Annotated in this window: 116 protein-coding genes, 5 tRNA genes and 2 pseudogenes (2 of these 123 cut by a window edge); 63 read left to right on the top strand and 60 right to left on the bottom strand. The window is 67.1% G+C overall.

The genetic code is table 11. The annotated features are described in order from the left end of the window. From MICNX66_RS03155 to MICNX66_RS03140, 4 genes are all read right to left on the bottom strand, one after another. A protein-coding gene (locus MICNX66_RS03155) for an AraC family transcriptional regulator (protein WP_187663245.1) crosses the window boundary here: on the bottom strand, nucleotides 1-84 show its 5' portion. 780 nt of this gene lie to the left of the window's left edge; only the first 84 of its 864 coding nucleotides appear in the window; the start codon lies at nucleotides 82-84; its stop codon lies beyond the left edge, outside the window. Nucleotides 85-167: 83 nt separating this feature from the next. After that, nucleotides 168-302, bottom strand: a complete 135-nt coding sequence (locus tag MICNX66_RS03150) for a methionine/alanine import family NSS transporter small subunit (RefSeq protein ID WP_187663244.1) — start codon at nucleotides 300-302, stop codon at nucleotides 168-170. Beyond that, a complete protein-coding gene (locus tag MICNX66_RS03145) occupies nucleotides 299-1918 on the bottom strand; it encodes a sodium-dependent transporter (RefSeq protein WP_232089177.1) in 1620 nt (539 codons plus the stop codon). Before MICNX66_RS03145 ends, MICNX66_RS03150 begins: the two co-directional genes overlap by 4 nt. Before the next feature lie 50 nt (nucleotides 1919-1968). Continuing rightward, nucleotides 1969-2760 (bottom strand): SDR family NAD(P)-dependent oxidoreductase, encoded by a 792-nt coding sequence (locus tag MICNX66_RS03140; protein WP_187663242.1) that lies wholly within the window; start codon nucleotides 2758-2760, stop codon nucleotides 1969-1971. A 115-nt stretch (nucleotides 2761-2875) separates the two neighbouring features. Here MICNX66_RS03140 and MICNX66_RS03135 point away from each other — a divergent pair, with 115 nt between their 5' ends. After that, nucleotides 2876-3367 carry a MarR family winged helix-turn-helix transcriptional regulator gene (locus MICNX66_RS03135; protein WP_187663241.1) on the top strand — a complete coding sequence of 164 codons (492 nt, stop codon included), beginning with the start codon at nucleotides 2876-2878 and terminating at the stop codon, nucleotides 3365-3367. A gap of 67 nt (nucleotides 3368-3434) precedes the next feature. Here the strand turns inward: MICNX66_RS03135 and MICNX66_RS03130 are convergent. Then, nucleotides 3435-3523: transfer RNA gene (locus MICNX66_RS03130), tRNA-Ser, on the bottom strand. A gap of 162 nt (nucleotides 3524-3685) precedes the next feature. Here MICNX66_RS03130 and MICNX66_RS03125 point away from each other — a divergent pair. Further along, nucleotides 3686-4393 carry a potassium channel family protein gene (locus MICNX66_RS03125; protein ID WP_187663240.1) on the top strand — a complete coding sequence of 236 codons (708 nt, stop codon included), beginning with the start codon at nucleotides 3686-3688 and terminating at the stop codon, nucleotides 4391-4393. Between the two features lie 6 nt (nucleotides 4394-4399). Here the strand turns inward: MICNX66_RS03125 and MICNX66_RS03120 are convergent, their stop codons facing one another. Beyond that, the gene (locus MICNX66_RS03120; protein ID WP_187663239.1) at nucleotides 4400-5404 is read right to left on the bottom strand and encodes a LacI family DNA-binding transcriptional regulator; all 1005 of its coding nucleotides are present in this window, start codon (nucleotides 5402-5404) and stop codon (nucleotides 4400-4402) included. Between the two features lie 148 nt (nucleotides 5405-5552). On the opposite strand from MICNX66_RS03120, the gene MICNX66_RS03115 reads away from it, so the two are divergent. Genes MICNX66_RS03115 through MICNX66_RS03075 form a run of 9 tightly spaced genes read left to right on the top strand, consistent with a single transcriptional unit; the run spans nucleotide 5553 to nucleotide 16191 of the window. Further along, a complete protein-coding gene (locus MICNX66_RS03115) occupies nucleotides 5553-7070 on the top strand; it encodes a sugar ABC transporter ATP-binding protein (RefSeq protein ID WP_187663238.1) in 1518 nt (505 codons plus the stop codon). Further along, on the top strand, nucleotides 7067-8086 hold the full coding sequence (locus MICNX66_RS03110) for an ABC transporter permease (RefSeq protein ID WP_232089176.1): 1020 nt from the start codon (nucleotides 7067-7069) through the stop codon (nucleotides 8084-8086). Before MICNX66_RS03115 ends, MICNX66_RS03110 begins: the two co-directional genes overlap by 4 nt. Next, on the top strand, nucleotides 8083-9186 hold the full coding sequence (locus MICNX66_RS03105) for an ABC transporter permease (RefSeq protein WP_187663237.1): 1104 nt from the start codon (nucleotides 8083-8085) through the stop codon (nucleotides 9184-9186). Before MICNX66_RS03110 ends, MICNX66_RS03105 begins: the two co-directional genes overlap by 4 nt. After that, nucleotides 9183-10214 (top strand): rhamnose ABC transporter substrate-binding protein, encoded by a 1032-nt coding sequence (gene rhaS / locus MICNX66_RS03100; RefSeq protein ID WP_187663236.1) that lies wholly within the window; start codon nucleotides 9183-9185, stop codon nucleotides 10212-10214. The genes MICNX66_RS03105 and rhaS overlap by 4 nt, the downstream gene beginning before the upstream one ends. A gap of 57 nt (nucleotides 10215-10271) precedes the next feature. Further along, the gene (locus tag MICNX66_RS03095) at nucleotides 10272-10652 is read left to right on the top strand and encodes an L-rhamnose mutarotase (RefSeq protein ID WP_187663235.1); all 381 of its coding nucleotides are present in this window, start codon (nucleotides 10272-10274) and stop codon (nucleotides 10650-10652) included. Then, the gene (gene rhaI, locus MICNX66_RS03090; protein WP_187663234.1) at nucleotides 10649-11815 is read left to right on the top strand and encodes an L-rhamnose isomerase; all 1167 of its coding nucleotides are present in this window, start codon (nucleotides 10649-10651) and stop codon (nucleotides 11813-11815) included. The genes MICNX66_RS03095 and rhaI overlap by 4 nt, the downstream gene beginning before the upstream one ends. 4 nt (nucleotides 11816-11819) lie before the next feature. Continuing rightward, a complete protein-coding gene (locus tag MICNX66_RS03085) occupies nucleotides 11820-12668 on the top strand; it encodes an alpha/beta hydrolase fold domain-containing protein (protein WP_187663233.1) in 849 nt (282 codons plus the stop codon). A 47-nt stretch (nucleotides 12669-12715) separates the two neighbouring features. After that, nucleotides 12716-14752 (top strand): bifunctional aldolase/short-chain dehydrogenase, encoded by a 2037-nt coding sequence (locus MICNX66_RS03080; RefSeq protein ID WP_187663232.1) that lies wholly within the window; start codon nucleotides 12716-12718, stop codon nucleotides 14750-14752. Continuing rightward, nucleotides 14749-16191 (top strand): rhamnulokinase, encoded by a 1443-nt coding sequence (locus tag MICNX66_RS03075; RefSeq protein WP_187663231.1) that lies wholly within the window; start codon nucleotides 14749-14751, stop codon nucleotides 16189-16191. The genes MICNX66_RS03080 and MICNX66_RS03075 overlap by 4 nt, the downstream gene beginning before the upstream one ends. Before the next feature lie 7 nt (nucleotides 16192-16198). On the opposite strand, the gene MICNX66_RS03070 is transcribed toward MICNX66_RS03075, so the two are convergent. The 4 genes from MICNX66_RS03070 to serS form a co-directional block, all read right to left on the bottom strand. Then, complete coding sequence (locus MICNX66_RS03070) at nucleotides 16199-17458, bottom strand: LCP family protein (RefSeq protein WP_187663230.1); 1260 nt, start codon at nucleotides 17456-17458, stop codon at nucleotides 16199-16201. A 48-nt stretch (nucleotides 17459-17506) separates the two neighbouring features. Beyond that, nucleotides 17507-17591, bottom strand: a tRNA-Ser gene (locus MICNX66_RS03065). Between the two features lie 42 nt (nucleotides 17592-17633). Next, nucleotides 17634-18455 (bottom strand): HAD family hydrolase, encoded by an 822-nt coding sequence (locus MICNX66_RS03060; protein ID WP_187663229.1) that lies wholly within the window; start codon nucleotides 18453-18455, stop codon nucleotides 17634-17636. Continuing rightward, nucleotides 18452-19756 (bottom strand): serine--tRNA ligase, encoded by a 1305-nt coding sequence (gene serS / locus MICNX66_RS03055; protein WP_187663228.1) that lies wholly within the window; start codon nucleotides 19754-19756, stop codon nucleotides 18452-18454. Before serS ends, MICNX66_RS03060 begins: the two co-directional genes overlap by 4 nt. A gap of 57 nt (nucleotides 19757-19813) precedes the next feature. Here serS and MICNX66_RS03050 point away from each other — a divergent pair, with 57 nt between their 5' ends. After that, nucleotides 19814-20812 (top strand): diacylglycerol/lipid kinase family protein, encoded by a 999-nt coding sequence (locus MICNX66_RS03050; protein WP_187663227.1) that lies wholly within the window; start codon nucleotides 19814-19816, stop codon nucleotides 20810-20812. Nucleotides 20813-20827: 15 nt separating this feature from the next. Here MICNX66_RS03050 and MICNX66_RS03045 read toward each other — a convergent pair whose 3' ends face one another. The 3 genes from MICNX66_RS03045 to MICNX66_RS03035 all read right to left on the bottom strand — a co-directional run bounded on the left by MICNX66_RS03045 (nucleotide 20828) and on the right by MICNX66_RS03035 (nucleotide 23352). Next, the gene (locus tag MICNX66_RS03045; protein ID WP_187663226.1) at nucleotides 20828-21574 is read right to left on the bottom strand and encodes a hypothetical protein; all 747 of its coding nucleotides are present in this window, start codon (nucleotides 21572-21574) and stop codon (nucleotides 20828-20830) included. A gap of 57 nt (nucleotides 21575-21631) precedes the next feature. Then, on the bottom strand, nucleotides 21632-23092 hold the full coding sequence (gene cls / locus MICNX66_RS03040) for a cardiolipin synthase (RefSeq protein WP_187663225.1): 1461 nt from the start codon (nucleotides 23090-23092) through the stop codon (nucleotides 21632-21634). An 86-nt stretch (nucleotides 23093-23178) separates the two neighbouring features. Beyond that, nucleotides 23179-23352, bottom strand: coding sequence for a hypothetical protein (locus tag MICNX66_RS03035; RefSeq protein ID WP_167627854.1), 174 nt, complete (start codon nucleotides 23350-23352; stop codon nucleotides 23179-23181). A 112-nt stretch (nucleotides 23353-23464) separates the two neighbouring features. Here MICNX66_RS03035 and MICNX66_RS03030 point away from each other — a divergent pair, with 112 nt between their 5' ends. Further along, on the top strand, nucleotides 23465-24580 hold the full coding sequence (locus MICNX66_RS03030; RefSeq protein ID WP_187663224.1) for a DUF4192 family protein: 1116 nt from the start codon (nucleotides 23465-23467) through the stop codon (nucleotides 24578-24580). Between the two features lie 11 nt (nucleotides 24581-24591). Here the strand turns inward: MICNX66_RS03030 and lysS are convergent, their stop codons facing one another. Next, nucleotides 24592-26124, bottom strand: coding sequence for a lysine--tRNA ligase (gene lysS / locus MICNX66_RS03025; RefSeq protein ID WP_187663223.1), 1533 nt, complete (start codon nucleotides 26122-26124; stop codon nucleotides 24592-24594). A 121-nt stretch (nucleotides 26125-26245) separates the two neighbouring features. On the opposite strand from lysS, the gene MICNX66_RS03020 reads away from it, so the two are divergent. Then, nucleotides 26246-28096 (top strand): DUF2207 domain-containing protein, encoded by a 1851-nt coding sequence (locus MICNX66_RS03020; RefSeq protein WP_187663222.1) that lies wholly within the window; start codon nucleotides 26246-26248, stop codon nucleotides 28094-28096. 26 nt (nucleotides 28097-28122) lie between these two features. Here MICNX66_RS03020 and MICNX66_RS03015 read toward each other — a convergent pair whose 3' ends face one another. The 10 genes and pseudogenes from MICNX66_RS03015 to hpt form a co-directional block, all read right to left on the bottom strand. After that, entirely contained in the window at nucleotides 28123-28815 is a 693-nt protein-coding gene (locus MICNX66_RS03015; RefSeq protein ID WP_187663221.1) for a DUF2520 domain-containing protein, read from the bottom strand. A 562-nt stretch (nucleotides 28816-29377) separates the two neighbouring features. Further along, a pseudogene (locus MICNX66_RS03010) lies at nucleotides 29378-30706 on the bottom strand (PH domain-containing protein); the annotation flags it as partial. A 158-nt stretch (nucleotides 30707-30864) separates the two neighbouring features. Next, a complete protein-coding gene (locus tag MICNX66_RS03005; protein ID WP_187663220.1) occupies nucleotides 30865-31446 on the bottom strand; it encodes a PH domain-containing protein in 582 nt (193 codons plus the stop codon). Further along, nucleotides 31397-31879, bottom strand: coding sequence for a DUF3180 domain-containing protein (locus tag MICNX66_RS03000; protein WP_187663219.1), 483 nt, complete (start codon nucleotides 31877-31879; stop codon nucleotides 31397-31399). The genes MICNX66_RS03005 and MICNX66_RS03000 overlap by 50 nt, the downstream gene beginning before the upstream one ends. Continuing rightward, entirely contained in the window at nucleotides 31876-32412 is a 537-nt protein-coding gene (folK, locus tag MICNX66_RS02995) for a 2-amino-4-hydroxy-6-hydroxymethyldihydropteridine diphosphokinase (protein WP_187663218.1), read from the bottom strand. The genes MICNX66_RS03000 and folK overlap by 4 nt, the downstream gene beginning before the upstream one ends. Next, nucleotides 32409-32804 carry a dihydroneopterin aldolase gene (gene folB / locus MICNX66_RS02990; protein ID WP_187663217.1) on the bottom strand — a complete coding sequence of 132 codons (396 nt, stop codon included), beginning with the start codon at nucleotides 32802-32804 and terminating at the stop codon, nucleotides 32409-32411. Before folB ends, folK begins: the two co-directional genes overlap by 4 nt. A gap of 34 nt (nucleotides 32805-32838) precedes the next feature. Beyond that, nucleotides 32839-33648 carry a dihydropteroate synthase gene (gene folP, locus MICNX66_RS02985; protein WP_187663216.1) on the bottom strand — a complete coding sequence of 270 codons (810 nt, stop codon included), beginning with the start codon at nucleotides 33646-33648 and terminating at the stop codon, nucleotides 32839-32841. Further along, complete coding sequence (gene folE / locus MICNX66_RS02980; protein ID WP_187663215.1) at nucleotides 33645-34256, bottom strand: GTP cyclohydrolase I; 612 nt, start codon at nucleotides 34254-34256, stop codon at nucleotides 33645-33647. The genes folP and folE overlap by 4 nt, the downstream gene beginning before the upstream one ends. Before the next feature lies 1 nt (nucleotide 34257). Beyond that, nucleotides 34258-36258, bottom strand: a complete 2001-nt coding sequence (ftsH, locus tag MICNX66_RS02975; protein ID WP_187663214.1) for an ATP-dependent zinc metalloprotease FtsH — start codon at nucleotides 36256-36258, stop codon at nucleotides 34258-34260. Between the two features lie 178 nt (nucleotides 36259-36436). Next, on the bottom strand, nucleotides 36437-36988 hold the full coding sequence (gene hpt / locus MICNX66_RS02970; protein WP_187663213.1) for a hypoxanthine phosphoribosyltransferase: 552 nt from the start codon (nucleotides 36986-36988) through the stop codon (nucleotides 36437-36439). Between the two features lie 121 nt (nucleotides 36989-37109). On the opposite strand from hpt, the gene MICNX66_RS02965 reads away from it, so the two are divergent. Then, nucleotides 37110-37700 (top strand): DUF937 domain-containing protein, encoded by a 591-nt coding sequence (locus MICNX66_RS02965; protein ID WP_187663212.1) that lies wholly within the window; start codon nucleotides 37110-37112, stop codon nucleotides 37698-37700. 26 nt (nucleotides 37701-37726) lie between these two features. Here MICNX66_RS02965 and tilS read toward each other — a convergent pair whose 3' ends face one another. Then, nucleotides 37727-38719 (bottom strand): tRNA lysidine(34) synthetase TilS, encoded by a 993-nt coding sequence (tilS, locus tag MICNX66_RS02960; RefSeq protein WP_187663211.1) that lies wholly within the window; start codon nucleotides 38717-38719, stop codon nucleotides 37727-37729. Between the two features lie 101 nt (nucleotides 38720-38820). Between tilS and ppa the strand changes: the two genes are divergently transcribed. Beyond that, on the top strand, nucleotides 38821-39312 hold the full coding sequence (gene ppa, locus MICNX66_RS02955; RefSeq protein WP_096713254.1) for an inorganic diphosphatase: 492 nt from the start codon (nucleotides 38821-38823) through the stop codon (nucleotides 39310-39312). Nucleotides 39313-39477: 165 nt separating this feature from the next. Here the strand turns inward: ppa and MICNX66_RS02950 are convergent, their stop codons facing one another. Beyond that, nucleotides 39478-40827, bottom strand: coding sequence for a M23 family metallopeptidase (locus MICNX66_RS02950; protein WP_232089175.1), 1350 nt, complete (start codon nucleotides 40825-40827; stop codon nucleotides 39478-39480). 211 nt (nucleotides 40828-41038) lie between these two features. Between MICNX66_RS02950 and MICNX66_RS02945 the strand changes: the two genes are divergently transcribed. The 3 genes from MICNX66_RS02945 to MICNX66_RS02935 all read left to right on the top strand — a co-directional run bounded on the left by MICNX66_RS02945 (nucleotide 41039) and on the right by MICNX66_RS02935 (nucleotide 41357). Then, nucleotides 41039-41111: transfer RNA gene (locus tag MICNX66_RS02945), tRNA-Glu, on the top strand. A gap of 31 nt (nucleotides 41112-41142) precedes the next feature. Continuing rightward, nucleotides 41143-41216, top strand: a tRNA-Asp gene (locus tag MICNX66_RS02940). Nucleotides 41217-41284: 68 nt separating this feature from the next. After that, nucleotides 41285-41357, top strand: a tRNA-Phe gene (locus MICNX66_RS02935). A 168-nt stretch (nucleotides 41358-41525) separates the two neighbouring features. On the opposite strand, the gene MICNX66_RS02930 is transcribed toward MICNX66_RS02935, so the two are convergent. The 3 genes from MICNX66_RS02930 to MICNX66_RS02920 form a co-directional block, all read right to left on the bottom strand. Further along, nucleotides 41526-42473: a hypothetical protein gene (locus MICNX66_RS02930; protein ID WP_029266130.1), complete on the bottom strand. Its 948-nt coding sequence runs from the start codon at nucleotides 42471-42473 to the stop codon at nucleotides 41526-41528. A 90-nt stretch (nucleotides 42474-42563) separates the two neighbouring features. Next, nucleotides 42564-43694 (bottom strand): site-specific integrase, encoded by a 1131-nt coding sequence (locus MICNX66_RS02925; RefSeq protein ID WP_062635495.1) that lies wholly within the window; start codon nucleotides 43692-43694, stop codon nucleotides 42564-42566. Nucleotides 43695-43708: 14 nt separating this feature from the next. Beyond that, the gene (locus MICNX66_RS02920) at nucleotides 43709-44455 is read right to left on the bottom strand and encodes a helix-turn-helix domain-containing protein (protein WP_082802894.1); all 747 of its coding nucleotides are present in this window, start codon (nucleotides 44453-44455) and stop codon (nucleotides 43709-43711) included. Between the two features lie 86 nt (nucleotides 44456-44541). Here MICNX66_RS02920 and MICNX66_RS02915 point away from each other — a divergent pair, with 86 nt between their 5' ends. From MICNX66_RS02915 to MICNX66_RS02875, 9 genes are all read left to right on the top strand, one after another. After that, a complete protein-coding gene (locus MICNX66_RS02915; protein ID WP_062635491.1) occupies nucleotides 44542-44736 on the top strand; it encodes a helix-turn-helix transcriptional regulator in 195 nt (64 codons plus the stop codon). A gap of 464 nt (nucleotides 44737-45200) precedes the next feature. Next, complete coding sequence (locus tag MICNX66_RS02910; RefSeq protein ID WP_051667911.1) at nucleotides 45201-47021, top strand: hypothetical protein; 1821 nt, start codon at nucleotides 45201-45203, stop codon at nucleotides 47019-47021. Between the two features lie 39 nt (nucleotides 47022-47060). Then, nucleotides 47061-47477 (top strand): hypothetical protein, encoded by a 417-nt coding sequence (locus tag MICNX66_RS02905; protein WP_029266140.1) that lies wholly within the window; start codon nucleotides 47061-47063, stop codon nucleotides 47475-47477. A gap of 303 nt (nucleotides 47478-47780) precedes the next feature. Next, nucleotides 47781-48299 carry a plasmid mobilization relaxosome protein MobC gene (gene mobC / locus MICNX66_RS02900; RefSeq protein WP_029266142.1) on the top strand — a complete coding sequence of 173 codons (519 nt, stop codon included), beginning with the start codon at nucleotides 47781-47783 and terminating at the stop codon, nucleotides 48297-48299. Between the two features lie 2 nt (nucleotides 48300-48301). Next, nucleotides 48302-49708, top strand: a complete 1407-nt coding sequence (locus tag MICNX66_RS02895) for a relaxase/mobilization nuclease domain-containing protein (protein WP_029266145.1) — start codon at nucleotides 48302-48304, stop codon at nucleotides 49706-49708. A 286-nt stretch (nucleotides 49709-49994) separates the two neighbouring features. Next, nucleotides 49995-50861: a metallophosphoesterase family protein gene (locus MICNX66_RS02890; RefSeq protein WP_051667912.1), complete on the top strand. Its 867-nt coding sequence runs from the start codon at nucleotides 49995-49997 to the stop codon at nucleotides 50859-50861. Nucleotides 50862-51537: 676 nt separating this feature from the next. Continuing rightward, the gene (locus tag MICNX66_RS02885) at nucleotides 51538-52143 is read left to right on the top strand and encodes a hypothetical protein (protein ID WP_143049225.1); all 606 of its coding nucleotides are present in this window, start codon (nucleotides 51538-51540) and stop codon (nucleotides 52141-52143) included. 362 nt (nucleotides 52144-52505) lie between these two features. Then, nucleotides 52506-52850, top strand: a complete 345-nt coding sequence (locus MICNX66_RS02880) for a hypothetical protein (protein WP_143049226.1) — start codon at nucleotides 52506-52508, stop codon at nucleotides 52848-52850. Nucleotides 52851-52870: 20 nt separating this feature from the next. Next, the gene (locus tag MICNX66_RS02875) at nucleotides 52871-53170 is read left to right on the top strand and encodes a hypothetical protein (protein WP_029266153.1); all 300 of its coding nucleotides are present in this window, start codon (nucleotides 52871-52873) and stop codon (nucleotides 53168-53170) included. A 5-nt stretch (nucleotides 53171-53175) separates the two neighbouring features. Here MICNX66_RS02875 and MICNX66_RS02870 read toward each other — a convergent pair whose 3' ends face one another. Further along, nucleotides 53176-53319, bottom strand: a complete 144-nt coding sequence (locus MICNX66_RS02870) for a hypothetical protein (RefSeq protein WP_156040315.1) — start codon at nucleotides 53317-53319, stop codon at nucleotides 53176-53178. 29 nt (nucleotides 53320-53348) lie between these two features. Between MICNX66_RS02870 and MICNX66_RS02865 the strand changes: the two genes are divergently transcribed. Beyond that, a complete protein-coding gene (locus MICNX66_RS02865) occupies nucleotides 53349-53630 on the top strand; it encodes a hypothetical protein (protein ID WP_029266155.1) in 282 nt (93 codons plus the stop codon). Nucleotides 53631-54043: 413 nt separating this feature from the next. On the opposite strand, the gene MICNX66_RS02860 is transcribed toward MICNX66_RS02865, so the two are convergent. Beyond that, the gene (locus MICNX66_RS02860; protein WP_029266159.1) at nucleotides 54044-54391 is read right to left on the bottom strand and encodes a histone-like nucleoid-structuring protein Lsr2; all 348 of its coding nucleotides are present in this window, start codon (nucleotides 54389-54391) and stop codon (nucleotides 54044-54046) included. A gap of 150 nt (nucleotides 54392-54541) precedes the next feature. Between MICNX66_RS02860 and MICNX66_RS02855 the strand changes: the two genes are divergently transcribed. The 5 genes from MICNX66_RS02855 to MICNX66_RS02835 all read left to right on the top strand — a co-directional run bounded on the left by MICNX66_RS02855 (nucleotide 54542) and on the right by MICNX66_RS02835 (nucleotide 57434). After that, the gene (locus MICNX66_RS02855) at nucleotides 54542-54787 is read left to right on the top strand and encodes a hypothetical protein (RefSeq protein ID WP_029266161.1); all 246 of its coding nucleotides are present in this window, start codon (nucleotides 54542-54544) and stop codon (nucleotides 54785-54787) included. Then, complete coding sequence (locus tag MICNX66_RS02850; protein ID WP_029266162.1) at nucleotides 54784-55434, top strand: hypothetical protein; 651 nt, start codon at nucleotides 54784-54786, stop codon at nucleotides 55432-55434. Before MICNX66_RS02855 ends, MICNX66_RS02850 begins: the two co-directional genes overlap by 4 nt. A 79-nt stretch (nucleotides 55435-55513) precedes the next feature. Beyond that, nucleotides 55514-55711, top strand: coding sequence for a hypothetical protein (locus tag MICNX66_RS02845; RefSeq protein WP_071327683.1), 198 nt, complete (start codon nucleotides 55514-55516; stop codon nucleotides 55709-55711). Further along, entirely contained in the window at nucleotides 55708-56313 is a 606-nt protein-coding gene (locus MICNX66_RS02840) for a GIY-YIG nuclease family protein (protein ID WP_029266166.1), read from the top strand. Before MICNX66_RS02845 ends, MICNX66_RS02840 begins: the two co-directional genes overlap by 4 nt. 8 nt (nucleotides 56314-56321) lie before the next feature. Further along, entirely contained in the window at nucleotides 56322-57434 is a 1113-nt protein-coding gene (locus MICNX66_RS02835) for a hypothetical protein (RefSeq protein WP_183151868.1), read from the top strand. Between the two features lie 59 nt (nucleotides 57435-57493). On the opposite strand, the gene MICNX66_RS02830 is transcribed toward MICNX66_RS02835, so the two are convergent. The 3 genes from MICNX66_RS02830 to MICNX66_RS02820 all read right to left on the bottom strand — a co-directional run bounded on the left by MICNX66_RS02830 (nucleotide 57494) and on the right by MICNX66_RS02820 (nucleotide 59362). Next, nucleotides 57494-57895, bottom strand: coding sequence for a DUF3224 domain-containing protein (locus MICNX66_RS02830; protein ID WP_197971866.1), 402 nt, complete (start codon nucleotides 57893-57895; stop codon nucleotides 57494-57496). A 188-nt stretch (nucleotides 57896-58083) separates the two neighbouring features. Continuing rightward, entirely contained in the window at nucleotides 58084-58572 is a 489-nt protein-coding gene (locus MICNX66_RS02825) for a hypothetical protein (RefSeq protein ID WP_029266170.1), read from the bottom strand. A gap of 148 nt (nucleotides 58573-58720) precedes the next feature. Then, nucleotides 58721-59362 (bottom strand): uracil-DNA glycosylase, encoded by a 642-nt coding sequence (locus MICNX66_RS02820; protein WP_029266173.1) that lies wholly within the window; start codon nucleotides 59360-59362, stop codon nucleotides 58721-58723. A gap of 266 nt (nucleotides 59363-59628) precedes the next feature. On the opposite strand from MICNX66_RS02820, the gene MICNX66_RS02815 reads away from it, so the two are divergent. From MICNX66_RS02815 to lspA, 3 genes are all read left to right on the top strand, one after another. Further along, nucleotides 59629-61497 (top strand): alkyl/aryl-sulfatase, encoded by a 1869-nt coding sequence (locus MICNX66_RS02815; protein WP_036331343.1) that lies wholly within the window; start codon nucleotides 59629-59631, stop codon nucleotides 61495-61497. A 12-nt stretch (nucleotides 61498-61509) separates the two neighbouring features. Then, nucleotides 61510-62133 (top strand): hypothetical protein, encoded by a 624-nt coding sequence (locus MICNX66_RS02810; RefSeq protein WP_051667916.1) that lies wholly within the window; start codon nucleotides 61510-61512, stop codon nucleotides 62131-62133. Nucleotides 62134-62242: 109 nt separating this feature from the next. Next, entirely contained in the window at nucleotides 62243-62761 is a 519-nt protein-coding gene (lspA, locus tag MICNX66_RS02805) for a signal peptidase II (protein WP_081859717.1), read from the top strand. Here the strand turns inward: lspA and MICNX66_RS02800 are convergent, their stop codons facing one another. The 5 genes from MICNX66_RS02800 to MICNX66_RS02780 form a co-directional block, all read right to left on the bottom strand. Continuing rightward, on the bottom strand, nucleotides 62762-63202 hold the full coding sequence (locus MICNX66_RS02800) for a VOC family protein (protein ID WP_036331298.1): 441 nt from the start codon (nucleotides 63200-63202) through the stop codon (nucleotides 62762-62764). Nucleotides 63203-64206: 1004 nt separating this feature from the next. Continuing rightward, nucleotides 64207-65007 (bottom strand): F510_1955 family glycosylhydrolase, encoded by an 801-nt coding sequence (locus MICNX66_RS02795; RefSeq protein WP_232089174.1) that lies wholly within the window; start codon nucleotides 65005-65007, stop codon nucleotides 64207-64209. 184 nt (nucleotides 65008-65191) lie between these two features. After that, a complete protein-coding gene (locus tag MICNX66_RS02790) occupies nucleotides 65192-65800 on the bottom strand; it encodes a DUF305 domain-containing protein (protein WP_029266186.1) in 609 nt (202 codons plus the stop codon). A gap of 94 nt (nucleotides 65801-65894) precedes the next feature. After that, nucleotides 65895-66341, bottom strand: coding sequence for a DUF6153 family protein (locus MICNX66_RS02785; protein ID WP_029266188.1), 447 nt, complete (start codon nucleotides 66339-66341; stop codon nucleotides 65895-65897). Between the two features lie 70 nt (nucleotides 66342-66411). After that, nucleotides 66412-67572 (bottom strand): FAD-dependent oxidoreductase, encoded by a 1161-nt coding sequence (locus MICNX66_RS02780; protein WP_051667917.1) that lies wholly within the window; start codon nucleotides 67570-67572, stop codon nucleotides 66412-66414. Nucleotides 67573-67676: 104 nt separating this feature from the next. On the opposite strand from MICNX66_RS02780, the gene MICNX66_RS02775 reads away from it, so the two are divergent. The 12 genes from MICNX66_RS02775 to MICNX66_RS02720 all read left to right on the top strand — a co-directional run bounded on the left by MICNX66_RS02775 (nucleotide 67677) and on the right by MICNX66_RS02720 (nucleotide 79004). After that, complete coding sequence (locus MICNX66_RS02775) at nucleotides 67677-67889, top strand: heavy-metal-associated domain-containing protein (RefSeq protein ID WP_029266192.1); 213 nt, start codon at nucleotides 67677-67679, stop codon at nucleotides 67887-67889. Next, nucleotides 67886-68836, top strand: coding sequence for a hypothetical protein (locus tag MICNX66_RS02770; protein WP_029266194.1), 951 nt, complete (start codon nucleotides 67886-67888; stop codon nucleotides 68834-68836). Before MICNX66_RS02775 ends, MICNX66_RS02770 begins: the two co-directional genes overlap by 4 nt. 45 nt (nucleotides 68837-68881) lie before the next feature. After that, on the top strand, nucleotides 68882-71203 hold the full coding sequence (locus MICNX66_RS02765; protein WP_029266196.1) for a heavy metal translocating P-type ATPase: 2322 nt from the start codon (nucleotides 68882-68884) through the stop codon (nucleotides 71201-71203). 21 nt (nucleotides 71204-71224) lie between these two features. Beyond that, nucleotides 71225-71479: a YHS domain-containing protein gene (locus MICNX66_RS02760; RefSeq protein WP_029266198.1), complete on the top strand. Its 255-nt coding sequence runs from the start codon at nucleotides 71225-71227 to the stop codon at nucleotides 71477-71479. A 73-nt stretch (nucleotides 71480-71552) separates the two neighbouring features. After that, complete coding sequence (locus tag MICNX66_RS02755; protein WP_371511043.1) at nucleotides 71553-73796, top strand: heavy metal translocating P-type ATPase; 2244 nt, start codon at nucleotides 71553-71555, stop codon at nucleotides 73794-73796. A 23-nt stretch (nucleotides 73797-73819) separates the two neighbouring features. Beyond that, entirely contained in the window at nucleotides 73820-74164 is a 345-nt protein-coding gene (locus tag MICNX66_RS02750; RefSeq protein WP_029266204.1) for a metal-sensitive transcriptional regulator, read from the top strand. A 531-nt stretch (nucleotides 74165-74695) separates the two neighbouring features. Beyond that, a complete protein-coding gene (locus MICNX66_RS17040) occupies nucleotides 74696-74884 on the top strand; it encodes a hypothetical protein (protein WP_371511042.1) in 189 nt (62 codons plus the stop codon). 304 nt (nucleotides 74885-75188) lie between these two features. Continuing rightward, nucleotides 75189-76166, top strand: a complete 978-nt coding sequence (trxB, locus tag MICNX66_RS02740; RefSeq protein ID WP_029266208.1) for a thioredoxin-disulfide reductase — start codon at nucleotides 75189-75191, stop codon at nucleotides 76164-76166. Then, nucleotides 76163-76489: a thioredoxin gene (gene trxA / locus MICNX66_RS02735; RefSeq protein WP_029266209.1), complete on the top strand. Its 327-nt coding sequence runs from the start codon at nucleotides 76163-76165 to the stop codon at nucleotides 76487-76489. The genes trxB and trxA overlap by 4 nt, the downstream gene beginning before the upstream one ends. Further along, complete coding sequence (arsB, locus tag MICNX66_RS02730; protein WP_029266210.1) at nucleotides 76486-77583, top strand: ACR3 family arsenite efflux transporter; 1098 nt, start codon at nucleotides 76486-76488, stop codon at nucleotides 77581-77583. Before trxA ends, arsB begins: the two co-directional genes overlap by 4 nt. Continuing rightward, a complete protein-coding gene (locus tag MICNX66_RS02725) occupies nucleotides 77580-78578 on the top strand; it encodes a metalloregulator ArsR/SmtB family transcription factor (RefSeq protein WP_029266212.1) in 999 nt (332 codons plus the stop codon). The genes arsB and MICNX66_RS02725 overlap by 4 nt, the downstream gene beginning before the upstream one ends. Before the next feature lie 21 nt (nucleotides 78579-78599). Continuing rightward, on the top strand, nucleotides 78600-79004 hold the full coding sequence (locus MICNX66_RS02720; protein WP_029266214.1) for an arsenate reductase ArsC: 405 nt from the start codon (nucleotides 78600-78602) through the stop codon (nucleotides 79002-79004). A gap of 46 nt (nucleotides 79005-79050) precedes the next feature. Here the strand turns inward: MICNX66_RS02720 and MICNX66_RS02715 are convergent, their stop codons facing one another. From MICNX66_RS02715 to MICNX66_RS02690, 6 genes and pseudogenes are all read right to left on the bottom strand, one after another. Next, a complete protein-coding gene (locus MICNX66_RS02715) occupies nucleotides 79051-79707 on the bottom strand; it encodes a DsbA family protein (RefSeq protein WP_029266216.1) in 657 nt (218 codons plus the stop codon). Nucleotides 79708-79751: 44 nt separating this feature from the next. After that, nucleotides 79752-81836: a heavy metal translocating P-type ATPase gene (locus tag MICNX66_RS02710; protein ID WP_231479865.1), complete on the bottom strand. Its 2085-nt coding sequence runs from the start codon at nucleotides 81834-81836 to the stop codon at nucleotides 79752-79754. Continuing rightward, on the bottom strand, nucleotides 81833-82168 hold the full coding sequence (gene cmtR / locus MICNX66_RS02705; RefSeq protein ID WP_029266220.1) for a Cd(II)/Pb(II)-sensing metalloregulatory transcriptional regulator CmtR: 336 nt from the start codon (nucleotides 82166-82168) through the stop codon (nucleotides 81833-81835). The genes MICNX66_RS02710 and cmtR (MICNX66_RS02705) overlap by 4 nt, the downstream gene beginning before the upstream one ends. A 120-nt stretch (nucleotides 82169-82288) precedes the next feature. Next, nucleotides 82289-82675, bottom strand: a complete 387-nt coding sequence (locus MICNX66_RS02700; protein WP_029266222.1) for a hypothetical protein — start codon at nucleotides 82673-82675, stop codon at nucleotides 82289-82291. After that, nucleotides 82675-83112 carry a hypothetical protein gene (locus MICNX66_RS02695; RefSeq protein ID WP_136025417.1) on the bottom strand — a complete coding sequence of 146 codons (438 nt, stop codon included), beginning with the start codon at nucleotides 83110-83112 and terminating at the stop codon, nucleotides 82675-82677. Before MICNX66_RS02695 ends, MICNX66_RS02700 begins: the two co-directional genes overlap by 1 nt. Nucleotides 83113-83363: 251 nt before the next feature. Continuing rightward, nucleotides 83364-83772 (bottom strand): annotated as a pseudogene (locus MICNX66_RS02690) (arsenate reductase/protein-tyrosine-phosphatase family protein). Nucleotides 83773-84037: 265 nt separating this feature from the next. Here MICNX66_RS02690 and MICNX66_RS02685 point away from each other — a divergent pair. The 12 genes from MICNX66_RS02685 to MICNX66_RS02630 all read left to right on the top strand — a co-directional run bounded on the left by MICNX66_RS02685 (nucleotide 84038) and on the right by MICNX66_RS02630 (nucleotide 94172). Next, on the top strand, nucleotides 84038-84337 hold the full coding sequence (locus MICNX66_RS02685; RefSeq protein ID WP_143049227.1) for a hypothetical protein: 300 nt from the start codon (nucleotides 84038-84040) through the stop codon (nucleotides 84335-84337). A 79-nt stretch (nucleotides 84338-84416) separates the two neighbouring features. Further along, the gene (locus tag MICNX66_RS02680; RefSeq protein WP_029266226.1) at nucleotides 84417-85082 is read left to right on the top strand and encodes a DsbA family protein; all 666 of its coding nucleotides are present in this window, start codon (nucleotides 84417-84419) and stop codon (nucleotides 85080-85082) included. Further along, on the top strand, nucleotides 85082-86071 hold the full coding sequence (locus tag MICNX66_RS02675) for a flavin-containing monooxygenase (RefSeq protein WP_029266228.1): 990 nt from the start codon (nucleotides 85082-85084) through the stop codon (nucleotides 86069-86071). The genes MICNX66_RS02680 and MICNX66_RS02675 overlap by 1 nt, the downstream gene beginning before the upstream one ends. Nucleotides 86072-86081: 10 nt before the next feature. Then, nucleotides 86082-86996 (top strand): cation diffusion facilitator family transporter, encoded by a 915-nt coding sequence (locus MICNX66_RS02670; RefSeq protein WP_029266230.1) that lies wholly within the window; start codon nucleotides 86082-86084, stop codon nucleotides 86994-86996. Continuing rightward, complete coding sequence (locus tag MICNX66_RS02665; protein WP_029266231.1) at nucleotides 86989-87681, top strand: copper resistance CopC family protein; 693 nt, start codon at nucleotides 86989-86991, stop codon at nucleotides 87679-87681. Before MICNX66_RS02670 ends, MICNX66_RS02665 begins: the two co-directional genes overlap by 8 nt. A gap of 19 nt (nucleotides 87682-87700) precedes the next feature. Next, nucleotides 87701-88210 carry a signal peptidase II gene (locus MICNX66_RS02660; RefSeq protein ID WP_231868231.1) on the top strand — a complete coding sequence of 170 codons (510 nt, stop codon included), beginning with the start codon at nucleotides 87701-87703 and terminating at the stop codon, nucleotides 88208-88210. After that, nucleotides 88207-88542, top strand: coding sequence for a DUF6804 family protein (locus MICNX66_RS02655; RefSeq protein ID WP_029266233.1), 336 nt, complete (start codon nucleotides 88207-88209; stop codon nucleotides 88540-88542). The genes MICNX66_RS02660 and MICNX66_RS02655 overlap by 4 nt, the downstream gene beginning before the upstream one ends. A gap of 25 nt (nucleotides 88543-88567) precedes the next feature. Then, entirely contained in the window at nucleotides 88568-89518 is a 951-nt protein-coding gene (locus tag MICNX66_RS02650; protein ID WP_029266234.1) for a cytochrome c oxidase assembly protein, read from the top strand. A 70-nt stretch (nucleotides 89519-89588) separates the two neighbouring features. After that, nucleotides 89589-91112, top strand: coding sequence for an apolipoprotein N-acyltransferase (lnt, locus tag MICNX66_RS02645; protein ID WP_051667918.1), 1524 nt, complete (start codon nucleotides 89589-89591; stop codon nucleotides 91110-91112). Beyond that, nucleotides 91109-91612 (top strand): DUF3515 family protein, encoded by a 504-nt coding sequence (locus tag MICNX66_RS02640; protein ID WP_036331304.1) that lies wholly within the window; start codon nucleotides 91109-91111, stop codon nucleotides 91610-91612. The genes lnt and MICNX66_RS02640 overlap by 4 nt, the downstream gene beginning before the upstream one ends. Further along, the gene (locus MICNX66_RS02635; protein WP_062635481.1) at nucleotides 91609-93513 is read left to right on the top strand and encodes a cytochrome c oxidase assembly protein; all 1905 of its coding nucleotides are present in this window, start codon (nucleotides 91609-91611) and stop codon (nucleotides 93511-93513) included. The genes MICNX66_RS02640 and MICNX66_RS02635 overlap by 4 nt, the downstream gene beginning before the upstream one ends. Then, nucleotides 93510-94172 carry a copper resistance CopC family protein gene (locus tag MICNX66_RS02630; protein WP_051667920.1) on the top strand — a complete coding sequence of 221 codons (663 nt, stop codon included), beginning with the start codon at nucleotides 93510-93512 and terminating at the stop codon, nucleotides 94170-94172. The genes MICNX66_RS02635 and MICNX66_RS02630 overlap by 4 nt, the downstream gene beginning before the upstream one ends. A 501-nt stretch (nucleotides 94173-94673) precedes the next feature. Here the strand turns inward: MICNX66_RS02630 and MICNX66_RS02625 are convergent. The 7 genes from MICNX66_RS02625 to MICNX66_RS02595 all read right to left on the bottom strand — a co-directional run bounded on the left by MICNX66_RS02625 (nucleotide 94674) and on the right by MICNX66_RS02595 (nucleotide 101339). Continuing rightward, a complete protein-coding gene (locus MICNX66_RS02625) occupies nucleotides 94674-95141 on the bottom strand; it encodes a signal peptidase II (RefSeq protein ID WP_231868230.1) in 468 nt (155 codons plus the stop codon). Next, on the bottom strand, nucleotides 95138-95746 hold the full coding sequence (locus tag MICNX66_RS02620; RefSeq protein WP_029266243.1) for a cadmium resistance transporter: 609 nt from the start codon (nucleotides 95744-95746) through the stop codon (nucleotides 95138-95140). Before MICNX66_RS02620 ends, MICNX66_RS02625 begins: the two co-directional genes overlap by 4 nt. Continuing rightward, a complete protein-coding gene (locus MICNX66_RS02615; RefSeq protein WP_062635479.1) occupies nucleotides 95746-97662 on the bottom strand; it encodes a heavy metal translocating P-type ATPase in 1917 nt (638 codons plus the stop codon). Before MICNX66_RS02615 ends, MICNX66_RS02620 begins: the two co-directional genes overlap by 1 nt. Further along, complete coding sequence (gene cmtR, locus MICNX66_RS02610) at nucleotides 97659-98018, bottom strand: Cd(II)/Pb(II)-sensing metalloregulatory transcriptional regulator CmtR (RefSeq protein ID WP_083391616.1); 360 nt, start codon at nucleotides 98016-98018, stop codon at nucleotides 97659-97661. The genes MICNX66_RS02615 and cmtR (MICNX66_RS02610) overlap by 4 nt, the downstream gene beginning before the upstream one ends. 267 nt (nucleotides 98019-98285) lie before the next feature. Next, nucleotides 98286-99065 carry a cytochrome c biogenesis CcdA family protein gene (locus MICNX66_RS02605; RefSeq protein WP_029266247.1) on the bottom strand — a complete coding sequence of 260 codons (780 nt, stop codon included), beginning with the start codon at nucleotides 99063-99065 and terminating at the stop codon, nucleotides 98286-98288. Between the two features lie 16 nt (nucleotides 99066-99081). Beyond that, nucleotides 99082-99732 (bottom strand): TlpA family protein disulfide reductase, encoded by a 651-nt coding sequence (locus MICNX66_RS02600; RefSeq protein ID WP_442922890.1) that lies wholly within the window; start codon nucleotides 99730-99732, stop codon nucleotides 99082-99084. Nucleotides 99733-100733: 1001 nt separating this feature from the next. Next, nucleotides 100734-101339 carry an HAD domain-containing protein gene (locus tag MICNX66_RS02595; RefSeq protein ID WP_029266251.1) on the bottom strand — a complete coding sequence of 202 codons (606 nt, stop codon included), beginning with the start codon at nucleotides 101337-101339 and terminating at the stop codon, nucleotides 100734-100736. A 459-nt stretch (nucleotides 101340-101798) separates the two neighbouring features. Between MICNX66_RS02595 and MICNX66_RS02590 the strand changes: the two genes are divergently transcribed. Continuing rightward, nucleotides 101799-102476, top strand: coding sequence for a hypothetical protein (locus tag MICNX66_RS02590; RefSeq protein ID WP_136025420.1), 678 nt, complete (start codon nucleotides 101799-101801; stop codon nucleotides 102474-102476). 173 nt (nucleotides 102477-102649) lie between these two features. Here MICNX66_RS02590 and MICNX66_RS02585 read toward each other — a convergent pair whose 3' ends face one another. The 5 genes from MICNX66_RS02585 to MICNX66_RS02565 are packed head-to-tail and all read right to left on the bottom strand — an operon-like array spanning nucleotide 102650 to nucleotide 107786. Then, on the bottom strand, nucleotides 102650-103969 hold the full coding sequence (locus MICNX66_RS02585; RefSeq protein ID WP_029266257.1) for a 5-methylcytosine restriction system specificity protein McrC: 1320 nt from the start codon (nucleotides 103967-103969) through the stop codon (nucleotides 102650-102652). Further along, nucleotides 103954-105135: an AAA family ATPase gene (locus MICNX66_RS02580; RefSeq protein ID WP_158698515.1), complete on the bottom strand. Its 1182-nt coding sequence runs from the start codon at nucleotides 105133-105135 to the stop codon at nucleotides 103954-103956. The genes MICNX66_RS02585 and MICNX66_RS02580 overlap by 16 nt, the downstream gene beginning before the upstream one ends. 8 nt (nucleotides 105136-105143) lie before the next feature. Then, nucleotides 105144-105701, bottom strand: coding sequence for a hypothetical protein (locus MICNX66_RS02575; protein ID WP_029266261.1), 558 nt, complete (start codon nucleotides 105699-105701; stop codon nucleotides 105144-105146). 2 nt (nucleotides 105702-105703) lie between these two features. Then, entirely contained in the window at nucleotides 105704-106726 is a 1023-nt protein-coding gene (locus tag MICNX66_RS02570) for a DNA adenine methylase (RefSeq protein WP_051667921.1), read from the bottom strand. Beyond that, nucleotides 106704-107786 (bottom strand): adenine-specific methyltransferase EcoRI family protein, encoded by a 1083-nt coding sequence (locus MICNX66_RS02565; protein WP_051667923.1) that lies wholly within the window; start codon nucleotides 107784-107786, stop codon nucleotides 106704-106706. Before MICNX66_RS02565 ends, MICNX66_RS02570 begins: the two co-directional genes overlap by 23 nt. Before the next feature lie 200 nt (nucleotides 107787-107986). On the opposite strand from MICNX66_RS02565, the gene MICNX66_RS02560 reads away from it, so the two are divergent. Then, on the top strand, nucleotides 107987-108211 hold the full coding sequence (locus MICNX66_RS02560; RefSeq protein WP_029266267.1) for a hypothetical protein: 225 nt from the start codon (nucleotides 107987-107989) through the stop codon (nucleotides 108209-108211). A gap of 33 nt (nucleotides 108212-108244) precedes the next feature. Here MICNX66_RS02560 and MICNX66_RS02555 read toward each other — a convergent pair whose 3' ends face one another. From MICNX66_RS02555 to MICNX66_RS02545, 3 genes are all read right to left on the bottom strand, one after another. After that, nucleotides 108245-109045, bottom strand: a complete 801-nt coding sequence (locus MICNX66_RS02555) for an abortive infection family protein (protein ID WP_029266269.1) — start codon at nucleotides 109043-109045, stop codon at nucleotides 108245-108247. 435 nt (nucleotides 109046-109480) lie between these two features. Further along, entirely contained in the window at nucleotides 109481-110515 is a 1035-nt protein-coding gene (locus tag MICNX66_RS02550) for an alpha/beta fold hydrolase (RefSeq protein ID WP_187663209.1), read from the bottom strand. A 35-nt stretch (nucleotides 110516-110550) separates the two neighbouring features. Then, nucleotides 110551-110639, bottom strand: partial view of a phosphotransferase gene (locus MICNX66_RS02545; RefSeq protein WP_187663208.1) — the end only. Its footprint extends 655 nt past the window's final position; only the last 89 of its 744 coding nucleotides appear in the window; its start codon lies beyond the right edge, outside the window; its stop codon occupies nucleotides 110551-110553.

Raw genomic sequence — 110639 nt, 5'->3', positions numbered from 1 at the left:
CGCGCGGGCGAACGCGGCGACGTCGATCTCCTGACCGCTGTCCGCGTCGACGAGGTCGACCAGGGCGTTGAGCGTGCCGATCACGGGGGTCCTCCTTTCCCCACCATCGTGTCGCCGCAGCCCTCCCGGCACCCGATCGTCCCGGTCCGATGCGATCGGGTCGGAGATCAGAGCTCGGTCGGCACCGCCGGCTCGGCGTCCTCCACCTCGGGGTGCCGAGCGAGGTTCACGACGGCGGCGATGAGGCCGCCCCACACCGTGACCATGGCGATGATCATCATGACGATCGCAGTGGTGGTCATGCCCCTGCTCCCTTCGTCTGCGCGGCCGGGACGGCGATGCTCGTCGTCTCCGGATCGGCGGCGTACTCCTCCTGGTCCAGGAAGTCGTCGTAGCCGACGTCGTCCTTGGCGCGGGAGCGCCTGCTCCACGGCACCAGCGACAGCAGTACTCCGCCGACCACCAACGCGATGACCATGCCCCAGCCGAACACGCCGAGGAACCAGCCGGGGTAGCCGCTGTACGGCTCCGCGATCTTCGTCAGGAGTTCGGTGATCAGCAGGTACCCGAGCACGAGCGGGGCCAGCACGCCCACGAGCAGGCGCCAGAGGAGGCCGACGCGGAAGCTCGAACGGCGGTTCAGGTGCTCCTGCAGCTGCGGCAGCTTGTGCAGCACCCAGGCCACGACGATCACCGCGACGAGGGCGACCGCCATGATGCCGAAGGCGTTGACGAAGGCATCAGTGGTGTCGAGTACCGACAGCGCGGTGGTGGTGGAGAACAGCGCGGCGGAGATGATGGCCAGCGGGATCGAGACGACGAGGGTGGTGCGCACCCGCGCCCAGCCGAGCTTGTCCTGCAGTGCCGCGACGATCACCTCCAGGATCGAGATCATCGAGGTGATCCCGGCGAAGACGAGGGCGCCGAAGAACAGCACGCCGATGATCGACCCGCCGGTCGCCTGGGACACGATCGTCGGGAACGCGACGAAGGCGAGGCCGATGCCCGAGGTCGCGACGCCGGAGACATCCGTGCCCTGCGCCTGCGCCATGAACCCGAGGGCCGCGAACACGCCGATGCCGGCGAGGATTTCGAAACCGGAGTTGGCGAACGCGACCACGAGGCCCGAGCCGGTGAGGTCGGTCTTGCGCTTCAGGTACGAGGCGTAGGTCACCATGATCCCGAAGGCGACAGACAGCGAGAAGAAGATGTGCCCGTAGGCGGAGGCCCACACGGCCGGGTCGGCGAGTGCCTCCCAGTTCGGCGTGAAGAAGGCGTTGAGACCGTCCAGGGCGCCGGGGAGGAAGAGGGCCTGCACCACGAGCACGGCGAACATGAGGGTGAGCAGCGGCATCAGGATCATGTTGGCGCGCCCGATACCGCGCTTGACGCCGAGCGCCATGATGATGATGACGATCAGCCACACCGCGATCAGCGGCAGGCCCACCTGCGGCACGAACTCGCCGGAGAGGCCGACCTCCGCGACGTCGGCGGACTGCAGGAAGTCGACGAAGAAGAAGTCGTTCTCGTTGCCCGCTCCCCAGGTGAGCTGCGCCGAGAACCAGGTGTACATGCCGGCCCACGCGACGATCACGGCGTAGTACACCGCGATGACGACGCAGATCAGCACCTGCCACCACCCCAGCGGTTCGGCGGCCCGGTGCAGGCGTCGGAACGCGAGCGGCGCGGAGCCCCGGAACCGGTGGCCGATCGCGTAGTCCAGGAACAGCAGCGGGATGCCGGCCGTCAACAACGCACACAGATACGGGATGAGGAACGCACCGCCGCCGCCCTCGTAGGCGACGTACGGGAAGCGCCAGATGTTCCCGAGACCCACGGCCGAGCCGATCGCCGAGAGGATGAACACGTTCCGCGAGCCGAAGGCCTCGCGCTGCGGCGTCTGGGTGGGTCTAGGCATGCCCGCGAGGATACCGGAAGCCATGGGCCCCGGCGAGTGACGCGCTCGGGTCAGAGCATCGCCGTCAGCACGCCCCCATCCGCCCGCAGCGCGGCGCCGTTCGTCGCGGAGGCCCGGACGCTGGAGAGGTAGACGACGAGGTCCGCGACCTCGGTCGGATCGAGGAAGCGCTCCAGGAGTGTGGTCGTGTTCTGTCCGATGATCGCCTCTTTCATCACGTCCACGGAGACGGACTGGGCTGCTGCGACGGCGGCGACAGTCGCCGCGACGCCCTCCGAGTAGGTCGGGCCACCCAGGACGGTGTTGACCGTCACGCCGGTGCCGCGGGTGAGCTTGGCCAACCCGTTGCCGAGGGCGATCATCGCCGCCTTCGTCACGCCGTAGTGCACCATGTCGGCCGGGACGTTCACGCCGGACTCGCTGCTGACCAAGACGATGCGTCCCCAGCCCCGTTCCCGCATCCCCGGCAGGAGAGCCCGGGAGAGGCGCACTCCGCTCATCACGTTCACCTCGAAGTAGCGCGCCCAGTCCTCATCGGTGATGTCCGCGAAGTCGGCGAGTCCGAAGAGACCGACGTTGTTGACGAGGATGTCCACCTGACCGAGCTTCTCCGTCAATGCGGCCACCTGGTCGGGATCGGTGAAGTCCGCGGCGATCCCGGAGACGGCCGCACCGGGATGCGCGAGGGCCACGGCGGCGACCGCCGCGTCGACGCGTCCCTCGTCACGACCGTTGATCACGACATCGACCCCCTCGGCAGCGAGAGCGGACGCGACCGCATAGCCGATCCCCTGGCTCGACCCGCTGATGAACGCCCTCTTGCCGCGCAGCCCCAGTTCCATCCGTCTCCCTCTCGCTTCAGCGGACCTCCGCATGACTTGCCTGCGCAAGTCATACTAGCCACTGTTCACTTTCCTAAGCAAGCGAAGAGCATGGCTCAACCGCTACGGTGGAGGAATGTCGCCGCTCTCCCCCGCCCCCTTGAACGCCGAAGAGATGGACGTCTGGTCGGCACTCGCGACGCTCCTCGAACGGCTCCCGGCGGCCCTCGACGCGCAGTTGCAGCGGGACAGCGGACTCACCCACTTCGAGCACGGGATCCTCTTCGCCCTCGATTCGGCGCCGGAGCGCACCCTCCGCCTCAGCGTCCTCGCCGGCTACGCGAACAGCACGCTGTCCCGGCTCTCCCGCGCCATCACTCGCCTGGAGGCGAAAGGCTGGGTCCGACGCGAAGTCGACGCGGAGGACGGGCGCTTCACCCTCGGCATCCTCACCGACGCCGGCCATCGGAAGGTCGAGGAGTCGACTCCCGCCCACCAGGCCCTCATCCGCCGCGTCGTCTTCGATGCACTCACACCGGCGCAGGCGCGGCAGCTCGGTGCGGCCAGCCGGAAGATCTCCGCCGCACTCTCCCCCGATCCGACCTGGATGCCCGGGACGCAGGCGTGAGGAGGACAGCCCCCGCAGCCGCGAACACGAAAGCCCCGGCGAGCGGACTCGTCGGGGCTTCTCCGTGCGGAGACGAGGGGATTTGAACCCCTGGTCCCCGTGAGGGGACTCCACCTTAGCAGGGTGGTGCACTAGGCCGGACTATGCGACGTCTCCAGGCATCCGGCTCGAGAGCACGGATGCACCTCACCATCATAACGGGTCCGACGCGTGGTCACGAACCGCCGGTCTCGGACGCTCCCCGGCGCGGGCCGGCCGCCCTGCGATACTGGCCGCACGTTGCGAGGGCCCGCCCCCGCGGACGCGAGAGGAGAGGCCATGTCCGAGCCATCGGGAGCGCACGTCCGCGCGGGGTTCGCCGCCCCGGCCGACCCGAGGCGCGGCGCCCTCGGCTATGCCACGGTGCTCGCCCTCCTCATCGTCTCGTACGGACTGTGCGCGGCCCAGCCCGGCACGGTTCCCAGCCCCTGGGCGTTCCTGGCGATGCTGGTCACGGTCGCGATCGTGTTCCGCGTGACCAGGGCCCGCGCCCTCGTGCAGCGGGTGTCGTGGGTCGTGCTCTCGGCCGCCGGGCTCGCTGCCCTCCTCGCGGCGTTCTTCGCCACGGACAGTCCGGCCCTCGCCGTCGCCCTCTCCGCCGCCTCCATGATCGCGCTGCTGGTCGCGCCGTGGGCCATCATCGCGCACCAGGTCACCCGCCGAGGCCTCGACGTCGAGGCCCTCCTGGCCGCCGTGACGGCCTACATCCTCGTGGGCATGTTCTTCGCCTTCGTCTACAACCTGCTGTCCCTGCTGCTGCCGACCCCGCTGTTCGGCGATGCGGCGAGCGATTCGCTCGGCAATCAGCTCTTCTTCTCGTTCACCGCCCTGACGACGACGGGCTACGGCAACCTCGTCCCCGTCGGATCGGGCGTGCAGGCGGTGGCCATCGCCGAGGGGATCACCGGGCAGCTCTTCCTCATCACCGCCGTGGCGCGCATCATGCGGGGCGCCAGCGCCCAGCGCTCCACGCCGACGCCGGCCTGACCGCGGTCACTCCCCGGTGGTCGAGCGGCGGGCGACGAGCTCCGGCCGGAACAGCACGTGCTCAGGCGCCGGCGCCACCTCGTCCTGTCCTCGCAGCAGCAAGTCGACGGCGGTCGAGCCGATGAGCGCGGCCGGCTGCCGCACCGAGCTGAGCGGGATCACGGCGGCCGCGGCGAAGTCGATGTCGTCGTAGCCGACGAGCGCGATGTCCTCGGGGACCCGGGCATCGCCGGTCATCACCAGGCTCTGCAGGAGGCCGAGGGCCAGGAGATCGTTCGCCGCGAAGACGGCGTCCGGCCGGTCCCCCGCGGCACGGTCGAGGATCTGCGCACCGGCGCGCCGCCCCTCCTCGACGGTGAGCGCGGAGGTCGCGATGAACTCCAGCCCGACCCCTGCCGCAGCCGCCGCGGCCTGCGCGCCGCTCAGGCGATCGGAGACCTGGCGCAGCGCGACCGGGCCGCCGACGAAGGCGATCCGGCGACGGCCGACCGCGAGCAGGTGCTCCGTCGCGATGCGCCCGCCCTCCACGTCGTCGACGGCGACGGAGGCGAACCGCTCATCCTGCGATTCCCGGTCGACGAGGACGGCGTGCGTACCGCGCTCATGCATCCGCACCAGCCGCGGCAGTGACTCCGCCACCGGGGTGACGAGCACACCCGTCACCCGCTGCTCCTCGAAGAGGTCCAGGTGCATCGCCTCGCGCTCCTGCTTCTCGTCGCTGTTCGCGACGAGGACGGAGAGTCCGTGCTGGTCGGCGCGCTCCTCGGCCCCGCGGATCACCTCGGCGAAGAACGGGTTCCGGATGTCGAGCACGACGAGCCCGATCGTGCGGCTGCGCCCGGCACGGAGCTGCCGCGCCGCGTCGTTGCGCACGAACCCGAGACGGTCGATGGACGCCTGTACGCGAGCGACGGTCTCCGCGGCCACCTTCTCCGGCCGATTGAGCACGTTCGACACGGTCCCGACGGAGACACCCGCGTCCTCGGCGACCTCCCGCACACTGACGGCCATCGCGCCCTCCCTCCGGTTCCCGCCGCTGAAACGACTCATCCGCGGGGATCGCCTCAGACTCTCACGCCGTATTGACACGCGTCAACACAGCCCCTAGTCTCAACTCCATCAGGGTTTGAAACGATTCATTCCCTCAATGGAGAGAGAAATGATGTCCTCACCCACGACGGCGCCCGTGCTCGAGCTCGCCGACGTCCAGAAGGCCTTCGGGTCGGTGATCGCCCTGCGCTCCGGCACCATCGCCGTCCACCCCGGTTCCATCCATGCGCTCGTCGGCGAGAACGGTGCCGGCAAGTCGACCCTCGTGAAGATCGTCGCCGGTCTCTACCAGCGCGACGGCGGAGTCTTCCGCCTCCGCGGCGAGGACGTCGACTTCACCTCGACCGCGCAGTCGAAGGCCGCCGGCGTCGCGGTGATCTACCAGGAGCCGACACTCTTCCCCGACCTCTCCGTCACCGAGAACATCTTCATGGGCCGCCAGCCGGTCGGGCGGTTCGGACGGATCGATCGCAAGGCCATGCGCCACGAGGTCGAGCGCCTCTTCACCCGCCTCGGCGTCACGATCGACCCCGACCGTCCCGCCGAGGGCCTGTCGATCGCGGACCAGCAGGTCATCGAGATCGCCAAGGCCGTCTCCCTCGACGCCACGCTGCTCATCATGGACGAGCCCACCGCGGCACTGTCCGGCGTCGAGGTGGAGCGTCTGTTCGCGATCGCCCGGAGCCTGCGCGACGAGGGCCGCGGCCTCATCTTCATCTCGCACCGGTTCGACGAGGTGTTCGCGCTCTGCGACACCGTGACGGTCATGCGGGACGGCGCGTACATCGCGACCTCCGCCATCGCCGAGACCACCGTGGACGAGCTCGTCCATCAGATGGTGGGTCGCGAGGTGTCCGAGCTGTTCCCGAAGCAGGAGGCGACGATCGGCGAACCGTTGCTCGAGGTCGAGGGGCTGACCAGCCCCGGCCTCTTCCACGACATCTCCTTCTCCGTCCGCGCCGGCGAGATCGTCGGACTGGCCGGCCTCGTCGGCGCCGGACGCAGCGAGGTCGCCCGCGCCGTCTTCGGCGTGGACGGGTACCGCGAGGGCAGCGTGCACATGAAGGGGCGCCGTATCCGCGCCCGGCGCCCGGTGGACGCCATGCGCGCCGGGCTCGCCCTCGTCCCCGAGGATCGCCGCAAGCAGGGCCTCGTCATCGAAGCCGGCGTCGGCGGCAACATCACCCTCGCGATCCGTCGGCGCCTCGCCCGCCTCGGCCTGCTCACCACGGCGATGGAGAACCGTGCCGCCCGGGAGTGGGCCTCGCGGCTGGAGGTGAAGACGCACGCGCTCGACACCGTCGCCGCCACGCTCTCCGGCGGCAACCAGCAGAAGGTCGTGCTCGCGAAGTGGCTCGCGACGCAGCCGCAGGTGCTCCTCATCGACGAGCCCACCCGCGGCATCGACGTCGGCACCAAGTCCGAGGTGCACCGTCTGCTGTCCCAGCTCGCCGGTCAGGGCATGGGGATCCTGATGATCTCGTCCGAGCTGCCCGAGGTCCTCGGCATGGCCGACCGCGTGCTCGTGATGCGCGAGGGTCGCATCACGGCCGAGATCCCCCGCTCGGAGGCCACCTCCGAGAACGTCATGTTCGCCGCGACGCACGCATCGGAGCTCAGCTCGTGACCACCGCCATCCCCGTCTCCGCGCTCACCAAGCGCATCTCCGGTCTCGGCAGAGCCCGCGAGTTCGGCATCCTCCTGGCCCTCGTGCTCGTGGTGACCGCCGCGACCCTCAACAACCCCAAGTTCTTGTTCAGCGCCGACGGCTGGCGCGACCTGCTGCTGACGCCCTCGATCCTCGTGCTCGTCGCGGTAGGACAGGCCATCGTCCTCATCACGCGCAACGTCGACCTGTCCGTAGGGTCCGTGATGGGTCTGACCGCCTACCTGACCGGACGACTCTTCATCGACATCCCGGGCATCCCGATCGTGCTGGTCGTGGTCGCCGCCGTGGTGCTCGGCGCCCTCCTCGGCCTCATCAACGGCGCCCTCGTCGCGTACGCCAAGGTGCCGGCGATGGTCATCACCCTCGGCACCCTCTACGCCTACCGCGGCATCAACGTGCTGTGGACCGGCAGCGACCGCGTGAACGCGTCCGACATGCCGCGCGACTTCCTGGCTCTGGGCACGGGCCAGCTCCTCGGCATCCCGATCCTCGCGATCGTCGCGGTCCTCGTGCTCGCCGTCGCCGCCTGGTACATGAAGAACACCCGCGGCGGCCGGGAGTTCTACGCGATCGGCTCCGACCCGGCGGCGGCCGAGCTGTACGGCCTGCGTGTCACCCGCCGCGTGCTCACCGCTTTCGTCCTGTCGGGGGCCCTCGCCGGACTCGCCGGCGTCTTCTACGCGGCCCGCTACGGCACCATCAACTCCCAGGCGGGAGCGGGATGGGAGCTGGACGCGGTGGGCGCGGCCGTCATCGGCGGCGTCGCGATCACCGGCGGCATCGGCTCGGTCTGGGGCGCGGCGATCGGCGCCGTCCTCCTGCTGACCATCAACCGGGCGCTGCCGATCCTCGGCATCCCCGACTTCTGGCAGCGTGCCGTCGTCGGCCTGCTCATCATCGGCGCCATCGTGCTCGACCGCGTGCTCGCGGTACGGCAGAGACGGCGGCTCATCGAGGCGAGGGACGAATCATGACCACCGCGACCGCCACCGCGACCACCCGCGTCATCCGCGACTACGACAAGCCCCTGTGGCGTCGCCTCCTGCTCACCCGCGAGGCCGCGATCGTGGGTCTGCTCCTGCTCGTCGCGATCGTCTCGGCGTCCAGCATCCGCGGGTTCGGACAGCCCATCACGCTGACCTACCTGCTGCTCGACATCGCCCCGATCCTGCTGATCGCCCTGCCGATGACCCTCATCATGATCACCGGTGAGATCGACCTCTCGGTGGGCAGCATGGTCGGACTGTCCAGCGTCGTCACCGGCGCGCTGGTGCAGGCGGGGATCCCTTTCGAGCTCGCGGCCCTCGCCGCCCTCGTCGTGGGCGTGGTCGGCGGAGCGTTCAACGGCTTCCTCGTGACAGTCGTCGGCCTGCCCTCGCTCGCCGTCACGATCGGCACACTCGCGCTCTTCCGCGGCCTCGCCGTCGGGCTGCTCGGCACGGCGGCCGTCACCGACTTCCCGGAGTTCTGGACGGCTCTCGCCAAGGCGAAGATCGCCGGGACCCCCATCCCCGTCATCACGATCCCGTTCCTCGTGCTCGTCGCGGTCTTCTCGGTCCTGCTGCACTTCACGCCGTTCGGCCGCGGGGTGTACGCGATCGGTCTGTCGAAGGACGCGGCCCACTTCTCCGGTGTGCACGTCGAGCGCACGAAGCTCATCCTGTTCGTGCTGTCCGGGGCGGTCGCCGCGTTCGCCGGCATCTTCTACACGCTCCGCTACGGCAGCGCCCGCGGCGACAACGCCACCGGCCTCGAGCTCCAGGTCATCGCGGCCGTCGTGCTCGGCGGCGTGTCGGTGTTCGGCGGTCGCGGCAAGATCTACGGCGTCATCGCCGCCGCCTTCCTCATCGGAGCGCTCGCGAGTGCACTCCGCCTGGTGAACGTCACCTCCGACGTCATCAACATCATCACCGGCACGCTCCTCGTGATCTCGGTGGTGGCCGCAAGCTTCCTGGCCTGGCTGCAGAAGGCACGCCGCCGACCGGGCAGACCCCCCGCCGGTGCCGCCACAGCGACGAAGGCACCGATGGACGCCGCATCCGCGGCATCTCCCGACGAAAGGAACGAACAATGACGTTTGCACGCAAGCGTGTCACCGCCTTCGCCGCCCTCGCGGTGGCGGCGGCGGTCGCACTGACCGGCTGCGCCGGCTCCACCGACGGCGGAGGAGACGGCGGCGGCGACGGGTCGGACGCCTCGATCACCTTCCTGCCCAAGAACCTCGGCAACCCGTACTTCGACACGTCCAGCGAAGGCGGCAAGAAGGCCGTCGAGGAGTTCGGCGGCACGTTCTCCGAGGTCGGCCCGGCCGAGGCCACGCCCGACGCCCAGGTCAGCTACATCAACACGGCCACGCAGCAGGGGGTCGGCGCCCTCGTCGTCTCGGCCAACGACCCGCAGGCCATCTGCGACGCGTTGAACGAGGCCAGGGACGCCGGCGTCAAGGTCGTCACCTTCGACTCCGACACCAACACCGACTGCCGCGACCTGTTCATCAACCAGGCCGACTCCGAGGGCATCGCGAAGGTGCAGATCGACCTCATCGCCGAGCAGATCGGCGGCGCCGGGGAGATCGCCATCCTCTCCGCCTCCGCCAACGCCACGAACCAGAACGCCTGGATCGAGCTGATGGAGGAGTACGTCGCCAGCGAGTACCCCGACATCACGATCGTGGAGACGGTCTACGGCGACGATGACGACCAGACGTCGTTCGACAAGACGGCCGCGCTGCTGCAGACCCACCCCGACCTCAAGGGCATCGTCTCGCCCACCACGGTCGGCATCGCCGCCGCGGCGCGCTACCTGTCGACGTCCGACTTCAAGGGCCAGGTCGCGCTGACCGGCCTCGGCACGCCCAACCAGATGCGCGAGTACGTGGAGGACGGCACCGTCACCGCCTTCGCGCTGTGGAACCCGGCCGACCTCGGCTACCTGGCCGCCTACGCCGCGCAGGCCCTGATCGCGGGGGACATCACCGGCGAGGAAGGCGACACCTTCGAGGCCGGCGACCTCGGCGAGTACACCGTCGGCGCCGACGGCGTCGTCCTGCTGGGCGACCCGTTCGTGTTCGACGCCGACAACATCGGCGACTTCGACTTCTGAGTCGCCCTCCGGCCGGCGCTCCCCGCGGGCGCCGGCCGGACCTCCGAGAGGAATCGCATGACCCGCGTCGCCTTCCAGCTCCAGGTGAAGCCCGAGCTGCTGTCCGAGTACCTCGCCCGCCACACGCCGGTGCGTCCCGAGATGCTCCGCGAGATCGCGGCCGCCGGCCGGCGCGACTACAGCCTCTTCCTCGGTGCCGGCGGCGTGCTCTTCGGCTACTACGAGACCGATGACGATGCGGCCGCGCAGGCCTACCTCGCCGCCTCCCCCGTCGCCGCACGCTGGGAAGCCGAGATGGCCCCCTTCTTCCTCGACCTCGACGGCCGTCCCGATCAGGCCGCCACCCCTCTCACCGAGGTGTTCCACCTCGAAGACCAGCTCGCCGCCGCCGGCGAGAGCGCCACACCCGCCACCGACAACGAAGGCCGTGCATCGTGAGCATCCTCACCCCCGACATCCTCGCCGCGCTCGAGAAGCAGAGCATCGAGCTGCCCAGCTGGGCGTTCGGCAACTCCGGGACCCGGTTCAAGGTGTTCAGCACTCCCGGCACGCCCCGCGACCCGTACGAGAAGATCGCGGACGCCGCGCAGGTCCACGCCCACACCGGGCTCGCCCCGACCGTGGCGCTGCACATCCCGTGGGACCTCGTCGACTCGTTCGACGACCTGCGACGTCACGCCGAGGACCACGGCGTCTCCCTCGGCACGGTGAACTCCAACACCTTCCAGGACGACGACTACAAGTTCGGCGCGCTCACCCACGAGGACGCGGCCGTCCGCCGCAAGGCCATCGATCACCACCTGGCCTGCATCGACGTCATGGACGCGACCGGCAGCCGCGACCTGAAGATCTGGCTCGCGGAGGGGTCGAACTATCCCGGGCAAGCGGATCTGCGCGGGCGGCAGGATCGGCTGCACGATTCTCTGCAGCAGATCTACGCGCGCCTCGGCGACCACCAGCGCCTCGTGCTCGAGTACAAGTTCTTCGAGCCGGCGTTCTACCACACCGACGTGCCGGACTGGGGGACGTCCTACGTGCAGGTGACCGCCCTCGGTGACAAGGCGATGGTCTGCCTCGACACCGGTCACCACGCACCGGGCACCAACATCGAGTTCATCGTCATGCAGCTGCTGCGCCTCGGGAAGCTCGGCTCGTTCGACTTCAACTCCCGCTTCTACGCGGACGACGACCTCATCGTCGGTGCCGCCGACCCGTTCCAGCTGTTCCGGATCCTGTTCGAGGTGATCCGGGGCGGAGGGCTGAACAACCCCGACGTCGCGTTCATGCTGGACCAGTGCCACAACATCGAGGACAAGATCCCCGGACAGATCCGCTCCGTGCTGAACGTGCAGGAGATGACAGCGCGTGCGCTGCTCGTCGACCGCGAAGCCCTGACGACCGCTCAGCGCAGCGGGGACGTGCTGACGGCGCACGCCGTCTTCATGGACGCCTTCTCCACCGACGTCCGTCCGGCGCTGGCCGAATGGCGAGAGGGACGGGGTCTCCCCGCCGACCCGATGGCGGCCTACGCGGCCTCCGGGTACGGGCAGCGGATCGCGGAGGAGCGCGTGGGCGGCGTGCAGGCCGGCTGGGGGGCCTGAGCCGATGACCGCGCACGACATCCGCGACCACGTCCTCGACGGCCCGCACGGTCCGCTGCGTGTGCGCGTCTACTCCTCGAAGTCGCCGAGCGGCCACGGCCTGGTCTGGGCGCACGGCGGCGGATTCGCGGGCGGCGACATTGACATGCCGGAAGCCGACGCCGTCGCACGGGCGTTCGTAGATCGGGGAATCGCGGTCGTGAGCGTGGACTACGCTCTCGCCCCGATCACCCCCGAGTGGACCGCGCGCCTCGGCGCGCCCGAACGCGGCGGCGTGCACTACCCCGTCCCGCACGACGAGATGGTCTTCGCGTTCCGCTGGGCCGCCACGTCGGACGTCGCCACGCGAGGATGGGCGATCGGCGGAGCCAGCGCAGGTGGCAACCTTGCGACCGGCGCGGCGCTCCGCCTCTCCCACGAGGGCGGCATCGTGCCCGCTCTCGCCGTCCTCGCCTACCCGACGTTGCAAGCGGTGCAGGCGGCGCCCGGCCCAAAGCTGCGCGCCCTGCTCGACGGAGATCCTTCCGCCGACGTGTTCACCCCCGACTTCGTGCGTGGCATGTATGAGAACTACCTCGGCGGCGACCCCGAGACGGCGGACGTCTATGCCATCCCCGGCACCGCAGCATCCGCGGCGCTCGTCTCCTTCCCGCCCACCATCATGGTCAACGACGAGACCGACGAGCTCCGCGTGTCCGGCGAGACATTCGCCCGAGCCCTCACCGCCGCCGGCGTCGAGGTCGCCGTCGCTGTCGAGCCGGGCACCACCCACGGCCATCTCAATCGCCCCGAGGAATCCGCGTTCGCCTCGACGATCGATCGGTTCGCGGCTCGGATCCTGCAACTCCCCTGACTCTCCGGCGCCGACCGGGTATTTTCACTTACGAACCGAGGACTCGCATGACGAACCCCACCGCCGCCGAACTACTCGCGCGGAGCAACCGCCTGGGCGCCGACCCCAAGAACACGAACTACGCCGGCGGCAACACGTCCGCCAAGGGCACCGAGATCGACCCCGTGACCGGGCAGCCGGTCGAGCTCCTCTGGGTCAAGGGGTCGGGCGGGGACCTCGGCACGCTGACCGAGAACGGCCTGGCCGTCCTCCGCCTCGATCGCATGCGCGCGCTCGTCGACGTCTATCCGGGCGTCGAGCGGGAGGACGAGATGGTCGCCGCCTTCGACTATTGCCTCCACGGCAAGGGCGGCGCCGCCCCCTCGATCGACACCGCGATGCACGGCCTGGTCGATGCCCCGCACGTGGACCACCTCCATCCCGACTCGGGCATCGCGATCGCCACCGCGGCCGACGGCGAGGAGCTCACGAGAGCGATCTTCGGCGACCGGGTCGTCTGGGTGCCGTGGCGCCGCCCGGGCTTCCAGCTGGGGCTGGACATCGCGGAGATCAAGGCGGCGAACCCGCAGGCCATCGGCACGATCCTCGGCGGACACGGCATCACCGCCTGGGGCGATTCCTCCGAGGAGGCGGAGGCGAACTCCCTCTGGATCATCGACACCGCCGCCGCCTACATCGCGGAGCACGGGTCCCCCGAACCGTTCGGCGGCACGCGCTCGGGCTTCGAAGCCCTGCCGGAGCCGGAGCGCCGCGCGCGGGCGGCCGCCCTCGCCGGAACCATCCGCGGGCTCGCGTCGACGGACAAGCCGATGGTCGGTCACTTCACCGACAGCAACGTGGTCCTCGACTTCCTCGCCTCCGAGAAGGCCCCGGCCCTCGCCGCCCTCGGCACGAGCTGCCCCGATCACTTCCTGCGCACCAAGGTCAAGCCGCTCCTCCTCGACCTCCCTGTCACGGCGACCGTGGAGGAGCAGACAGCACGGCTGCGGGAGCTCCACGCCGCCTACCGCGCCGACTACCAGGCCTACTACGACGCCCACGCCACGGCCGAGTCGCCGGCGATCCGCGGCGCGGATCCGCTGATCGTCCTCGTGCCCGGCGTCGGTATGTTCTCGTACGGAGCGAACAAGCAGACCGCGCGGGTCGCCGGCGAGTTCTACGTGAACGCCATCAACGTGATGCGCGGTGCCGAGGCGCTGTCCACGTACTCCCCCATCTCCGACGCCGAGAAGTTCCGCATCGAGTACTGGGCACTGGAGGAGGCGAAGCTGCGGCGCATGCCGAAGCCGAAGTCCCACCAGGGCCGCATCGCCCTCGTCACCGGTGCCGCGAGCGGGATCGGCAAGGCCATCGCGACCCGCCTCGCCGCGGAGGGCGCCTGCGTGGTCGTCGCCGACCTGGACCTGGACAAGGCCAGGGCCGCGGCCGCCGAGCTCGGGAACGACGACGTGGCGATCGGCGTGGCCGCGAACGTCGCCGACGCCGATGCGGTGCAGGCCGCGATCGACCAGGCGGTGCTCGCGTTCGGCGGCATCGACCTCGTGGTGAACAACGCCGGCCTGTCGCTGTCGAAGCCTCTGCTGGAGACGACCGAGAAGGACTGGGATCTCCAGCACGACGTGATGGCGAAGGGCTCGTTCCTCGTCTCGAAGACCGCCGCGCGCGTGCTCATCGACCAGGGACTCGGCGGCGACATCATCTACATCTCCTCCAAGAACTCCGTCTTCGCCGGCCCGAACAACATCGCGTACTCGGCGACGAAGGCCGACCAGGCGCACCAGGTGCGGCTGCTCGCCGTGGAGCTCGGCGCGCACGGCATCCGGGTCAACGGCATCAACCCCGACGGCGTGGTCCGCGGGTCCGGGATCTTCGCCTCCGGCTGGGGAGCGAACCGGGCGGCCACGTACGGCGTCAAGGAAGAGGACCTCGGCCAGTTCTACGCCGACCGCACGATCCTCAAGCGCGAAGTCGTGCCGGAGAACGTCGCGGACGCCGTCTATGTGCTGACCGGCCCGGAGCTGAGCCGCACCACCGGTCTGCACATCCCCGTCGACTCCGGCGTCGCCGCGGCGTTCCTGCGATGACCGACGACCGCTCGCCCGCGACCGTACGGCACGTCCGTGCGGTCGCGGCGGTGGATCTCGGCGCCACGAGCGGTCGGGTGATGATCGGCCGAGTGGGACCGGGTGTCCTGGAGCTCGAGCCCGTGTCGCGGTTCCCGAACGGACCGGTGACCCGCGCCGACGGTCTGCACTGGGACTTCGACGCCCTCGTCGCCCATGTCCTCGACGGCCTCGCGGAAGCGGTGCGCCGAGAACCGAACATCGAGTCCATCGGGATCGACTCGTGGGCGGTCGACTACGGCCTCCTGCGTGCCGGTGAGCTGCTCGCCGAGCCGTTCCACTACCGCGACGACCGCACCGCCGGCGGCGTGGACGAGGTCCACGCCCTGGTCCCGTTCGAGGAGCTCCACGCCCGCAACGGCCTGCAGTTCCTCCCGTTCAACACGCTCTACCAGCTCCGGGCGGACGAGCTCCGGCACGACGCCGACACCGCGCTCCTCATCCCGGACCTCCTCGCCTTCCTCCTCACCGGTGCCCGCGTCGCCGAACGGACCAACGCCTCGACGACAGGCCTGCTGGACGTGGAGTCCGGCACCTGGGATGTGGCCCTCGCGACCCGTCTCGGGATCGACGCCTCCCTCCTCGCGGACCTCGTCGATCCCGGCACGGTCATCGGCCGGCTGCGCCCGGAGGTGGCGGAGCGCATCGGCGCCGATCTGCCGGTGATCGCGGTCGGTTCGCACGACACCGCGTCGGCGGTGGCCGCCGTTCCGATGACATCGCCCCGCGCCGCGTACATCTCCTGCGGCACCTGGGGGCTGGTCGGTGTGGAGCACGCTCAGCCGATCCTCACGGACGCGGCCAGGGAAGCGAACTTCACCAACGAACGCGGTGTGGACGATCGGTTCCGCGTCCTCCACAACGTGACCGGTCTCTGGCTCCTCAGCGAGACCGTGCGCGCGTGGGAGAGCGAAGACGGCAAGGCCATCGACCTGTCCGGGCTTCTCGACCAGGCGGCCGCCACGGCGCCGCCCTCCGCCGTGTTCGACGCGAACGACCCCTCGCTGTCGGCCCCCGGGGACATGCCGACGCGTATCGCTGGCCTCCTGCACGCACACGGTGCCGTCGCGCCCACCGATCGTCCGGCGTTCGTCCGGCTCGTCGTGGAGAGCATCGCCGCCGCGTTCGCCGACGCGGTCCGCACGGCGGGCCGGCTCTCCGGGCAGTCTCTCGACGTCGTCCACCTCGTCGGCGGCGGGTCTCTCAACCGGCTGCTGTGTCAGGCGACGGCGGACCGCACCGGGCTTCCCGTCCTGGCAGGGCCTGTCGAGGCGACAGCCCTCGGCAACGTCCTCGTCCAGGCGCGGGCTCTGGGCGCGGCGCCGGCCGAGCTCTCGGAGCTTCGCGCCCTCGTCGCCGCGACGCATCCGCCGGCGGCCTATCGCCCGCGGAGCTCCTGAGTCCCGCTCAGCGCACGTTGCCGTTCGAGCACGTCTGCTGCGCGGCGGAGTTGCCCTTGATGGAATCGGGAAGCGCCACGACGTCCGGAGCCGTCGTGGGGGTCGGCGTCGCCCCCTGTGTCGGCGTGGTGGGCTCCGTGGGCTCGGTCGGAGTCGTCGGTTCCTCCACGACGACGCCATCGTTGCTGGTGTTCTCGTGCGTGATCTGCAACTGGGCGTTGGCCTCGATCGCGTCCCAGAGGGCGGCGGCGGCCTCCTCGTTCGGCACGACCTTGTTCGGGTCGTCCCAGTCCTCCAGGGTCGGATACTGCACGAACACGATGTCCTCGAACGGCACCGACTTCACGGCCAGCGCGATCTGCACGATCATCATCGGGTCGGCGAGCGACGTGCTCGTCTCCAGGTTCTGGATGCCGGTGTTGGCGAGCTTCAGCATGACCGGCACGTTGCCCAGCACCTCGCCGCTGATGAGCTTGCGGGCGAGACTGGACATGTACTGCTGCTGGTTGCCGATGCGGCCCAGGTCGCTGCCGTCGCCGACGCCGTGCCGGGTGCGGAGGAACTGCAGAGCCTCGAGGCCCTGGACGGTGTGCGTGCCGGCCGCCATGTCCAGACCCGTGTAGCGGTCCCGGATCGGGTTCGCGAGGCAGACGTCGACCCCGCCGATCGCGTTGGTGATCTCGATGACACCACCGAACGTCACGGAGGCGGCGAACTGCACCTCCTGGTCCGTGAGCGCCGAGATCGTACGGACGACGCAGTTCAGCCCGCCGTCGGTGTACGCGACGTTGAGCGGCTGCTTGCTCATCGCGGCCGTGGCGTTGCCGTCCTCGTCCTCGCACGACGGGATGGGGATCATGAGGTCACGCGGGAAGCTGACGACGGTGATCCGCCGCGGCTCCTCGGACACGTGCACGAGCAGGTTCACGTCGTTGAGCGTGCCCTCGGCGTCGCCGCCGGTGCACCGGTCGCCGAAGTACTGCTTGTAGTCGTCCTCGCAGGTGTCGACTCCGGCGAGGACGAGGTTGAACCCACCCTTGTAGGCCCCGATGTCCGGCGGCAGGTCTTCCTGCCCGTCGAGATCGACGGCGTTCGCGGAGACGGTGCTGGAGAAGTCGAGGTAGAAGTAGGCCGCGACGCCGATGCCGCTGACGAGCACCACCGCCATGCTGATCGCGAGAAGCCGGAGGAGCTGGCTGACGGGACCGGGCGAGCGCAGCTGACCATGTCGCGCGACGGTGCGGCGGCGTCGGGTGTTCTCGCTCACTCGGGCCCTTTCGGATTCAGCGACGGCGGGGGTACCGCGCTCAGGAAGCGGAGGGTGTGGGATTCGAACCCACGAGACATCTCTGCCCACTGGTTTTCAAGACCAGCTCCATCGGCCGCTCGGACAACCCTCCCGACAGAAACTTCTGTCGACCAGGCGCGAGTCTAGCCGAGTTCTATTCTCCGGCGTCGACCTGGGCGGGCGCTGGAAGCGTGTTCAGGGCGGCGGCGAGCCCTCCCCGCTCGACGTCGGCGGTGATCTCCCCCGCGGCGTCCTTCACCTCGACCGGCGCCTGTCCCATGGCCACCGCGCGTCCGCCGCCGCTGCGGGCCCAGCCGAACATGCCGATGTCGTTGCGTCCGTCCCCGGCGACGAGCACCCGCGCAGCATCGAGACCGAGTTCGTCCCGCACACGCTCCAGGGCCGTGCCCTTGTCGACGCCCTGCGGAGCGATGTCCAGCCAGGCCGTCCACCCGATCGCATAGGAGACCTCGTTGAGGCCGGCGTCGGCGACGAGCCGATGGAAGTCGTCCTCGTCGTGTCCGGGCGAGACGACGACGATTCGGGAGACGGGAAGGGCTCCGAGCTCCTCGAAGTCGACCTGGCGTCCGCCGTCGAGAGTCCAGTCGTCGAGCTGCTCGGTGAACAGGCGCTGGCCGGAGCCGAGCTCGACCATGTACCGGGCGTCCGGAAGCCGATCCCGCAACAGGGCCAGCACGGGTGTCGGGTCGAAGGTCTCGACGTGCCAGCGCTCCCAGTCATCCCCGTCTCGGCGCATCGTCACGGCACCGTTGGAACACACCACATAGTCGGCGGTGAGGCCGAGCTCCTCCACGTAGCGGCGGGTCGCCATCCAACTGCGGCCGGTGGCGATGGTGACCACGTGCCCCGCTTCGCGGACTCGGGTGATGGCCTCGGGCACCCCGGGGCTCATCGTCTCGTCCTGGAGGAGGATGGTCCCGTCGACGTCGAGGCCGACCAGCCAGGGCGCCGTCACCGGGTGCTCTGCTCGTCGGCGAGCGGGCGGATCACCTCGAGTCCGCCGAGGTAGGGGCGCAGGACCTCGGGGACCCGTACCGAGCCGTCCGCCTGCTGATGCGTCTCGAGCAGGGCGACGATCCAGCGCGTGGTCGCGAGCGTGCCGTTGAGGGTCGCGACATGCTGGGTCTTCGGCGCCGTGCCGCCCTCCTCCGCCGCCGGGCGGTATCGCACGTCGAGACGACGCGCCTGGAAGGTCGTGCAGTTCGAGGTGGACGTCAACTCGCGGAACGCTCCCTGGGTGGGCACCCACGCCTCGATGTCGTACTTGCGGGCTGCGCTCGACCCGAGGTCTCCCGCGGCGACGTCGATCACGCGGTAGGCCAGACCCAGCGAGGTCAGCATCTCCTCCTGAAGGGCGACGAGACGCAGATGCTCGGCCTCCGCGTCCTCGGCCGTGGTGTAGACGAACATCTCCAGCTTGTTGAACTGGTGCACGCGGATGATCCCGCGGGTGTCCTTGCCGTGCGAGCCGGCCTCACGGCGGTAGCAGGTCGACCATCCGGCGTAACGGAGCGCACCAGGTGCCAGATCGACGATCTCGTCCTTGTGGTAGCCGGCGAGGGCGACCTCGCTCGTGCCGACCAGGTAGAGGTCGTCGTCCTTGTCGAGGTGGTAGACCTCATCGGCGTGCTCGCCGAGGAAGCCGGTGCCCTGCATGATCTCAGGGCGCACGAGGGTGGGCGTGATGAGCGGGACGAAGCCGTTCTGCAGCGCCTTGTCGAGAGCGAGGTTCATGAGGGCGATCTCGAGCCGGGCGCCGATCCCGCGGAGGAAGTAGAAGCGCGCTCCGGAGACCTTGGCCCCGCGCTCCATGTCGATGGCGCCGAGCATCTCACCGAGCTCGAGGTGGTCGCGCGGCTCGAAGTCGAACGCGGGGACCTCGCCCACGCGGCGCAATTCGACGAAGTCCTCCTCACCGCCGGCGGGGACACCGTCGATGACGACGTTCTCGATCCGCGCCAGTGCCGTGGCCGCGGCCTCGGCCGCCTCGTTCGCCGCGTGCTGCGCCTGCTTGACCCGGTCGGCGAGGTCCTTGGCCTGCGCGACCAGGGCGGCCTTCTCCTCCTTGGGTGCCTTCGCGACCTGCTTGCCGAACGCGTTCTGCTCGGCGCGGAGCTCCTCGAATGCGGCGAGCGCGGCGCGGCGCGATCGGTCGGCCTCGAGTGCGACGTCGACGGTGCTCTGATCATTGCCACGGGCAGCCTGCGAACGGCGGACGATCTCCGGGTTGTCGCGGAGGAGTGCGAGGTCGATCATCCCGCAAGTCTACGAGGTGCGAAGGGAGGGCCCGGGCGGGCGGTCTAGAGTAGCGCCATGACCACGAGTCCCCCCGTCCTGAAGCAGGCGGCGCTCGTGTACAACCCGGTGAAAGTGGACGGGAAGCGCCTGCGCGCTCAGGTCCGCGACCTCTCCCGCGAAGCGGGGTGGGATCACCCCGCTTTCTATCCGACGACCATCGAGGACGCGGGGCAGGGGGCGACGGCGGAAGCGCTCGCACGCGGCGTGGACGTCGTGCTCGTGGCCGGCGGCGACGGCACGGTGCGGGCGGTCGCCGAAGCCATCGCCCGCACGGGTGTCCCGCTCGCGATCCTCCCGAGCGGCACCGGGAATCTCCTCGCGCGGAACCTCGGCCTCCCGCTGACCGACCCTGCGGAGATGATCCGCGCCGCGCTGGGCGACTTCCACCATCCGATCGACATCGGGTGGGCACGGATGACCAGGGAGGACGGCAGCGAGGAGGAGCACGCCTTCGTCGTGCTCGCCGGCATCGGTCTCGACGCCGACATGATCGCCAACACCCGAGCCGACCTGAAGAAGTCCGTCGGCTGGATCGCGTACGTCGACGGCGCGGCCCGGTCCCTTCCGCGCGCGAAGCCCTTCCGCGCCGTGTACCAGATCGGCACGGGACGCCTGCACTCCACGAAGGTGCACAGCATCCTGTTCGCGAACTGCGGCACCCTCCCCGCGGGCATCTCCCTCATCCCGGACGCCTCCATCACGGATGCCACCCTCGACGTCGCGGTCATCCAGCCCACCGGCGTGCTCGGCTGGCTGGGCGTCTGGCGGAAGATCTGGTGGGACAACTCCGTGCTGCGCCGCTTCCGCGCCGGACGCTTCGTGCTCGATCGCCGCGGCACGGACGCGTCCGTCCACTACTTCCGCGGCGCCCGCGCCGAGGCCGCCGCACCCGGCCCCACGCCGATCGAGCTCGACGGCGACGAGTTCGGGGAGGCCGTGCACGTCACCTGCCGGGCGGACCCCGGTGCGCTCCTACTGGCGCTGCCCACCGGGCACCCGGTGCACATCCTCTGACCAGGCGCTGCGGACTCAGCGCACCTCGACCGTGCCGTCGAGGCCGCCACCGACGAGCGTCAGCTGGAACGGACCGTCGTCGTCGACGTCATCCTCGGGGAATTCGACCACCGTGGCCCGCGGCGCCATGTCCATGGTGCAGACCTGGTTCTCGTCGGTGACGAAGGTCACGGTCCCCGTGGATCCGTCGGCCTCGGCGGATTCGACGACCGGAGCACAACTGGAGGACCCCCAGGTCAACAGGACGAGCCCGCCGTCGTCGAACCAGCCGGCCGACGGCTGGTACTCGGTCGCCGAGCCCGGCGTCGCCGTGGCCTCGGGGTCGGCATCGACATCGATCTCGTCGAGCAGGTCGCCGTAGGTCACCACGAGAGTGATGTCCTTCGTCGGGTCCACGCCCTCGGGCAGAGCACCGACGCTCGCCCGCGGCGCGAGGTCCGCCGTGCACGCCTGCTCCGTCGCGCCATCGCCTTCCGGTTCGACGAGGGTGACCGAGACCCGCTGCCCCTCGGCGGTGATCTCGTCGACCCGAGGCAGGCACGTCGAGGATCCCCAGCTCACGACGGCGAACATCCGCCCGTCGTCGAGGAGCGTCGCGTCCATGTCGTCCTGCTCGTCGCTGCTCCCGGCGTTCCCGGGGCCGCTGGAGGGATCCGACGTGGTGTGCGGTGCGGTGCCGCCCGGGCCCACCGTGCAGCCGGCGAGGACGAGGGCCGCGGCGAGCGCGGAGGACACGGCGATCACGAGCCTGCGGGGAGTCATGCCCTCAGGGTAGCGGCGGGTTCCTCCGCCCGAAACGGGGGTTGACGGAATGCCCGCTCACTGCAGTGCGGAGGTGAGCCGCGCGAGGTTGTCGAGCACGGTGGAGCGCAGGGGCTGCTGCATCCATTCCTCGAGGCTCAGCTCCCTGCTCAGCGACCGGTACTTGTCCTCCACCTCGCGCATCTCGGCGACGAACTCCTCGCCGCGCACGAGCATCGAGACCTCGAGGTTCAGGCCGAAGGAGCGCATGTCCATGTTGCTCGAGCCGATGACGGCGACCTCGTCGTCGATGGTGAGGCTCTTCGTGTGGAGGATGTACGGCTTCCGGTACATCCAGATCCGCACGCCGGCGCGCAGCAGCGCTTCGTAGTAGCTGCGCTGCGCGTGGTAGACCATCGCCTGGTCGCCCTCCTCCGAGACGAACAGCTGCACCTCGACCCCGCGGTCCACGGCCGCGGTGACCGCCAGCAGCAGGGCCTCGTCGGGCACGAAGTACGGGCTGACGATCATGATCTGCTTCTTCGCCGCGTAGAGGAGCGCGAGGAACAGCCGCAGGTTGTTCTCGACCTCGAAGCCGGGGCCTGAGGGCACCACCTGGCAGTCCAGGTCCCCGGAGCCGATGTTGGCGTGGGAGATGTCGATCTCTTCGAGCACGACATCGGTCTCGCTGTACCAGTCGCTGAGGAAGATCGCGTTGACGCTCAACACGACGGGTCCGTCGAGCCTGACCATCAGGTCGACCCAGTGCAGACCGCGCCGGATGTTCTTCGGCAGGTTGTAGGTGGAATCCGTGATGTTCTGAGACCCCAGGAAGGCGATGTTGCCGTCCACGACGAGGAGCTTGCGGTGGTTGCGCAGATCCGGCCGCTGCATCTTGCCCTTGAGCGGCTGCACGGGCAGCATCAGGTGCCACTCGGCGCCCATCTCGTTCAGACGCGCGATGGTCTGGCGATAGCGGGGCTTGCCGCGGTTCGCCCAGTGGTCCAGGAGCACGCGCACCGCCACGCCCCGCGCGGCGACCTCCTCGAGGGCGCGGAAGAAGTTGTCCGTCGAGTCGTCGGACTGCAGGATGTAGAACTCCACGTGCACGTAATCCTGCGCGGTGCGGATGGCCTCGGCCATCTCGTCGAGCGACTCCTGGTAGTCCGAGATGAGGTGCGCGCCGTTGTCCCCGGAGAGCGGCAGGGCACCGAGGCGCTGGTTCATCTGCACGATGGGACCGAACCATGCGGGGGCGTTGGGCCGCAGCGTCCCGAAGTGCAGGTGCTCGCTCGTCTCGGCGATGTACTCGTTGATCTGTTCCTGCTTCCGGCGCCGCGCGCGCGGCAGGCGGGGGTTCCCGATCAGCAGGAACAGGAAGACGCCGACCACCGGGATGAAGAACACGGCGAGGAGCCAGGCCATCGCCGCGGTGGGGCGGCGGTTGCGCGGAATGACGATGACGGCGGTGACGCGGATGATGATGTCGAGCACCAGGACCACGGCGGCGACCCACCAGCCCCAGGACTCCGCGGTCATCACGCCCCCTCACCCACACCGGGGATCGTCACCCCGGGGCGCACCGGACCCGGCGCGCTCGCTTCACAGTAGCGGATGGGTCGGACTCAGGCCCGCGGAGGCAGCCCGCGCGCGGCGCGTTCCTCGGCCTCGATCTGCGCATGGACCTTCCGTTCCGTGCGGTCGAACCGCAGGATGCCGCGGAGCACGACGAAGAAGACGATGCTGACGCCGACCGTCGGCAGGAGCGACCATGCCGCGGCGAGCCAGAAGTTGTCCATGCCTCCATCGTACGCGAGCGACTGATCGTGCACAGGCGGCGCTTCTCAGGATTCTCATCCACATGGGTCCATCACCGGTCCGACGGGCGCGAAGGCACGCGAACCTCTCCTCATGACAACCGTGCTCCGCGCCTCCGACTCCGCCCAGTTCCTCAGTATCGTGCCCGCACTCGCCGGCTTCACGCCGCGCGAGAGCATCGCCCTCCTCCCGTTCCACGGCACCCGCAGCGACGGGGCGATGCGCCTCGACCTCCCTGACGCCGCCGTCCCGGTCCTGCACTACGCCGCAGCGGCGGTCGAGCTCGTCGTCCGTGTCCCTGGCACCGACGCGGTGGCCGTCGTGGTGTACACCGACGAGCCCTCGCAGCGCACGCCTGACGGCCTGGTCCTGCCGCACGCCGTGATGGTCGACACACTGCTGGGCTGCGCCGAGGGAGCGGGCCTGCGCGCCGTCGAGGCCCTGTGCGTGACGCCCGAAGGATGGGCCCGCTACGACGACGCCGAGCCGGCGCTCCATCCGCTGTCGGACATCGTTCCCCCGCCGGACGCCTCCGCGCTCGGCGACGTCTCCGGCGACCAGTTCTCCGGCGCGGGACTCCCGCCGGTTCCCGCCGCAGAGGAGCAGCAGGTCGCGCGCGTGCTGCGCGGGCTCGACGGCGCGCTCCCGTCCGGGCCTGCCGGGGCCCCCGATCCGGCGGACGCGGAGGTGATCGCGGCGTACGCCCTCCTCGACGACATCCCCGCCTTCCTCGAAGCCGTCGCCCTCGCCCGTGAACCCCTGCAGCCTCTGGCCGCCGCAGCGCTCGTGTGGTGCCTCGGGCGCCCGCCGGTGCGCGACGCGGCCATCGCCCAGTGGGCCACCGATCACCGCCGCGGGATCCACACCATGGAGGCGCAGCTGGCTTTCGCAGCCTCCGGCGCTCCGGTACCCGACGACATCGGACGGGTGTTCCTCGGTCGCGGCCCGGCGCCGGACGGCGAGCGCCTTCGCACCGCGCTGCACGCCGTCCGACACGCCACCGCCCTGGCGCCACGAGGAGCGCGTCCCGGACCGCTCACGGTCGCCGCCTGGCTCTCGTGGGCGCTCGGCCGCGCCACGCACGCGGGACGCTACCTCGACATGGCCAGGGAGATCGATCCGGACTACAGCCTCGCCCTGCTCCTGGACACCATGATGTGCGGTGCCGTGCTGCCCGAGTGGGCCTTCCGCGGGCGGCGTGGAGAGTGAGCGGCTCGCGGCTACTTGACCAGCGGGAAGAGGATCGTCTCGCGGATGCCGAGGCCGGTGATCGCCATCAGCAGGCGATCGATGCCCATGCCCATGCCCCCGGACGGCGGCATGCCGTGCTCCAGCGCCCGCAGGAACTCCTGGTCGATCGGCATGGCCTCGACATCACCGCGCGCGGCGAGCTTCGCCTGCTCCTCGAACCGTTCCCGCTGGATGACCGGGTCGACGAGCTCGGAGTAGCCGGTCGCCAGCTCGAAGCCACGGATGTAGAGGTCCCACTTCTCCACGACGCCCTCGACGGACCGGTGCTCGCGCACGAGAGGCGACGTGTCGACGGGGAAGTCCATGACGAAGGTCGGCCGCACGAGGTCACCCTTCACGAAGTGCTCCCAGAGCTCCTCGACGAGCTTCCCGTGCGTGGCCTGGGGCGGCACGTCGACGCCGTTCGCCTCGGCGAAGGCGATCAGGTCCTCGACGGCGTCCGTCGGCGTGACGGTGCGGCCGGAGGCGGCCGACAGCGACTCGTACATCGAGATGCGGTCCCACTCACCGCCCAGGTCGTACTCGGTGCCGTCCGCCCAGGTCACCGTGGTCGACCCGGCGACCGCGACCGCCGCCTGCTGGACGAGCTCCTGGGTGAGCGCGGCCATCTGGTTGTAGTCGCCGTAGGCCTGGTAGGCCTCGAGCATCGCGAACTCCGGGCTGTGGGTCGAGTCGGCACCCTCGTTGCGGAAGTTCCGGTTGATCTCGAAGACCCGCTCGATGCCGCCGACGACCGCGCGCTTCAGGTACAGCTCCGGCGCGATGCGGAGGTAGAGCTCGGTGTCGAAGGCGTTGGAGTGGGTGATGAAGGGTCGGGCGGATGCGCCGCCATGCTGCACCTGCAACATGGGAGTCTCCACCTCGAGGTAGCCGTGCGCGGCGAACGTGGACCGCAGGCTGGCGTTCACCGCGGCGCGTGCGCGCACGGTCGTCCGCGCCTGTTCCCGCACGATGAGGTCGAGGTAGCGGCTCCGCACCCGGCCCTCTTCGCTGAGCTCGGCGTAGGCGTTGGGGAGCGGCAGGATCGCCTTCGAGGCGATGGCCCAGTCATCCGCCATGATCGACAGCTCACCGCGGCGGCTGGAGATGACCTCGCCGTGCACGAAGACGTGGTCCCCGAGGTCGACGAACTCCTTCCACTCGGCGAGCGACTCCTCGCCGACGTTGGCCAGCGAGACCATCGCCTGGATCCGGGTGCCGTCCCCGGCCTGGAGGGTGGCGAAGCAGAGCTTGCCGGTGTTGCGGCTGAAGACCACGCGGCCGGCGACGCCGACGATCACACCGGTCTCGGCTCCGGGCTCGAGGTCGCCGTACTCCGCCCGCAGGGCGGGGATGCTGTGCGTCACCGGCACGGCGACCGGGAACGCCCCGCCGCCCGCGTCCGCGCGCTTCTCGATCAGGCGCTCGCGCTTGGCGAGGCGGACGGCCTTCTGCTCGTGGATGTCCTCTTCGGCGGAAGAGGCGGCCGAGGCCGTTTCGGGCGCGGCGGGCGCGTCAGTCATGTGCGGGGCTCCTTGGAAGTCGTACCCAGTTTACCGAGATGGCGCGGCGGACTCCGGCCGGTCGGGCGGAGACCGACGGCGGGCGTTCTTCCCGCGGCGCGGGGCTCGGTAGCCTCGAACCATGGCCCCCACCCGGATCCTCCGCGCCAGCGCCGTCCTCGCCCTCGCCGTCATCCCGGTCCTCGCCCCCTCGGTCGCCATGGCCGTGGAACGCCCGGCGACGACGGTCGCTGCGGCCGCCGATGTCGACGACTTCTCGTACGCATCCTGGGATGCGGTCTACGACGTCGGACTCGACGACGATGGCCGGGCGCGCATGCAGGTGACGGAGACAGTGGTCGCCCGCTTCCCCGACGCCGACCAGAACCGCGGCATCGTGCGGGGCCTGGCGACGACGTACAAGGGCGCCGGCATCGACACCCGGGTCATCGCGGTCACCGACGAGGACGGGACCGCGGTCCCGTACGAGACCGAGGAGGACGACGGGACCCTCTTCGTCCTCACCGGGGACGACGACTTCGTCCATGGCCTCACCACCTATGTCATCGAATACGAGATGCGCGACGTCATCGTCGGGAGCGCACCCGACGCGTCCGGTTCCCGCGCCGCGGACGAGTTCTACTGGGACCTCCTCCCCCTCGACAGCACGCAGCCGATCGAGGCGTTCCGGGCCGACATCCGATTCGATGCCGCCCTGAGCACCCATCTCACCGGGGCGACGAAGTGCTACATCGGTCCTTCCGGTTCCACGGAGCCCTGCGACCTCGAGGGACCGGTCGCAGACGGAGAGGCCACGACTTTCCGCGTCGAGGCCGGACCGCTGCCAGCGGCGGACGGGGTGACGGTGGCCGTCGGCTTCGACCCCGGCACGGTGGTCCAGCCATCCGCGCGGACCCCCGACCCCGTCGCCGATGTCGGGCCGGTGGTCGCCGCCGTCGGCGCCGTGGGTCTCGCGGCGACCGGCTGGGTGGCGACCGTGGCCGCCGACCGACGTCGACGCCGCGCCACCGGGATCATCGTGGCGCAGTACGACGTCCCCGATGACCAGCCGCCCCTGCTCGCCGCGGCGCTCATCCCCGGCGCGAAGAACGTCGTCCCGGCGGAGATCGTCCACCTCGCCGTCCGCGGCACGCTGCGCATCGAGGAAGGGGCGTCGGACGAAGCGCCCCGGCTGCGACGACAGCCCCAGGGCAGCGCGCCGAGTCCCCTCGACCAGGCTGCGCTCGACGCGCTCTTCCCCCACGCGGATGCGGACGGCGTCGTGGACCTGCCGGCCGAGAGCGAGGCCTTCGCGACGCGGATGACCGCGCTGACGACGAAGGGCCAGGAGGAGGCCTCCCGCCGGGGCTTGACGACCAGGGCGCGGAGCCGCGCTGCCGTCATCCTGCAGTCCGTGGCCATCGCCGTCGCGGTGGTGGGTCTCGTCGTCGCCATCGTCGCCGTGGCATCCGGTCGCCTGTCTGCGGGACCCGCGCTTCTGGCCATCTCCGTCGGGACGCTGCTCGTCGCGGCTTCGAGCTTCTTCACCTTCTCTCGGCACACGGTCCTCACTCCGGAGGGAGCGCAGGCGTACGAGCACCTGCAGGGGGTGCGCGAGTTCATCCGCGTCGCGGAGGAGGATCGGTTACGGATGCTGCAGTCCTACACCGGCGCGGAACGGCGCACGGAGAAGGGCGCGGACGTCATCCATGTGTACGAGCGCCTCCTCCCCTACGCGATGCTGTTCGGCATGGAGGATGAGTGGGGCCGGGTGCTCGAGACGGCGTACAGCCGGGAGGCGCACGGCCCGACGTGGATCGGCGACCCCACGTCCTTCGCTCTCCGCACGTCGCTCGTGGCGTTCATGAGCTCCTCCACGGCGGCCGCGACCTACTCGGCCCCGTCCACCGGCACGTCGTCCGGCACCGGCGGCTCGTTCGGCGGAGGCTTCTCCGGGGGCGGCGGTGGCGGCGGCTTCTCCGGCGGACGCTGAGCCGGGGTCACGGCGCGGGCGCGTGATCAGACGAGAGGTGGCGGGTCCGAGGCGTCGCGCAACGCCCGCTCGACGGTCGACTGCACCAAGGCCGACAGGAAGCCGCCCGGATTCTCGACCCCGATCTCCCGGAGCCGCGAGGTCGACTGTCCGATGATCGAACGGGAGAACTCCGTGGCCGTGGCGATCGCGTCGGCATAGGCGGCACGGTCGGCCTCCGCGATGACGACCGGTTCGCACCCCATCTCGACGGCCAGCGCCTGGGCGATCGGAAGCACGGCGGCGGGAGCGGTGACCGCCGCGAATCCTGCCTGCAACTGCCGGAGATCGATCGAGGTCCCGGTGAACGTGATCGCCGGATGCACCGCCAACGGGATGGCGCCGCGCTCCGCCACCGGGCGCAGGACCTCGATGCCCTGTGCCGGATCGGTGTGGAGGACGAGCTGGCCGATCTGCCACCCGCCGAGCTCGGCGATGCCCGAGACCAGGGCCGACAGCTCAGCGGAAGGGACCGCGAGGATCACCAGTTCGGACCGCCGCACCACCTCCTGCGTCTCCAGCACCGGGACGCCGGGGAGCACCGCCGACGCACGCTCGTCGTCCGACCCGCTGGTGATCCCGACGATCGCGTGCCCGGCCCCGGCCAGCGCCGCGCCGATGACCGGTCCGACCCGCCCCGCGCCGATGATGCCGACGCCGAGACGGCCGTCGCGCACCACGCTCACTCCTCGCGCGGCGCGTCGGTTCGCGCCGGCGGCGCGGGCGGCGCGGTCGGCACCCGCGGGGGCCGAAGGCGCGGTCGTCTGCGGCGCCCGGCGGAGCAGGTGGGGGGTGCGACCGGGGGCGCCGTGACGGGAGGGGCCGGAGGCGGTGCGACCGGGGCGCGGTCACCGGAGGCGCCGGCGGCGGCGTCACCGCAGGAGTCCGCACCGGCGGAGCAGGTGGGGCCGCCGAGCCCGGGGATGCGGAGGGCGGCGCGACCGGGGGCGCGGGTGCCACGGACGGGACTGATGCCGGGCCGCCGAACACGGGAGGCGCGGGAGGCATCGGAGCGGCAGGACCGCCGAACTGCGGCGGAGCGGGCGGCGCGACGGGAGCCGCGGCGTGCTCGCTCCACCGGTGGGTGTGGTCGCGGGATGCCGCTTCGGCGGCGGCGATGCTGACCTCGTCGAGCAGTGCGAGGGCATCTGCCCGCTCGAGACCCGACAGGAGGCCGGTGATCGGTCCGGGCACGGTGTGCACCTGGGCTCCGGAGACCGCCTGAGCCCGGTCGATCGGCCCCTGACTGAGCGACACACCCTGGAGACGCGCCAGCGGGAAGACCGCGAGCTTGCGCCACACGATGCCGCGGCGCAGCAGCAGTCCGTCCGTCGTCAGCGTGTATCCGTGGCGCTTCCAGGAGACCGGCCGCCGCCACCACGCCCGGCGCGGCATCGTCCGGTAGGGGTCGTTCTCGGCCGGACCGACGACGCCCTGATCCCACAGCGCGGGGATGCTCTCCGCCGGGACGTCGGGCAGCACGAGCGACAGCACGCGCTCGACGTCCGCGCGCTTGCCGACGGGCAGCACGACGTTGAACTGCTGACCGCTGCTCGACGACTGCTGGGCGGCGCTCTTGCCGCTCATCCGGTTGATCTTGATGGTCCACCAGCCGAACGGCCGCCAGAGCAGGGACTGCGACACCTCGACCGCGAAGATACGGCCGGGCGGGAGGGTCTCGGTGACGGTGGTGAGCAGTCCGTAGGTGATGCGCACGCCGTCGGGGGTGGGCGCGATGGAGTACCGCAGCGACTTCGAGATCTGCGCCCAGGTGATACCGACGACCGCGATGAGCATCGGGACGCCCATGCCGAGACCGATGCCGAGGAGGACGATCCCGCCGTCGGGATCCCCGTCGATGAGGACGCCGATCAGGGTGCTGCCGATCGCGATGGCGAAGATCACGCCGAAGAACACCAGCCACAGCAGCCCGGAGATGAGCTGCGAGCCGATCAGTCGGCCGGCGGGGATCTTGACGACGCTCTCGGGCACGACGTCCTGCAGGTCCACTCCGGCGAGCAAGCCGTTGACGCCCTCGTTCATCGAGCCGACGAGCTGTGCGCGCGCGGAGGTCGGAGCGGACCCGTCGGGCGTCGCTGCGCCCTGGGGGCCGAGGGCGGCGTGCCGTGCGGCGCGCGCGCCCGAGGCGAGTCGGAGGATCTCGGCGCGCACCCCCTCGGCCCGCGGCGTCGCCAGGTACTCCAGCGCGACGTTCGCGTCCGTGCCCGCACCCACGACCTCGAGCTTCGCGAGGCCGATGATGCGTGCGGGGAACGGCCGCGTGAGGTTCACGCCCTGCACGCGGTCGAGGGGCGCGCGGCGATGGGAGCGGAAGATGATGCCCTTGCGCACCTCGACGTGGTCGCCGGTGATGCGGAACTGCTGGAAGCGCCAGACGAACCAGAAGACCGCCACGAGCACCACGACGAGCGCCAGGACACCCAGCAGCGCGATCAGCGCGAAGTTGTTCGCGAGCACCCAGTCCACCGGGTCGCCCCCGGTGTAGTCGTCGTAGTGCGCCTCCTCCGGCGCGAACTGCCCGACGAGCCAGGCGATGACCCGGTCGCGCATGTTCGCGATCACGATGCCGCCCACGATGATGAGCGCCAGGCCGCCCTTGAACAGCGGCGTCAGCGGATGCATCCGGTGCCATTCGCCGTCCGCGAGGTGCGTCGACGGCGTGCCCGCGGAGGTCTGCCCCGGCGCGGCGGTGGGAAGCTGCGACTCGCTCACAGGCCGGTCCGGCGGGTCTCGGCGACCTGGATCAGCGTGTCGCGCAGCGCCTCGGCCGCCGCCTGGGTGAGGCCGGGGATCTGCACACCGGTGGTGGCCGCAGCGGTGACCATCTTGAGCTGGGAGATGCCGAAAGCCCGGTCGAGCGGCCCCTGGGTGATGTCGACGAGCTGCATGCGCCCGTACGGCACCGCGATCATGCGCTGCCACAGGATGCCCTTGCGGAACACGATGTCGTCCGCCCGCAGCATGTAGCCGATCGCCCGCGCCTGTCGCGGGAGGATGATCAGCGTCACGAGCGTGATGAGGATGATGACCCCGGCCGGGATCCACACCCAGTCCTGCTCGAGCACGATGTTCAGCACGATCGCGGCGGCCACGACGATGGCCAGGAAGATGACGTTCTGCACGATCTGCGACACGACGTAGCGCGGCGAGATCTGGTGCCAGGTGCCGTCGAGCTCGAGGCGGGCCTCGTTGCGTGCCGTGCGCAGCCGCGTGTACGTGCCCTGGTCGAGGGCGTCGAGGTCAGTGCCCTCCGCCGGGTTCAGGGGCGCGGTCTCTGGGTTCTGAGTCATCAGGATCCTTCGGCAGGGTGCAGAACTGTTCGGCGACGAGAGCGGCGACGACGAGCACGACCGCACTCGCGATCAGCGCCACCATGGCCACAGTCGACCCTATCGGGGGATCGATGGGGCGCGTGAGGAGGAAGGCCAGCAGCCCGGCGCCGAAGCCGGCCAGGATCGCGCCCAGCAGGCTGGACGCCCTCGCGAGGGTCGCGGCCCGCAGGGCACGGAACGGGTCGATGCGCACCCCGGACCGGACGCTGCGCCGCACCGGCCAGGCCACCCCGAGCGATGCGCCGGCGATGAGGACGAGCAGCACCGGGAGGAACAGGGACGGCGTGAACGTGGCTCGACCGGTCGCCGTGAGCATCTGGTCGAGGATGAACCCCGCACCGGCGCCGACGAGCCCGAGGACGGCGAGCAGCCCGGCAGAGGTGCGCTTCATCCCTCGCCTCGCGCGCGGAGGTCCGCCGCCAGATCAGCGACGCGGCGCCCCGCGAGCTCGGCGTCGGGGGCGACGTCGAGCCAGGGCTCCAGGACGAACAGCCGCTCCGCCGCCCGCGGATGGGGCAACTGGATCCGGGGGTCGTCCGAGACGACGTCGCCGTAGGCGATGAGGTCGAGGTCCAGAGTGCGGTCACCCCATCGCTCGCCGCGGACGCGACCGTTCTCGTCCTCGATGGCGTGCAGCATGCCGAGGAGGATCTCCGGAGCGAGGCGCGTGGTCACCAGAGCCACTGCGTTCACATAGCCGGGGGCGTCGGGATCGGGGCCGTCCACGCGGAGCGCCACCGTCTCGAACAGGCGCGACAGGCGCACGTCGGAGACGAGCGGAAGACGCCCGATTCGTGCCGCCGCAGCGCGGATCGTGTCCTCGCGGTCGCCGAGGTTGGCGCCGAGCGCCACGACCGCCACCGTCTCCGGGCGTGGCGGCCGGGGGCCTGGCACCTCCGGCGGGCGCGTGAGGTTGCGGCTCATGTGGTGATGTCCTCCAGCGACTCCGGCGCCCGCGTCCGATGCACCGTCACGGCCACGTCACCGAAGGTCAGCGCGATCGGCGCCTGCGGCTTGTGCACCGTCACGGTCACCTGCTGCACGCGGCGGTCGCCGAGGGCGACGTCCGCGATCCGCTCGGCCAGGGTCTCGATGAGGTTCACCGGCTCACCCGACACGACCGCGGCCACGCGCTCCGCGAGCTCGCCGTAGTGGACCGTGTCGGCCACGTCGTCGGAGGCGGCGGCCTGTTCGAGGGAGAGCCGCAGCCGGAGGTCGACCGTGAACTCCTGCCCGTTCTCCCGCTCGTGCGGGTAGACGCCGTGGTGGCCGAATACGGTCAGCCCTGTCAGCACGATCTCGTCGAGGAAGTCCATGCCTCTAGGGTACGGTGACGCTCCGACTCCGCACTCAGCCTTCCCAGGCGCGGGTGATCGCAAGGGCGTCGCGGGTCGCCGCGACGTCGTGCACGCGCACCGCCCAGGCGCCGGCGCGCATCGCGAGCGCACTCGTCACCGCGGTGGCGAGGTCCCGGCGCTCCTCGGAGACGCCGTCACTGCCCGGCGCCGCCGACTGCAGCACGTCGGCGAGGAAGCGCTTGCGCGACGTCCCGACCAGCACGCGGAAGCCGAGGCCCACGATCTCGTCGAGGCCCCGCAGCACATCCCAGTTCTGGCCGCCCGCCTTGGCGAACCCGATACCCGGGTCGACGATCACGCGGGACGGCGCGATGCCGGCGGCCGCCGCCTCCCCGATCCGCTCGCGCAGCTCGCCGGCCACCTCCCGGGCGACACGGCGATAGTCGGCGTTCGCGTACATGTCGGCGGAGAAGCCCCGCCAGTGCCCGATCGCGAAGTCGGCTCCCGACTCCGCCACCGCGGCGCGCATGTCGGGGTCGGCGAGCCCACCGGAGACGTCGTTGACGATGCGCGCCCCCGCACGGACGGCCGCCGCCGCGGTCGACGCGTTGAGGGTGTCGATGCTGACGACGACGCCGGCCGCCGCGAGCTGCTCGACGACGGGAAGGACGCGGCGCTGCTCCTCCTCCACCCCGACGCGCTCCGCCCCCGGCCGGGTCGACTCTCCCCCGACGTCGAGGACGGACGCCCCTTCGGCTCGCAGGCGAAGGCCGTGGGCGACCGCCCGGTCCGCGTCGAGGTAGCGCCCGCCGTCGCTGAACGAGTCGGGCGTGACGTTGACGATGCCCCAGATCCCGGTCATGCGCGCGACGTCCCGCCCCCTGGCACGGTCATGCCGATCAGGGTCACCAGTTCCGCACGTGCCACCGGATCGGTGTAGACCCCGCGCGCCGCGATGGTCAGCGTCGAGGCCTCGGTCTGCCGTCCACCTCGCATCGTCACGCAGCCGTGGCTGGCATCGAGCACGACGAGCACGCCACGGGCATCGAGGTTCTCGGCGATCGTGTCGGCGATCTGCTCGCCCAGCCGCTCCTGCACCTGCGGCCGCGCGGCGAGGATCTCGACGACGCGCACGAGCGCACCGAGACCGACGACCTGCTCGCCCGGAAGGTAGGCGATGTGCGCATGCCCCGCGAAGGGCAGCAGGTGGTGTTCGCACACCGAGCGGAAGCGGATGTCGCGCAGGAGCACCGCGCCGGAGGGCAGGGTGTCCGGCGCCGGCCCGCGGGTCACGCTGATCGTGTGCGCGAGCGGCTCGGCGGGATCCTCCCCCACCCCGGCGAAGAACTCCGCGTACAGCTCGGCCATCCGGGAGGGAGTCTGCTTGATCCCCGGGCGATCGGGGTCCTCGCCGATCGCCTCCAGGAGTTCCCTGGTGAGCCGTTCGACGCGTCCCTTGTCGACGGTCACGTCACGCCGTCGCGGGACGAGGGCTGCCCGCTCCGGCGGAGCCCTGCTGCGGGCGCGGCGGGGTCGTCGGCGCCTCGACGGAGGCGGCGAGCGAGACGTCCTTCTTCGGGACCTCGATCGGCGGCCGCTCCGAGACCGGGCGGTCCTCACTCGACAGCCACAGCGGACGCTCCGGGAGCTTCTTCACCTCGGTGAAGATCTCGGCGATGCGGTTGTGGTCGAGGGTCTCCTCCTCGAGGAGGGCCAGAGCGAGACGGTCGAGGATGTCGCGGTTCTCGCTGAGCACCGCGTAAGCCTCGTTGTGCGCCTGCTCGATGAGCGCCCGCACCTCGGCGTCGACGCGCTCCGCGACCTTCTCCGAGTACTCGCGGCCGCGGCCCATGTCGCGGGCGACGAACATGTCGCCGCCCTCGGTGCCGAGCTTGACGGGGCCGACCTGCGTCGTCATGCCGTACTCGATGACCATCTTGCGGGCGATCGAGGTCGCCTTCTCGATGTCGTTCGAGGCACCGGTGGTGGGGTCGTGGAAGACGATCTCCTCGGCGACGCGGCCGCCCATGGCGTAGGTGAGCTGATCCTGCAGCTCGTTCCGGGTCACGGAGTACTTGTCGTCCAGCGGCAACACCATCGTGTAGCCGAGCGCCTTGCCGCGGGGCAGGATCGTGATCTTCGTCACGGGATCTGTGTAGTTCATCGCCGCCGCCGCAAGTGCGTGTCCGCCCTCGTGGTACGCCGTGATGAGCTTCTCCTTGTCCTTCATCACGCGCGTGCGACGCTGCGGACCCGCGATCACACGGTCGATGGCCTCGTCGAGGGCGCGGTTGTCGATGAGCTGCGCGTTCGAGCGGGCCGTGAGCAGCGCGGCCTCGTTGAGCACGTTCGCCAGGTCGGCGCCGGTGAATCCGGGGGTCTTGCGGGCGACGACCTCGAGGTCGACGTTCTTCGAGAGCGGCTTGCCCTTGCTGTGCACCTCGAGGATCTTCTGGCGACCCTTGAGGTCGGGGGCGTCGACGCCGATCTGGCGGTCGAAACGTCCCGGGCGCAGGAGCGCGGGGTCGAGGATGTCGGGACGGTTGGTGGCCGCGATCACGATGACGTTCGCGTTCGGGTCGAAGCCGTCCATCTCGACGAGCATCTGGTTCAGCGTCTGCTCGCGCTCGTCGTTTCCGCCGCCCATGCCGGCGCCGCGGTGGCGACCGACGGCGTCGATCTCGTCGATGAAGATGATGGCCGGAGCGTTCTCCTTGGCCTGGCTGAAGAGGTCGCGCACGCGGGAGGCACCGACGCCGACGAACATCTCGACGAAGTCGGAACCGGAGATCGAGTAGAACGGGGCGCCGGCCTCGCCGGCGACGGCGCGGGCGAGGAGGGTCTTTCCGGTTCCGGGAGGGCCGTACAGCAGCACGCCCTTCGGGATGCGGGCGCCGATGGCCTGGAACTTCGCCGGATCCTGCAGGAACTCCTTGATCTCGTGGAGTTCCTCGATGGCCTCGTCTGCTCCGGCGACGTCCGCGAAGGTGACCGTCGGGGTCTCCTTGTTGACGAGCTTGGCCTTGGACTTGCCGAACTGCATGACCTTGCCGCCGCCGCCCTGCATGGACGACAGGAGCCACCAGAACAGCAGGCCGAGCAGCACGAGGGGAAGCAGCAGCGAGAGGAAGCCGTCGAACCAGGTCGCGCGCGGCACGGCGTCGTTGAAGCCGTCCTTCGGAGCGGCCGCGTCGATCGCGGAGACCACCTCGTCGGCGCGGGCCTCGACGTAGTAGAACTGGACGTTCTCGGAGCCCTCGAACGGCTTCGACAGCGTCATGTCCACGCGCTGATCGCCATCGGTGGTGACGACCTCGGTCACGGTCTTGCCGGAGAGCAGCTCGAGCCCCTCCTGCGTCGTGATCTGCTTCGGCGCGCCGAGGTTGGAGATCAGCAGGAATCCGCCGAAGAGCAGCACGCCGATCAGAGCGACGTAGATCAGCGGATTGCGGGTGAGCTTCTTCACATCCATGGTCGGATCAGCGTATCGCCTCCGTGCTAGGGGGCCGCTGTGCGTTCACCCACGGCGCAACGCTCCCGCAGCTGTCGAAGCGTGAGTCGCTGAGCCTGTCGAAGCGTGGGTCGCTGAGCTTGCCGAAGCGTGGGTCGCTGAGCCTGTCGAAGCGTGGGTCGCTGAGCCTGTCGAAGCGTCAGCTGTACACGTGGGGCGCCAGCACCGCGACGTCCCGGAGGTTGCGGTAGCGCTCGGCGTAGTCGAGCCCGTAGCCGACGACGAATTCCACGGGGATGTCGAAGCCGACGTACTTGCAGTCGATCTCGACCTTCGCGGCCTCCGGTTTGCGCAGCAGCGCGAGCACCTCGATCGACTCCGCACCGCGGGACCCGAAGTTCTCCAGCAGCCAGCTCAGCGTGAGGCCGGAGTCGATGATGTCCTCGACGATGAGCACGTGCTTGCCGTGCAGGTCGGTGTCGAGGTCCTTCCGGATCTGCACGACACCGCTCGACTTCGTACTGGCGCCGTAGCTCGACACCGCCATCCAGTCCATCGGCGCGTGGAACGGCAGTGCGCGTGCGAAGTCGGCCATGACCATGACCGCGCCCTTCAGCACACCGACGAGGAGGAGGTCCTTGCCCTCGTAGTCCTTCGCGACCTGCGCCGCGAGCTCTTCGAGCTTGGCGTTGATCTCCTCCTCGGTGACGAGGATCTGTGCAAGGTCGTCCTGGATCTCCGCGGCGCGCATGGATCGATTTTAGGCGACGCGGCGGTGTGCTCCGGTCGCAGGCGCGTACCCTCCCCTGCGCGACGACACCGCACTACTCTGACGGTGACGCGGGCGCACGCCCCGACGGAAGGAGATCCCCATGGCGACTCACGACATCCTCAGCCAGGTGCCCCTCGACGACATCGCGCAGAAGCTCGGAGTGTCGCGTGACGAGGCCAAGGTCGCGGTCGAGCAGGGCGGCGCCGTGCTCCTCGGCGGACTCGCGAAGAACGCGGAGAGCACCGAGGGATCGGCGGCCATCGAGAAGGCCCTGGGCAAGCACCGCGGTGCGTCGAGCCCGGCGACGGTCGACGACATCGACCAGGAGGACGGCGAGAAGATCGTCTCCCACATCCTCGGCGGGAAGGAGAAGGAGGTCACCAAGGAGCTGACCGAGTCGAAGGCGACCCCGGGCATCGACTTCGGGAAGCTCCTCCCCATCCTCGCGCCGATCGTGATGGGTCTCATCGCCAACGCGACCAAGGACAAGACGGCGAAGGCGGATGCGGGCACGGAGGGCTCCGGCGGGATCGGCGACGTCATCGGCGGCATCCTCGGCGGCGGCGACTCCGGCTCCGGCGGCGGGTTGGGTGACGTGCTGGGTGGCCTCCTCGGCGGCGGCAAGAGCGGCTCCGGCGGCGGCATCGACCTCGGCGGCATCCTCGGCGGCCTCTTCGGCGGCAAGAAGTAGGACGTGACGCCGCTGCGGCCCGCGATTCAGCGGGTCGCAGCGGTGAACACGATTCGGCCGCCCTGGCGCACGGCGGCGCACCCCGGCAGGTCGATCGGCCCTTGACCCGACCAGTCGGTCACGAGGCGGGCGACCTCGATCGTCTGCGCACGGCTCAGGCTCGCCCCGAACTCGCTGTCGACCACGAGACGGATGATGCGGTTGCGCAACGCGGCGGGGTTGGCGGCGAGCGCGGCGACGCTCACGGAGATCCCGGCCTCGGCATGCTCGACGATGTCCTCGATCGTCTCGTGGATCATCTCGTCGAACGCCTCCGCGTCCTCCCGGAGCTGCTCGGCGGTGCGAGCCAGCGCCTCGGCGATGCCCGGGCCGAGCTGCGTCTCCAGCACGGGGAGCACGTGGTGACGCACCCGCACCCGCGTATAGCGGTCGTCGGTGTTGTGGGGGTCTTCCCACGGCTGCAGCTCCGTCGCGGCACAGAAGGCGCGGGTGGTCTCGCGGCGCACGCCGAGCAGAGGGCGCAGCCAGCGGAGGCCGTGGTCGTCCTCCCGATCCGGCGCCATCCCCTGCAGGCTCGTCGCCCCGGAGCCGCGGGCGAGCCCGAGGAGGACGGTCTCCGCCTGATCGTCGAGGGTGTGGCCGAGCAGGACCGCCCGCGCGCCGATGTCACCCGCCGCGTCCCGGAGCACGCGGTACCGCGCGTCCCGCGCGGCCGCCTCCGGACCGCCGTCGCCGTCGACCTCGACACGGACGACGAGCGCCTCGAGCCCGAGCCGTCCGGCGACGCGTGCCGTCTCGGCGGCAACCTCGGCGGATCCCTGCTGCAGACCGTGGTCGACGGTGACCGCGGTCGCACGCACCCCGCGTTTCGCGGCCTCGAACGCGGTGGCCGCCGCCAGCGCGAGCGAATCGGCGCCGCCGGAGACCCCGACGACGACGGTCGAGCCCTCGGGCAGATCGGCGAGCGCGGTGCGCACGGCGAGGCGGATCTCGGCGACGGCGGGGGCGAGGGAAGGCATCCCTCCACGCTAGGGCACCGTCTCGTCCGTCACGGTCGAATCCGCGGCCCCCGAGTAGGCTGGTCCGCGGCATCCAACCGATCTTCCTGAGGAGCACACGCATGGGCGCACACGACGCCGTCATCGAGATCCCGCGCGGCAGCCGCGTGAAGTACGAGGTCGACCACGAGACCGGGCGAGTGCACCTCGACCGCGTGCTCTACACGACCTTCGGCTACCCGGCCGACTACGGCTACTTCGACAACACGCTCGGCGAGGACGGCGACCCGCTCGACGTGCTGGTGCTCCTCGACCATGCGATCTACCCGGGCGTCGTCGTCGAGGTCCGCCCCGTCGCCGTGCTCAAGATGAGCGACGAGGCCGGTGGCGACGACAAGCTCGTCGCCGTGCTCTCCAAGGACCCGCGCTGGGCCCACATCCAGGACATCGACGACATCGCCGAGTACACGAAGAAGGAGATCGCACACTTCTTCGAGCACTACAAGGACCTCGAGCCCAACAAGTGGGTCAAGGTCGACGAGTGGGGCAACGCCGCCGAGGCGCAGCGCATCCTCGACGAGGCGATCGCCCGCTTCGGCGAGCAGGGCCACTGACCCCAGATCGCCGACCTCACCTGGGTCCCTGACCTCATGGGTCACTGACCTTCACTGGGTCGCTGACCTTCACTGGTCGCTGACCTCATATGGGTCGCTGAGCCTGTCGAAGCGAAGACCCCCGGACGCCATGCATCCGGGGGTCTTCCGCTGTCCAGCCGTCCGTCAGACGGAGATGCCCTTGCTCGCCATGAAGTCGATGGGGTTCGTGTAGCGGCCGTTGATGTAGACCTCGAAGTGCAGGTGGCAGCCGAAGGAACCGCCGGTGTTGCCCGCATAGGCGATGACCTGGCCGGCCCGCACCCACTGGCCGTTCCGGACGGCGAAGCCGCCGGGCTTGATATGCGCGTATCCGGTGGCGATGCCGCCGCCGTGCTGGATCCGGACGTAGTTGCCGTACCCGCCGTTGTAGAAGGCCGCGTCCACCGTGCCCGAGTGCGCCGCGTAGATCGCCGCGCCGCAGCCGTTGGCGAGGTCGACGCCGTAGTGCCAGCTCGACGAGCAGCCGTTGGCGTTGCACTGCTGCGAGCGGGGGCCGTAGCCGGAGCTGCGGTAGCCGCCGTGCGGACGCACCCAGCCCCCACTCCCCGGCGTCCCGCCGCCGCCGCTGTTGCCGCCGGCGTTCGCGGCGGCCTCGGCGGCTTCGCGGCGCTTGCGCTCCTTCTCGCGCTCCTCGACGCCCTTCTGGTAGCCGGCGACGGTGGTCGCGGTGGTGTCCTTCAGCGCGGCGAGCTGCGCCTGCATGGTGGCGAGGTTCGAGGACTGCTCGTCGAGCGCGGCCTGCGCGGCGTCGGCGGCCTGCTGCGCCGCGACCATCTTCTCCTCGGCGATCTTCTGCAGGCGGTCGCGCTCGTCACGGGCGACGACGGCCTGATCGCTGAGGGATTGTGCGGAGTTCCGCGCGGCGACCGCGTCGTTGTAGACGGTCTTGTTGTACTCGAGGAGCTTGTCCATGGAGCCGAGGCGGGCGAGGAGCTCGTCAGCGTTGGCGGCGGAATCCGCGAAGAACAGCTCCAGCGAGGTGTCGTCACCGCCGTTGCGGTAGAGCTGTGCGGCGACCTGGCCGGCCTTGCGGGCGGACTCGTCGGCGACGGCGGCCTGTGCGTCCGCCTTCTCCTGCAGGGAGTCGGCCTCGGCGATCGCGGCGAAGTAGGCCTGCTGCGCGTTGTAGAACTCGGTCGAGGCGACCTCGGCCGCGGCCTGTGTCTCGGAGACCTTCTGCGTGAGCGACTGGATCAGCCCCTCGATGCGCTTCACCTCTGCGGCTTTGGAGGCCTCGTTCTGCTTGGCCTTCTGCACGTCGTCCCAGCTCGGATACGACGCGGCGTGCGCGGCCGTGACACCGGACGAGATGCCGAACGCGCTGAGGGCGACGGCGCTGAGCGCGCCGAGTCCGAGAGCGCCGCGGCGGCTGATCCCGTCTCGGAAGAGGGTACGGCGCTCCGCCGGGGTGGGCGCACACCCGCAGTCCGCGGATGCCGCGAGTGCCGCATCCTGCGTGGTCTTCTCGTTCACACGGCCCCTTCCGCCGGTTTCACAGATGCCACAGTAACAACAACTTTCACACCAGCACCAGACTCCTGGAACGGCGCGAACGGCATCCCCGGCCCCTCCATCGTCCCGCTCGAACACGCCCGGGGGAAGCGGGTTCCGGCCTCGATTCGCGATTTGCCCGAATGATCCCTTATGCTTGAGCGTCGGCAAGGAAGTCCCCCGGGACTGACTCGGCCCCATCGTTTAGCGGCCTAGGACGCCGCCCTTTCACGGCGGTAGCACGGGTTCGAATCCCGTTGGGGTCACTCCATCCGATACAATTGAAAACACCAGTATGGCCCTGTAGCGCAGTTGGTTAGCGTGCCGCCCTGTCACGGCGGAGGTCGCGGGTTCAAGTCCCGTCAGGGTCGCTCCGTGCGACGAGCTCTTTCTTCGGAGAGGGCTCTTCGTCTAGGACGCGGCAGCATCATCGCCGCGCGGCTCTGTAGCTCAGTTGGTAGAGCGTTCGACTGAAAATCGAAAGGTCACCGGATCGATGCCGGTCGGAGCCACTGGAACCCTCGCGTAGCTTCTACATCGCGGGGGTTCTTTTATGCGCTTATCAGGGTTTTTCCGCGTCAGCGACTGCCTCCCTCCGGGCAGGCTCTGGGGTTTTCAGTCGTGGACTCCGCACAAACTCCGCACTATCAGGCTCAGGCAGCAGCGTCGCCCGAACGCAACTAGCGCCCAATCCTGACCCCAAAGTCTCGATGCATCCCCAGAGATAGAAGCCCCGTGTAGTTGCTAGCGAAGGGCACGGCACGAAGGTGGTCAATCAACGCTCGCTGACGAATCGTCACTGAGCCCTGTTCACCAGTCAAGCGCGCCTTCGCCACCGCGTGGATCGCGTCGATCTCGTCGGCGAAAGCGGATGCAACTGCGAGGTTGATGGAAGGGAACGCGAACTGGATCGTCTCTCGCCACTGTTGCACCCCCTCTTCGGCGCTAGGACCCTTGCTGAGGAACCGGATGGACGGTCCGTGGTGGTCGATGATCACGCCATTCGGGTCCTCCTCGCTACCGAGGCGCAGCCCGGATTTCCGAGGTTGCACTGCAAGCCCGTGCTTCGTCGAGTTGTACACGTTAGCCTCGCGGGCGAGCAGCGCGGCTGCCCGAGTCAAGAGAAATCGAAGGACGTCAGCGTCCTCTGTCCATGCCTCCGCGGATACCTCAGCAGGCGCATCGAGCCTGCCGCGGAATACCTCGCGCAATAGCTCATTGCGCGGAGGGCTGGTCAACAAGTCGCCCGCCATCTGCTTGAACTTCGCGAAGCTCGTCAACGACGAGAGCTTCAGCGGCGGACAAGGCTCCGGTTCCACGTGCGCGAAGTACAACCGCAGGAGTGCCTCCGCCGCGAGGTACATGATCGAGATCGACTCGACCACAGCGAATCCGTCGATCTCTTCGTCGTCTAGTGGCACCTCTAGCTCGACGCCCATACCCCACGCACGGACACCTCCAACGAGCGCGGGATGCAAGGCGGCATCGGCGTCGCCGAGGGCGACGAGCAACGCGATTCGAGTTCGCAGGTACTGCGATGGTGAATGCGAATAGAAGTCACGGTTCAGCTCGTCCGCAAGATTCAGCCCGCTCGCAGGATCAGGCGCCGGCGGCTGCTCATCAGTCATCGATGGATCGTATCCGCAGCCACGGACACTACGATCGGGTAGAGCGGAAGCCCTCTCCTCACTCCGCCCCGGGCTGCTTCTCGCACCGGATTAGATCAGCCCGTCCAGCTTCTGGCCCATGATGCCTGCAGCTTTGGTGGAGCCCTTGATGGTGTTCATGTACACGTCCTGGGTCATGCTCGGGTTCTCGTGTCCGAGGTAGTCGGCGATCTCTGTCGCGGACAGTCCAGCCTTGTCAAGAATCGTGGCTACCGACTTTCGGAACGCGTGCGTTGACAATCCCGGGTACCCCAGGCCGTCGCGACGGTCTCGAAGCTCCCGCTGCGTGTTCGAGGGATCGCGAGGGCGCATCAGCGGAGTCGGGAAGATGAGGTTGGTATCGGCGCGCAGCCTCTCGTGCCGCTTGTGAAGGAGGAGCATGGTCGCTTCCGGCAAGTGGGTGGTACGCGCGGACTTGTCGGTCTTCGCGAACTCCTGCCGCACAATTCCCCGCCCCTTCACACGCACATTCTGCGCGACAACGGAAGCTGTGCCGGCGGCGAAGTCGATAGCGCTCGCTTCGAGCGCGCACACCTCGGCCACTCGCCACCCTGACGCGAGCATGAACGTGATCAGATCCACCGTGTCCCACTCGTTGAGCTTCTCGTCCTCACGGACGCGCTGGAGAAACATCGGCAGTTCGTCCAACGGGATTGCGGTGCTGCCCTTCTTCTTCCTTTGGGTGACGCGCTCGAGCTCACGCACGGGGTTGTGCGACAAAGCCCCGTTCCGCACCGCTAGGCCGAGCATGCCACTCAGCGCCGATCGGCAGTTCTTTGCTGCCCCCGGGCCGGCTTCCTTCTCAACGGCGTTAAGGAACTTCTGCAGCCGTTCAGGTGTGGCCTCGGCGACTGAGAGGTCGCCGATCCGGGGCGCGATATGAGCGGTGACTGCATAGCCGTAGGTCTCCAGCGTGCCTTCTGAGCGCCCCAACTCACGCCGGGACTCCAAGAACCTCTGGCCGAGGGCGCGGAGGTGCGTTGCCGGTTTCAGCTCGCCACCGCGGTCGGCCTCGATCGTGGTCAGCGCATGCCTCAGCGCGGCCGTCGCCTTGGCCTTGCTCGGCGCGTGCTTCTCGATCTGGCGGGATTTGCCGTCCGCGAAACGATACCGCGTGCGGGCACGCCACTTCCCCGGCTGAACCTCGGCCACGTGGATGGTGCCGTAGGTTCCGATCGCCATTCGAGGTCTGGCCATCAGACTTCACCGTCGGTGGATGCGCGGAGTTCGTCAATGAGCACACGCGTGACGCGCCCACGCGCCTGCGGCGTGCTGTCCTCGCCGGCACGGAGCAGGGCCTCGACTTCAAGGGAATGGCCCCAGAGTCGCGCCGCGTACTGCTGAAGCAGAGGTGGGCGTATCCCAAGCTTCTTTGCCGCCCGAGACTCTGCAAGGCTCACACTAGGCCGACGAGCGCTCTGACGCGTGTCACGGTCGGGCACCTCCGTCATGGCCCCCCACTGTGCATCCACCTGGTCATACGACTCGGACTTCCTGCCGTGCACCCTCATATGCTCAAGGGCCGCCATCTCGAGTTCCTCGTCCCACTCGTGATCCCCACCTATCGGCGCGGCGCCCACGTGCGCATAGTCGCCATCCTCGAGCGCGATCGGTGCGCCCGACAGTACGCGGTTGACCCACTCCCGCCGCACGGGCTGATCCTCACGGAGCTCGTACGGCCGTTCCAGCAACTCCGCAGCCCCAAGAAGGTCGGCGAGTCGAAGCGGCTCACCAGAGAGCTTTCCAAGTGCGAGTGCGAGCGTGAGAAGCGTCGGAACCGTCGGCGCAGCCTTGCCCCGCTCAATCGCCTGGACGCTAGACAGGCTCCACGTTGCTCCGTAATCGCGTCCAACGGTCGCGATCGCCTCAAGGGTAATCCCGTGCCGCCGCCGGTAGGCGGCAAGAAATCCGCCCACCGCTTCCGCGTATGCCATTGATTCCATGCTTACAAGTTACCAGAATCATGTAGCTTGTGTTACGGTACCTCACAAGTTACAAATTTCTGGTACTCGCTATCAAAGGACTCCGCATGACACAGACGACGAACACCCTCCTCGACGTTCACGATCTCTCCGCCCAGACCGGCATGTCTGTGTCGACTATCTACCGCAAGCGGTCGCTCGGTGAGCCGCTCCCCCGGGCCGTGAAGATCGGCGCCGCTGTTCGCTGGCGTCAGGCCGATGTCGACCGTTGGATCGAGGAGCAGCTCGAGCCGGCGATGTGATGCGTCCTCGCCGGACCCATTGCGCGCGGAAACCGTGCGGAACTTCGAGGCAACTGTCGGGACCGACACGTTCCGCGTGGTGTTCCGCACGTGGCGCGCCCCGCCGTCGCCTAGATAACCCGCGCACGGGAGCGGAGATGCGGACGGAACCCCATCACTTCTCTATTGGCACCTCGGAGGCGAAATAGGTGCAGTCCGCGCAGGAGAAGTGCGGGGGTGACTTCCGCACTACCGATCTTCCTCGGCTCCCGGGAGCGTGCCTGCTCTTGCCTCGCCCCCGAAGCGGCCTGCTGGTGCTCAACACGCGCACGGCAGGGTGCAGGCGCGGATACGAAGGGACCGCAACCACAAGATCGACATCACGCTCGAACCCTGAGCGAGCACTACCCATACGGAAGAAACAAAAAGGGCCACCGAGCTGCAACTCGGCGACCCCATGGCGGATCTGAAAGGAGATCCTGCATTTGACTACCACCAGCGTACCTGAAGACCGCGATATCCCCGAGGCGCTCGGGAAGCGGTCCACCGCGCAGCAGCTCGTTGAGTTGGCCCTCGATCACTACGACCTTCACGTCGATACCGATGGCAAGCCTTTCGGTGTTCGCAAGGGCGGTCACGTAGCGATTCCTCTCCTCGGCAGCAGACGCTCCGTCCGCAAGGAACTCGGCGGCATGTACCGGCGTCGGACCGCTCGCACAGCCTCGCAGAACGCGTTGACTGAGGCGATGAGCGCGCTTGAGTACGAGGCGGAGGAGAGTTTCGAGCCCATCAAGCTGCACCTGCGCACGGCGCGCCCCAGCGACGACGAGATCTTCATCGACATCGGCGATCGCAGTGAGCAGGTCATCCGCGTGACGGCAGCCGGCTGGGAGATCCTCGACGGCGACGATGACCTTCCCGTGCTGTTTCGCCGCACCGCCGTGACCGCCCCTTTGCCCGTCCCTGCGCGCGGCGGAAACCTCGACGCATTGTGGGAGTTCGTCAATCTGCCGGCCTCGGACCGCGGCTTGATCATCGGCTGGCTCGTCGCTGCGACGATCCTTGTCGGTCTTCCGTGCCCGGCCTTGGCTCTGCTCGGTGAACAGGGAACCGCCAAGACCAGTAGTGCACGACGGCTCTTCTCCCTGTTCGATCCGACCACCGCGCCGGTGAGGCGCCCACCGAACGATGCGGACCGGCTGCTTCACGCCGGGGCTCACTCGCGCGGCGTGGTCTTCGACAATATGTCGTCGATGCCGCGTTGGTTGTCGGACGGCTTGTGCCGATTCGTGACCGGTGAAGCTGATGTCGACCGCGCGCTGTACACCGACGACGACGTGCGCATCATGCAGGTGCAGGGCGTCCTGGGATTCACCAGTATCGATATCGGCGTTCTCAACGGCGACCTCGCCGAGCGATGCGTCTGGGGAGATCTTGAGGTGATCCCCGCAGACAGGCGTCGCTCAGAACGCGAGTTGAACTCCGCTTGGAACGCGAGCTACGCCTCGATGGTGGGTGCATTGTTGGACCTTGTTGTTCTGACCTTGCAGCAGCTGCCCGTCGTGAAACTCGGCAACAAGCCTCGGATGGCGGACTTCGCCGAGATCTTGGCCGCTCTTGATCATGCAACGGGGTCAGACACTCTGAGCCGTTACCGGCGGGCGCAAGATTCTGTCGCCGAGGACATCGTGAGCACCGACCAGTTCCTGGTGGCGATCACCGAGACGATCAAACGTCGCTGGACGGGTACCGGCAAGGCCCTTCACGAGCTCTTGCGCAGACCCTCGGACGATCGCTATTGGCCCGAGCCTCGTGGCATGAGTGGCAAGCTCCGGCGAGTGGCTCCGGATCTTCGAAAGGCAGGGTGGCAGATCGACGAGATCAAGCCGGACCCGACCACCAAGCGTTCCAAGACTTGGGTTCTGGTGCCTCCGGATTCCGCCATCTCCGATGCGGATCTTGCGAGCGTGAAACTGACCCGCGAGTTCGTCGCTGAAGACGTTCGAGCGTGGATCGCTAGGTTCATGGCGAACGGGGCCACCGCCTCATGCGCCACCGACCACGGATCCGCTGCGAGCTCGGGCTTCCCTATCACTTGCCGGACGCCCGGCTGCACTGCCGGCTGGCGCTCCGAGTGGGACACGCCGTTGCAGCGGTCCCGAGCGCTGACCTCACGACTCGCGGACGAACTCACGGCTCTCGGTATCAGCGTTGCTGACCTGGACCAGTACGTCGGCAGCGATCCCTTTGCACCTCCGGGTAGGGGCGAGGAGACCGTAGCCCCACCTAAGACCGAGCCCCGTTGATCGGGGCTGACCACTACACCGCACCGTTAGGAGAACACCATGCGAAGGACCCGTAGTCAGCTCCGAGCTGCGCAGATCGCCGCGCTGCAGGCCGAGCAGGACGCCTACGACAAGAACGTGAACGACGCGATCAAGGTCGCGGCGTTCGCACGCTGTGACGCCGTCGAGCAGCTGTACGAGCTTCTCGACGTCCAGCCTGAACCACCCATCATTCGTGATGGCAAGCACGGCCGCTACGAGGTCACGTCCGATAAGGACGAGGCCAAGCGCGCTGCTCGCCTCATCGAGGCTGTCACCGTCCTGCTATCAATTGAGGAGCAGCCTACGACGCAACCAGTCGGCAGTGATCGTCAGGTTCCTGCTCAGGCAGCTGAGAGACCGCCGCAGGCGGCTTCTCCGGCCCTGGTCGCGACGACTTCAAGCACGCCGACGGCGGTCAAGCAGCCAGCCGCCTGAGCGTTGCGTCGCCCGCGGCCCCGTGCGGTCGCGGCGAGTAGAGAAACCCCATCTGCCCTCGAAGAGGCGCTGATGGGGTTTCTCCGTTTCGGAAGGTGGCGCCACGACCTGTGCGTGGAGGCGGGAGCCTTCATCCGGGTGTCGGGCCGGAGGCCTGACCAAGGAGTATCCAAGGACAGGAGCGCAGCGATATGTCTGACGGATAAACTGCTTGCCGTTATTTGTGTAGTCTGGGACCACCCTCGCGGAGCGGGGAAGCAAAGGCCCAGACTGCACAAAGAACCGAGCGAAGGGGACGACCTGATGACGAGGACCGGCAAGGCGAGCGAAGCGACGCCGCGTCGTCCGAGGAAGAGGGTCGTCAACTTTGCGAAGCGCCGCACACTGAGGTTCAGCGACGACGAGGAACGAGCCGTCGACGACGTGCGGCGAGCTTTGGCCAAGTCCTCCGGACGCGACCTCGAAGAGGTCTCCTTCTCCGAAGCTCTGCGCCTGCTCATTACTGACCGTGAGGGTGCCGCCGAGGTGGAAGCGAGGGCGCTGGCTATCGAGCGCCAGGGCCCGAACGTGACCGACTGGGGCCTGGCCGACATCTCCGATCGGCTCGGGTACGAGCTCGGTCCGATTCGCAATCACATCGCGCATATCGGCGGCAACCTCAATCAGATCGCGAAGCGGCTGAATATCGGCGACCCGGTGACCGCTGGGGAGGTCTCGGAGGCTCTCCTTACGGTGGCTGAGCTACGCGATGTTCCCGACGATATCGAGAAGCGCATCGCACGCCTCGTGGACCATGGCCTGCCGCCGCGCGGGACGGTGTAGTTATGCCTGTTGTGGTGGCGAGCTCGACGCGGTCGGCCGATGCGCTGATCAACTATGCGCTCGATGACAAGCCCGAGCAAGATGGCGAGCGGTACGTCATGGCGTCCGGCGTGGGCGGCATGCTGGTATCGGTCGCGAAGCAGCAGATGCGCGACGTCCGCAAGAAGTGGGGTAAGGACAAGCCTGGCGCGTTCGTCCAGGCGTATCACGTCATCCAGTCTTTCGCGAAGGACGAGTTGGACCCCGAAGAGCCAGACGACTGGCTGACGGCTCAGAAGCTCGGGACAGCACTCGCAGAAGAGAGGTTCCCCGGCCGACAGGTGCTCGTTGTAACACAACGAGACGGGCGAACAGGCTGTGTGCACAACCACCTCGTCGCGAACTCCATCGAGACCAAAACCGGCCGCAGTCTCAACAGTTCAGTCGTCACGCACGCACGCCTTGTCGAGGCACATGAGCGTGTTCTTGAACAGCGCGGCTTCGAGCAGCGAGCGGACCTCAAGCAGGCCTTCAGCGACGCGAACGAGCGCTTCGAGCGGGGCGAGCCGAGCGGTCTTCGCCGCGCCGGGTCGACCGCGGACAGTGAGCTTCGCGAATGGCAGCGGCACATCATCTGGGAAACAGAATGCGACCTCGCGGATGAGTTCGGTGCGCCCCGCAACAAGCAACCTTTTAGTCTCACCGTGCTGAGGGCGAGCATCGAGAACACGCTCGCCGATCCAGCCGTTGTCGACTGGGACAGCTTCGTCGAAGTCGGTAGAACCCGAGGCGTTCAGATCGAACAGCGCGGCAAGAAGGGCCGTGGCATTTCGTACGGCATGCTTCGCGAGAATCCGGACCGAACCCCAGCCGATCCAACGCCGAGTGATCGACGCCGCTGCACCACACTCGGCACGGCCTTCGAGAGGGACGCTGTTGAGACCGCTTTCGCTCGCAACAGCGCGGTGACATTGTCCGTGCCACAACACACGACTGTTGAACGCCGACTGTCGCCCAAGAAACGCATGATGATCGCTCTGGACGAGGCGACACAGGAGGCAAATCGCGCCGCGCAACGCCTGGTGGCTACAGCCCTGTCAAACGCCGACGCGATGACAAGCGAACACGAGAATTCCGGTGCGCACGCTCCCACCGAGCTACCCGCAGTCCCGGGCACAATGGGACTGTCGGAACTCCGAGAAACTCAGCCACGGATCGCGGACCCAGAGGAACCAGAAACGGAGGTCACGGTTCCCGACTACCGTCCGCACGACGTCGAGCAACCGCGATCGGCGCGGCCGCAGGCTAACACCGGTGAGAATCAGGAGACCTCCCCCAAGCCTCGCCCGCTGCGACTGCGGTTCCCCGCACTCTTCGAAGAGGCGGAGCTTTCCGCGCCCGATCACCAAGAACGGAGCATCGGCGACTAGCACTGTGCAGTGGGTGGCCGGTGACCGCCTCGTGTCCATATAGTGGTCCGACGGTGCCCACACTACATAGTCGCTAGTGGCAGTCCGAAAAACGGGCTTCAGCTGGTCCTTTACAGGCCGGTTCGTGGTCACTAACGGGACACCGGCATTTCGCTGGGCAGCAGGGGTGGCCAGAACATGACCACAATATGGTCGCTCGGCGCCCACTGATCTCGGCCGTTTCGCATTCTCCACGTTGAGTTGTCGACGCCATGTCCGAGTCGGCACTCACGGGCATGATGGATGGATGCAGATCCATGAGACAGCCGACAGCTTCGACCTGCCGGATGAGCGCGTGTGGGTCGTGGGCGACCTCCACGGCAATGCTGGATGGATTCAAACGCTGCTGCCCGCGATGCGTCGGCATGACCCATCGCTGCGCACCATCCTTCAACTCGGAGATTACGGTTTCGAGCATGCTCAGCCCGGGACTGGCCCGGTCGATTATTGGGCGAAGCGCACAGGCATCGAGCGCGTGCTGGTCACGCCTGGCAACCACGAAGAGTGGAACCACATCACCCCGGCGCAGGAAAGCGCCTCCGGTATGGCGATCAGGGTCAGTGACGTCGTGTGGCTCATCCCCCGGCCGTTCCGTTTTCAGATCGCGGGACGCGAGGTGCTATCGCTCGGCGGCGCGTCCAGCGTCGACAAGGCGTTTCGAACTGCGGGCAAGGACTGGTTCGAGGATGAACTCATCACGGAACCGATGGAAGCCGCCGCGATTGCCGGCGGCCCGGCCGACCTTATGCTCACGCACGAGTCTCCAGCGATCGCGGTACCGGAGGTGCAGCGGCTGCTCACGAACAATCCGCATGATTTTCCTCCCGAGGCGTTGGCCGTATCTGCTGCACAGAGAGAGCGTGTGCAACGTGTATCTGATGCTGCGCTCCCCCGCTTGCACATGCACGGCCATATGCACGTTTACGGTAAGTTTGAGCGCGAGGACGGCAGGACCGTGGTCAGTCTCGATCGGGACACGTTTGCCTGCAACGCAGGAGTGCTCGACCTCGCGGGCCTCGCGTTCAGCCCACTTCCACTCAACGAGATCCGCGGCGGAAGACGACGGTACAAGCACCGCGCTGATCAAGGCGATGGCGCCGTCGTTCGCAGCTGATGGACCGGCGGATCGTCACCCTCCGCGGGATGATGCGAGCAGCCCGGAAGCGACTGGCCTCATGCGCTCTCCACTTCGAGGCGCAGATCGCGCTGCCCCGAACCGGTTGCTGGGGGCTTAGCGAGCGCCCCAGCTCCGTAGGAGCATTCCGCTGAGCCCTGTGCTCATCCGCCCAGAACTCGTCTCCGGGCGTGGCACAAATCTGACCTCTCTGCCCTTCTAATCACGGGAATGAGACCTCAGCGGACGCCGATGGAGCTAAGTGTGTCATTGGACCGCCAGCGGCCTGGATGATGATGAACCCGGCTCGATGCTGAACTCGATGAGCCGAATCGTATTTACTTTGTTTATTTCGCGGGGCAGCTCACGTTGCGCGCACGCCGGCCCACGCAGCTACGTGGTCACGTCGCTCTGAACACATCGACGCGGGACGTCGATAGCTAGGTCACGGGCGCCTGCCCCGGCCGCGCCGACTACGACGATGTCGACCTGATCGCTGAGGTTCTGCATCAACAGTGACCCCCCGCCGCTTACGCAAGCTATACTCGCTAATGACCGTTAGGATCCGATGATGTCGAACGCAACCGCACACCCCCTCCGCAGCGATCGACGCGCATACCTCACGGCGACTCGGTCGGACGAAGGTCGCGAGATCACCATCAAGATCGTCGGTCCTGTGGAATTCACGGACCACGAGGCCGAGGAGCTCGCGCACGAGCTGAACGTGCTGGGCTCCAGCGGTCGGCGCGCTCACCTCATCAGCATCCTGCAGGGCGTGAACAAGGCGCTCCGGCTCGAGGAAGAGCCTGGGCACTCGTCGCTGACGGAGGCTGAGCTGGACGCACTGCGCGCAGCCGGCTCGCTCGTTGAGCCGGAGAACGCGCTGCCTGTCGAAGAGCGCCCCAGCGTGCTCACGGCCCTCCGCCAGCAGGACATCCTCGCTGAGGCGCTGCCGACTAAGCGCGTCGCAGAACTGCTCGACGTGACCGAAGGCCGAGTGCGCCAGCGCCACGGCGAGGGGACTCTCTTCGCGATCCCGGGCCCCGGCCGCGGCCTGCGGTTCCCGACGTTCCAGTTCACCGACCACGGTGAGCTCCCGGGCTGGGGAACGGTGAGCCGAGCGCTGCCCGAAGGGGCGAACCCCGTGGCCGTGGAGTACTTCCTCACTCACGCTCACCCCGACCTGGGAGACGGCGAGCTGACTCCTGCCCAGTGGCTCGCAGCCGGCAAGCCCGCAGAACCTGTCGCGGCGCTGGCCGAGCAGGCGTTCTCGATCCGATGAGCGCGCTTCCTGCCCCCGACGCATCGAAGTTCCCGCATCCTCTCCCCCCGAGCGCTGTCCGTACGCTGCCGGCCGGCACGATCTTCGGACGCATCTACGACGCCGGCGGCGCTCACCCTGCCCGGTGGCACGAGCTCCGCCACTTCGGGCCCACGGGGAGCCGATTCGATCACCACCCCGATCCCGTGGGTCACCATCCGAACCACGCCGTGACCTACGTCACGCCCCAGATCACGGTTCCACCGGAGACGGCAGTTCAGAGCCTCCTGCTCGTTTGCCTATCAGAGTGCTTCAGCGACCGAGGCGTCATCGAACGCGGTGGCGTCGGAGCGGGAGGGACCGGGGGCACGCAGCCTCGGTTCGTGCTGTTCGCGACCACCCGCGAGATCACACTCCTCGACCTTATCGACAGCACCTGGGTCACGGACGTCGGCGGGAACGATCAGATCAACACTGGCGATCGGTCGCTGTCCCGGCCGTGGGCCCGCGCCATCCACCAGGCATATCCCGACGTCGACGGCGTCTTCTACCGCCCCCGCACCATCGCGCAGCGTCCGCAGCTCCCCGAGGCTCGCGCCGCGGCGCTGTGGGAGCGCGCCGAAGACGCCCTGCCGGTGAGCCCGACCGCGGACATCGAACTCAGCTCGCCTGGACTCACCGTGACGCTCGAGTCGTTCGCGAAGACCCTAGGCCTCGGCTTGGCGTAGAGACCCGAAAGGAGGGTGTCATGACCGCCCGTACCTGGTCTCAAGACCTCGAATACCTTCGCACTACGCTCACGCGTGCTCAGCAGACGCGCTATCGGCGCCAGGAATTTGTCCAGCTCGAGGACGGCAACACGGAGCTCGGATGGGTTCTCTATGAACGCGAGCAGATGCTCGCAGCAGTGAACGCTCTCCACGCCGCTGCAGGCAAAGCGCCCGTCTCGAGCGACCAGCTCCAGGCTGCAGAAAGCAGTGCCTGTGGCCATGTCGACTATACGTCGAAGTTCGCCATCGGGTGCGCGGACCTGGTGGCCGCGGAATGAGTCCGTCATCCGCCACCCCGCACGCCTCCGACTCGGCCGAGCAGCGCATGGCGGAGCAGCGCATGGCGGAGCGCGCGATCGTCGCGGCCGTCGCCGAGCAGCTGGGCGTCGCGCTCACTCCCGCTCGGATCGCGATCGATGACGCCCACATGGAGATCGACGGGCGACCCCAGACCGCATGGTCCTCGTGGAGGCCTACGCCCGTATCGGCGCACTCAAGGGTGCGCAGCCCCGCAAGCTCGCCACCGACGCGTTCAAACTCGCCTGGGCCGGTCAGAAGCTCGGTGCGACCCGGCTCATCCTCGCCGTGGCTGACGAGGCGGCGGCCAGCTACCTGCATCGCCCGGGCGCGTGGCTGACGGCTTCCATCCGCGACGCCGGCATCGAGATCATCGTCGCCGAACTCGGCGACGTGATGCGCGAAGCGATTCTCGCGGCGCAGGCTCGTCAGTACCGCTGAGATTCAGCTACTGTAGCTCGCGGCGGCCGCGACGGAACTTCTTCTTCTTGAGCGGCGCCGTCGGCCGTGGATCAGCTGCCTGCGAGAGCGGATCGACGTACCCTCGCCGGTTCGCCGGCACCCACCCCTTTGGTGTGTGATCGCGCTCAGCATGGCGTGCGTCGAGCCCGGCCTCACGCCGTTGCCCACGTGCGCGCCCCGCGCGCGCCTGGCGCTCTTTCGCGATGCGTTCACGCTCCTGCTCACGCAGGACGTCCGCTCGCCGCTGCTCCTCAGACGTAAGCCGCGGGGCGCCATCAGAGGAACGAACCGGGTGCTTCTTTCCGTCGCCGACGCGCAGACGGATACTCGCGGCGTTCTTCGCCTTCCAGTTCGTCCCCTGCTCGAACCCGCGCGCCTCTCCCACGGCGGCCTCAGTGCGCGGCGTCGTACGCCTGCTGCACCGCGTCGGGGACGCGGCCGCGGTCGGAGACCTGGTGACCGTTCTCCTTCGCCCACGCGCGGATTGCCGAGAGGTCGCGCTTGGCGGCGCCCTGCGAGTTCCGGCGCCCACGGCCTCCGCGAGTACCGCCGGCGGACACCCGGCGGGCTGCCGCGATCCACGGCTCAAAGGCCTCTCGCAACGCTGCTGCGTTCTTCTCGGACAGATCGATCTCGTACGCGGTGCCGTTCAGGGAGAAGGTCACCGCCTCGCCGGATCCGACTTCCAGGACTTCTCCGTCGATGTCGTCGACGAGCTGATGCACGATTTTGCGGGCCATGCCGCCGAACATATCAGCCAGCATCTAAGCCGAATCGCAATGGTGGCCGATATCCCGCGAACTGCGTGCGGGATTCGAGACCACTCTTGTCGATGTCGACCTCTCGACGTACCATTACTAATGCATTACTAACACGCTTGGAGGCCTCGAATGGCTGCACGACCGATCAGTTTCGCCGTCGAAGAGACGGACGTCCCTTTGCTCCAGGAGCTCGCCGATGCGTTCGGCGGCGGCAACCGCAGCGAATTCCTGCGCGTCGCCATGAAGGAGTTCAAGAAGAAGCTCCGCGTCCAGCAGATGAACGATCTGCACGCCGAGATGCTCGAAGAGCGCGGCGGCAAGGTCTACACGACCGAGGAAACGCTCAAGCTCATCGAGGACTTGGGAACCTCATGAACAGCCAGCGGGAGCGCCCTCGGATCGCGGTCGTCTACGACATCAACGTCTACCTCGACCACATCCGTAGCGGCACCGGAATGCTGCTCCCCGACAAGCTCCCCTCCCCTTCGGCGGCATCCGACGCTCTCTCGCTCGCGTTCGATCAGCAGGTGCGTTTGTTCACCTCGCCGCACATCCTGCGGAACGTCCACCGCCTGATGATCGCCTCCGGGCAGTCTGAACGAACCACGGCCAAGTACATCGAGTTCGTCGCCGAGGCCTGCGACGACTCCGGAGGCGCGATCGTGGACCCGGTCGTCCGCGACTATGCCATCGGGAATCACGAGGACAATAACATCCTCGCCCTCGCGAAGGACCCCGCCGTCGACGCGGACGTGATCGTCTCCTCCGACCATCACCTCATCGATCTCGGTCCCGCATGGAACGGCCGGCTGATGATGCGGCCGCGACAGTTCACCTCGCACATGGTTCGGTCCAGCTTGCAGAGTGCGGCTCAGCACACCCCCGCCCCGAAGGTGCCGCGGACTCCCGCGCCACCGAAGCGCGTCTCCGATGCCTTCCCCGAGCTTCGCGGTGTGCACCTCGATCGGTATGGTCTTGCTGGCTCCTCCGCACCTCAGCGAGAAGATGGCCTGCAGCACTGAGAACAACCCGGGACACTGCCGACCTTCGAGGACAATCCGTGGGAATGCGGTCAACGAGGGCATCGTGCATGATGACCTCATGAGCGCATCGCACGACGTCATCACCCCCGCCGAGCTCGGCCGCGAACTCGGTCACAACGACGGTGATCGGCCCGGCATCACTGTGCGCCGCTATCTGCGCGAGCGCTACCCCGACCACTTGAAGAACCAGCGCTGGGAGCTGACCCCCGAGCAGGCCGACGAGGTTCGTGCGCACTTCGGCAGGACCTCGGCGTGAGCGCTGACTCCCTGCACGACCTCACCAATCCTGCCGTCGCCGCGCTCACCGGAGAGCGCTGGGCGATCATGGAGGCCGCGCAACTCGTCCCCGCCCGTCCCGGACTGTACGCCATCTACGGCGACGAGCAGGCCTGGCGGGATCTCCAGCTTGAGCCGGCTCCGGATCATCCCCTGTACGTCGGCAAGGCCGAGGAGAGCCTGGTCTCGCGCGACCTGAACGGTCACTTCGCCACGAACCCGAAGTCCAAGCCCCGCACCGGCGGGTCCACGGTCCGGCGGTCGTTCGCCGCCCTCCTGCGCGACTTCCTCGATCTGCATGCGGTCCCGCGCAACCTCGCGAAGCCGGAGCGCTTCGCGAACTACGCCCTTGCCGACGGCGGCGACGCACGCCTCAACGAGTGGATGCACGCGCGCCTCCAGCTCTCTGTCTGGCCGGCGCCAGCGGACATGCGGGTCCCGCTCGGCGACGTCGAGACCAGCGTCATCGTGCGCCTCACACCACCGATCAACTTGGACAAGAACCCCGGCAGGCTCCCCCGGCTCTCGGCTGCTCGAGCCGCGATGGCCGCCGAGGCCGCCGCGTGGCGCCCCGAGGGCTGAACGCCATCGTGGAACTCGAGATCACCGCTACTCCGCGCGAGACACTCGTCTGGGCGCCGTCGACCGAGCACGCTGCACAGCTGCGACGAGAGCTGACTGACTCCGGCTACCTAGTGCTCGATGCTGATCCGTGGGAGCTGAACCAGCAGAGCATCATCCCCGAGGGCGAGCATCTCGAGTTCGACCCTGCGCGGATCTTCAACGTCGACATCGGCGCCGACGCGAACGCGTCCCTGCAGATGCTCGTCGACTCCGGTCACGTGCTCTTCTGGCACCGGTGGCATCCGCGACCAGCCCGGAAGATCTGGGGGGTCGCCGTCTCGTCGCAGCGTGGTCGCCGAGCAGGCACCAGTCCGGTCGAAAGCGCCGTGCACTTCGGACTCAAGGTCCGCGGCAGCCGCGAGCTCGGCCTCCGCATGTCGCGCGAGACCTACGCCCGGATCAACAAGCGCTCCTCCCTGCAACGCTGGTACCGCGAGGAGGACCCGTATCTCTGGGACGCGATCGACGACAGATACGAGGACCCCGACCACCGCATCTACACAGACGCATGGTGCTCGTTCCTCCAGGAGCTGGCACTGGCGAACTACGACCTCAACATGGCGCACTTCGCCTCCCTCGACACTGCCGAGTTCGATGCCGCGCTGCAGGCGGCAATCACCAGCCAACCGGGCATGACCGAGGTCACCGATCTCACGAAGTGGGATGGGGTGCCCGGCCTCTACGTCATGGTGCTCGACGAGTACCGCCAGGCGTATGTCGGCGCGACGAACGCCTCGGTCGGAGTGATGAAGCGCATCAAGCAGCACTGGACCGGTGCGAAGCCTCTGGACCGGTTGATCTGGCCCGATCCCCGAACGTCCATCCTCTCGATCGACAGCTTCAGAGCTCTCGACACCACGCGCATCTTCGCCGCCAGGACCTCGCGGTCGTTCGACGGTGAGAACCCGCTGCTGGACCTCTTCCCGCCGCAGTTCATGTTGAACCGCATCATGGGCGGCCGCGATGTAGTGAAGCTCGCCGGCCTCGTCGGCGTCGACCAGGTCATCAGAACGCGCGTCTTCGACGCCGCCGCGCCTGACCAGCAGACTGAAGCCGCGAGCAATCTCAGTCAGGCCTGAGACACCTTCAACAGGCGAGCCGCTTGCGCTTCACCCGTGCTGTCAGCTCAGCGCGTAGGTCAACAGGTAGCGGTGTTCCCGTCGATGATCTCGAGGTCGAGCGTTCCGGTGATTCCTGCCAGGTCCGCGGTTCCCGAGCCGGGCACGATCTCGTAGCGCAGCTGTTGGTCGGGTGCCGTCATCGTTCCGAACTGCTGGAACGCGAAGCCTCCGCGCAACCCGTCGAGCTCGCCGTCAACGGTTTCCACGGCGACATAGCCCGCCTTTCCGGTTGCCGGATCGCCAGCTGCGAGCATCGTCCCGGCCCCCTGCCCGGCAAGGTCACCCCGCCATGTCTTGGTGATGACCATTCGGCGGATGCCCGCCTGATCGTGCTCCGCGGGCTCGAGCGACACCTCGAACGTTCCTCTTGCCGTCCTCATGTCGCCACTGACCTCCGCGGTCCTGATCTCTTCGCCCATCAACGCGCTCAACGGTGTCCTCTTCCTGTCATGGCTTCGACGTTACGGGGCGCGAGAACCAGCGTGCTTGAAGATTCGCGACACCATGTGTCCGTCGGGACTCGCCTGGAACGAGCCACCAACTGCAACAGAACAGCCCCCATTCGCTCCGAGAGCGTGGGGGCTGTGCCGACTAGTGAGCGAAGTGCTTACTCGCGGCTGAGGCGCACGGTCATCGTGGTGCCCATCGCGGTGACCTCGTAGCTGAGCTCGTCGTTCTCGTACGTGAACGTCTTGGTCGCGTCGCTCGATGCCATGATCGAGGACTCGGTCTTGGACGTGTCGTTCGCCGAATCGAAGGTGAACGAGTCGCCCTCTGCCGGGACCTCGACGGTGCCGGCCCAGTACAGCGACTTCGTGTCACCGCCGTCGGCGACCCAGTGGACCTCGATCGTGTCACCGGTGATCGTGGCCTCCTGCCACGCGTCCTCGGAGTTGGAGTTGTTCTGCTTCCAGGAGCCCTCCAGACTCACCGGCTCCGGAGCTTCCTCCTCCTGGACCTGCTCGGTCTCGGACGAGGAGGACTCGCCGCCAGACGACGAGCTGGACGGTTCGGGAGATGCGCACCCCACGGCGCTGATGCCGAGGAGTGCCAGAAGTGCGATGGTCGCGCCGAGCTTGGGTGCTGTGATGTTCAAGGGATGCCTCTCCGAGCAGGTTGATGTCGACGCTGACCGTATCAGCGCCTACTGACACCTTCGGTTCTCAGTGCGAGACGCGAAAGGCGCTGATGACCATCGTTACCGGACGGTCATCAGCGCTCGCGTGGCGAGCTCCCCGTGCCCGTCATGGCGTCGATCGCACGGGCTCGAGCAGACCTGCCACCTCGACGAACGCGTCGGCTCGTCGCTTTACGCGTGCAGCTCTCTCCTCGAGATCCCGCACGAAGAGAGCCTGCGGCGAAGGGTGAAACGTCCGAACGACGGTGAGACCCCGCTCACGCTCGATCTCAGGGGACTGCCTAAGCAACCGGCGCCAGGCGTGATCCGCATCACCACCCTGGAGTAGCACGACCTTCAGCCTCGGCGCGAGTTCCAGCAGGTGCAGGATCGTCTGGACGCCGGCATCCAGCTCAGCCGCCTTCGGGGCGCGGTTGATGTACCAGGGGTACGCATTCCACGGCAGCAGCTCGTACGGAGATAGCGCTGCTTGCTCGAGCAGGACCGCCTGAAGCTCGGCGCTGCCGTCGTTGTTCTCGACGCAGATGAAGCCCGAACCCTTGCCGTCCTGCGTCGCGGGCCCTGGATCGCGAAGAATGCTCAGCACCCGCGCTTCGACTCCACCATGAAGGGGCGCGACGTACGGCGCCCACCCGCGGCCGACCTCACGCAGTTCGTCGACGTACTCGTTGACCGGCGCGATGTGCAGCGCATAGCGATCGTCCCACTGCTGCTGTCGAAACTCAGGGTCCGCCATACGTCGGGGCATGCGCCGACGGTATCAGCCAGCGTCCGTCCGGGTGTGCGGGATGCCGCACGTGCGACCGAGGGAGTCGCCACCCATGAGGCATCCCGCGTGAGGCCTCCCCAGCCTCGTCCCCAGAACCGGACACCCGCGGGGGCCCGCGGTGATCCGATACCTCAGGATGCCGCGTGACAGCGGCCGGCACAAGGTTCAGACGAAAGGTGGTTGTCACCGTCTTTCGTGACCGCAAGACTCGTCGTGAACTGTTCTTCGGAGACGGGAGCACCATCATGGGTCAGCGCGACGCATCAGAGACCATCCGGCAACAGCAGGCAGAGCTGCAGGCACGGCTCCCGTTCGACGATGAGCGGGATCTCGCGGCGGCCGAGCGAGGATTCATCGGCACGCTAGACGAGCCTGCGATCCGCAACGCCGCCGGCGATATCATCTGGGACGCGTCCACCTATGACTTCTTGCAGGGTGATGCTCCGGAGACGGTGAACCCGAGCCTGTGGCGCCAGAGCACGCTGGTCGCCAAGCACGGCCTGTTCGAGGTCGTGCCCGGCCTGTACCAGATCCGCGGGCTCGACCTGTCGGTGATGTCATTCGTCGAGGGCGACACCGGCGTGATCGTGATCGACCCGCTGATCTCGAAGGAGACCGCAGCCGCGGCGATGGCGCTCTACCGGCGTCACCGCGGTGACCGCAAGATCACCGCTGTCATCCACACCCACTCTCACATCGACCACTTCGGCGGCGTGCAGGGCATCGTCTCACAGGCCGACGTCGACGCGGGGGTCGAGATCATCGTCCCCGCGGGCATGGTCGAGCACGCGGTGGCAGAGAACGTCTACGCGGGCACCGCGATGGGCCGGCGCGCCGGGTACATGTACGGCGCGGCACTCGCACGCGGCCCGCAGGGGGCAGTCGGCGCCGGTCTCGGACAGACGACGTCGACCGGGGAGGCGACCCTGCTCGCGCCGACGCTGGAGATCACCGAGACGGGGCAGACCCACACCGTCGACGGGCTGGAGATCGAATTCCAGATGGCGCCGGGCACCGAGGCGCCCAGCGAGATGCACTTCTACTTCCCGAAGTACCGGGCGCTGTGCATGGCGGAGAACGCCACGCACACGCTGCACAACCTGCTCACCCTGCGGGGCGCGGTCGTGCGGGATCCGCACGTGTGGTCGCAGTACCTCACCGAGGCCATCGAGCGTTACGGCGACGACGCCGAAGTCGTGTTCACCTCGCACCACTGGCCGACCTGGGGCAACGCGGAGATCCGTGAGTTCCTCGGTCTGCAGCGGGACCTGTACGGGTACCTGCACGACCAGACGCTGCGGATGCTGAACCAGGGCATGCAGGGCGCCGAGATCGCCGAGGCGATCCAGCTGCCGCCCGCGCTCGAGAACGCCTGGCACGCCCGCGGCTACTACGGCTCGGTCAGCCACAACGTAAAGGCCATCTACCAGCGGTACATGGGCTGGTTCGACGGGAACCCGGCTCGGCTCTGGCCGCACGCGCCGAAGGAGCAGGCGAAGCGCTACGTCGACGCGATCGGAGGCATCGACCGGGTCCTCGAGCTCGCCCGCGCCGCCTTCGACTCGGGAGACTTCCGCTGGGCGGCCACACTGCTCGACCACGCGGTCTTCACCGAGGAGAACAATGCGGAAGCGAAGGCGCTCTACGCCGACACCCTCGAGCAGCTCGGCTACGGCGCTGAGAACGGCACCTGGCGCAACTTCTTCCTCTCCGGGGCGACCGAACTGCGCGAGGGAAACTTCGGTACCCCGACCGTGACCAACGCCCCAGCCATCCGAGCGCAGCTCACCCCGGAACAGCTGTTCGATGCCGTCGCGATCACCGTCGACGGCCCGCGCGCCTGGGACCTCGACCTCGGATTCGACATCACACTCAGTGATCTCGACCGCTCGTTCCACGTCACGCTCCGCAACGGCGTGCTCGTCTACGTCGAGCGCGAACCCGCCACAGATGCCGCACTGCATCTCACCCTCACCAAGGAGCGGCTCATCCGCCTCGCCGGCGGAGACCTCGACGCCGAGGGCCTGGACGTGCGCGGCGACCTCGGCGTCCTGAAGCAGTTGCTCGGCGTACTGACCCCCGGAGACCCGGCATTCGAGATCGTGCTGCCCTAAAAGACGGCGCGCATGGACGCCACCGAGAAAGTCACTCATCCCGGCCGGTGGTTGGAGGTGGCCACGGTGGTGCTGCTGTCCATAACCGCGGTCATCACCGCATGGTGCGGATTCGAGGCGTCGAAATGGGGCGGTGAGATGTCTATCGCCTTCAGCCAAGCGTCCAGCGCACGTGTCCAGGCCGCCTCCGCCGAAAGCAGGGCCCAAGCGGCGCGCCAATACGATCTGACCATCTACACCGAATGGGTGCTCGCCACCGCAGACGACGACCAGGAACTCGTCACCTTCATCGAGGAACGCTTCACGGACGAGTTCCGGATCGCGTTCGACGCCTGGACGGCGGAGGGGCGCGTATCCCAGGGGCCCCTCGCCAGGGAGGAGTACATTCCGCCGGGGACCGAGGAAGCGGAAGACCTGCACGCGCGCGCGGACGCCAAGTTCGACGAAGCACTCGTGAACAACCAGCGCGGAGACAACTACGCTCTGCTCACCGTGCTCTTCGCGCTCGTGCTGTTCTTCGCGGCGCTGTCCCAGAACCAGCGCGCCGAATGGCGCCGGCGCACCTTCTTCATTCTGGGCCTGACTCTCGCTGTCATCGGTGTGGTCATCTTGGCGACGTTCCCCGTGAAAGTGTGACTGGCGTCGAAGCCCTGACCTCTCGGCCATAGCCCAGCGAATAGTCTGGTGAAGCCGGTAACCGAAAACCGGCCCGGCACGAGCTATCGCACGAAGAGGGAACTGCACAGTGACGTCACCGACCACGAACCGACGCTCGGGAGTGCGCTGGTCCTTCCTCGCCGGGCTGGCCATCGCAGCGGTCGTCGTCGCCGTCGACCAATGGACCAAGATCTGGGCCGCCTCTGCGCTCTCGGGCGGAGAATCGAAGGACGTCCTGCCACCGGTTCTCGAGTTCCAACTCACCGTCAACCGTGGCGCCGCGTTCTCCCTCGGCACCGACTTCACCTGGCTGCTCGGACTCCTCGCCGCTGCCGCCGCGGTCGCCATCACGGTCTACCTGTGGCGGGTGGGATCGCTCTGGTGGGCAATCGGGCTGGGCCTGGTCCTCGGCGGTGCGATCAGTCATGCCGCTGACCGCCTGGCACGCGGTGGCGTCATCGACTTCATCGGCTACTTCGATCTGTTCATCGGCAACGTCGCCGACATCGCGATCGTCGTCGGCGGCATCTACCTTGTCGCGCTCGTCCTCCTGCGTGTGCCGACCCGCCGCATCAAACCGACCCCGGCGCCCTCGCCGGCGTCGTAGCTATCGCCAGGGCATGTGCTGCAGGCACCAGGTGTTGCCGTCGGGGTCGGCGAAGAAGGCGTAGAACACTCCGCCGAGGTCCTCGACCTCGCTGATCTCGACGCCGCGCTCGACCAGTTCGGCACGAGATGCCTCGATGTCGGCGACCACCAGGTGCAGCCCTCGCAGGGTCCCCGGAGGCATGTCGAGCGTGGGCAGGCCCTCGGCCAGGGTGATCGAGCATGCCGAACCCGGTGGCGTGAGCTGGACGATGCGGACGCCGGGCTCTGGGTTGATGTCGACGTCGAGCCGAAAGCCGAGCTGGTCTCGGTAGAAGGTCTTTGCTCGTTCGATGTCGGTGACCGGAACCGGCACGAGCTCCAGCAACAAGGCTCCCGGCGGCACGGGTGGGTTGGTCAGATCGTTGACGGTGTCGCTTGGGGGAGTGGATGCGTCGGTCATGGATACCGCCCTTCTTGAGCTGGATGCCCCGCAATCGAGGGGCCGATGATCTGCGGTCCGAGTCTGCCCTCGGCCTCGATCTCCGCCAGTCTCGCTGACGGCTACCGAATCGTCGACCCTCGGGCAAGGGCTTCGAACAAGCCCATCTCTTGCCACCTGAACGTGCGCTCTCGATCGGCGATCTCGATTGCCCGCCGGAGCTCGCTGAGTACGCCGGGGATGATTCGATATTCGTGCCGATAACGCAGAACGCCGATGACTACGGCGTGGAGCTCGACACGGTGACCTGACACCACGCGTGGCGATGAGCCAACTGCTACACGATCAGTGGCTCCGTTCCGGCGTGCGCTAGCGGCGACCGTCCAGGCTCAACGCCAGACCCTCGCCGCAACACGAGACCGAGATCCCTCCCCTGAAGCAGTTCCCGGCGAAGCTCGCTCGGAACCGCGTCATGGGTGGACGCGACGTTGCCCGCTTCGCCGGCCTCGTCGAGATCGACAAGGTCATGAGACGTTGGGATGTCCCTGTCTCTTGACGCCGCGATTCGGCCAGTCATTCACGCCGTTCATCGGAGGCCGGCGGCGATCGCCAGACCAGTGCTACCCCGATGATCGTGGTGATGATGGCGACGTCGTAGCTCGCCACCGTGTACGTCCACCAAGTGCCATTGTGGCTTCCGTATTGTGTATCGGTGCTCAGATGGATCAGGACGAGCGCGGGTCCGGCTGCCAGGAGCACAATCCCTAACCGCACAAGTCGGCGGTGCAGTCGGTACGCACGCGACGGGCGAGGTGGCGGCCTGCTCGGTGCGGAACGATGGCTGAGCGCGGACAGGCGGAGCGGATCGAATCGTGCGTCCGGCGACATCAGAGGATCGCTCCAATCGCGAGGTAGGTGGCGAAGGCGAGGAGGACGACGGCGATCGTTGCCGCGGTGATGAAGAAGACGAAGTTCCGGAACGGATTCTTGTGTTCGTTCATGGTGGATTCGTGAGTGGGCTGCGGTTACCGGGCCGGGCTGAGGACGGTGAAGCCGTCGACAGTGACACCAACGATGCCTCGGTCATCGACGAGGATGATGCGGTCATCGATGGTGCTGAGGGCTTGAACGGCTCCGTCGAGTGGCCCCAGCTGCTGCCACGTCCCGTTCTGATCTTGGGCCCAGAGGACCCCGTCGGTGCCGGCGCCGACGAGTGTGCCGTCTGTGCGTGCTACGAGGGCGTAGAGCAGGGGTGATTCGGGGACGGGGGTGAAGGTGTCGCCACCGTCGGTGCTGACGAGCAGTCCTTCTTCGGTGGCGGCATAGAGCCCGGACTCTGTGGCGGCGAGGTCGGCTGCCGCTAGAGGGGCATGGGTGGTCCAGTTCGTTCCGTTGTCGGTGCTGGAGAGCAGGTCGATTTGGCTGGAAGCGATGCCGTACAGGGTTCCGTCGGGGCTGGCGGTGAGGACGTGGAAGTCGGTTGTTCCGTTCAGGGCGATGGGCGACCAGTTGAGGCCATAGTCATCGCTACGGATGATGCCGAGGTTCGGGGATCCCAGCTCGGCCGGGGTTTGCTCTCCGGGGTGTCCGGAGGCGAACAGGGTGTCGCCGGTGACAGTGAATCCCATGGCATCGAAGTCATGGCCGCCGACGGGTCCGGAGACGTTCCCGTCCGGTGTGACGGTGAAGATGCCGTTGTGCGTGGCGACGAGCAGATCGTCACCGCGGGGGTCTTCGGCGATGCCGTGGATGTGGTCGATGCGGGGTGTCGCATCGGGCTCGTCGGACTGCGCGGCAGTACAGCCCGTAATGACGAGCGTCAGCACGGGGATGGTTGCGGCGGCGAGAAGAAATGATCGTTTCATGATGGTTTCCGGGTAGCGGCCAGGAGGGTGGCCAGGCTTGTGACGCGGGCAGCAGGGAGCGCGCCGCGGGGTCGGTCTTCGCGCGGGGCGATCGCGCGGGAAACGCAGGGCGGGTCGTTCGGGAATCGGCCCGCCCCGCGTGGTTCTACAGTTCTCCGAGGAGGTCCTTCATCGTGGCGATCTCCGCCGTCTGGTCATCGATCACCTGTTGCGCGAGCTCGAGGACGTCCGGGTTCTGCGCGTCGTCAAGCGCCGTCTGTGCCATGTCGACGGCGCCTTCGTGGTGCACGATCATCTGCTCGAGGAACAAACGGCTGGCCTCGGTCGCGTCGGCGTCTTCCAACATGGTCATGTCCTCTTCGGACATCATGCTGTCGTCGCCGCCCATGGAGCCGTGGTCCATGCCGCCCATCGAATCGGGGTCGTACTCCACACCCCAGTCCTCGAGCCACCCGAGCATCTTGTCGATCTCCGGGCCCTGCGCCGCCTTGATCTGTTCGGCGAGCTCGACCACCCGCGGGTCCGCGCCGTCCTTGGCCAGCAGAATGTCCGACATCTCGATGGCCTGCTCATGATGAGGGATCATCATCGTGACGAACATCTCGTCAGCCTCGGTTGAGGCCGACGAGGACGTCGACGCGGACGGTGAGCTGCTGGTACCGGACGGCGCGGTGCCGGTGTCGGCGCAGCCGGTCAGTACCAGGGCGAGGGTGAGAGCGCCGGTGCTGAGTGCGAGGGGGATCTTCTTGTTCATGGTCGTTCCTTCGTAAGTCGTATGAGAGTTCGCTGAAGCGGCGGCGCCAACGGGCGCCGCAGGGCCGCCCACAGTTGGGTCGGCGTGCGAATACTCAAGTTCGACTGATCGAAAGAACCGTCAACGAGGGGCCACGAGGGAGGGCATCGGTCGCTTCCCACCGCAACCAGCTGGTCACCTCGCGAAGGGAGATGCCGGAGCGTCGGGCAAACGTCGGTGGGACGAGGAGCAGAAGGCCGGCCAGCAACGCGAGTACGCAGGCGGTGACCATGTCGTCGTGACCCTGCCCTTGTCCGGTGGTCACGTGGCACGGCCCGTCGCAGGCAGCGGCACCACCGTCGTCGAGGCTCGCCGTGGCGTCCGGAACGTGAGCGACTGTCGATGCGGAATGGGCGACGCCCGAGGAGCCGTGCCCGGCAGGTTCCGCGGTGAAGGTGTGCATGCCCAGGAGGCCGACGATGATCAGGACGGCCGCGGTGCCGAGCATCAGCAGGGTGCGCAGCGACAACTGCGGGCTTGTGGCGCGAACCGTCACCTGCATCCTCGATCCTTCCTGTTCCTCACGACGCTAGCACCGCCGCCTGTGTGCCCGACATCGATCCTGTGCACACTCAGAAGCCGCCTGCCAGCTCGTGCTTGACCGCCAGGATTTCCCTTGCCGCTGACCACCCGACAGCACCCGCCCTCTTGCCGTCGGCGGTCCTGAAGGTCGAGACGAGGCCGCCGCCGGCCGATGACGTCGTTTCCGCGGTCGCCTGCGGCAAGACGACGCCCGCTCCACTCAGCGTGACGCCGTGCACATTCACCGTGAACCCGGAAACGTGCCGGTACGGGCCAGGATCGTCCCCGCCGTGCAGATCATGAAGCAGCGCTCGGGCGGCGTGAGCCCCTTGTGCCACCGCATCATCCCAATGATCCATACGATAGAGCGAACCGTCGGGACCGACATGAGCGGCGACCCCACCGGCCGCATACACTGCCGGGATCGTCCTGGCACGGAGCCGGTCATCGACCTCGATCGCGGCACCGTCTGAGCGGATCCATGAGACAGCCGGAACTGTTCCGTGGGCGAGGACGATCACGTCTGACGATACAGATGTCCCATCATCGAGGAGTACGTCACCCCCGCTTCCGGAAGCCGAGATGGAGCGCACTGTCCGGCCTGGATGGAACTCCGTGTGCGCAGCGTGCAGATCGCGGAGCCGGGTGGCGATCGGCAACCCGAGGCTGTGCGCCAAGGGGATTTCGGAGCGCGCGACGAGATGCACTCTGGCACCAGCGCTCACAAGGTAGCTTGCTGCTTCTGCTCCGACCAGCCCGGCACCGAGGACAGTGACAACCCGCCTTTCGAACGTCGGACCCGCATGCCCTCGGATGCGTAGCGCGTCGGACGCGCTGTGCAGCGTGAAGACCCCCTCGCTGACGCCTGTCGCCTGCAGGGGACGCGGGGCGGCGCCGGTCGCCACGACAGCCGTTGCGAATATCAGCCGTCTGCCATCGTGCAGCAAGATGCCCCGCTCTTCCATCCCGACAGCGCTGCCGGGGATCGTCTCGACATCGATCGAGTCCAAGGCAGGCAGCGCGGATTGCTCCGGGGTGAGCAGGCCACGAAGGATGCCCTTGGTCACCAGCGTGCGGTTGTACGGGGCGAACGGCTCCGCATGCACGATCCGGATCGACCCGTCGAAACCGCTGCGCCGCAACGTGACCGCCGCAGAATGACCCGCGGCGCCCGCGCCGACGATGAGCACATCCGAGCTGGTCTTATCCATGAGAAGCTCCCTTCACCCCCTTGACCGGAATACCCTGGGTGGGTATATGGTTAGGCATACCAGTACCCTACCGGGGTATTCCGAATCGAGGGAAGGAAGCCATCATGAGCACGAGCGAGTACCAGGTGAGCGGGATGAGCTGCGGCCACTGCGAGGTCGCTGTTCGCGGCGAGGTCAGCCAGGTCCCCGGCGTCGAGAACATCGAAGTGAGTGCGCAGACCGGCCGGCTTCTCGTCACGACGAGTTCCGCAGTGGATGACGCGGCCGTGCTCGCGGCCGTCGATGAGGCCGGGTACGAGGCGGTCCGACTCTCATGAACGCCCCGGGCCGCCTCGGCCTCTACGGCGCGGGCCTTGTCGTTGTCTTCGGCGCCGCCTTCGCCGCCGCGGGCGCACTCGTGCCCGACAGCACGGTGACCGCATGGGCGGACGCCGGGCATTCCTCGCATGACGCGCAAGCGCCCGAGGATGCTGCTGGCACGAAAGACGATCAGGAGATGGGGGTGAGTGGAGTGATGAGCGCGGCATCGGGATTCACAATGAGCCCCGTACAGGCGCCGGCGAACGTCGAGACGGACGGTGAACTCTCCTTCGACATCCGCGATCCCTCAGGTGTCCCGATCACCGATTTCGACGAGGCCCACGATAAGCAGTTGCACCTGATCGTGGTCCGCAACGACGGGCGTGAATACCGTCACGTGCACCCCGAACTCGACCCGAGGACCGGGGTCTGGTCGCTGCCATGGTCCTGGGATACCGCGGGAACGTACCGGCTGTATGCGGACTTCACCTCTGAGGGGGTGAGCGCCACGCTCTCCCGCACCGTCGATGTGGCGGGGCAGCTGACACCGGAGCCCGAGGTCGCCGTCAAGACAAGCGACACGGTCGACGGCTTCGACGTGACCGTCAGCGGCGACCTGGTCGCCGGAACTGGAAGCGAACTGACTGTCAAGGTCTCTCGGGACGGGGAACCCGTCACGGTGCTGGAGCCGTACCTCGGTGCGTTCGGCCACCTCGTTGCCCTGCGCGATGGCGACCTGGCGTATCTGCATGTGCACGCGCGCGGCGAGGAACCACAGCCGGGCGATCTGGCCGGCCCCGAGGTGGAATTCACCGCCGAGACACCCACCACCGGCCGCTACCTGCTGTACCTGGACTTCCAGGTCGACGGACAGGTCCACACCGCACAGTTCGTACTCGAGGCGACCCCCGCCACCGGCGACCAGGCGGACACCGAAGACGACGCCGAGCACGACGGGCACTGACCCGCTCAGTGCGCATCGAGTTGCAAGAAGGATCGAGGAGACATCATGACGGATACGCAGTCAGCAGCCGCGTCCAGCGTGGAGCTGGAGATCGGCGGGATGACCTGCGCGTCGTGCGCGATGCGCATCGAGAAGAAGCTCAACAAGCTGGACGGTGTCACCGCCACCGTGAACTATGCGACGGAGAAGGCGAAGGTCACCGCACCGAACGGGTTCGACCCGGCGCTGCTGATCGCCGAGGTGGAGAAGACCGGCTACACGGCCGCCCTTCCCTCACCGGAGCCGTCCGCGGTAGTCGACGGTGAGGACGCTCCGGATAGGGAGCTGGTGAGCCTGCGGAACCGTTTGATCGCTTCCATCGTGCTGACCCTTCCTGTGATTGCGATGTCGATGATCCCCGCATTGCAGTTCACTTACTGGCAGTGGCTCTCACTCGCCCTGGCCGGCCCCGTCATCGTTTGGGCGGCCTGGCCTTTCCACAAGGCAGCGTGGACGAATCTCCGGCACGGTGCGGCGACCATGGACACGCTCATCTCGATGGGGACGATAGCCGCCTTACTGTGGTCGCTCTACGCGCTGTTCTTCGGCACGGCCGGCGTCCCCGGGATGACCCACCCGTTCGAGCTCACCGTGGCACCGTCGGACGGGGCGGCGAACATCTACCTCGAAGTGGGTGCCGCGGTGACGATGTTCATCCTCGCCGGACGCTACTTCGAGAAGAAGGCGAAACGGCAGGCGGGCGCCGCCCTGCGCGCGCTGTTGGAGCTGGGAGCGAAGGATGTTGCTGTGCTTCGCGCCGGCGCCGAGACCCGCATTCCCATCGCGGACCTGCGAGAGGGCGACGAGTTCGTCGTACGGCCCGGCGAGAAGATCGCCACCGATGGTGTGATCGTCTCCGGCACCTCCGCGGTCGACGCGTCCATGCTCACCGGTGAATCCGTGCCGGTCGAGGTCGGCGAAGGAGACTCCGTCACGGGGGCGACGGTCAATGCCGGTGGCCGGCTCGTCATCCGGGCGACGAGGGTCGGGTCGGACACCCAGTTGGCGCAGATGGCGAAGCTCGTCGAGGACGCCCAATCGGGCAAGGCCGAGGTGCAGCGCCTCGCCGACCGGGTGTCGGGTATCTTCGTGCCCATTGTCATCGCGATCGCCATCGCCACGCTGGGCGCTTGGCTCGGCGCGGGATTCCCTGCCGCGGCGGCGTTCACCGCCGCGGTCGCGGTGCTGATCATCGCCTGCCCGTGCGCCCTGGGCCTTGCCACGCCCACCGCACTGCTGGTGGGCACGGGCCGCGGCGCGCAGATGGGCATCCTCATCAAGGGTCCGGAAGTTCTCGAGTCGACGCGACGGGTGGACACCGTCGTTCTGGATAAGACCGGGACGGTGACCACAGGGCGGATGACGCTCACCGGCGTGTTCACCGCTGACGGCGTCGACCGCGGCGAGCTGCTGCGCCTGGCGGGTGCGGTGGAGGACGCCTCCGAGCATCCCATCGCGCAGGCCATCGCCAAAGCCGCAGTCCAAGAGGTCGGCACGCTTCCGACACCCGAGGGTTTCGCGAACATCGAGGGCAAGGGAGTGCAGGGCATCGTCGACGGGCACGCCGTCCTTGTCGGCCGCGAGTCGCTTCTCGAGGACTGGTCCCAGCGCCTTCCCGAGAATCTCGCCGCCGCGAAGAGCGAAGCAGAGCGTCAGGGCAAGACCGCGGTCGCCGTGGGGTGGGACGGGGAAGCACGCGGTGTGCTCATCGTCGCGGACACCATCAAGCCGACCAGCACCGAAGCCATCAGGCAGCTGAAGGCGCTGGGACTGACACCGGTGCTCCTCACCGGAGATAACCGTGCCGTGGCCGAGCAGATCGCGTCTGAGGTCGGCATCGATGAGGTCATCGCCGAAGTGCTCCCGAAAGACAAGGTCGACGTGGTCACCAGGCTGCAGCGCGAGGGCAAGGTCGTGGCGATGGTCGGAGACGGCGTCAACGATGCGGCCGCGCTCGCCCAGGCAGACCTGGGGTTGGCCATGGGCACGGGCACCGATGTGGCGATCGAGGCCAGCGACATCACGCTCGTCCGCGGCGATCTGCGCAGCGCGGCCGACGCGATCCGTCTGTCTCGGAAGACGCTCGGCACGATCAAGGGCAACCTGTTCTGGGCCTTCGCCTACAACGTCGCCGCCATCCCGCTGGCAGCCCTCGGTCTGCTCAATCCCATGCTCGCCGGCGCCGCGATGGCGTTCTCCAGCGTCTTCGTCGTCGGCAACAGCCTCCGCCTGCGCACGTTCCGCAGCCAGGCGGCGGACCCATCCCCGACCGCCGCGCCCGCACCGCGTGATCATGCGACGCGGAACGCAACCGTCGGAACCCACTGAAATCACGAAAGAGGAACACACATGTCTGATTCCGGATCCTGCTGCAGCCACAACAGCCACGGCTCTGTCCCAGCCGACGGACGCAAGGACCTCCTCGCGCCGTCCGCCGAACAGCTCGCCGAATGCCCCGTGATGGTCGGCAGCACCGTCGTGAAAGCGGACGCTGAAGCCGCTGGCCTCTACCGCGACTACGAGGGCACCCGCTATTACTTCTGCTGCGCCGCCTGCGGCCCCCTGTTCGACGCTGACCCCGCCAAGTACGTGACCGCAGCCTGACATCGCTTCACCTGTGCGGGGCGGCACACGGATCGCCCCGCACAGCTTCATCGTTTCCGAGGAGGATAGCCTCATGAGCCAGCCACACAGCGACGACGCTGATCACACCCACGAACACGCAGCGCACGGGCACACCCCATCGGTCCCCGCCGCGGCCACAGAAGACCCCCCCGTCCACACCCCTCACCACGACACCGCCGTGCACCACGACGGTCCCGATACTGCACCGCACGGAAGCGGCGCGCCGATGGGCCACCAGGGTCACGGCGAGCATGCCGGCCATGACGCACATGGTGGACACGACGCTCACGGTGGACACGGGGGTCATGCGGGGCATGGCGACCACGTCGGACAGTTCCGTCGCCTGTTCTGGATCATGCTGATCCTCGCCGTCCCCACCGTCGCGCTGTCGGGCATGTTCGCGATGATCCTCGGCTACACCCTCCCCGACATTCCCGGCCTGGCCTGGGTGTCCCCGGTACTGGGAACAGTGATGTACATCTGGGGTGGAAAGCCGTTCCTCGTCGGTGCTGTCAGCGAAATCCGCGACCGCAAGCCCGGGATGATGCTCCTCATCGGACTCGCCATCACCGTTGCGTTCATCGCCTCTTGGGGTGCGAGCCTCGGCCTGCTGCACCACGAGCTCGACTTCTGGTGGGAGCTCGCGCTCCTCATCGTGATCATGCTGCTCGGGCACTGGATCGAGATGCGGTCCCTCGCGCAGACCACGTCCGCTCTCGACTCCCTGGCCGCGCTCCTGCCCGACGAAGCAGAACGCGTCGAAGGTGACCAGGTCGTGACGGTCTCGCCTGCCGAACTCGTCGTCGGTGATGTCGTCATCGTTCGCCCCGGGGGCAGCGTCCCCGCCGACGGTCGCATCGTCGACGGTCGCGCGTCGATGGACGAGTCAATGGTCACCGGCGAGTCCCGCACCGTGACGCGCGGTATCGATGACCAGGTCACGGCCGGAACTGTGGCGACCGACTCCGGGCTGCGCGTGGAGATTACCGCCACCGGTGACGACACCACTCTCGCCGGCATCCAACGCCTGGTCACCGAAGCACAGAGCTCGTCCTCGCGCGCGCAGCGCCTTGCCGACACGGCGGCAGGCTGGCTGTTCTGGTTCGCTCTCGGCGCTGGCGTGATCACGGCGATCGTGTGGACGCTCGTTGGGCTTCCCGATGATGCCGTCATCCGCACCATCACGGTGCTCGTCATCGCTTGCCCCCACGCACTCGGTCTCGCAATCCCCTTGGTCGTCTCCATCGCCACCGAACGCGCCGCACGCGGTGGCGTACTCGTGAAGGACAGGCTCGCGCTGGAGAGCATGCGCACCGTCGACACCGTGCTGTTCGACAAGACAGGCACCCTCACCAAGGGCGAACCGACCGTCTCCGAGGTCTCAGTCGTCGAAGGCAACGACACCGACCGGGTGCTCGCCCTGGCCGCCGCCGCGGAGGCCGACAGTGAACACCCGCTCGCCAAGGCCATCGTCCGCGCCGCCGCCGACCGTCACCTCGACGTGCCCCGCAGCTCGGACTTCACCTCCTCTCCCGCAGTCGGCGTCACCGCGACCGTCGACGGGACCGTTGTACGGGTGGGGGGACCGCACCTGCTCACCGAGGAAGATGCGCAGGAGCTGCCCGTTGCCGAGCGGTGGCGCAATGACGGTGCGATCATCCTCCACGTGGTTCAGGACGGCCGTGTGATCGGCGCTCTCAAGCTCGCCGATGAGGTGCGGTCGGAATCGCGCGAAGCCGTCGATGCACTGCACGCGCTGGGTGTGCAGGTCGTGATGATCACCGGCGATGCCGAAGCCGTCGCGCACACCGTGGCCGAGGACCTCGGCATCGACCGTGTCTTCGCCGGCGTCCGACCGGAGGACAAGGCCGCGAAGGTGCAGGAGCTCCAGAACGAGGGACGCAAGGTCGCGATGGTCGGTGACGGCGTCAATGACGCCCCCGCCCTCGCCCAGGCCGATGTCGGGCTCGCGATCGGCGCCGGCACGGACGTTGCCATCGCCTCTGCCGGAGTCATCCTCGCCAGCGACGACCCCCGCTCGGTGCTCTCCGTCATCGAACTGTCCCGCGCCGCATACCGGAAGATGAAGCAGAACCTCTGGTGGGCCGCCGGCTACAACCTGATCTCCGTACCCCTCGCCGCCGGCGTCCTCGCCCCCATCGGGTTCGTGCTGCCGATGTCGGTCGGGGCGATCCTGATGTCCCTGTCCACCATCGTGGTTGCCCTCAACGCGCAGCTCCTGCGGCGACTCGACCTTCGCCCGGAAACCACGGCCCGCGCGATCCTCAACCGATAACCAATCCAGAACCGGAGACCACGATGACCGACACCATCGAGACCGACCAGGTCGAGTCCGACACCGCCTGCGAACACGGCGAACACGGCGAACACGGCTACATCACCGACAAAGCCCGCTATCTCGCCCGTCTCAAACGGATCGAAGGACAAGCCCGCGGCATCCACCGCATGGTCGACGAGGAGAAGTACTGCATCGACATCCTCACCCAGATCTCAGCGCTGACGAGCTCACTCCAGGGCGTTGCTGTCGGTCTTCTCGAAGACCATCTCCGCCACTGCGTCACCGACGCCGCACGTGCAGGCGGAGACATTGCCGAGGCCAAGATCACTGAAGCATCCCAGGCCATCGCACGCCTCGTCCGCTAAGCCAGCGAGGCGGCCCCGCGGATGCCTTCGATGCTCCTCGGATAGCTCTGGGCGAGTGGACGCTCAGGACTTTGCGCGCCTGTAGTCAAAGGCGCCGTCCTGACGCTGAGAATCGAGCAACTGATCGAGGATGCCATCGTGATCGATGACGGGCTTGGGCTGGCCATCCGGCTGCAGCCGCCCATCTAACCGAACGTGGCGTCGATGACGTGGTCGTCGAGCGTGGCTCCTCCGCTGGTGCTGCCGTGTCCGAGTGGGGTCATGCACGCCTCTTCTCAGGCTGGCCGGAGCTCACCGACACTGCAGCGCGTCGCCTGCTCGAGCCGACCGGGACGGCGCCGGCAAACGGCTACCCGACGGGGGCGGAGTGGGTGAGTGAGTACCTCACCCCACTCGTCGATGTGCTGGGTGACCGCGTCCTCTACGGCACAACGGTGACGGGAATCGCGCGGCAGGGGCGCGACAAAGACGTAGACAGCGGCCGCAAGGGCCAGCCATTCGTTGTGCACACGGTCGACCAGGACGGCTGCGATGGCCGTATCCTCGCCAGTGCTCGACGCCGTGGCCAGCATCGCCTCGGAGATCGACCCGAACATCCACTCCTGCGGCTCCGTCGGAGCCACCGGCGCACGCCAGCTCGCGCAGCCCGAGAAGGACCTGTTCATCGTCGGTGCGAAGTCTTATGGCCGCGCCCCCACCTTCCTGGCGCTCACGGGCTAGGAGCAGGTCCGCAGCGTCGCAGCTCACCTTGCCGGAGATCACGAGGCTGCGGAGCGCAACGAGCTCGTCCTTCCCGACACCGGGGTCTGCGGCGGTGCCGGCGGCTTCGACGCCGAGGGTGCCAGCTGCTGCGGCACGCCATCCGTACTGCGCAGATCGGCGCAAGGCCCGTCGGCGCAGTCTGACCGACCCACGAGAGGGCGACTTCCCGATTGGGAGGTCGCTTCTTGGCATCCAGGTGCAGTGTCCGTGAACTGTCTCGCCGCCGATTGCGCCTTACTTTGAAGAATGTCAATATAGATTCATGTCGAATCAACAGATTGAGCTGGTCATCATCGGATCGGGCCCCGCAGGCTTCACCGCCGCGATCTACGCGGCCCGGGCAAACCTCGCCCCGGTCGTTATCGCCGGTTCGGTGACCACCGGTGGTGCGCTGATGACGACGACCGAGGTGGAGAACTTCCCTGGGTTCGTCGACGCCGTCAACGGACCGGAGTTGATGGAGTCGATGCGTCAGCAGGCCGAGCGGTTCGGCGCCCGCATCCTCCTCGACGACGCAGTCAGCGTCGACCTCGACGGACCGATCAAGGCCATCGTGACTGGCGCGGGTGAGACGTTCCGTGCGCGTGCGGTGATCCTCACCATGGGCTCCGCCTATCGCAAGCTCGGGTTGCCGGATGAGGAGCGACTCACCGGCCGAGGCGTGTCCTGGTGCGCCACCTGCGATGGGTTCTTCTTCCGCGAGCAGGAGATCGTCGTCGTCGGCGGCGGGGACTCCGCGATGGAGGAGGCCCTGTTTCTCACCCGTTTCGCATGCAAGGTGACCGTCGTGCACCGTCGCGGCGAGGTCCGCGCTTCGAAGATCATGGCGCAGCGCGTGCTTGACCACCCGAAGATCGAGGTGGCATGGAACAGCGAGATCGCCCGGCTGAACGGCGACGAGAAGCTCGAATCCGTCACCCTCCGTGACACCGTCACCGGCACCGAGCGCGAGCTGGCGGCGACCGGTGTCTTCGTCGCGATCGGCCACGACCCCCGCTCGGAGTTGGTCACAGGACAGGTCGTCACCGACGCAGGCGGGTTCGTCCGAGTGGATCATCCTTCCACCCGCACGAACATCCCCGGGGTGTTCGCGGCCGGCGATCTGGTCGATCACACCTACCGGCAGGCGATCACCGCCGCCGGCACCGGCTGCGCCGCCGCTCAGGACGCCCAGCACTACCTCTCGAACCTCGAGAACGACCCGGCCGCTCCGATCGAGGCCGAGGAGGTCTTCGCATGAGCACGCTCACCGCCGTCACCGACGCCACGTTCGAGGACGAAGTTCTCGACTCCGACATCCCTGTCGTCGTCGACATCTGGGCCACCTGGTGCGGTCCGTGCCGCCAGGTCGCTCCGCTTCTTGAGCAGCTCGCCGCCGAGTACGACGGACGAGTGAAGATCGTCAAGGTCGATGCGGATCGGAATCCCGAGACCGTGACCGCCGCTGGCGTCACGTCGATCCCCACCCTCGGCTTCTTCCGCGACGGCACCGGCACGGACATCCTCATCGGCGCGCACCCGAAGCCCGTCATCGCCGAGAAGATCGAGGCGCTGCTCGCATGACCACCGCAACCGCAGCTTCCGCTCCCGCCGCCGTCCGGCGTCTGTCCACCCTCGACAAGTGGCTGCCACTGTGGATCGGGCTCGCCATGGTCGCAGGACTTCTCCTCGGCCGATTCGTCCCCGCTCTGTCGGACCTGCTCGGCCACCTCGAGGTCGGCGGCATCTCGGTGCCCATCGGGCTCGGGCTGCTGGTGATGATGTACCCGGTGCTCGCGAAGGTCCGCTACGACAAGATCGCGGCCGTCACCGGCGACAAGAAGCTCCTCGTGTCTTCGCTGGTGCTGAACTGGCTCGTCGGCCCTGCGGTCATGTTCGCCCTCGCCTGGATCTTCCTGCCAGATCTGCCCGAGTACCGCACGGGGCTGATCATCGTCGGTCTCGCCCGCTGCATCGCGATGGTCGTCATCTGGAACGACCTCGCCTGCGGCGATCGGGAAGCGACCGCCGTACTCGTCGCGATCAACTCTGTCTTCCAGGTGGTCGCCTTCTCACTGCTGGGCTGGTTCTACCTCACCGTCCTGCCCGGCTGGCTGGGTCTGGACACTCAGGGGTTGGAGATCTCGGTCTGGCAGATCGCCCTGAACGTGCTGGTCTTCCTCGGCGTGCCACTCGTCGCCGGCTTCGCTTCCCGCTGGATCGGCGAGAAGCGTCGCGGCCGCGCCTGGTACGAGGAGAAGTTCCTCCCCGTGATCGGCCCCTGGGCGCTGTACGGGCTGCTGTTCACCATCGTGCTGCTGTTCGCGCTGCAGGGCGATGCGGTCCTGGCCAACCCGCTGGACGTCGCGCGGATCGCGCTGCCACTGCTGGTCTACTTCGGGCTGATGTGGTTCGCAGGGCTCCTGCTCGGCAAGAGCCTGGGCCTGAACTACGCCCGCTCCACCACGCTGGCCTTCACCGCGGCCGGGAACAACTTCGAACTCGCCATCGCCGTCGCCATCGGCACCTTCGGCGCCGCCTCCGGGCAGGCTCTGGCGGGCGTCGTCGGCCCTCTCATCGAGGTGCCCGTCCTCGTTGGACTCGTCTACGTCTCCCTCTGGGCGGCGCGCGCTTGGTTCCACACCGATCCCTACACCGGCGAAAGGATCACCTCATGAACGTCACGCTCACCGACGCCGTCGACAGCTGCAGCCCGGTCGCTACCCACGCCATCGGCCACGAGGCGGCGTCCACCGTCGCCGCGACCTTAAAGGCTCTGTCGGATCCGCTGCGCCTGCGCATGCTCTCCGCGATCGCTTCCGATCCGCGAGGCGAGTCCTGCGTGTGCGATCTCGCCGAGCTCGCACACGTCTCACAGCCCACCGTGTCGCACCATCTGAAGGTCCTCAAGGGCGTCGACGTGCTCACCTCCGAACGGCGCGGCACCTGGGTCTGGTACCGCATCAACCCCAGCCGCCGGGGCGCCGTCACCGCTCTGCTGGACTCCTTCGCGCCTGCGACCATGACGGCGCCCGGCGAAGACGGCGACGCCGAAGGCCGCGCCGGCCACCCCGAGTTCGATGCGCGGATCACCCACCTCGCCGATGAGCTCGCCGCCGAGGTCCCCGAGCTCGCCCCGGAGACCGTGCTGGGCATCGTTCGTGAGTCGTACACGTCACTCGCCCGCACGGCAATAGTCACGGGAGCGCTTGTCCCGCTCACCGAACGCTTCGCACGTCAGCGACTCGCCGACCTCACGCGCGACCGCGACTCCGCTGTACCCCAGGTGTTGTTCGTCTGCGTGGCCAATGCGGGGCGTTCGCAGCTCGCTGCCGCGCTTGTCAACAAGCTCGCCGCCGGCAGGGTTGTCGCCCGCTCGGCAGGATCTGCTCCCGCGGACGTCATCCATCCGCACGTCCGCTCGATCCTCGCCGAGATCGAAGGCGACCTGGCCGCCGAACGCTTCCCCAAGCCCCTCACCGACGATGCCGTCCGTGCCGCCGACGTGGTGATCACGATGGGCTGCGGCGACGTCTGCCCGATCATCCCCGGCGTCCGCTACGACGACTGGGCCGTCGGCGACCCTGCCCTCGCATCCCGCGAGGGCGTCGAAGCCATCCGCGACGACATCGAGGACCGCGTCCGCGCCCTCGTCGATGAGCTCACGCACTGACCACCACCCACAGGAGCCCTCATGACCGACACCACCAAGCCCTCCGTCCTCTTCGTCTGCGTGCACAACGCCGGCCGCTCCCAGATGGCTGCCGGGTTCCTCCGCGACATCGCCGGCGACCGCATCGAGGTCCGCTCCGCCGGCTCCATGCCGGCCGACCAGATCAACCCCATCGCCGTGGAAGCGATGAAGGAACTGGGCATCGACATCACCGCCGAGCAGCCCAAGATCCTCACCACCGAAGCCGTGCAGGCCTCCGACGTCGTGATCACCATGGGATGCGGCGACGCCTGCCCGTTCTTCCCTGGCAAGCGCTACGAGGATTGGAAGCTCGACGATCCTGCCGGTCAGGGCATCGAGGCTGTTCGCCCGATCCGAGACGAGATCCGGGCACGCATCGAGAGGTTGGTCGACGAAATCCTCTGATTCAAAGTCTGTCCGCTGAGGCGGGCCTCGCGCACGCTCGATAGTGTCAGCGAGCGACGGCCTCGTCGAGGGCATCCGTGAGGTCCCTGAGCTGGGTGAGCTCGAGCTTCTCGCCGTCGAGGAAGAAGGTCGGCGTGCCACTGACGTTGAGATACTGGCCGTCGTTGCGGTCTGCTTCGACTCTTTCCTTGGTGGCGGGGTCGGCGATTGCTTCGTCGTACGAGTCCATGTCGAGGCCTAGGTCTTCGGCGAACGTCCGGAACAACTGGGTGTGAGAGGTCTGCTGCTCGCCCCTCTGAGCCTGGGTCTCGAACAGGCGAGCGTACATCTCCTCGAACTTGCCCTGTTGAGCTGCCGCTTCGGCGGCGAGGGCGGCGTTCATGGAGTTGAAGTGTCCGGGCAATGGGAAGTACCGCACGACGTAGTTGATCTCGCCCTCATAGTCGGCGCGGATCTGTTCGACCACCGGGTAGAACGCTCCGCAGGCTTCGCACTCGAAGTCGAGAAACTCCACCAGCGTCGGCGCATCCGGGCCGGCGTCGTCCAGGACGTGCGAGTCAGTCCGGGCGCCGGGCAGTGCGCCCGCCGAGCCGGAAGGGTCGGGAGCAGCGGGCCGGGTCAGCATGACCACGACCAGAGCTGCGATCACGAGGACGATAACGACGGCACCGGTGATGAGGCTGACTTTGACGGGGGTCTTCACGAAGGATGGCTCCAGCTCGGACGGCGATATCACCGCAGGGTTGGTCAGGCGCGTGCGGGCTCGGGTGCCGGCGCTAGCTCTCGGAGAGCAGCGGGGCGTCGGGCTGCACGGACGCCGTTGAGGATGACGACGACCTCGGCGATCTCGTGTACCAGGACGACACCGGCCAGACCGAGAACGCCGAACAGCGCCAGCGGGAAGAGCACGATGATGATGGCGAGGGCCAGGGCGATGTTCGCGGTCATGATGCGTCGCCCGCGGCGCGCGTGCGCGAGCGCGCCGGGGATGAGGCGGAGGTCGTGGCCGGTGAACGCGACATCGGCGGACTCAATGGCGGCCGCCGAACCTTTCAGTCCCATGGCGATGCCGACCGTGGCGGTCGCTAGTGCTGGGGCGTCGTTGATGCCGTCCCCGACCATGGCCGTCGGGCGGACGGTGGTCAGGGATTCGATCGCGTGGGCCTTGTCGGCGGGCAGCTGCTCGGCCCGCACATCGTCGATGCCTGCCTGGGCGGCGATGGCGCGGGCGGTGCGTTCGTTGTCGCCGGTGAGCATGACGGTCTCGATGCCCTGACTGTGGAGCATCCGCACGGTCTCGGCCGACTCCGGGCGCAGTTCGTCACGGATGCCGATGAGCCCGGCGACAGCGCCGTCGGCTTCGACGACGACCACGGTCATGCCCTCCGCAGCCATCCCTTCGGCGGCGGTGCTGAGCACGGCCGGGTCAAGCCAGCGCGCGTTCCCGACGCGGATGAGTGTGCCGTCGACGCGGCCGGCGATGCCGTGGCCGGCTTCTTCCACGACATCGATGGCGGACAGCGCCTTCGGGGATGCCGCGGTGATCGCGGCGGCCAAGGGGTGCGTGCTGGTCGCCTCGATGGCGGCAGCCCAGGCGAGCAGGTCGTCGCGATTGGTCCCGTCGGCGGGTCGGACGTCGACCACCGCGGGTTCGTTGCGGGTGAGCGTCCCGGTCTTGTCCAGCGCGACGGCGCGGATCGTGCCGAGCTGCTCGAACGCCTCCCCGGACTTGATCACCACGCCGAACTTCGACGCGGAGCCGATGGCGCTGATCACGGTGACCGGCACCGCGATCGCCAGCGCGCACGGGGACGCCGCGACCAGGACCACCAGTGCCCGCTCGATCCAGGTCCAGGGGTCACCGACGACGAAGCCGAACAGCGCGACGAGCGCCGCGGCGATCAGGACGACGGGAACCAGCGGGCGCGCGATCCGATCCGCTAGTCGTGCCCGATCGCCCTTGCGGGCGTGGGCCTGCTCCACCAGCGAGACGATCTGCGTGAGGGAGTTGTCGCGGCCATCCGCGGTCGCCTCGATCCGCAACGTCGCCGACCCGTTCACCGAACCTGCCGCGACCACGTCGCCGGGCCCGACCTCGACCGGGATGGACTCCCCGGTGATCGCCGATGTGTCCAGGCTGGAGCGTCCCTCGACGACGACACCGTCGGTCGCCACACGCTCGCCCGCTCCGACGACGAGGATGTCGAGCTCGCGCACATCGGCAGCAGGGACCGTGATGTCGCCACTGAGCCGTGAGACGCGCACCGTCTCCGGGATCAGTGACAGCAGTGCGCGCAGGCCCTCCTTAGCGCGGTCCATCGCTCGGTCCTCCAGCGCCTCAGCGAGGGAGAACAGGAACGCCAGGGTCGCTGCTTCACCGACGTGCCCGAGCAGGACGGCGCCGACAGCAGCGATCGTCATCAGCAGACCGACACCGAGCCGGCCACGGATCACGCGCCGGATCGCACCGGGAACGAACGTGTACGCGCCAGCGAGCAGAGCTGCCCACTGCAGCACCAGTGCGGCAATCTCCAGGCCCGTCCACTCGAACGCGTACCCGGCGAGTAGGAACACACCGGACAGCGCCGACGGCAGTAGAGCGATGTCCCGCCACCACGGTGGACGCACCTCGAACTCGTGATCGGCGCCGGCGGCTGGTGGCAGGGCGGGGCCGCAGCACGCATCGCCGTCATCATGAGCAGATACGCCCGCCGCCGCCTGCACGACCTCTGGGCCGCAGCAGCCGTCTCCCCCCTGCGGTAGCGACAACTCGACGCGGTGGATGGTGCCTGTCTTCCGCGGCTCGTCGTCGCCGCAGCACTCCGCGCTCATGCGCAGCACTCGCACTTCTCGTCAACGCACGGCACGCCTTCATCGACCGCCACAACCGCGTCGAGAAGATGCCGCAGGCCCACCGTCAGGTGCGGATCTGCGATCTCGTACCGCGTGCGACGACCCTCCGGCGTCGCGATCACCAGTCCACAGCCCCGAAGACAGGTGAGATGGTTCGACACGTTCGTGCGGCTCAGTTCAAGATCACGGGCGAGCTCGGCCGGATAACCCGGGGCATCCAGCAGCGACAGCAGGATCCTCGAACGCGTCGGGTCGGCCATCGCCCGACCCAGCCGGTTCATCACATCAAGACGAGAAGCAATAGTCAGCACACGATGACTATACACGGGACACTGAACTATAGCGATGGCGACTCCACTGGACACTGCATCGAGGCGTGGCGCCTTGTCCACCACCTCCTGGAACGTGCCGAGCTTCACTCAGGATCGCGCCTACCGGAAGTTCTTCGACGAGTCCGTGTCGTTCGGATGCGACGGGGATGCCTCGATGAGTATCACCCGTCCCGGCTTCTTGCCCTTCGGCTGGGGAGCGTCGACCGCGTAGCGAAGCCTCGCGCCGTCCGTGACCTTGTACTGCCAGACGGGCAGGGTCCTCCCGCCCACCACCGCTGTAGATAGGTTGCCCTTCAGCTGGTAGCAGCGCGAGCTGTCGAACCGCGTCGGGTGAGCGGTCAGGTAGTCCCAGGCATCCGCGAGGGCGTTCTTCGCGGTCGCGCGAAGGTCGCGCCACCCGCGCTCCGCCGCGACGTCGCCGAAGACGATCTCGTACTCGCTGACCCTTGTCGGTCGCGGAACCGACGATCCCCGCCTTCCCGCCATTACGGGCGCTCGACCCGCGCAGACGTCTCCGTCAGATCGATCGGCTTAGCCGGCCGCGCACCCATGGCGTAAGCCGCAGCAGTCTCCCGCCACTCGTGCTGAGCACGCAGCAGGCGTTCAAACGTGCCCAACTCGCTGGCGGAGTAAACCAGCCGCTCAATTTCGCTCGCGTAAGTGGCCAGCTCGCCCTCATCGAACTCACTCGTCCACGCGAAGAGCTCCCGCAGCGCAGCGCCGACATCGCCCCTGTTCCGCCCGATAGCGCGGAGCAGTTCACTGGAGAGCTTCACGCCAAGCTCGAGCGTGTCGAGGTCGTGGCCACGAAGGATCACCAGGTCATCGCCATCCCGACGAGTGATACGCACCTGGCCCTCGTCGATGTGGGCAAGGACATCCTTCGGCTTACGGAGGAGATCGGTGAAAGTCGCGGTGCTCATGAGACCAGAGTACATCAGATAAACATCAGAGGTTCTGCGTCTTGTGCGCTGGAGCCCCCCGCTGCACCCGTCCGGATGTCCGTTCAGTCGGACACCCCACTGAGAACGAGTGCATCGGCCGCGATAATGTCGGAAGCGCGGTGAGATGACGCTAGATGTCACTCGGACGGGGACGGCGTCGGATTCTCTACGCGCTTTGCGGTGACACATTCCTGACGATGCACCACCGGATTGCCATCCCGCCCACGAGATCAGGTGAGTTCACTCTCGAGTTGTTCGATGCGTGCGCGGATGTCGTCGCAGTTCGAACGGACGGCGTCGATACCCTGGCGCGCTGGGTCGTCCAGCTTCCAGTCCTCGTAGCGCTTGCCAAGAAAGAACGGACAGGCCTCGCCGCATCCCATACTGATGACGACGTCAGACGCCTGCACGGCTTCGGTTGTCAGCACTTTTGGGCTGCTCGGCTGTGCTGTCGATTCCGAGCACGCCCATCGCCTCGTCAGCAGTCGGGTTGGACCGCTCGGCGGGCATGGATCCCGCCGAGCGGACCTCGACGCGGTCGCCTGCGATGTCGCGGAGACATCCGGCCGCCATCTGCGAGCGTCCGGCGTTGTGGACACCGACGAAGAGGACGGAGCGCTTGGTGGTGGTGTCAGTCATGGAGGGCCCTAGTAGGTACTAGTCCAGGAGGCCTCGTCCACGAGGGTGCGTACCCGTACGGTTTGATTGTCGAGGCTGGTAACATCCTCGTGAAATGATCACGTCTGGCCGGTCTCGTAACCAGGCGGCGTCTGTTGACAAGCTCCTGATAACGAAGATCATTACAGGCCTTGGGTTGGCCCTGCTCTTGATTGTCGGAGCATGGTCCGGTGGTCATCGCGACGCGGACGCCTCTCCATATCTCACTGCTACCTCGACTGCATCGATGGAAACCGAGCTTACGAGCTATGGTGCGGTTGGCTCGTCGACGCATGGTTCTGGTGGCGCCTCATCGGAACGGCTCCTGATAGACGGCGCCTCCGCGAACGCACTGATCGGCCTTACAGGGTGCGTGTTTGGCCTCGTCTGCTCCTTCCTGATCCTCATCGTCGCTCGAGCCTTCGTAAATCGCGTGCCGAACGGAAATCGCGAGCGACTTCCGCGCATGCCCGAGATGAGGGCCGCACCCGACCGCCCGTTTGCACGAACTCTTTCCCTCACGCAACTCTCTCTGTCGCGCACCTGACATCGATCAGCCATCTCACGATGGCGCTTCACATTCGGTGGGGTTCACGTTCGTTGTGCTGTGTTGTGGTTGGAGAGAAATGAAAGCGTCTCAAAAGGCGATCCTCGTCACGGTGGGTCTCGTCGTTGTCCTCCTTGTCGTCGCGCTGGTGTACGTCCTTCTCAGTGAGAATCGGGCCTCCGCGCCCGAGACAGAAGGCAACGACGGCCCTCAGGTGGTGCGAGAGAATTCACATGTGCTCGACGATGGCGGCGACGCAGCGGTCACCGTGGTCGAGTTCCTCGATTTTGAGTGCGAGGCGTGTGGCGCCTTCTACCCGCTGGTCGAGGACCTTCGTGAGAAGTTTGATGGGGAGATCACCTACGTCATCCGGTATTTCCCGTTGCCTGGCCACTTCAACTCGAAGAACGCTGCGATCGCGGCAGAAGCGGCGGCCCAGCAGGGACGGCTGGAAGACATGTACCACCGCTTGTTCCAAACACAGGCCCAGTGGGGTGAGGCTCAGGAGTCGCGTGCGAACCTGTTCCGGGGTTTCGCTGTGGAGCTCGGGTTGGATATGGCTGCTTTCGATGAAGCGGTCGCGGATCCGGCGACCGCACAACGAGTGGAGTTCGACGTTGATGAGGGCGAGCGACTCGGCGTCAGCAGCACTCCGACGTTCTTCATCGACGGGGAGCAGGTCGTATTGGAGAAGTGGACGGACCTCGAGGACGGCATCGAAGCTGCGGTGAACGGGACGCAGTGATGGTGCGTTCGTTATCGCATCGCCGAGCGATTATCGTCGGGGCCGGCCAATCTGGATTGGCGATGGCGTCCGCGCTGTCGTCCTATGGGCTGGAGGCACAGAAAGACTTCGTCATCATCGATTCCGCGCCGACCGGTCAACGAAGCTGGGCAACCCGTTGGCACTCGATGAGGCTTCTCAGCGATGCTCGCAACAGCACTCTCCCCGGGTTCCCCTTTCCCGGGGACAATCGCCGTCATCCAGGCGGTCGCGAGATGAGCGACTACCTGGCTTCTGTAGAGAAGACGCTCGGCGTGAAACCTCTCTGGGGCGTTCGCGCTCTCGAGGTGGAACGCCGCGGAGACGGATCCACGTTGCACCTTTCGACGTCCATCGGGGACGTGCAAACGCGAAACGTTGTCTGTGCCACAGGATCTGCGGCAGTGCCCCGAGTCCCTACCTGGCGCCAGAATCTGTCGGCACCCGGAACGGTTCTACATTCCAGTCAGTACCTACACCCGGGCCAGATCCCTTCGGGGACCGTGTTGGTGGTCGGCGGAGGGTTCAGCGGCGTACAGATCGCCGAAGAACTCGCTCACTCGCGAGATGTCACTCTATCCACCCGAACAGAACGACCGCGGCCGTCAGCGCGATGGTCCATCTGGCCGAGGCTGCGCCGCAACCACTCGATTCGTTCCGGCCCCGCGCCCACCGCTCTGGCCGGCGTGAGCCACGCGCCCCCCGTCGTGGAGGCCGACGGAGCCGTCGTGACATTTGCCGATGAGTCGACGATGCAGCCGCACTCCATGATCCTCGCTACCGGCTACGAACCCGGCGACAAGTGGCTACCCGCCCCGGAACCCACCGGTGCTCGGACACAAGCCAACACGCATATTCCCGGACTGTTCACGGTCGGCATCCCGAAGTACTCCCGAACCGGCGCAGACACGATTCCGGGGGCATGGAGTGATGCTGCCATCGTCGCCCCCAACATCATCGACCGCCCCTGAAAGGATCACCATGACAGAAGCAGGGCACTCGCACGGAGTGGGTGACGCCACTCCCCGCAATCGTCTGATCATCGCTTTCGCGATCACCTCCTCGGTCTTCGTCATCGAGGTGATCGGGGCGATCATCACCGGCAGCCTCGCACTACTCGTCGATGCGGCGCACATGCTCACCGATGTCACCGGGTTGGCTATGGCCGTCACCGCGGCGCATCTCATGAATCGCCCTCCCACCCCCAAGTACACCTTTGGCCTGCAAAGGACCGAGGTTCTCGGAGCACTCGCCCAAGCAGCGCTGCTCCTCGGGGTCGGCATCTTCGCGCTCGTCGAAGGTATACGGCGGCTCTTCGAACCCCCAGAGATCGCGTCAGGAAGCCTGCTGTTCTTCGGTATCGTCGGCCTGGTCGCCAACATCGCATCCATGCTCGTCCTGTTCAGCGGCCGCGGACGCAATCTCAACATGCGCGCCGCATTCCTCGAGGTCGTCAACGACGCCCTCGGCTCCGTAGGCGTGATCGCCAGCGCGATCCTCATCGCCGCTTTCGGCTGGTATCAGGCCGATGCCGTCGCCGGTATCTTGATCGCCCTGCTCATCATCCCTCGCACGCTCATCCTGTTGCGAGCATCCGGACGTGTGCTGTTGGAATCGACACCCCCGGGTCTCGATCTGGACGATGTCCGCCGCCACATCCTTGCCCTTCCGCACGTGGTCGCGGTGCATGATCTGCACGCGACTCAGGTCTCAACGGACCTCCCCACCCTCAGTGCCCACGTCGTGGTCGACGACACCGTCACCATGGAGACCTCCGCGGCGTTGCTGACAACTCTTCAGGAGTGCGTCAGCGAGCACTTCGCCGTCAGCATCGAGCACTCCACTTTCCAGATCGAACCCGAATCGCATCCCGGAGAGCACGACACCCATGCATAAGAACCTCCCCAGACGCACCGCCATTGTCTTATCCGCCGTGCTGTTGTCAGGAGCAGTCGTCGTCGCCACCCCGACGGTCGCTGTCGCTGACGACAACTTCGACTCGTCGTACCCCGTTGCCGACTCGACCATCAGCGGCTCGCCTGATGAGATCTCACTGATGTTCACGGGAACCCTCAACAACGAGGCCGGCACGACGATCATCGAGGTCCTTGATGAAGGCGGAGAAGACGTTGCTGTCGATTCGCCGACGGTGAGCGGTCAATCGATCACTCAGCATCTCTCCCCGGAAGCCGCCGATGGTCTGTTCACAGTGCGCTGGAAGACAGTCTCTGGGGACGGGCATCCGATCAGCGGGCAGTTCTCGTACACCGTCGGACAGCCCGGACCGAGTACGAAAACCGCGCCACCCGCAACGCCGAGCCCCAATCCCAGTCCCAGCCCGGAAGAATCCGACAACACTACGGAGGAGCCAGAGCCCGCTCCTGCCAGGCAGACATACGGTGGCACACCATCAGGCGGAGCAGAGTCCGAGATGCTGCCCGTGTTCTTCGTCGGCGGCCTGGCAGTGATTCTCGGGTTCGGCGTCGTCGGAGTGATTCTGGCCGGACGCCGGCGCCACCAGCAAGACCGTGCCCAGGCTTCTAGAGATACGGCGGCTGGGGAGGGGGGTCACGATGCGTGACCGGGCACGAAGGTTCGCCGTGGTGTTGATCATCGCCGCGATCGTCACTTTGGTCGATCAGGGAACCAAGGCCCTCGCTCTGAGCTCATTGAGCCAGGATCAGCGCATACCCCTGGTCGGCGATTGGCTCGGTCTTCAATTGGCGTTCAACCCGGGGGCGATCTTCTCGTTGGGCGAAGATGCGACCTGGGTCATCACTGTCGTCGGCGTCATCGCGACCACTCTGCTCGTGGGAGCCGCTACGCGAACCCAAAACGCATGGTCAGCAGTCGGCTTCGGTTTCATCGTGGGAGGCGCGATCGGCAACCTCATCGATCGCCTCTTCTCTCCCCCGTCGTTCGGAATCGGACACGTCACCGACTTCCTCGCCTACGGAAACCTCTTCATCGGAAATCTGGCCGATGTCGCCCTGGGTATCGGCGCCGTGTTCCTTGTGATCGCGGGTCTGCGCGCCAGTCGCCGACACTCCTCGCCTTCTCGCCCCGAATCCACAGATCCCGCACCAGCCGAAGAGATGGCCCGCCCATGAGCCCCAAACAACGTGTTCCCTCCACCTATCAGCGCAATGCTCTCGCCCCCAGCCTCGTCGCTGCCGCCATCCTGTTTCTCGCGCCTTTGCTCGTCCAGGCGGGCTGGGCGCCACTCGTCCTGTTTGTTGCGTCGATTTTCGGGCTGATCATCGCATGGTTCGCCGTGCAGGCCCGTCATTGGTGGTGGGTACCGATCTTCGTCGCGGTGGCTGTGCTCTGGAATCCGGTGATGCCCTTCCCCTTCTCCGGTGTCGTGTGGGAGATAGCTCAGCCCGTCGCCGCTGTGGTCTTCCTGGCGGCGGGGGCGACGATCAAGGTGATCCGGAAATGATCTGCGGGAACCTCGCGTCAACACCATGCTTGTGAGCGGCGCGATCCCCGACACTCCGCCAACGCTGCAGTCCTTGCTCGCGCCGGCGGATCTGACCATTCCTGTGTTGCCCGTCATCGCCGGAGTCCTTGCGGCCCTCTATCTCGTCGGAGCGGTCCGCCTATGGATGCATGGTCGGCGCTGGTCCGTCTGGCGGACCGTCAGCTTTCTTCTCGGATGTGTTCTCCTGGCGGCAGTCACTGGCCTTGGGGTAGAGGCGTACGGAGAAGTCCTTGTCTCTGTGTTCATGTTCCAGCAGCTGACCCTGATGATGACGGTGCCGCCGTTGCTGGTTCTGGGCTCGCCGGGCACTCTTCTCCTCCGAGCGACACCGCACCGTGGAGCCGGCCGGATGATCCTCACGGCAGCGCATACCGGTCTTCGGAGTCGCGCCGCCAGGTGGTTGCTCAGCCCGTGGTGCACGGTTCCCCTCTACCTGTTCGCCTTCTACGGCCTCTACCTCGCGGGCTCGGCGGACGTCATCCTCGCCCTGCCTGCCGGCCACGTCATGCTCGAGTTGGCGTTCCTCCTCGCCGGCGTGCTGTTCACCATTCCGATCCTGTCTTCGGATCCACTCCCGGTGAGGTTGGGTCACGGAGCGCGGGCACTCGATGTGTTCGCCGAAGCCGCACTCCACGCGTTTTTCGGAGTGTTTCTCATGATGGCCAGCACGATCCTGGTCGGTTCGTTCGTCGCACCCACGGAGGCCCTGGGCGTCGACCCCCTCGAAGATCAACAGCTTGCCGGCGCGCTGGCTTGGTCGTATGGCGAAGCGCCCACGGTGCTGATGCTGGTGTACGTGATGCACCGCTGGTTCCGCAGCGACACGGCCGCTGCTGCTGCTGCAGACCGGTACGTCGATCTGCATGGGAACTCAGAGCTCGACGCGTATAACTCCTACCTCAGCAAACTGAACTCTGATGACCCTCAACGTTGATGCAGTCGTGAGGCGCCCAATCGCCTCCCGCAGGAGGTGTAGTCGTCACATCGGGTTCGATCCACGCACCATGTCGACGGCAGTACCGTTGCCCGTTGCGATAGTCGCGTCCGCTATCGCCGGCGCCGCGCTGGATCTTGCGTACCCGGAGCTCGGCTGGTGGCCCGTGGCCTTTGCGAGTGTGACGATCGGCCTGTGGACACTGCGCGGGCGTTCGCTACCCGCGGCGTTCTTGGTTGCCCTCGTCTACGGGGCCGCGTTCTATTTCACCCACCTCGTCTGGGTCTCACGATTTCTCGGCCCCATCCCCTGGGTGGCGTTGGCCGGACTGGAATCGCTGCTCTTTGGTGCCGGTGGGATGCTGATTGCGCTCGCATATAGGGTGATGACCAGCCGCTCGCGGTGCGGATATTCCATGATCACGCCTGCGCTCATCGCAGGCGTGTGGGTGCTGCGCGAAACCGTGATGGGAACTTTCCCTTACACGGGGTTCCCCTGGGCGCGGATCGGATTCACCCTTACTCAAAGCCCGTTCGCGGAAGCCGCCTCCTGGGTGGGAACTACCGGGCTCTCCTTCCTGACGGTCCTCATCTGCGCGAGCAGCTTGGACGCACTCGCTCATCGACGACGGCGACCGGGAGCAGTCGCAGTTCTCGCTCTCACTGCCACCGCGCTCGCCCCCCTGTTCCCCACTACGCAGGCAGGTGCCATACGTGTCGGATGGGTGCAAGGAAACGGACCAAGCGGCTACTTCGACACCAAAGCACCCGGCGACATCATGCGGGCTCAGGAAGGGGCGACAGCTCCTCTCCTCGGTCGGGGGATGGATCTTCTCGTCTGGCCAGAAGGCGCAGTCGACGCGGATCCTTTCCAGGATGCAGACGTCACCGACCGGCTTGACCGACTCGTAGCAGACGCCGGCGCTCCGGTGTTGGTGAATGCGGCGACCGTGCGCGGCGACGATACTTTCAATACGTCGATCCTGTGGACGAGCGCCGGACCGCAGCAGATCCACGACAAAGCCAACCCCGTGCCTTTCGGCGAATACGTCCCGGACCGTTGGTTCTACGAGGCCATCGCTCCTGACCTCATCGGACTCATTCAGCGCGAGTACACGCCTGGCTCAAACACGCCCCTCGTGAACGTCGGCGGTGTTCCCGTCGGTCTGGCGATCTGTTTCGACGTCATCTACGACAACGTCATTGAGGACAGCGCGGCGAAGGGCGCACAACTGTACGTGTTCCAGACGAACAACGCCGACTTCAGAGGCACAGATGAGAACCTCCAGCAGCTCGCTATTGCGCGTATGCGCGCCATCGAAACCGGAAGAAGCATCGTGAACGTGTCGACGACCGGCACGAGCCAGGTCATCCGCCCTGATGGGACCCCACTTGCAGAGCTCGCGGTGAACACGCAAGGCGCAAACGTCACCGAAGTGCCCCTCTATACCGGGACCACGCCAGCGGTGGTTCTTATGCCGTGGATCGGGTGGGCGTTGAGCATGGGAACCGTATTGATGCTGCTCGTCACCACCGCTACTCGTCAGCAGCGAGCGGGCGAGGATTTCCGTTTTCACGAAGGGAACACGCTGTGAAGACAAAATCGCTCTCGCTTGGTGCGGCGTTCGGCGCGCTGCTTCTGCTCAGCGGGTGCGCTCCCACCGTGCATCTCGAGGCGGCTCCGAAAGCGAACGATCCGTTGTGCGCGGAGGTCACGGCCCGGCTACCCGACTCTATCGGTGATCAGGCGCGGGTGTGGACGGACGCGCAAGCCACTGGCGCATGGGGAAGTCCCACCAGCGTGCTGCTCACCTGCGGGCTGGACTCACCGGCTCCCACCACGCTGCAATGTGTGAGTTTGGGGGGCGTCGATTGGATCGTGGACGAAGCGGAGACACCAAATCTACGGTTGACGACCTACGGGCGGGAGCCCGCAGCGCAAGTGTATGTGGACACGACGACGTTGTCGGCCGACGCCGTTCTCCAAGCACTTGCCGGAGCGATTCAGCAGCTTCCGAAGAACGATGCGTGCACAGAACCGATCACGAAAGACCCTGACGAAGAAACCTCTTCGACGGAGGGAGCGACACCGTGACGCCTCCTATTCTCCGCGTCGCCGGGCTGACGATTTTCGTCGTCTCTGCAATCGTCGCCGTCGTCATCGGGCTGGTGATCGGCGGAGGAGCTGCACCGAGGCTGACCAGCGACCCCGGCGCGGTGGTTCGCTGGGGCCTCCCGGTCGCGAAACTACTCGTCAACCTCTCTGGCGCTGCAATGGTAGGACCACTCGTGTTCGCTCTGTTCGCTCTCGCATCCGGCACGAAGCCCTTCCTCACCGCGCTCAATCTTGCCTCGGCGGGTGCCGCAATTCTTACCGTCGCGAGCGGGACGGTCACCTTCCTCACCTTCCTGTCCTCGTTCAACCCGAAGGTGAGCCTGGAGGCAGAGTTCGGCGCACAACTGGGCCGTTTCCTCCTCGACACCGAGCTTGGAAGATCTTGGCTCATCACCGCCATCTTCGCGTCGGTCGTGACCGTGCTCGCATTCGCGGTGCGCGGCTACGGTGCCGTGCTCGTCACAACGATGCTCGCGATCATCAGCCTGATTCCGATGTCCACTCAGGGGCACTCCGGGGAACTGGCCAACCACGACGCGGCAGTCATGTCTCTCACCCTGCATATCGTTTCGGCGGCGGTGTGGCTCGGCGGGCTCACATTGCTCATCGTGATCCGTCCGGGCCTTCCATCGTCCACCCTCGAGGACATACTCCGACGGTACTCGACGTTGGCACTCATCGCCTTCGTCGTCGTCGCCGTATCGGGGTATGCCCGGGCGCTCACTGCCCTCGGACGATGGGACGACCTCGTCACGCCGTATGGGCTGATCCTGCTCGCAAAGATCCTCGCGCTGGTGGTGATGGGCATCCTCGGAGCCGCCTACCGCGGTCGACTCATCGCAAAAGCGGGCGAGGGCCGCAACACCTTCTGGATGTTCGTGTGCGTCGAGCTGGCATTCATGGGTATCGCAAGCGGCGCCGCCGCGGCCCTTGCCCGAACAGCCGCACCCGCGGACACGATCACGATTCCTCAGACCACGGCCGCGGAGATCCTCACCGACGCCCCAGTCCCGCCAGAATTCACGACGGAGCGATGGTTCACGGCGTGGAGCATTGATCTGCTGTGGGTGATTGTGGGAGGTTTCGCGGTGTTCTTCTACCTTGCCGGGGTGGAGCGCATGAGACGTCTCGGGCAGCCTTGGCCGATGCGGCGCACCATCGGCTGGGTGATCGGGATGGGCGCGCTCGTGTGGACCACCAGTGGCCCGCTCGCTGTGTACGACGAACCTCTGATCAGTATGCGTTTCCTCTCTTTCGCACTTCTCGGCCTCGTCATACCGGTACTTCTCGTTTCCGCTGCGCCCCTCGTGCTCGCACTCACCGTCATACATCCTCGGGACGACGACAGCCGCGGAGCTCTCGAATGGCTTCTGTGGGTTGCCGCCAGCCGAACAATTCGGCTGGCGCTCAACCCCATCATCACCGCCATACTGTTCACCGCCACGATGTGGCTGATCACATACTCGGACCTCTTCCGATGGTCGCTTTACGACCAACTCGGAAGCGAATGGATGATCACGCACCTCCTCGTTATCGGGTGCCTCTTCGTCAGTTCGCTCTTCCGGCGCAATGGCGCCGTGCCCGCTCCCGGGCGATCTCGGCGGTGGACCTTCACCGCACTCATCACTCTGACTCTGACGACGGTGTTCATCGGCATCGCCACCATCACCCGAACAGACCTCATCGTCGCCGAGTGGTTCGGCGCCATGGGACGGAGCTGGGGATCCACCCCGCTCCAGGACCAGCGCGTCGGAGGAATCATCATCGTCGGAATCGCGGCTTTGCTCGCGGCCCTGATCGCAGCCTCGGTGCTGCGCCCCCAGCGCACAAACTCAGTTACCCTCCCCACGCACACCTCCCGAAAGGACGCATCGCGGTGACCTCGACCCGACGCCCGACCTGGCTCGCCGGCAGCATCATGACCCTGATTGCCTTGAGCATCATCGTCGCCCCCGCACCCGCGGCCATGGCGCACGATAACCTCCTCGACGCGGTACCCGCGCCGGAAGAGACGGTGACACAGCTCGACGCCGTCGCCCTCACCTTCAGCGGAGAGCTCATCGACTTCAGCCAGGCCAGCTTCGCGCAGGTCCAAGGCCCCGATGGTCTGTACTACGAGAGCGCGTGCTCGACTATCGACCGCAACGTCCTCACCACTCCGGTGAGACTCGGAAAACCTGGTGTCTACACCGTCCTCTGGAACGCGGTCTCCAGCGATGGGCACCCCATCTCCGAGAGCTACACGTTCACCTACGCACCGACAGGCGTGGACCCCGAATTCGGGTGGGACAAACCAGCATGCGGAAATGAAGAGTCCCGCGCTCAACCCGGTAAGTCGACTCCGTCGCCTACCCCCACAACGAGCGGTGAAACGGAAAACTCAGAGCCGTCGTCGGCACCGACATCCCCACCCCAGGACGAAACCACAGCCATCGCGATTCCCCTCATCATCGCCGTAGGCGTGGTCGGAGTTGGCGTCATCGCCACAGCTCTCGTCGCACGACAGTTGCGCCGAAAGAAGGATCAGCGCCATGACTGATGTACGGACCCCGGCCATCGGGTCGCAGCGACGACGCAGTTACGCGCCGACCATACCCAGCGCGAATCAGTCACATGTGGCGAGGTGCCACGGAAGCGGCAGCCCCCCAGGAGACGATGGACGCGCGAACACGTTATCCATGCGACTGAAAGAAGGGAAAGCGTGAACGCCCACATCGCGAACGAAGCAGCTGCATCATCCGAGGACTGCGGGTGCGCGCCCACCCCCGCTGAACGCGACTCCTTCTGGAAGCTGCGCATCAGCCGGCGCGGGGCGCTCGGACATCGCGCCCTCAGCGCCGTTGCTCTCGCCAGCTTCGGCATCACCTCCGGCGTGTCCGCCCCGTACGCGGCGTCCTATCTCGGTTGGGACGATTTCCAACGAGTCAAAAGCAACGAAGCGGCCAAAGCCGCGGAGGTCACGCGCGTCGGAGGGCTGGTCCAGTCGCTGCCGCAGAAGGTCGCCGAGACTAGGAGTGCGCCGCGATCGCCGCTGCGAAGATCACGATGTCGGCGATGTTCCCGATGAACCAGTTCCCATAGGCGAGGAAGTCCACGACATGTCCGCGGGCGAATCCAGGCCCCGAAAGAGACGATCGCCTGCGTGTGATGCTGCAGCTCCGCCGAGCGCGCCGACGATGATCGCCCAACCTGGGCGCTGAACTCGGAGTGCGAATACGATCGCTGCGATGGTGGCGGCGACGGCGAGTAGCGCGAAGACCCAGGTGTAGCCCTCCCCGAAGGAGAATGCCGCTCCGGGGTTGTAAGCAAGTTGCAACCAGCCAGGCCGCCCGATCAGGGGGATGCGCTCGCGTTCGGTGAGGCTTGCTTCCGCCCACATTTTCGTTCCCTGATCGATCAGAACAACAACCGCGGCGATCAGCAGCGCTCCGCCAGTGAGTTGCCAGCGCTGTGCCGGCGACAATTTCCGCGGAGCGGACGGGCGAGCTTCTGCCTCGGGCGACGTCATGCGAGGACCTCAATCAGACGAACGATGACGCCGGATTCGATCAGGATGAACAGACCCAGACCGATGAACACGGCCGGGACGAGCCAGTGCTCGACGCGTTCCAGCCCCTCAGTGACAGCCTTGTTGGTGCCGATCAGCCGTCCAGCGGCGCACCAGACGGCGACGAGAACGAGGAACACGACGATCATGACGGCGACGTCGCCGGGTGCGGTGGTGCGGAAGATCGGCGTGTACAAAGAGATATTGTCCGCCCCATTGGCAATCGTGATCCCCGCAACACCCCACATTCCAACCGCGGTGATCTTGGCGTCGTCGTCATCGTCATCGCCGTTGCGGCGCAGGCCGGCGACAAGCGTCCAGATACCGATGCCGAGCGGGATCAGGCCGAGGAAACCGACCCATTCGTCCGGGACGATCGTGAGGCCGAGCGCGGCGATCACGCTGATCACGACGAGGGCGATGAACCCGAGGTACTGGCCAGCGACGATCTGCCAGGGCCGGGGCTTCCCCCGGCTTGAGGCGAGGAACAGCACGGTGAGCACGACGATGTCGTCGATGTTGGTCGCTGCGAACAAGCCGATCGCTGATCCGATGGTTGCGAGCATCAGCTTTCCAGCCGCGGAGTGTGTGCGCGGGCGGCTCGCAGCCCGTTGAGGATCACGATGACCTCCGCGACCTCGTGGACCAGGACGACGGCCGCGAGCCCCAGCACTCCGAAGAGTGCGAGCGGGAGCAGTGCCGTGATGATCAGCAGCGACAGGATGATGTTCTGGTTGATGATCCGTCGCCCTCGGCGGGCGTGATCGAACGCCCGTGGGATGAGGCGGAGATCATGGCCGGTGAACGCGACGTCCGCGGATTCGATCGCCGCGTCGGAGCCGGTCGCGCCCATCGCGATACCGATGTCCGCGCCAGCGAGGGCCGGAGCGTCGTTGATGCCGTCGCCGATCATCGCGACCGCCCCTGCCTTCGACAGCTCACCGATCGCGGCCGCCTTGTCTTCGGGGCGCATCTCGGCTCGCACGTCAGTGATGCCGGCCTGCGCAGCCAGTGCACGAGCGGTGCGGGTGTTGTCGCCGGTGAGCATCGTCACGCCGATGCCCTGTCTTGTCAGCGTCCGGACCACGTCGGGGACTTCGGGACGCAGCTCGTCGCGAACGCCGATCGCGGCGACCGGGGACCCGTCACGGTGCACGATCACGACGGTCATGCCCTGCTCCTCGAGCCCCGCCACCCGGTCCGTCAGGTCGTCGGCGTCCAGCCAGCGGGGGCTGCCGACGGTGATTCTCGATCCGTCAACGGTGCCGTCGATGCCGTGCCCGGGCTGCTCGGTCACATCGGCAGCCGCCAGAGTACCCGGGGCCGCTGCGGTGATCGCGGCAGCCAGAGGATGCGTGCTGTGCTGCTCTAACGCTGCCGCCCACGCCAGGGCCTGAGCCTCCGTCACGCCGTTCGCGGTGAGGACGGCGGTGACTGCCGGTTCGTTGCGGGTGAGTGTGCCGGTCTTGTCGACGGCAACGTGGCGGACCGTACCGAAGCGCTCGAAAACAGCACCGGACTTGATGATTACACCGAACTTGCTCGCCGCACCGATCGCGGCGACGACCGTCAGCGGTACCGAGATCGCGAGCGCACACGGAGACGCCGCAACGAGTACCACAAGCGCGCGGGTGATCCACACCTCAGGATCGCCCAGCACCGAACCGATGATCGCGACGAGCGCCGCGAGGATCAGAACGCCTGGCACCAGCGGTCGGGCGATCTTGTCGGCTAGACGAGCACGCTCACCCTTCTCCGTCTGCGCCTTCTCCACCAGCTCAACGATCGTGGTGAGCGAGTTGTCGCTGCCGGCCGCAGTTGTCTCGACCTCCAGTGCACCGACACTGTTGATCGCGCCGGCCGAGACCACATCGCCGGGCTCGACCTCGACCGGGATCGATTCGCCAGTGATAGCCGATGTGTCCAGGCTGGAGCGACCGGAGCGGACGATCCCGTCGGTCGCGATCCTCTCGCCCGGTCGGACAACCATGACCTGACCGACCATCAACTCTCTCGCCTGGACGTGCACGGCAGTGCCGCCCTGCAAGACGGTCGCTGTCTCCGGTACGAGCTTGAGCAGTGCACGCAGCCCGCCGCGGGCGCGGTCCATCGCCTTGTCCTCGAGTGCCTCAGCGATGGAGTACAAGAACGCCAGGGCCGCGGCCTCCTCCACGTAGCCGAGGACGACTGCTCCGATGGCGCTGATTGTCATCAGCAGCCCGATGCCGAGTTTGCCCTTGAAGAGCTTCCGAATCGCACCGGGCGTGAACGTCGACGCACCCAGCAGTAGGCCGATCCAGAACAGTACCAGCGCCGGGATCTCCTGACCCGACCACTCGAGAATCAGTCCGACCAGGAACGCTATGCCGGAGAAAACAGGCACCATGATCCCGCGGTCTCGCCACCAGGGCTGCTCGACCGCGTCGGATTCTTCGTCAGCAGTACTAGAGGGCTCGTGCTCGCAGCCGCACGCCGCGCTCACGCGTCCACTCCCGTCGCGCAGCAACCAACCACCATGCACGCTGAATCCACGCACGGCGCATGCGCGTCGACAGCCAGCGTCACATCGACGAGCGCGACGAGGGCCGCTGCAAGATGCGGGTCGGCGATCTCGTAGCGGGTCTGGCGACCTTCAGGCTCGGCGACCACGATGCCACAATCGCGTAGGCATGTCAGGTGGTTCGAAACGTTTGAACGGGTAAGGACCAGGTCCCGCGAAAGCACTGCAGGATAACTGGGTCCTTCGAGCAGAGTCATCAAGATCCGTGAGCGCGTGGGATCTGCCATCGCCCGGCCAAGCCGGTTCATCACGTCGATACGGGAAGTAATAGTCAGCACACACTGACTGTACAGCAGTGGATGACCAATCGCTAATGGGCTGCCCACTCCCCACCCCGCGGGCGATGCGCGAACAAGCTTCCATCTCATTCCCTACTCGGTGGCGCCACGACCGTTGTGGGTCGCCAGTCGATCCCCGATGACTGCAACCGCAGGATCCCGCCGTTGACATCGTCTGCACCAAACCGATCGGGGCTGCAGGCATCGGCGGCCATCGAGAGGCTCTCCTCGGAACTCACCGCTTCACTGTCCGCTGCCTCGCCAGTCTTAGAGCGGAAGGATGACGGTGCCCATCACCGCCGTCAGCCGGGACATGATGTCGGTCCAGATTCCGCTTACCATCAAGGCGCCCAGCGCGAGGAGCAGCACCCCGCCGATGGCGTTCACGACGCGGATGTGTCGGCGGAGGAACCCGATTGTCTTCGTCGCCCATCCGAATCCGAGAGCGACGAGCAGGAACGGGATACCGAGGCCCAGGGAGTACGCGAGCCCGAGGAAGCTGGCACGCACGGGATCGCCGGCGTTGAAAGAGATCGCCACGATGGCGGCGAGGGTCGGGCCCATGCAGGGTGCCCAGCCAATGCCCAGCGCGATGCCCAGGAGCGGGGCACCGACAATGCCGTACTTGGAATCGATGTGAAAGCGCAGCTCACGTTGGGCGAAGCCGAAGAAGCCGAGGAACACGAGCCCCATCATGATGATGATCACACCGAGGATCCGTGTGATCAGGTCACCCCACTGCAGCAGGAAGACGCCCACCGTGCCGCTGAGTGCCGTGATGAACACGAAGACGATGCTGAACCCGAAGATGAACAGCAGCACTCCGAACAGTAGCCGTCCTCGCGACGGCGATCCGGCATCCCCGGTTGTTGAGCGAGCTCCGCGAGACGCAGCGCCTCGCGGAGCGGCCGTTCCCCCGAGGAAGCCGAGGTAGCCCGGGACGAGAGGGAGCACGCATGGGGACAGGAACGACACGAGTCCGGCGAGCATGGCGAGAGGGATTGCGAGCCAGAGCGCGCCGGATCCGATGATCGCTTCGGGATTCATAGCGTCGCCGAGATCGTCACGACGACTCCGCGAGGGCGTCCTCGACGAGTGTGGACAGGATTGAGGTACCCTCGATCGGACCGATAATGCGCGCGGCAACACGGCCCTGCTTGTCGAGCACCAGAGTGGTCGGGGTGGCGGCGATCGGAACGACTTTGGCGAAGGCGAGCTTGGCCCCCGCCGTGTCGGCATCGATCAGGCTCGGATAGGTGACACCGAACTCGTTGGCGAATGCGGCGGCGGTATCGGCCTGATCACGGGTGTTGATCCCGACAAACGAGACGCCGTTCCCTTTGTATTCCTGCCAGACGCTCTCCAAGTCGGCCGCCTCGACACGGCAGGGTGCACACCCGGCGTACCAGAAATTAACGACCACAACCTCGCCTGCAAGGTCAGCGCTGTCAAGCTTCTCGCCGGTCTCTGTGATGCCGCCGAAGTCGACAGGGTCTCCACGGTCAGCCTCAGGGATCTCTACGATCGCACCGTCGCCGGAGACAAAGCCCGTGTTTTCTCCGCTGAGAAACGATTCACTGACCGGATCGGGCGCGCAGGCGCTCAGGCCGACGATGAAGACCGCGGCCAGCGCGGCTCCGACCGCACGGAGAGAAGCACGGTTGCGGCAAGAACCACCGGGACGAGTTGCATTGACCGTTGGGGCGAGTGGCACAGTTTTCAATTTACGGGGCGTTCCTATGCGTGACCCCGAAGCCCAGGACGCCCGGCACAACCACTGACCGGACCCGATGACGCCGCGCTCTGCGACCGCGTCGCACAGGCGACGATCCTGACGACAGGCCCGGGCGTGCGCGCCCGCAGCTCACTCACCGCGCCGGTATGGAATGGCGCCCCGCCCCACATATACATGACGGTCCCGAGAACCGGGGATACCCATCCGAGCCACGCGGCTCCCGCAGCGAGTACCCGCGCAGCATCGCGAACAATATTCAGGGTATTCCTCGGTCTAGGCTCCGGGGTCCATCTCCCGCCGAAAACGATCGTCTTCGGCAGTCACCTGGGCGCACTGCTGCAGCGTACGACACGCTGACGAAAACCCACCGCAACCCTCTGCCGAACCCAATACGCACGGAAACGACAAGTGAACAGTTTTGGCTGAATCGCACAACGGCGTGGCCACCGAGCATGGGTGACACATGCTGTCAGCAATGCCAGGCGTGGCACGCAAAGCGGGGTTGTGCCACTTCAACGCGGTTCCGACAGTTAAGCTCGTGCTCAGCCCCATCTCACTTCAAGGGGTGTGTTTCTAACCGCCGATATTCACAGTTATCCGAACTATCGGCGCGAAGCCCCATTTTTCGGGGTTGAGAGCGAAACGTACGGACCGTTCCAGGGGCGGAGCTCAATTCAGGCTCCAGCGGCGGTGCTCAGTCGCCTGAGCCGTTGGGCAACACCCCTTTGCGGAATCCTGGTTGATGGGCCGCGACGTCGCTACGCGCCGCGTGGAACATGCACGCGGCCACAATGAGCGTTAGGCATACGCTGCACGTGTTTACGAGCGCTACGGCGGCACCCAACCACATCTCCCGGACCGAGCATTCGGGGCGGCTGACGTCCCGCGAGTCAGCAGACCTTGACCGCCCGAATGACAGCGCCACCTTTGCCCCGCATCCTCAGCGGCACGACTGGCTACTGGCCTCGGCAAAGGCGCTATTAGGGAGCGTCCTCATTCAGCCAGCTTTCGACCCGCTGCAGATCGCGCGGCAGGAGCCCCGGCAAGGACCTTGTCCGCAGGAGCAGGCGCTGATGATTCTGTTGCGGTCCCCATGGGTCGGCCTTGATGCCCACGTTCCCGATTTCATCGTCGATCCATGCGAATCGCGCCGGCTGCACACGGTCAAGAAGCAGTTCAGCGGCCCGACGCTTCCACCACCACTCGGAGTTCGAGTCGAATGCGATGCTCTGGTCAAAGCGTTGGTCGATGATCGTCTTACCCTCGCGAGTATCCACCGAGGGATGATCTGCGCGATGAGGCATCAGCCCGTCGAGACCGAGCGCAGCCTCGAACTCGTCGAGTAACCACGGCTGCTCCAGCCAGGTAGTCAGCCAGGCGCCCTGGACGTCCGAGCGAGCGAGGATCGCTCGAAGCCTTCCGACCACCAGCGGCCTCCAGCGGATCTTCCACCTACCGACTTCCGCCACGGCCAGTTGCTCTCCGCGAGTGTTCTTAAAGCCGTTGAGCACGCCATCGATGTCCAAGGCGATCAGCGTCACCGTGCGCTCGCTCGGCGTCAACGACGTGACGCTCGGCTGGTCCATTTGTCCATCCCTCACATGGCGTTAATACCACTCGCAGAAAAGGCAAAGCTGCCAATTCGCAGAGTCGCGACGTGCAAAAATGGCGGACTCATTGATACATGAGTAGAAATCCTTTCGGAATGCATCCCGCACTCCACGAAACTTGTGGTTTTAGTCCGCGGCAATGACATATCGTTCAGCTCATGGCACGAACCAACGGAGGGCACGGCGACGGTTCACGACCGACACACGAAGACGTGCAAGCCCTCGTCGACGCCATCGTCCGCTTGTCGGATGACCCTGCATGGCTCATCTCTGCACAGTTCATGCACACGCCGCAGGAGGAACCTCATCGCAGTCGCACGCCAAACTCGAATGCATGGCTCGTAGACGGAGGCGACGTCGAGACGGTTATGAAGATTATCCAGACCGTCGGGCGGCGTTGATCCGGCCGGCAACCCCAAAGATCAAGGAGCACTCGTGACAGGGAACGCATGGCGAGATGAAATGGATCCCTTCCAAGTTCGCATCATCGATGAAACGGCAAAGAGGTTTAGCGATACTCAGGCCCGGCTGACAGGCGACGACCACGCACGGTGGGACAGTCTTCCTCCAGACGCGAAAACGAACGTATCGGACCTCGTCGCTGCTGTGTATATCGCGCACAGTCAAGCACTTGCGGCGATCGTGCCAGAGGCCGGAGAGTTGGTCAGTGGCTCTCCGCAAAGGGCCCCCGAGGCATGCGGATTTGATGACGAGGACTATGACTCAGCGGATGACGAGTACGAGCACGGAGTGGACGATGAGCTCGACGTCATTCTAAGCTCGCGCGGCTGGAGGTCTGCCCGCACGGATCGTAGTCTGCGCCATGACGGCTCAGACCGTTGGTGCCTGCTGAAGCCAGGACGCGTGCAAGTCTTCGTGAGTCCCGTCGTTCGCCGCGGCTTCGAAGTCATGATCTGGGTTGGCGGCGAGTTGTTGGAGCCACAGCTGTTTGAGATCGACACGGCAGCTTTCATCTCCGTCGTTCCTGCAATGGAGCAAGCTGTGGAACGAGCGTCGTTGCGGCAACTAAGCGATGCTGACCTACTGGCCTCGGTTGTAGAGGCTGCGAACCCTGTCATGCGACAGCAATCGGGTAACGCAAGTAGCGAGTAACACCGTTACCAGCGTACGGACAGTAAGCGCCAATATCCCGACTCTAGCGAGCGCTCTGGCTGAGTTTGAGCATCGTTCTCGATGACATTGGCGCGTGTTCCGCGTTCAGAAATCCACGTGAGTGAACGGACGGCGGCCGTTCACGGTGGTGGAGTCGAGGATAACGACCGGTCTCATGGCGCCTCAGGAGGGCTCATCTCGGGCGGAGGAATCAACTCGCCGTCGAGCCAGGCGCTAATCGTCTCGATGAGCAGCTGAGGGCCGTCCGGATGAGCCAACGCCATGAGGTTGAGCGGCAGCGCGGTCAGCTCGATGTCCTCGCTGCCCAGAGCTGACGGCACGCGCCACACGGTCGGCTCAGCACGCTCGGCCACTGGGTACGCCAAGGAGACCCTGCGACAGCCCAGGACGTGGCCCGCGGTGAGGACCTGATACGTGTCCGGGGCCTTCGGGCGTGATCCAACGCGCTTGTACTTGGAGTCGATGACGGCGACCGCCGCGCTCTGATGGTCTCGAAAGACGACATCGGGGGTGGTTTCAAGTCGCGAGCCGTGCCCTGCGATGACCTCGCCGAACTTCGTCGTGTGCTTGCTCACCCGCTCGCCGCGGGAACTCGCGGCTCGGGTGCACAGCCAGTACACGTAGTTCTCGTAGATCGCATCGGAGTTCCAGAGAAAGCCCGACAGAGCGTGCTCACCGCTGGCGTGATGGACGCCCGCACCCTCAAGTAGGAGGAGCCCCACGATTCGTGCCGGCTCGAGCCCTTGGTGCTGTGTGCCCAGCACGATCCGCTGCGCGTCGAGGAGGTGAGGCGGCCTCCGGTCTACATGAGATAGCCCAGCGGCGATTTCCCTCATCGCGCGCGACCGGCCGGGGGCCTTCACGATCGCAGCAAGGCAGTCCGCTGCCCACCGCAGCAGCCGTGCAAGTGAGGTGTCGTCGGTGAGGAGGTCGGCGACGTACGGGAGTTCCCAGGGGCGTGAGATCCACCGGTCGAGGCGCGCCACATCGAGGCTCCCGCGCAGCACCGTTCCGGACGATGCTTCGGTCCAATAACCGCGAGGCAGGCCGCGTGCAGCGCCCTTCGCGTATGACGTCAGAAACATCTCGGCGAGGAGGTCGGGGAGCGAGAACTCGGCCAGTTCGTGTGCGGTGGTGAACGCGTCGTCGACATGCCCGCCCTCGACGATCGAGAGGATGCGCCAAAGCACGGTCTGCCAGCTGCCCTCGACCGTGCTAAGAAACTTCGGAGCGATCTCGATGTCGGTGCTTCCGACCCTGACGAGCCCGGTGACCGCCTCTGCCCGCAGCAGTATGCGACCGTCGCCGACGTCCTCCACCCGGATGGGATCGCTCGCGAGACCAAGCGCGCGTCGCCAGCGCTTGTTCGCCTCGGTCAGAGCGACGAGGTCGATCTCATCAACTCGATGCACCGCCGGGGCACCGTACTCCTGGAGTCGGATTCGCGGCGACGCGACTACCGAGCCAGCCACCTGAAGGATCGTTTGATCGTGTCGAGCGGGAGCTCGCTCGTCCGGACCGGCGCGAGGGCACGGGCCTGCGCAGTCCCACTCTTCGACGCCCGCAGGGTCCACGCGTAGTCGCCCGTCGGGGGCGCCGTGTCGACGTGGAGCAGCTGCATGAGCTGCTCGGGCCGTCCCGAGTATCGATCCTCGAGCTGTGGGAAGAGCACGTCGTCCCAGGTTTTCGACAGGCTTCGCCAGGCGTCGGTCTCTGAGATCGGCTGCTCGGATTCGTCGGCGGGCGTCACCGTCGCCGGAATCGGCGTCAGGAGCCCGTGGCCCAGCTCGAACTCCGAGCCGAGGTCGGAGGCGATGACCACGTTGAGCCGATCGAGCAGGAGGTATGCGGTCTGGAACGGGTCCAACGTCTCCAAGTTGTCCTCAGTCGGCGTCGGGATCGCCGTCGTGTCCAGGCCCCAATGACCGGCGAGGGCGTCAAGGTCCGGCCGCATCTCGATCCGGTCGAACCGGCGCGCGAGCGCGCTGTCGATCGGGACCGCAGCGCGATCCACGCTGTTCATGGTGGCGACGACGTAGACGTGCCTCGGGAAGGTAAAGCCGTCGGGGATCGTCGTTGACGCCCCACCCGGCCGATGGAGCTGCTCGCTTGCACCGTCGGCAAACGTCAGCTGTCGGAGCGGCACTGGGAGTGGGACGCTGCCGCCGTCGCGGTAGTCGAAGTCTAGAAAAGTCATGAATTCGCCGAAGATGCGTGCCGCGTTTCCGCGGTTCACCTCGTCGATGAAGATCACCACGGAGTTGTACTTTGAGTCGTCGTCCGCGAGCTCGATCGCCGCATCCAGGAACACGCCGGCCCACGGCTCGAGGCGGGTGCCCTCGGCGTCCATGGCCGGCCTGAGCCCCAGGACGAAATCCTCGTAGCCGTACGACTGATGGAACGTGGTCCACACGACCTTCGCCGGGAGCGGGATCGTGATCGGCTGCTTGGGTCGGCTGAAGGGCGACGCGGCGTCGCTGGGATCGAACAGGATACCGCGGCTGCCTTCCGGAGGCTCCTGCAGCGACTGGAAGAGCTGGCTGATGAGCCGCGTCTTGCCGGTTGCCGGCGGACCGTAGAGCAACACGTTTCGTCCGGCGCCCCACGACGCAAAGATGTCATCGATCTTGTCAGCCACGCTCCACCTCACCCCGCATCGATCACTCCGCCCACGGTCTTGCCCTGCGTGTACAGATCCCATGCCGGGTCGTTCCTCGCCATGGCAGTGGGGCGGACGCCCTTGGTGAAGCCAGCGTAGTAGTCACCTTCAACCGTCTTCGCGATGTAGATGCGCAGGCCGCCCTCGGGGAAGAACGGACGCGCCTCCTCTTTGTTCCGCACATCGTCCGGTGCCGATGGGAATCCGCGAGCGACGGTCCACGCCGGATGGCGTTGCGAGTTCGGTTGTTGCCGGTTCTGCCGCGCGATCCGCATCCGTCCGCCCGCCTTACGCTGAAACTCAATCGGTCCTGAGATCCCCGGCACGCCAGCGACCCCGGCCTGGATTGTGATCGCAGGCAGGGCGTCCACGTTCGTTCCGGCCACCCCCAGAAAGTCGAGCGTCTCGGGCACGATCGACGCCGGGACCTCGATGTACAGCGAACCGCCACCGCCGCGAATCTGATAGTGGCGCTCGATGTTATAGAACTCGCCGGGTTGGACGTTTCGCCACCAGATGCGCTCGATGTTCAGCTTCTGCGCCATGCTCAGAAGACCTCCACGTGATAGAGACGTTCCAGCACGGATCCGTCCTTGACTCGGTCGTTGCTCCGGTAGCGGAGATGCGGCTGCTCGTGCACGGTGACCTTGCCGAAGTCTCCCAGGATCGAGAGCAACTCTTCCCCACTCACCTGTCCATCCTCACTGTAGGAGATGAACACGTGGCGAGCATCGAGCCGCTCCATCGTGGCCCGGAAAGCGCGACCGGCGCTGCGGCGGTAACAGAAGTCCGAGGCCTGGTCCATCCACGGACGCAGTCCGCCGTCGCCTGCTGCCACCGGCTCGTCCTCCTGGGCGAGGGTCTCGAGGACGTGGTAATTCCCGGCATACTGGCGCTTCGTGTACGGCGGATCAAGATAGACCGCCTCCGTTCGGAGCGACGACGCCAGATCCTCGACGGAGCCCTGCAGCACGGTGTGCTCGCCCGGCGTGGTCTCGAACTCGAGCGGCTCGAAGGTGAGCGGGCGAAGGGCAGTACTCGATAGCGTCTTGCGGAAGTACCCGTAGGTACCGCTGATGTTCGCTACCTTGTTCGTCGCGAGCAGTAGATGCTGGAGCAGGACGCTGTGTTCGAGCTCAGTGAGCGAACCAGCCGCCCTGAGCTCGAGAATGCCCGCACGCACGCCGTCGATGTGCGCGGCGTTCTCGGCGGAGAAGTAGAGCCTCGGCGCCCGGCCGTTTGCTGGGGCACCCGCGGCTCCAAGCTCGCGGGAGAAGTACCCCCGTCGAGGCTCGGCGGCGCGCATCCACTCGAGTGCCTCGGCGTAGCCACCGAACACCTTGAACTCGGGAGGCTTCTTCGCGAGCAGCCGCGTGCGCGCGTGAATTACCGGGAAGGTGAGCGCATCCGAGGCCGTGACGTCGTAGCCGGCACGAGCGAGCGCGAGCGACACGGAGGCCGTTCCGCACATGGGGTCCGCGATGCTCGACCCAGCAGGGACGATTTCCGCGATCTCGCCGACGATCCAGTCAGCGAGCTTGGTCTTATTACCGAGGTAGCGATACGACACGCGCGTCCAATCCCCGATTCCCGCCCGAAAGGCGCCGGTTTCGCACGACGATCCGGTCGTACATGCGTCGATAGCCGCGCGGTGTCGGCAGGTAGAACCGTGGGCCGCCCTGCTGGTAGGTGCCCTTCTCGGCGATCTGGGACATGGGCTGGCCCAAGGTCTTGCTCGACCCGACGATCTCGAACTGCTCTGGGTTGTACTTGTCGATGAACGTGATCGGGACGCCCATGAGGCCGGCGTAGTCGGACGGAATATCCGCGGTTTTGCCGACCTCGATTGCGTCGAAGTTCGCGTAGCGCGGATAGTCGGCCTCGCGGTATCGCTTAGTCAGTTCGAGGTCTCGGTGCCGCTCGTCATAGTCGAGGTTGGTGAACCAACGAACGCCCTTGACGCGAATGTATCGGTTTCCCTCCGCATCAACCCGGGTCCCTGCAGCCTCAAGCGGGTAGTCGGCTGGCACGCGAAACTCGCGGTCGCCGCTGCGGATGCTCGGGCCGTACCACATCTGGTTGTTCTGGAAGAGCGGGAATATCTCCTTGTAGGTGAGCGCGTTCATGTTCCCGAGGATGATGAACTGCTTGTCGTGCTCGACGAGCTGGGCGACGAACTCGCGGAACAGCGAGAATGGCGGGTTCGTGACGACGATGTCCGCTTGGCGCAGCAGCTCGACGCTCTCGGCGCTCCGGAAGTCGCCATCGCCCTTGAGAGGACGCACGCCGATCTCGTTGGCGTCCGGCACGCGGTTGCCGTTCTTGTCGCCGTCGTACTCGAGCCAGACAGCGCGCGAGGAGTCGCCCCGGCTGAACTGGCCCGGATCCTCGCTCTGGTAGCACGTGGCGATGAGTCGCTTCAGGCCCAGCGCCTCAAAGTTCTCGGAGAAGTAACGGAAGAAGTTGCTGACCCTTGGGTCGTCGCAGTTGAGGTAGACGACCTTGCCGGCGAAGTGTTTCCGGTAGTGACTGAGCTCCTTCTCGATGTCAACCAGCTGGGTGTAGAACTCGTCCTTCTTGGCCCCCCTCGCCGCTGACAGATTGCCATTCGCGGCAGTGATGAGCGTCATCGGCCTGCCCCGTCGAGCTCGAGGTGCGATTTCGCGCAAGAGATTGACCGCGTCATAGTTGCGACGATACGGCGGGGGTCCGACTGCGCCTTGATGGCGCGGCGCGAGCTGGGCTGGGGCATCCACTCAGTGTAATGCTCATTGCACATATCTGTACAGCAGGTTGTACAGATATGTGCATATGGCTATACAGTGTTCGCATGACCGCCGTCGAGCGCGCCGAGACACGGGTGACCCTGCTGAAAGAGGCAGTGGACATCGTCGCACGTCTGCAGGCGAACGAGGCCGAGCACGCCGAGCTGCTCGCCAAGCGAGCGGCGGTGTGCAAGGCGCTTCGCGCAGCTGGCACGCCCATCAAGGAGCTCCAGGAGGCGCTCGGCGTCAGCCGGAGCCGGGTGAATCAGTTACTGAGCGACGTGGCTTAGCCGCGCCCGAAGGCCTCCGACGGCCGCGCCTGCCTACCGCCCCATCTGGCGGTCGTGCGTCGACAACATCAGGTCGGCGACGTGTACAACCTCGCGGATGACGTAGCGCGCCGCCTCAGCAGTCACTCCGGTGAGGAGCGTCCGGCCGTGGCCGGTGCCCTGCAGATTCCGCAGCTCGTTGACGGTGAATGCTACGGTCTTCGCCGACTGGTAGATCGAGGGGACCTGCTTCGCGCCCGGGACCGAGTCGTCGACGACCGCCGGGCGAAGCCCCAGCTTCTCGAACGAGAGCGCCACCAGCGCCGGGAAGTCGGCGCGCTCCGGCAGGCGGTTGCCCTCCTCGAGGACGAACTTCGCGACGGCTTCGAGCAGCTCCTTCGCCCCGCCGAGCAGCGCCGCCGGGTCGTCGATGTTCCGCCGCAGCCGCTCGAGCTGTTCATCGAGCGCGGCGCGACCGCCGGTCTCGAGGTGGATGTCGCCCGCGTACTCGAGCCGTCCGTACGCCGAGAGCGCCCAGCCGGCGTGGGTCACCGCCGCGTGCAGGTCAGCGACGTGCTTGTCGTCGGCATACTTCCCAAACGCGCCGTCGAGCCGGAGCGCGTTGAGCATCCCGTCAACGAGCGCGCCCGCGGGCCGCCGCTCGGCCGCTCGGAACACCGCGAGGACGCGCTGCTGCTTGTTCGGTGCCTGCGTGTTCAAGTCGTAGGGATCAGCGTCGACGTATCCGGCGCCCGCGAAGAGTCGTGACAGCGTGGAGTGGCTCGGCCCGCTACCGCCGCCGAAGAAGAACTGCGCGAAGGCGGCGGCGATCTCGTCGTTGAGCGGGAACGTCATGCTTCCATCTTGGCGGCCGCGGAGACAACACCGGAGTCCTCGCGCAGGCGAGACACGAGTACCGTGAGGGCATGCCCACGACGCCGGACGACCCCACCGAGCGGTTCGCGTCGCTCGCGGAAACGGTGCCGTGGGCGACCCCGCGCCTGGACGAGGACCGCGATCGGTTCGTGGCCAAAGAATAAAGCGCGACCATCGACACGGAGCAGACGCTACCGAATGTCCAGAACCCCGCATCTATTCCGCAGATTCACCGCCAGCTCGCGGCACTCGCTGGCAACCGAAAGCAGGCGCGATCAGGACTGTTCAAAGCACCCGCAAGTCCGCAGAAACCCCTGATAGGGCGAAACTCTTACTCGAAAGGTCACCGGATCGATGCCGGTCGGAGTCACACGGCTGATCATTACAATCAGCCCAGAAACCCTCGCCTAGCTTCTACATGGCGGGGGTTTTGCTTTGCCCTGGAACGACCGCATGCGGCAGCGCGTGGGTCACGAGGCTCACGAGGAATTTCCCGGGCTCCTCGAACATGCACAGGTGTGCGGAGTTCTCGAACCAGACGACGTGCGTCGCGGGCGCCGTCACGGTCTCCAGCCAGCGGGCCACCGGTCCGGTGGGCGTCGTCCAGTCGTGCCGTCCGAGGAACTGGAGGATCGGCACCTCGAACGCGGTCTGGTCGCGGGCGTCGAAGCCGAGCAGGGCCGGCAGCACCTCGGGCATGGTCGCCCGCTGCCCGATGCCGATGAGCTCCAGGTCGGCGTCCGTGTAATACGGGGACAGCTCCTGGGACTCGGTGAAGTACGCGAAGTCGGAGCGATACGCCGAGAGGCCGCCGTAGTACTGCGCCCATCTCCGGCAGGTCACGATGCGCTCGACGGTCAGCGGTTGCTCGCCCGGGTACTCCCCCAGTGCCTGCAACTCCGAGATCGCCTGCTCGTTCCGGTCCGCGACAGCACTCTGCATCGCGTGGCGGAAGCTCGCCACCTCGTTCTCGGGTCCGGAGATGACCTGCCCGACGCCGATAGACGCCCACAGCAGGTCGGGGCGCCGCTGGGCCAGAGTGAGACCGAGGACCGTCCCCCAGCTGTGCCCGAGGACTCCGACCTTCTGCACGCCGAGCTCCCGCTGGAGCCACGCGATCAGCTCCGCGAGATCGTCGACGTACCGGTCGACGCTGAGGTCCATGCCTTCGGATACTGCGCTCGCGGACTTGCCGCTCGCGCGCTGGTCGTAGTTGACGACGGTGAAGTACTCCTCCACGCCTCGTTGCCAGACCCACGACGAGGGCAGCGACGGCAGGGCCGGGCCGCCATGGCAGACGACGAGCACGGGGTTCCGTGTGCTGCGCCCGCGGATCGAGACGAACTGGGAGACACCGCCGAGGTCGACGTACGCCGTCCTGTCGATCGACTCCGGGTTCGGGATCCGGCAGAGATCCGCGATCACTGCGCGGCCGAGGTCGTCACTCATGTCGATCACCATAGGAGAATCACACCGGCGGAACGTCACCCCAGCGCGCGCTGCCACACATCCCGATGCGCGGTGACGTAGTCGAGCGCCGCCTTCCAGTGCGCCCCGTGACCCGTGCGGTACA

The sequence above is a fragment of the Microbacterium sp. Nx66 genome (assembly GCF_904066215.1).
Taxonomy (GTDB): domain Bacteria; phylum Actinomycetota; class Actinomycetes; order Actinomycetales; family Microbacteriaceae; genus Microbacterium; species Microbacterium meiriae.
The sequence above is the reverse complement of the archived record's forward strand: the minus strand, read 5'-3'. Positions and strand labels throughout refer to the sequence as shown.

What these genes read in the sequence shown, in the direction of transcription:
- hpt (WP_187663213.1), bottom strand. Translation starts at nt 36,988, where the DNA reads ATGCGCGCCGCGGAGATCCAGGACGACCTTGCACAGATCCTCGTCACC.
- MICNX66_RS02820 (WP_029266173.1), bottom strand. Translation starts at nt 59,362, where the DNA reads ATGCCCCGACGTATGGCGGACCCTGAGTTTCGACAGCAGCAGTGGGAC.
- MICNX66_RS03080 (WP_187663232.1), top strand. Translation starts at nt 12,716, where the DNA reads ATGACGAACCCCACCGCCGCCGAACTACTCGCGCGGAGCAACCGCCTG.
- MICNX66_RS02555 (WP_029266269.1), bottom strand. Translation starts at nt 109,045, where the DNA reads ATGACGTTCCCGCTCAACGACGAGATCGCCGCCGCCTTCGCGCAGTTC.
- MICNX66_RS02785 (WP_029266188.1), bottom strand. Translation starts at nt 66,341, where the DNA reads ATGCAGGTGACGGTTCGCGCCACAAGCCCGCAGTTGTCGCTGCGCACC.
- MICNX66_RS02750 (WP_029266204.1), top strand. Translation starts at nt 73,820, where the DNA reads ATGACCGACACCATCGAGACCGACCAGGTCGAGTCCGACACCGCCTGC.
- MICNX66_RS02680 (WP_029266226.1), top strand. Translation starts at nt 84,417, where the DNA reads ATGAAAGCGTCTCAAAAGGCGATCCTCGTCACGGTGGGTCTCGTCGTT.
- lysS (WP_187663223.1), bottom strand. Translation starts at nt 26,124, where the DNA reads ATGACTGACGCGCCCGCCGCGCCCGAAACGGCCTCGGCCGCCTCTTCC.
- trxB (WP_029266208.1), top strand. Translation starts at nt 75,189, where the DNA reads ATGTCGAATCAACAGATTGAGCTGGTCATCATCGGATCGGGCCCCGCA.
- MICNX66_RS17040 (WP_371511042.1), top strand. Translation starts at nt 74,696, where the DNA reads ATGGCCGTATCCTCGCCAGTGCTCGACGCCGTGGCCAGCATCGCCTCG.
- MICNX66_RS03105 (WP_187663237.1), top strand. Translation starts at nt 8,083, where the DNA reads ATGACCACCGCGACCGCCACCGCGACCACCCGCGTCATCCGCGACTAC.
- MICNX66_RS02895 (WP_029266145.1), top strand. Translation starts at nt 48,302, where the DNA reads ATGCCTGTTGTGGTGGCGAGCTCGACGCGGTCGGCCGATGCGCTGATC.
- MICNX66_RS02565 (WP_051667923.1), bottom strand. Translation starts at nt 107,786, where the DNA reads ATGACGCTCATCACTGCCGCGAATGGCAATCTGTCAGCGGCGAGGGGG.
- MICNX66_RS02650 (WP_029266234.1), top strand. Translation starts at nt 88,568, where the DNA reads ATGCTTGTGAGCGGCGCGATCCCCGACACTCCGCCAACGCTGCAGTCC.
- MICNX66_RS02830 (WP_197971866.1), bottom strand. Translation starts at nt 57,895, where the DNA reads ATGGGCGAAGAGATCAGGACCGCGGAGGTCAGTGGCGACATGAGGACG.
- MICNX66_RS02890 (WP_051667912.1), top strand. Translation starts at nt 49,995, where the DNA reads ATGCAGATCCATGAGACAGCCGACAGCTTCGACCTGCCGGATGAGCGC.
- MICNX66_RS02670 (WP_029266230.1), top strand. Translation starts at nt 86,082, where the DNA reads ATGACAGAAGCAGGGCACTCGCACGGAGTGGGTGACGCCACTCCCCGC.
- MICNX66_RS02775 (WP_029266192.1), top strand. Translation starts at nt 67,677, where the DNA reads ATGAGCACGAGCGAGTACCAGGTGAGCGGGATGAGCTGCGGCCACTGC.
- MICNX66_RS03145 (WP_232089177.1), bottom strand. Translation starts at nt 1,918, where the DNA reads ATGCCTAGACCCACCCAGACGCCGCAGCGCGAGGCCTTCGGCTCGCGG.
- MICNX66_RS03035 (WP_167627854.1), bottom strand. Translation starts at nt 23,352, where the DNA reads ATGGACAACTTCTGGCTCGCCGCGGCATGGTCGCTCCTGCCGACGGTC.
- MICNX66_RS03030 (WP_187663224.1), top strand. Translation starts at nt 23,465, where the DNA reads ATGACAACCGTGCTCCGCGCCTCCGACTCCGCCCAGTTCCTCAGTATC.
- MICNX66_RS02560 (WP_029266267.1), top strand. Translation starts at nt 107,987, where the DNA reads ATGACCGCCGTCGAGCGCGCCGAGACACGGGTGACCCTGCTGAAAGAG.
- tilS (WP_187663211.1), bottom strand. Translation starts at nt 38,719, where the DNA reads ATGCCTTCCCTCGCCCCCGCCGTCGCCGAGATCCGCCTCGCCGTGCGC.
- MICNX66_RS02850 (WP_029266162.1), top strand. Translation starts at nt 54,784, where the DNA reads ATGAACAGCCAGCGGGAGCGCCCTCGGATCGCGGTCGTCTACGACATC.
- MICNX66_RS02790 (WP_029266186.1), bottom strand. Translation starts at nt 65,800, where the DNA reads ATGAACAAGAAGATCCCCCTCGCACTCAGCACCGGCGCTCTCACCCTC.
- MICNX66_RS03125 (WP_187663240.1), top strand. Translation starts at nt 3,686, where the DNA reads ATGTCCGAGCCATCGGGAGCGCACGTCCGCGCGGGGTTCGCCGCCCCG.
- MICNX66_RS02700 (WP_029266222.1), bottom strand. Translation starts at nt 82,675, where the DNA reads ATGGCGGGAAGGCGGGGATCGTCGGTTCCGCGACCGACAAGGGTCAGC.
- MICNX66_RS02860 (WP_029266159.1), bottom strand. Translation starts at nt 54,391, where the DNA reads ATGGCCCGCAAAATCGTGCATCAGCTCGTCGACGACATCGACGGAGAA.
- MICNX66_RS02550 (WP_187663209.1), bottom strand. Translation starts at nt 110,515, where the DNA reads ATGAGTGACGACCTCGGCCGCGCAGTGATCGCGGATCTCTGCCGGATC.
- MICNX66_RS02695 (WP_136025417.1), bottom strand. Translation starts at nt 83,112, where the DNA reads ATGAGCACCGCGACTTTCACCGATCTCCTCCGTAAGCCGAAGGATGTC.
- folB (WP_187663217.1), bottom strand. Translation starts at nt 32,804, where the DNA reads ATGGACTTCCTCGACGAGATCGTGCTGACAGGGCTGACCGTATTCGGC.
- MICNX66_RS02725 (WP_029266212.1), top strand. Translation starts at nt 77,580, where the DNA reads ATGAACGTCACGCTCACCGACGCCGTCGACAGCTGCAGCCCGGTCGCT.
- MICNX66_RS02810 (WP_051667916.1), top strand. Translation starts at nt 61,510, where the DNA reads ATGGACGCCACCGAGAAAGTCACTCATCCCGGCCGGTGGTTGGAGGTG.
- MICNX66_RS02780 (WP_051667917.1), bottom strand. Translation starts at nt 67,572, where the DNA reads ATGGATAAGACCAGCTCGGATGTGCTCATCGTCGGCGCGGGCGCCGCG.
- MICNX66_RS02710 (WP_231479865.1), bottom strand. Translation starts at nt 81,836, where the DNA reads ATGAGCGCGGAGTGCTGCGGCGACGACGAGCCGCGGAAGACAGGCACC.
- MICNX66_RS02815 (WP_036331343.1), top strand. Translation starts at nt 59,629, where the DNA reads ATGGGTCAGCGCGACGCATCAGAGACCATCCGGCAACAGCAGGCAGAG.
- MICNX66_RS03120 (WP_187663239.1), bottom strand. Translation starts at nt 5,404, where the DNA reads ATGGCCGTCAGTGTGCGGGAGGTCGCCGAGGACGCGGGTGTCTCCGTC.
- MICNX66_RS02760 (WP_029266198.1), top strand. Translation starts at nt 71,225, where the DNA reads ATGTCTGATTCCGGATCCTGCTGCAGCCACAACAGCCACGGCTCTGTC.
- MICNX66_RS03095 (WP_187663235.1), top strand. Translation starts at nt 10,272, where the DNA reads ATGACCCGCGTCGCCTTCCAGCTCCAGGTGAAGCCCGAGCTGCTGTCC.
- rhaS (WP_187663236.1), top strand. Translation starts at nt 9,183, where the DNA reads ATGACGTTTGCACGCAAGCGTGTCACCGCCTTCGCCGCCCTCGCGGTG.
- MICNX66_RS02770 (WP_029266194.1), top strand. Translation starts at nt 67,886, where the DNA reads ATGAACGCCCCGGGCCGCCTCGGCCTCTACGGCGCGGGCCTTGTCGTT.
- mobC (WP_029266142.1), top strand. Translation starts at nt 47,781, where the DNA reads ATGACGAGGACCGGCAAGGCGAGCGAAGCGACGCCGCGTCGTCCGAGG.
- MICNX66_RS02605 (WP_029266247.1), bottom strand. Translation starts at nt 99,065, where the DNA reads ATGAATCCCGAAGCGATCATCGGATCCGGCGCGCTCTGGCTCGCAATC.
- lnt (WP_051667918.1), top strand. Translation starts at nt 89,589, where the DNA reads ATGTCGACGGCAGTACCGTTGCCCGTTGCGATAGTCGCGTCCGCTATC.
- MICNX66_RS02665 (WP_029266231.1), top strand. Translation starts at nt 86,989, where the DNA reads ATGCATAAGAACCTCCCCAGACGCACCGCCATTGTCTTATCCGCCGTG.
- MICNX66_RS02625 (WP_231868230.1), bottom strand. Translation starts at nt 95,141, where the DNA reads ATGACGTCGCCCGAGGCAGAAGCTCGCCCGTCCGCTCCGCGGAAATTG.
- trxA (WP_029266209.1), top strand. Translation starts at nt 76,163, where the DNA reads ATGAGCACGCTCACCGCCGTCACCGACGCCACGTTCGAGGACGAAGTT.
- MICNX66_RS03085 (WP_187663233.1), top strand. Translation starts at nt 11,820, where the DNA reads ATGACCGCGCACGACATCCGCGACCACGTCCTCGACGGCCCGCACGGT.
- folK (WP_187663218.1), bottom strand. Translation starts at nt 32,412, where the DNA reads ATGAGCCGCAACCTCACGCGCCCGCCGGAGGTGCCAGGCCCCCGGCCG.
- ftsH (WP_187663214.1), bottom strand. Translation starts at nt 36,258, where the DNA reads ATGGATGTGAAGAAGCTCACCCGCAATCCGCTGATCTACGTCGCTCTG.
- MICNX66_RS02575 (WP_029266261.1), bottom strand. Translation starts at nt 105,701, where the DNA reads ATGGCGCAGAAGCTGAACATCGAGCGCATCTGGTGGCGAAACGTCCAA.
- MICNX66_RS02915 (WP_062635491.1), top strand. Translation starts at nt 44,542, where the DNA reads ATGACACAGACGACGAACACCCTCCTCGACGTTCACGATCTCTCCGCC.
- MICNX66_RS03050 (WP_187663227.1), top strand. Translation starts at nt 19,814, where the DNA reads ATGACCACGAGTCCCCCCGTCCTGAAGCAGGCGGCGCTCGTGTACAAC.
- ppa (WP_096713254.1), top strand. Translation starts at nt 38,821, where the DNA reads ATGGGCGCACACGACGCCGTCATCGAGATCCCGCGCGGCAGCCGCGTG.
- MICNX66_RS03140 (WP_187663242.1), bottom strand. Translation starts at nt 2,760, where the DNA reads ATGGAACTGGGGCTGCGCGGCAAGAGGGCGTTCATCAGCGGGTCGAGC.
- MICNX66_RS03135 (WP_187663241.1), top strand. Translation starts at nt 2,876, where the DNA reads ATGTCGCCGCTCTCCCCCGCCCCCTTGAACGCCGAAGAGATGGACGTC.
- MICNX66_RS02925 (WP_062635495.1), bottom strand. Translation starts at nt 43,694, where the DNA reads ATGGCGATCGGAACCTACGGCACCATCCACGTGGCCGAGGTTCAGCCG.
- MICNX66_RS03115 (WP_187663238.1), top strand. Translation starts at nt 5,553, where the DNA reads ATGATGTCCTCACCCACGACGGCGCCCGTGCTCGAGCTCGCCGACGTC.
- MICNX66_RS02845 (WP_071327683.1), top strand. Translation starts at nt 55,514, where the DNA reads ATGAGCGCATCGCACGACGTCATCACCCCCGCCGAGCTCGGCCGCGAA.
- MICNX66_RS02855 (WP_029266161.1), top strand. Translation starts at nt 54,542, where the DNA reads ATGGCTGCACGACCGATCAGTTTCGCCGTCGAAGAGACGGACGTCCCT.
- MICNX66_RS03005 (WP_187663220.1), bottom strand. Translation starts at nt 31,446, where the DNA reads ATGACTCAGAACCCAGAGACCGCGCCCCTGAACCCGGCGGAGGGCACT.
- cls (WP_187663225.1), bottom strand. Translation starts at nt 23,092, where the DNA reads ATGACCGCGGAGTCCTGGGGCTGGTGGGTCGCCGCCGTGGTCCTGGTG.
- MICNX66_RS02875 (WP_029266153.1), top strand. Translation starts at nt 52,871, where the DNA reads ATGACCGCCCGTACCTGGTCTCAAGACCTCGAATACCTTCGCACTACG.
- MICNX66_RS02765 (WP_029266196.1), top strand. Translation starts at nt 68,882, where the DNA reads ATGACGGATACGCAGTCAGCAGCCGCGTCCAGCGTGGAGCTGGAGATC.
- MICNX66_RS03150 (WP_187663244.1), bottom strand. Translation starts at nt 302, where the DNA reads ATGACCACCACTGCGATCGTCATGATGATCATCGCCATGGTCACGGTG.
- serS (WP_187663228.1), bottom strand. Translation starts at nt 19,756, where the DNA reads ATGATCGACCTCGCACTCCTCCGCGACAACCCGGAGATCGTCCGCCGT.
- MICNX66_RS03075 (WP_187663231.1), top strand. Translation starts at nt 14,749, where the DNA reads ATGACCGACGACCGCTCGCCCGCGACCGTACGGCACGTCCGTGCGGTC.
- MICNX66_RS02930 (WP_029266130.1), bottom strand. Translation starts at nt 42,473, where the DNA reads ATGACTGATGAGCAGCCGCCGGCGCCTGATCCTGCGAGCGGGCTGAAT.
- MICNX66_RS03045 (WP_187663226.1), bottom strand. Translation starts at nt 21,574, where the DNA reads ATGACTCCCCGCAGGCTCGTGATCGCCGTGTCCTCCGCGCTCGCCGCG.
- MICNX66_RS02595 (WP_029266251.1), bottom strand. Translation starts at nt 101,339, where the DNA reads ATGGACCAGCCGAGCGTCACGTCGTTGACGCCGAGCGAGCGCACGGTG.
- MICNX66_RS02965 (WP_187663212.1), top strand. Translation starts at nt 37,110, where the DNA reads ATGGCGACTCACGACATCCTCAGCCAGGTGCCCCTCGACGACATCGCG.
- arsB (WP_029266210.1), top strand. Translation starts at nt 76,486, where the DNA reads ATGACCACCGCAACCGCAGCTTCCGCTCCCGCCGCCGTCCGGCGTCTG.
- MICNX66_RS02685 (WP_143049227.1), top strand. Translation starts at nt 84,038, where the DNA reads ATGGAAACCGAGCTTACGAGCTATGGTGCGGTTGGCTCGTCGACGCAT.
- MICNX66_RS03000 (WP_187663219.1), bottom strand. Translation starts at nt 31,879, where the DNA reads ATGAAGCGCACCTCTGCCGGGCTGCTCGCCGTCCTCGGGCTCGTCGGC.
- MICNX66_RS02675 (WP_029266228.1), top strand. Translation starts at nt 85,082, where the DNA reads ATGGTGCGTTCGTTATCGCATCGCCGAGCGATTATCGTCGGGGCCGGC.
- MICNX66_RS03020 (WP_187663222.1), top strand. Translation starts at nt 26,246, where the DNA reads ATGGCCCCCACCCGGATCCTCCGCGCCAGCGCCGTCCTCGCCCTCGCC.
- MICNX66_RS02720 (WP_029266214.1), top strand. Translation starts at nt 78,600, where the DNA reads ATGACCGACACCACCAAGCCCTCCGTCCTCTTCGTCTGCGTGCACAAC.
- MICNX66_RS02620 (WP_029266243.1), bottom strand. Translation starts at nt 95,746, where the DNA reads ATGCTCGCAACCATCGGATCAGCGATCGGCTTGTTCGCAGCGACCAAC.
- MICNX66_RS02800 (WP_036331298.1), bottom strand. Translation starts at nt 63,202, where the DNA reads ATGACCGACGCATCCACTCCCCCAAGCGACACCGTCAACGATCTGACC.
- MICNX66_RS02905 (WP_029266140.1), top strand. Translation starts at nt 47,061, where the DNA reads ATGCGAAGGACCCGTAGTCAGCTCCGAGCTGCGCAGATCGCCGCGCTG.
- MICNX66_RS02920 (WP_082802894.1), bottom strand. Translation starts at nt 44,455, where the DNA reads ATGGAATCAATGGCATACGCGGAAGCGGTGGGCGGATTTCTTGCCGCC.
- MICNX66_RS02655 (WP_029266233.1), top strand. Translation starts at nt 88,207, where the DNA reads ATGAGCCCCAAACAACGTGTTCCCTCCACCTATCAGCGCAATGCTCTC.
- MICNX66_RS02755 (WP_371511043.1), top strand. Translation starts at nt 71,553, where the DNA reads ATGAGCCAGCCACACAGCGACGACGCTGATCACACCCACGAACACGCA.
- MICNX66_RS02865 (WP_029266155.1), top strand. Translation starts at nt 53,349, where the DNA reads ATGGTCCTCGTGGAGGCCTACGCCCGTATCGGCGCACTCAAGGGTGCG.
- folP (WP_187663216.1), bottom strand. Translation starts at nt 33,648, where the DNA reads ATGACCGGGATCTGGGGCATCGTCAACGTCACGCCCGACTCGTTCAGC.